General features: G+C 69.2%; 68 protein-coding genes, 1 tRNA gene and 2 pseudogenes (2 of these 71 cut by a window edge). 33 read left to right on the top strand and 38 right to left on the bottom strand.

Annotated features, from left to right (window positions below; translation table 11 throughout):
* Together WME89_RS19275 and WME89_RS19270 are read left to right on the top strand one after the other, a co-directional pair.
* On the top strand, positions 1 to 569 hold the 3' portion of the coding sequence (locus WME89_RS19275; RefSeq protein WP_438010578.1) for an MbtH family NRPS accessory protein. Its footprint begins 40 nt before the window's first position; only the last 569 of its 609 coding nucleotides appear in the window; its start codon lies beyond the left edge, outside the window; the stop codon is at positions 567 to 569.
* Between the two features lie 29 nt (positions 570 to 598).
* On the top strand, positions 599 to 1,054 hold the full coding sequence (locus WME89_RS19270; protein WP_438010577.1) for a hypothetical protein: 456 nt from the start codon (positions 599 to 601) through the stop codon (positions 1,052 to 1,054).
* Positions 1,055 to 1,093: 39 nt separating this feature from the next.
* Here the strand turns inward: WME89_RS19270 and WME89_RS19265 are convergent, their stop codons facing one another.
* From WME89_RS19265 to WME89_RS19245, 5 genes are read right to left on the bottom strand one after another with little or no spacing between them, the layout of a single operon-like run.
* A complete protein-coding gene (locus tag WME89_RS19265; protein WP_438010576.1) occupies positions 1,094 to 4,588 on the bottom strand; it encodes an amino acid adenylation domain-containing protein in 3,495 nt (1,164 codons plus the stop codon).
* A 13-nt stretch (positions 4,589 to 4,601) separates the two neighbouring features.
* Positions 4,602 to 7,361: a non-ribosomal peptide synthetase gene (locus WME89_RS19260; RefSeq protein WP_438010575.1), complete on the bottom strand. Its 2,760-nt coding sequence runs from the start codon at positions 7,359 to 7,361 to the stop codon at positions 4,602 to 4,604.
* Positions 7,351 to 10,536: a non-ribosomal peptide synthetase gene (locus WME89_RS19255; RefSeq protein ID WP_438010574.1), complete on the bottom strand. Its 3,186-nt coding sequence runs from the start codon at positions 10,534 to 10,536 to the stop codon at positions 7,351 to 7,353. The genes WME89_RS19260 and WME89_RS19255 overlap by 11 nt, the downstream gene beginning before the upstream one ends.
* 11 nt (positions 10,537 to 10,547) lie before the next feature.
* Positions 10,548 to 16,217: an amino acid adenylation domain-containing protein gene (locus WME89_RS19250; RefSeq protein ID WP_438010573.1), complete on the bottom strand. Its 5,670-nt coding sequence runs from the start codon at positions 16,215 to 16,217 to the stop codon at positions 10,548 to 10,550.
* Entirely contained in the window at positions 16,133 to 17,380 is a 1,248-nt protein-coding gene (locus tag WME89_RS19245) for an MDR family MFS transporter (RefSeq protein ID WP_438010572.1), read from the bottom strand. The genes WME89_RS19250 and WME89_RS19245 overlap by 85 nt, the downstream gene beginning before the upstream one ends.
* Positions 17,381 to 17,617: 237 nt before the next feature.
* On the opposite strand from WME89_RS19245, the gene WME89_RS19240 reads away from it, so the two are divergent.
* The 3 genes from WME89_RS19240 to sbnB all read left to right on the top strand — a co-directional run bounded on the left by WME89_RS19240 (position 17,618) and on the right by sbnB (position 20,395).
* On the top strand, positions 17,618 to 18,010 hold the full coding sequence (locus WME89_RS19240; RefSeq protein WP_438010571.1) for a hypothetical protein: 393 nt from the start codon (positions 17,618 to 17,620) through the stop codon (positions 18,008 to 18,010).
* Between the two features lie 403 nt (positions 18,011 to 18,413).
* Entirely contained in the window at positions 18,414 to 19,403 is a 990-nt protein-coding gene (gene sbnA, locus WME89_RS19235; protein ID WP_438010570.1) for a 2,3-diaminopropionate biosynthesis protein SbnA, read from the top strand.
* Positions 19,379 to 20,395 carry a 2,3-diaminopropionate biosynthesis protein SbnB gene (gene sbnB, locus WME89_RS19230; protein WP_438010569.1) on the top strand — a complete coding sequence of 339 codons (1,017 nt, stop codon included), beginning with the start codon at positions 19,379 to 19,381 and terminating at the stop codon, positions 20,393 to 20,395. The genes sbnA and sbnB overlap by 25 nt, the downstream gene beginning before the upstream one ends.
* Positions 20,396 to 20,427: 32 nt before the next feature.
* Here the strand turns inward: sbnB and WME89_RS19225 are convergent.
* The 6 genes and pseudogenes from WME89_RS19225 to WME89_RS19200 form a co-directional block, all read right to left on the bottom strand.
* Positions 20,428 to 20,644 (bottom strand): annotated as a pseudogene (locus WME89_RS19225) (IS3 family transposase); the annotation flags it as partial.
* Between the two features lie 25 nt (positions 20,645 to 20,669).
* On the bottom strand, positions 20,670 to 22,334 hold the full coding sequence (locus WME89_RS19220) for a radical SAM protein (protein WP_438010568.1): 1,665 nt from the start codon (positions 22,332 to 22,334) through the stop codon (positions 20,670 to 20,672).
* Positions 22,335 to 22,368: 34 nt separating this feature from the next.
* Complete coding sequence (locus WME89_RS19215; RefSeq protein ID WP_438010567.1) at positions 22,369 to 25,563, bottom strand: non-ribosomal peptide synthetase; 3,195 nt, start codon at positions 25,561 to 25,563, stop codon at positions 22,369 to 22,371.
* The gene (locus WME89_RS19210) at positions 25,560 to 26,792 is read right to left on the bottom strand and encodes a hypothetical protein (RefSeq protein ID WP_438010566.1); all 1,233 of its coding nucleotides are present in this window, start codon (positions 26,790 to 26,792) and stop codon (positions 25,560 to 25,562) included. The genes WME89_RS19215 and WME89_RS19210 overlap by 4 nt, the downstream gene beginning before the upstream one ends.
* Positions 26,789 to 28,558, bottom strand: a complete 1,770-nt coding sequence (locus tag WME89_RS19205) for a carbamoyltransferase family protein (protein ID WP_438010565.1) — start codon at positions 28,556 to 28,558, stop codon at positions 26,789 to 26,791. The genes WME89_RS19210 and WME89_RS19205 overlap by 4 nt, the downstream gene beginning before the upstream one ends.
* Complete coding sequence (locus tag WME89_RS19200; RefSeq protein WP_438010564.1) at positions 28,555 to 30,168, bottom strand: PhpK family radical SAM P-methyltransferase; 1,614 nt, start codon at positions 30,166 to 30,168, stop codon at positions 28,555 to 28,557. The genes WME89_RS19205 and WME89_RS19200 overlap by 4 nt, the downstream gene beginning before the upstream one ends.
* A gap of 750 nt (positions 30,169 to 30,918) precedes the next feature.
* Between WME89_RS19200 and WME89_RS19195 the strand changes: the two genes are divergently transcribed.
* Positions 30,919 to 31,482 (top strand): hypothetical protein, encoded by a 564-nt coding sequence (locus WME89_RS19195; RefSeq protein WP_438010563.1) that lies wholly within the window; start codon positions 30,919 to 30,921, stop codon positions 31,480 to 31,482.
* A 22-nt stretch (positions 31,483 to 31,504) separates the two neighbouring features.
* On the opposite strand, the gene WME89_RS19190 is transcribed toward WME89_RS19195, so the two are convergent.
* Positions 31,505 to 31,783 (bottom strand): hypothetical protein, encoded by a 279-nt coding sequence (locus WME89_RS19190; RefSeq protein WP_438010562.1) that lies wholly within the window; start codon positions 31,781 to 31,783, stop codon positions 31,505 to 31,507.
* A gap of 351 nt (positions 31,784 to 32,134) precedes the next feature.
* Entirely contained in the window at positions 32,135 to 39,001 is a 6,867-nt protein-coding gene (locus WME89_RS19185) for a SpvB/TcaC N-terminal domain-containing protein (RefSeq protein ID WP_438010561.1), read from the bottom strand.
* Positions 39,002 to 39,031: 30 nt separating this feature from the next.
* Between WME89_RS19185 and WME89_RS19180 the strand changes: the two genes are divergently transcribed.
* Positions 39,032 to 40,150 (top strand): hypothetical protein, encoded by a 1,119-nt coding sequence (locus WME89_RS19180; RefSeq protein WP_438010560.1) that lies wholly within the window; start codon positions 39,032 to 39,034, stop codon positions 40,148 to 40,150.
* A gap of 212 nt (positions 40,151 to 40,362) precedes the next feature.
* Here WME89_RS19180 and WME89_RS19175 read toward each other — a convergent pair whose 3' ends face one another.
* Positions 40,363 to 44,628, bottom strand: coding sequence for a DEAD/DEAH box helicase family protein (locus tag WME89_RS19175; RefSeq protein ID WP_438010559.1), 4,266 nt, complete (start codon positions 44,626 to 44,628; stop codon positions 40,363 to 40,365).
* An 82-nt stretch (positions 44,629 to 44,710) separates the two neighbouring features.
* On the opposite strand from WME89_RS19175, the gene WME89_RS19170 reads away from it, so the two are divergent.
* From WME89_RS19170 to WME89_RS19160, 3 genes are all read left to right on the top strand, one after another.
* Complete coding sequence (locus tag WME89_RS19170; protein WP_438010558.1) at positions 44,711 to 45,175, top strand: hypothetical protein; 465 nt, start codon at positions 44,711 to 44,713, stop codon at positions 45,173 to 45,175.
* Positions 45,176 to 45,610, top strand: a complete 435-nt coding sequence (locus WME89_RS19165) for a tyrosine-type recombinase/integrase (protein WP_438011947.1) — start codon at positions 45,176 to 45,178, stop codon at positions 45,608 to 45,610.
* Positions 45,611 to 45,770: 160 nt separating this feature from the next.
* Entirely contained in the window at positions 45,771 to 46,085 is a 315-nt protein-coding gene (locus WME89_RS19160) for a hypothetical protein (protein WP_438010557.1), read from the top strand.
* 260 nt (positions 46,086 to 46,345) lie between these two features.
* Here WME89_RS19160 and WME89_RS19155 read toward each other — a convergent pair whose 3' ends face one another.
* The 8 genes from WME89_RS19155 to WME89_RS19120 form a co-directional block, all read right to left on the bottom strand.
* Complete coding sequence (locus tag WME89_RS19155; protein ID WP_438010556.1) at positions 46,346 to 46,528, bottom strand: hypothetical protein; 183 nt, start codon at positions 46,526 to 46,528, stop codon at positions 46,346 to 46,348.
* Positions 46,529 to 46,636: 108 nt separating this feature from the next.
* Positions 46,637 to 49,945: a DUF499 domain-containing protein gene (locus tag WME89_RS19150; protein WP_438010555.1), complete on the bottom strand. Its 3,309-nt coding sequence runs from the start codon at positions 49,943 to 49,945 to the stop codon at positions 46,637 to 46,639.
* 32 nt (positions 49,946 to 49,977) lie between these two features.
* Positions 49,978 to 52,938 carry a DUF1156 domain-containing protein gene (locus WME89_RS19145; RefSeq protein ID WP_438010554.1) on the bottom strand — a complete coding sequence of 987 codons (2,961 nt, stop codon included), beginning with the start codon at positions 52,936 to 52,938 and terminating at the stop codon, positions 49,978 to 49,980.
* 6 nt (positions 52,939 to 52,944) lie between these two features.
* On the bottom strand, positions 52,945 to 53,370 hold the full coding sequence (locus WME89_RS19140) for a type II toxin-antitoxin system VapC family toxin (RefSeq protein WP_438010553.1): 426 nt from the start codon (positions 53,368 to 53,370) through the stop codon (positions 52,945 to 52,947).
* Complete coding sequence (locus tag WME89_RS19135; protein WP_438010552.1) at positions 53,367 to 57,194, bottom strand: helicase-related protein; 3,828 nt, start codon at positions 57,192 to 57,194, stop codon at positions 53,367 to 53,369. The genes WME89_RS19140 and WME89_RS19135 overlap by 4 nt, the downstream gene beginning before the upstream one ends.
* Before the next feature lie 234 nt (positions 57,195 to 57,428).
* On the bottom strand, positions 57,429 to 57,818 hold the full coding sequence (tnpA, locus tag WME89_RS19130) for an IS66 family insertion sequence element accessory protein TnpA (protein WP_438010551.1): 390 nt from the start codon (positions 57,816 to 57,818) through the stop codon (positions 57,429 to 57,431).
* An 83-nt stretch (positions 57,819 to 57,901) separates the two neighbouring features.
* Entirely contained in the window at positions 57,902 to 62,203 is a 4,302-nt protein-coding gene (locus WME89_RS19125) for a protein kinase domain-containing protein (RefSeq protein WP_438010550.1), read from the bottom strand.
* A 1,168-nt stretch (positions 62,204 to 63,371) separates the two neighbouring features.
* Entirely contained in the window at positions 63,372 to 64,223 is an 852-nt protein-coding gene (locus tag WME89_RS19120) for a hypothetical protein (protein WP_438010549.1), read from the bottom strand.
* A 555-nt stretch (positions 64,224 to 64,778) separates the two neighbouring features.
* Between WME89_RS19120 and WME89_RS19115 the strand changes: the two genes are divergently transcribed.
* Both WME89_RS19115 and WME89_RS19110 read left to right on the top strand, forming a co-directional pair.
* Positions 64,779 to 66,878 carry a type VI secretion system Vgr family protein gene (locus tag WME89_RS19115; RefSeq protein WP_438010548.1) on the top strand — a complete coding sequence of 700 codons (2,100 nt, stop codon included), beginning with the start codon at positions 64,779 to 64,781 and terminating at the stop codon, positions 66,876 to 66,878.
* A gap of 139 nt (positions 66,879 to 67,017) precedes the next feature.
* Complete coding sequence (locus WME89_RS19110) at positions 67,018 to 67,461, top strand: DcrB-related protein (protein ID WP_438010547.1); 444 nt, start codon at positions 67,018 to 67,020, stop codon at positions 67,459 to 67,461.
* 74 nt (positions 67,462 to 67,535) lie between these two features.
* Here WME89_RS19110 and WME89_RS19105 read toward each other — a convergent pair whose 3' ends face one another.
* Complete coding sequence (locus tag WME89_RS19105; protein WP_438010546.1) at positions 67,536 to 68,471, bottom strand: hypothetical protein; 936 nt, start codon at positions 68,469 to 68,471, stop codon at positions 67,536 to 67,538.
* Positions 68,472 to 69,164: 693 nt separating this feature from the next.
* Here WME89_RS19105 and WME89_RS19100 point away from each other — a divergent pair.
* From WME89_RS19100 to WME89_RS19080, 5 genes are all read left to right on the top strand, one after another.
* Positions 69,165 to 71,246 carry a protein kinase domain-containing protein gene (locus tag WME89_RS19100; protein WP_438010545.1) on the top strand — a complete coding sequence of 694 codons (2,082 nt, stop codon included), beginning with the start codon at positions 69,165 to 69,167 and terminating at the stop codon, positions 71,244 to 71,246.
* Positions 71,247 to 72,066: 820 nt separating this feature from the next.
* Positions 72,067 to 73,092: a tetratricopeptide repeat protein gene (locus WME89_RS19095; RefSeq protein ID WP_438010544.1), complete on the top strand. Its 1,026-nt coding sequence runs from the start codon at positions 72,067 to 72,069 to the stop codon at positions 73,090 to 73,092.
* 226 nt (positions 73,093 to 73,318) lie between these two features.
* Positions 73,319 to 74,731 (top strand): PGRS family protein, encoded by a 1,413-nt coding sequence (locus WME89_RS19090; protein ID WP_438010543.1) that lies wholly within the window; start codon positions 73,319 to 73,321, stop codon positions 74,729 to 74,731.
* Positions 74,732 to 74,776: 45 nt separating this feature from the next.
* Entirely contained in the window at positions 74,777 to 76,240 is a 1,464-nt protein-coding gene (locus tag WME89_RS19085) for a PAAR domain-containing protein (RefSeq protein ID WP_438010542.1), read from the top strand.
* Between the two features lie 157 nt (positions 76,241 to 76,397).
* Positions 76,398 to 76,913 carry a pentapeptide repeat-containing protein gene (locus WME89_RS19080; RefSeq protein WP_438010541.1) on the top strand — a complete coding sequence of 172 codons (516 nt, stop codon included), beginning with the start codon at positions 76,398 to 76,400 and terminating at the stop codon, positions 76,911 to 76,913.
* A 141-nt stretch (positions 76,914 to 77,054) separates the two neighbouring features.
* On the opposite strand, the gene WME89_RS19075 is transcribed toward WME89_RS19080, so the two are convergent.
* From WME89_RS19075 to WME89_RS19060, 4 genes are all read right to left on the bottom strand, one after another.
* Positions 77,055 to 78,038 (bottom strand): hypothetical protein, encoded by a 984-nt coding sequence (locus WME89_RS19075; RefSeq protein WP_438010540.1) that lies wholly within the window; start codon positions 78,036 to 78,038, stop codon positions 77,055 to 77,057.
* A 314-nt stretch (positions 78,039 to 78,352) separates the two neighbouring features.
* Positions 78,353 to 79,903 (bottom strand): hypothetical protein, encoded by a 1,551-nt coding sequence (locus WME89_RS19070; RefSeq protein WP_438010539.1) that lies wholly within the window; start codon positions 79,901 to 79,903, stop codon positions 78,353 to 78,355.
* A 37-nt stretch (positions 79,904 to 79,940) separates the two neighbouring features.
* Positions 79,941 to 81,533 carry a hypothetical protein gene (locus WME89_RS19065; protein ID WP_438010538.1) on the bottom strand — a complete coding sequence of 531 codons (1,593 nt, stop codon included), beginning with the start codon at positions 81,531 to 81,533 and terminating at the stop codon, positions 79,941 to 79,943.
* Between the two features lie 59 nt (positions 81,534 to 81,592).
* Positions 81,593 to 82,585, bottom strand: coding sequence for a hypothetical protein (locus tag WME89_RS19060; protein WP_438010537.1), 993 nt, complete (start codon positions 82,583 to 82,585; stop codon positions 81,593 to 81,595).
* A gap of 340 nt (positions 82,586 to 82,925) precedes the next feature.
* Here WME89_RS19060 and WME89_RS19055 point away from each other — a divergent pair, with 340 nt between their 5' ends.
* The 3 genes from WME89_RS19055 (at position 82,926) to WME89_RS19045 (ending at position 85,527) form a co-directional block, all read left to right on the top strand.
* Positions 82,926 to 84,011: an RNA polymerase sigma factor gene (locus tag WME89_RS19055; RefSeq protein ID WP_438010536.1), complete on the top strand. Its 1,086-nt coding sequence runs from the start codon at positions 82,926 to 82,928 to the stop codon at positions 84,009 to 84,011.
* A gap of 117 nt (positions 84,012 to 84,128) precedes the next feature.
* Positions 84,129 to 85,031: a helix-turn-helix transcriptional regulator gene (locus tag WME89_RS19050; RefSeq protein ID WP_438010535.1), complete on the top strand. Its 903-nt coding sequence runs from the start codon at positions 84,129 to 84,131 to the stop codon at positions 85,029 to 85,031.
* Between the two features lie 67 nt (positions 85,032 to 85,098).
* Positions 85,099 to 85,527 (top strand): hypothetical protein, encoded by a 429-nt coding sequence (locus tag WME89_RS19045; protein ID WP_438010534.1) that lies wholly within the window; start codon positions 85,099 to 85,101, stop codon positions 85,525 to 85,527.
* Positions 85,528 to 85,643: 116 nt separating this feature from the next.
* Here WME89_RS19045 and WME89_RS19040 read toward each other — a convergent pair whose 3' ends face one another.
* Positions 85,644 to 86,951 (bottom strand): hypothetical protein, encoded by a 1,308-nt coding sequence (locus WME89_RS19040; protein WP_438010533.1) that lies wholly within the window; start codon positions 86,949 to 86,951, stop codon positions 85,644 to 85,646.
* A 1,042-nt stretch (positions 86,952 to 87,993) separates the two neighbouring features.
* On the opposite strand from WME89_RS19040, the pseudogene WME89_RS19035 reads away from it, so the two are divergent.
* Positions 87,994 to 89,052, top strand: a pseudogene (locus WME89_RS19035) (tyrosine-type recombinase/integrase); the annotation flags it as partial.
* Positions 89,053 to 89,221: 169 nt separating this feature from the next.
* Here WME89_RS19035 and WME89_RS19030 read toward each other — a convergent pair.
* Positions 89,222 to 89,294: transfer RNA gene (locus tag WME89_RS19030), tRNA-Lys, on the bottom strand.
* Between the two features lie 373 nt (positions 89,295 to 89,667).
* Here WME89_RS19030 and WME89_RS19025 point away from each other — a divergent pair.
* A complete protein-coding gene (locus WME89_RS19025) occupies positions 89,668 to 90,438 on the top strand; it encodes a S1 RNA-binding domain-containing protein (RefSeq protein ID WP_438010532.1) in 771 nt (256 codons plus the stop codon).
* Positions 90,439 to 91,127: 689 nt separating this feature from the next.
* Entirely contained in the window at positions 91,128 to 92,615 is a 1,488-nt protein-coding gene (locus tag WME89_RS19020) for a L,D-transpeptidase (protein WP_438010531.1), read from the top strand.
* Positions 92,616 to 92,908: 293 nt separating this feature from the next.
* Here WME89_RS19020 and WME89_RS19015 read toward each other — a convergent pair whose 3' ends face one another.
* Positions 92,909 to 93,352 (bottom strand): acyltransferase, encoded by a 444-nt coding sequence (locus WME89_RS19015; protein WP_438010530.1) that lies wholly within the window; start codon positions 93,350 to 93,352, stop codon positions 92,909 to 92,911.
* Positions 93,353 to 93,764: 412 nt separating this feature from the next.
* Between WME89_RS19015 and WME89_RS19010 the strand changes: the two genes are divergently transcribed.
* Positions 93,765 to 94,526, top strand: a complete 762-nt coding sequence (locus WME89_RS19010; RefSeq protein ID WP_438010529.1) for a hypothetical protein — start codon at positions 93,765 to 93,767, stop codon at positions 94,524 to 94,526.
* 328 nt (positions 94,527 to 94,854) lie between these two features.
* On the opposite strand, the gene WME89_RS19005 is transcribed toward WME89_RS19010, so the two are convergent.
* A complete protein-coding gene (locus tag WME89_RS19005; RefSeq protein ID WP_436617843.1) occupies positions 94,855 to 95,247 on the bottom strand; it encodes a response regulator in 393 nt (130 codons plus the stop codon).
* Between the two features lie 207 nt (positions 95,248 to 95,454).
* Positions 95,455 to 95,886, bottom strand: a complete 432-nt coding sequence (locus tag WME89_RS19000; protein WP_438010528.1) for a DUF309 domain-containing protein — start codon at positions 95,884 to 95,886, stop codon at positions 95,455 to 95,457.
* A gap of 91 nt (positions 95,887 to 95,977) precedes the next feature.
* On the opposite strand from WME89_RS19000, the gene WME89_RS18995 reads away from it, so the two are divergent.
* Complete coding sequence (locus WME89_RS18995) at positions 95,978 to 96,085, top strand: LPXTG cell wall anchor domain-containing protein (RefSeq protein WP_438010527.1); 108 nt, start codon at positions 95,978 to 95,980, stop codon at positions 96,083 to 96,085.
* Between the two features lie 179 nt (positions 96,086 to 96,264).
* Here the strand turns inward: WME89_RS18995 and hflX are convergent, their stop codons facing one another.
* From hflX to glgA, 6 genes are all read right to left on the bottom strand, one after another.
* Entirely contained in the window at positions 96,265 to 97,695 is a 1,431-nt protein-coding gene (hflX, locus tag WME89_RS18990) for a GTPase HflX (RefSeq protein ID WP_438010526.1), read from the bottom strand.
* Between the two features lie 221 nt (positions 97,696 to 97,916).
* The gene (locus WME89_RS18985; RefSeq protein ID WP_438010525.1) at positions 97,917 to 99,839 is read right to left on the bottom strand and encodes a GAF domain-containing protein; all 1,923 of its coding nucleotides are present in this window, start codon (positions 99,837 to 99,839) and stop codon (positions 97,917 to 97,919) included.
* Between the two features lie 290 nt (positions 99,840 to 100,129).
* Positions 100,130 to 101,557 carry a WD40/YVTN/BNR-like repeat-containing protein gene (locus tag WME89_RS18980; protein WP_438010524.1) on the bottom strand — a complete coding sequence of 476 codons (1,428 nt, stop codon included), beginning with the start codon at positions 101,555 to 101,557 and terminating at the stop codon, positions 100,130 to 100,132.
* A gap of 49 nt (positions 101,558 to 101,606) precedes the next feature.
* On the bottom strand, positions 101,607 to 102,077 hold the full coding sequence (locus WME89_RS18975) for a FixH family protein (protein WP_438010523.1): 471 nt from the start codon (positions 102,075 to 102,077) through the stop codon (positions 101,607 to 101,609).
* The gene (locus WME89_RS18970) at positions 102,070 to 102,996 is read right to left on the bottom strand and encodes a hypothetical protein (RefSeq protein WP_438010522.1); all 927 of its coding nucleotides are present in this window, start codon (positions 102,994 to 102,996) and stop codon (positions 102,070 to 102,072) included. Before WME89_RS18970 ends, WME89_RS18975 begins: the two co-directional genes overlap by 8 nt.
* Before the next feature lie 114 nt (positions 102,997 to 103,110).
* Entirely contained in the window at positions 103,111 to 104,568 is a 1,458-nt protein-coding gene (gene glgA, locus WME89_RS18965) for a glycogen synthase GlgA (protein WP_438010521.1), read from the bottom strand.
* Positions 104,569 to 104,781: 213 nt separating this feature from the next.
* Here glgA and WME89_RS18960 point away from each other — a divergent pair, with 213 nt between their 5' ends.
* From WME89_RS18960 to WME89_RS18925, 8 genes are all read left to right on the top strand, one after another.
* Positions 104,782 to 105,963, top strand: a complete 1,182-nt coding sequence (locus tag WME89_RS18960; RefSeq protein ID WP_438010520.1) for a vWA domain-containing protein — start codon at positions 104,782 to 104,784, stop codon at positions 105,961 to 105,963.
* 234 nt (positions 105,964 to 106,197) lie between these two features.
* Complete coding sequence (locus WME89_RS18955) at positions 106,198 to 107,250, top strand: RluA family pseudouridine synthase (protein ID WP_438010519.1); 1,053 nt, start codon at positions 106,198 to 106,200, stop codon at positions 107,248 to 107,250.
* Between the two features lie 214 nt (positions 107,251 to 107,464).
* Positions 107,465 to 108,415, top strand: a complete 951-nt coding sequence (locus tag WME89_RS18950) for a hypothetical protein (protein ID WP_438010518.1) — start codon at positions 107,465 to 107,467, stop codon at positions 108,413 to 108,415.
* A gap of 55 nt (positions 108,416 to 108,470) precedes the next feature.
* Positions 108,471 to 110,432: a molybdopterin-containing oxidoreductase family protein gene (locus WME89_RS18945; RefSeq protein ID WP_438010517.1), complete on the top strand. Its 1,962-nt coding sequence runs from the start codon at positions 108,471 to 108,473 to the stop codon at positions 110,430 to 110,432.
* A gap of 85 nt (positions 110,433 to 110,517) precedes the next feature.
* Positions 110,518 to 111,963, top strand: a complete 1,446-nt coding sequence (locus WME89_RS18940; protein WP_438010516.1) for a protein kinase domain-containing protein — start codon at positions 110,518 to 110,520, stop codon at positions 111,961 to 111,963.
* 94 nt (positions 111,964 to 112,057) lie between these two features.
* Positions 112,058 to 113,116 carry a tetratricopeptide repeat protein gene (locus WME89_RS18935; RefSeq protein WP_438010515.1) on the top strand — a complete coding sequence of 353 codons (1,059 nt, stop codon included), beginning with the start codon at positions 112,058 to 112,060 and terminating at the stop codon, positions 113,114 to 113,116.
* Positions 113,116 to 114,252 carry a formylglycine-generating enzyme family protein gene (locus WME89_RS18930; protein WP_438010514.1) on the top strand — a complete coding sequence of 379 codons (1,137 nt, stop codon included), beginning with the start codon at positions 113,116 to 113,118 and terminating at the stop codon, positions 114,250 to 114,252. Before WME89_RS18935 ends, WME89_RS18930 begins: the two co-directional genes overlap by 1 nt.
* Positions 114,253 to 114,367: 115 nt before the next feature.
* A protein-coding gene (locus WME89_RS18925) for a hypothetical protein (RefSeq protein WP_438010513.1) crosses the window boundary here: on the top strand, positions 114,368 to 115,343 show its 5' portion. It continues 932 nt past the right edge of the window; the window shows 976 of its 1,908 coding nt (coding positions 1-976); the start codon lies at positions 114,368 to 114,370; its stop codon lies beyond the right edge, outside the window.

Genomic DNA, 115,343 nt, shown 5'->3' with positions numbered 1-115,343 from the left:
TCGTCGTCAATCAAGAAGAGCAGTACTCGATCTGGCCGAAGCACCGGGACGTCCCCCTCGGCTGGCAGGCCGTCGGCAAGAGCGGCCTCAAGTCGGAGTGTCTGGAGTACGTCCGCGAGGTATGGACCGACATGCGACCGCTCAGCCTTCGCAAGAAGATGGCGGAGCTGGAGGCCCAACGACCGGAGCTGGAGCGAGCAGAGGCCCGGAGGCTCGAGGAGGCAAGCAAGACGCCGAAAGCTCCTCAGGACGACCTGGTCGAGTTCCTGTCCAACGGGGAGCATCCCGTCGAGGCGTGGCTCCAGCCCGAGAGGTCTGTCGAGCAGCTCAACGAGGCCCTCCGTTGTGGCTTCGTACACGTCAAGTTCACCGACACACGGGGTGGCACGCTGTTCGGATTCAGCGTCGACCGAGACGCCTCCGACCTCGGTCGGGCCGACTTCGACAAGGGCACCGGAGGCGTTCATCTCGAGGGCGTGTTCACGCTCAACTACGTGAAGGTCCGCTGCGTCGCCGACCTGGAGCTCGAGACACTGGCAGGCCGGGGCAAGCTCGTGCGGGTGGAATGAGGACGGTTCCCCCGAGGCGGGCGTCGAGCGTGCGGCAGCATCCCGTGCTTTCGCGCCTGCTCCCTCGCGCCATCGCGTGGGCCGAGGCCCAGTCGCAGGAGATCTGCGCCAGGGGTGCGCCGTTGAGCCCGCAGCAACTCCCGCTGGCGATCGCGGTCGGAGTCACCCGGCCGGAGCTCGTGCGAGTCTGCGAGGTGAATCGAGTGCCGGCCCCCGCGGACGTCGAGCTGCGAGAGACCGCGGTGGACCTCGGCCTGCTGGGGCCGACGATGATCGGCATCACCTTCGGGTACGGCATCTACTTGATGAACGGCCACGTCACCAACCGACTGGTCTCTCACGAGTGTAGGCACGTGCAGCAATATGAAGCGGCAGGCTCGATCGCTGCGTTCCTGCCCGTGTACCTCGATCAGCTGCTGACCTTCGGGTACGACGACGCCCCGCTGGAGGTCGATGCTCGCTCGCACGAGCGCGACCAAGCCTGACGGGGTGCCATGGGGCAGCCGAGCGCCGGCACGGAGCCCTCACTCGCGTAGCTTGCGGGGTGGCAAGGTGACCGAGTAGGCCTCCCGTGACACCCGTGGAATCGACGCCGGCTTCACGCTGCGGGGGGCGTCCTGCTCGACGGCTTGGGCCATCCCTCGCACGGTGGGATCCTTGAACAGGACTCGAAGGGAGAGCTGAATGCCGCGCTGACGGACCTTCGTGATCAGCTTCGCGGCCAGCAAGGAGTGACCGCCTCGTTTGAAGAAGTCGTCGGTCACGCCGACCCGGTCGAGCCCCAGGATCTCGGCAGCGGCGGCGGCCAAGTACGTCTCCAGCGGCGTTCGGGGCGGCTCGTACGTCTGGTCGGGGTCAACCGCGATGGGCTCCATCGCCGGAAGCGCACGGCGGTCGATCTTGCCGTTGCCCGTCAAGGGAAGCGCTTCCAGGGCCACATAGGCGGACGGGACCATGTACTCCGGAACCTTCATCGACAAGAAGCGCGAGAGCTCGCCGGTGGACGGGACCTCACCGGCGCTGGCCACGAAATAGGCCACCAAGCGTTGCTCGTGCCGTGCGTCCCTCTGGCAGACGACCACGGCTTTCGCAACCCTGGGATGCTCGCAGAGCGCGGCCGACACTTCCTGGGGCTCGATGCGGAACCCCCGTATCTTGACCTGCTCGTCGTTGCGCCCCAGATACTCGAGCTCGCCGCTGGACGACCAGCGCGCAACGTCGCCAGACCTGTACATCCGGGCGCCCGGAGCTCGCTGGAAGGGACACGGAACGAAGGCGTCGGCGGAGAGGTCGGGCCGATCGAGATACCCCCGGGCGAGACCACCGCCCCCCACGTACACGTCGCCCGCGACTCCGACAGGAGCCGGCCGTCCGCGCCGATCGAGCACGTGGACGCTCGCACCAGGCAGCGGCTCGCCGATCAGGCTTCGCCCCGCGCTCAGCTCGCCGCGCTTCAAGCGGCGATAGGTGACATGGACGGTCGTCTCCGTGATGCCGTACATGTTGATGAGTCGCGGGAGCTCGTCCCCGTAAGTCTCGCACCACGGACGCAGCTCCGAGGGATCGAGGCGCTCGCCGCCGAGCACGACGAACCGCGTCGCGAGCTTCGGGCGGCTCTCCTTCACCTGGTTCGCGAGCTGAATGAAGGCCGAGGGCGTCTGGCTGAGGGCGGTGACCCGCTCCTCCCGCAATCGCTGCAGGAACACCTCCGGAGAGCGGCTCGAGAGGTGGGGAACGACCACCAGCCTGCCGCCGTGCAGCAGCGCGCCCCAGATCTCCCAGACAGAGAAGTCGAAGGCGATGGAATGGAACAGCGTCCAGACGTCCTCCGTGCCTGGCTCGAACAACGGGGCCGCCGCCTCGAACAGGCGGACCACGTTCGCGTGGGAGACCAGGACCCCCTTGGGCTTCCCGGTGGAGCCCGACGTGAAGATCACGTACGCGAGGTTGTCGTCGCTCACGCCCGTGCTCGGACTCTCGGTCGACTCCCGCGCGATGGTCGGCCAGTCATCGTCCAGGAGCAGCGTCGCCGGGGCGGGCTCCTCCGCCCGCAACGTACCCTCGTGAGCGCGTTGCGTCAGCACGAGCCCAAGGCGGGTCTCCTGGATGATCCGCGCCGTGCGCTCGCTCGAGTGCGCGGGGTCCAGCGGCACATAGGCTCCACCCGCCTTCAGGATCCCCAGCACCCCCACGATCATCTCGACGCCGCGCTCCACGTAGAGGCCCACGCGCACCTCGGGGCCAATGCCTCTTCTTCGCAGGCAGTGCGCCAGCTGGTTCGAGCGGCGGTCGAGCTCGCCGTACGTGAGCTGATGCCCCTCGCACACGACGGCCACGGAGTCCGGCGTGCGCTCTGCCTGCCTCTGAAACCGCTCGTGGAGCGTCCCGGGGTGGACGGCGATCGATGGCGCCGCCGCGCGATTGAACACCGCCTCCTCCTCGCGCGTGAGCAGGCGGAGCGCGCTGATGCGTTCGTGCGGCGTCTCGGTGATCGACTGCAGCAGCTGGCGAAAGTGCGCCAGGAACCGGTCGATGGTGGCCGAGTCGAACAGATCCGTGTTGTAGATCGCAGTGCCCAGCCATACCTCGTGCTCGGACGCTCCCTCGCTCGGGAACGACCAGCCGGACTTGCTGTCGAATATCGCGAACGAGAAATCGAAGGGCGCGATGCCGGTATCGATGTTCAGCGCGCTGACGCGCAGCCCGGTGCGGTCCAGCTGGGGCAGCGGCGCGTTCTGCAGCATCATCATCACCTGGAACAGGGGGCTGTGGCTGAGGCTTCGCTCCGGCCGCAGGTGCTCGACCAGCTTGTCGAAGGGCAGATCCTGGTGGTCGAAAGCGTCCAGCGCGACACGGCGACACTGTTGGAGCAGGTCACGAAAGCTGGGATCGCCCGCGAGATCGGCGCGCAGCACCAGCGTATTGATGAAGCAGCCGACCAGGTCCTCCAGCTCGCTCCGATTGCGATTGGCGACGACCGTTCCGATCGCGATGTCCTCCTGGTTCGTGTACCTGTGCAGCAGAACGTTCAGCGCCGCCAGCAGGACCATGAAGCGGCTCACCCGCTCCGCGCTGGCCAGCCGGCTCAGCGCATCGTCGAGCGCCTTGGGCAGGGTGAACGGCTTCGAGGCGCCGCGAAACGACTCCACGACCGGGCGCGGGCGATCCGTGGGCAAATCGAGCACCGGAGGAAGCGAGGACAGCTGCCGCTTCCAGTACGACACCAGCTCTTCGAGGCGCTCCCCCTGCAGCCGCTCTCGCTGCCAGACCACGTAGTCGCCGAACTGCAGCGGCAGGTCGGGGAGCGGAGACGGTACACCGAGCCGATAGGCCTCGTAGAGCGCAAAGAGCTCCTTGGCAAGGATTCCCAGCGTCCAGCCATCGGCCACGATGTGGTGGAAGATGAGCAGCAGCACGTGCTCGCGCTCCCCGAGCCACAGCAGCTTGCGCCGAACGAGGGGGCCACGCGTGAGATCGAACGGAAAGCGTGCATCGTCCGCGATCAGCCGCTGAACCAGCTCCGTCCGGTGCAGCTCCGAGAGATGGCGCAAGTCGACGAGCGGCACCTCCTCCAGCCGTGGATAACGGACGCCCTGGCACGGCTCGCCGTCCACCTCGTCGATCGTCGAGCGAAGGATGTCGTGCCGGCGGATGAACTCGGCCAGGCTCTGACGCCACGCCTCCGAGCCGAGCACCCCCTCGATGCGCACCGGCACCTGGGTGACGTACGCCATGCTCTTCGACCCCAGCCGGTCCATCGCCCACAGACGCTGCTGCGCGAAGGACAGCGGGACTCTCCCCTGGCTGCGGGCGGGCTGGATCCGGTCCGGCTCGCGAGCATGGCGCTGCTCCGCGTCGCGAAGGAATGCCAGCAGCTGCGGCTTCATCGCCTCGATCTGCGACTTCAGCTCCGGCGTCAGCGCGCCAACAGGCGCATTCACCCGCAGCCGATCGCCCTCGACACGGATCCTGATCCCCAACTGCCGCAACTGCGCCAACAGCTCGAAAACGGGTCTCATGCAGCTACCTCACTCAGAGAACGATCTCTTCTTCATCGACTCCGCCGGGCGAGGGGGCCGGCTCGACAGCTCCACGGAGCGCATCGATGCGCTCCGCCAGGCGCTCGACGGAGGGAGCCTCGAACACGTCGCGCAGCGACAGCTTGAGCTGGAATACCTCGTAGATCCAGGAGACGAGCTGCGTCGCCAGCAGGGAGTGGCCGCCCAGATCGAGGAAGTTGTCGTGCCGTCCCACGCGCTCGAGGTCGAACAGCTCGGCCCACTTCTCGACCAGCGCCGCCTCCGTCGCGCCGCGTGGCGCCTCGTAGTCGTCGCTCGTGGGGCGATCTCCAGGCGTGGGTGCAGGCAGGGCCCGGCGGTCGATCTTGCCGTTGGTGGTCCGGGGGAAGCGATCGAGAACGACATAGGCCGCAGGCAGCATGTACACCGGGAGCCGGGCGCGCACGAACCCGTCGAGGTCCGCGATGCGGGGCGGTCTCGACGAGACCAGATACGCGATCAGCGTCACGTTCCCGTCGCCTTCGTCGCGAGGCATCACGACCGCGTCCTGGACCTCGGCGAAGTGACGGAGGACGACCTCGATCTCCCGAGGCTCGATGCGGAAGCCTCGCACCTTCAGCTGATGGTCCAGGCGGCCGAGGTATTCGAGCTGACCGTTGCTGGCCCACCTCGCCGAGTCTCGCGTTCGGTAGAGCCGCGCCCCTGCGTGCTCGGAGAACGGGCTCGGAACGAACGCCTCCGCCGTCAGGTCGGGGCTTCCGCAATAACCGCGCCCCACGCCCACTCCCCCCACCAGGAGCTCGCCCCGCACGCCGACCGGTTGAGGCCGGAGCTGCTCGTCGACCACGTAGATCTGCGTGTTCGCGAGCGGGCGTCCGATGGGTACCGAAGCACCCTGGACGCGCCCGTCGAGCACGTGGTGCGTCACGTCGTCGGAGCACTCCGTGGGACCGTAGGCATTGAGGAGCGGGATCTCGGCGTACCGATGGAACCAGCGCTCGCAGAGCTCGGGTGGCAGCGCTTCACCGGTGGAGATGAGCCATCGCAAGTGGCCGAGGGGCAGCGCCCTCGCGCACGGCTCGCCGAGCACGACGTGCAAGAACGAAGGCACCGTCTGCAGCACGGTGATCCGGTAGCGCGCGACGATCTCCAGGAGCCTCATGGGATCGTAGGCCACGGCATCCTCCACCACGTGAACCCGGCCTCCCGACAATAGCGGCGCCATGAACTGCCACACCGAGATGTCGAAGCACTGGGAGGCCGTCTCGGCGACGATGTCGCGCGGCCCGAGCTCGAGCTCCCGGATCTTGGCGTAGAGGTGATTGATCATCCCCCGCTGCTCGACCATGGCGCCCTTCGGGGTGCCCGTCGAACCCGAGGTGAAGATGGTGTAGGCCAGGCAGCCCGGCTCGGCCACGACGTCGAGATTGTCCGCCATCGTCGACCCGCGCAGCACCTCCTCTGCGACCAACACCCGCGGCCGGGCCTCACGGCTCAGCTGGGACCCCGCTTCGTGCAGCAAGGGCGCCAGCGTCCGGCCGGTCACTGCGACCGAAGCCCGACTTCCTTCCAGGATCGCCGCGAGCCGCTTCGACGGGTGACGTGGATCGAGGGGCACATAGGCCGCGCCGGCCTTCCAGACCCCCAAGATCACGACCAGCAGGTTCAGGCCTCGCTCGTCAAGCACCGCGACGAGCTGCTCGGGCCCCACGCCCACCGCGCGCAGCGCGTGCGCGACTCGGTTGGCGGAGCGGTTCAGCTGGTCGTACGTGAGCTGCTCTTCCCCCATCTGCGCACAGATCGCGTCAGGGTGCTCGGCCACGCGCTCCTGAAACAGCTCCACGAACGTCCGATCGAGGGGCGCGGGCACCTGCGTTTGATTCCAGCCGAGCAGGACCAGCGCTTCCTCCTCGTGATCGAGCATCGGCAGATCGAGCAGGCGGCGCTCTTGCGACTCGAGCATCCCCTCGACCACGATCCGCAGATGCGAGAGGTAGCGGCGGATCGTATCTTCACGGAAGAGCTCCGAGTCGTACTCGCAGCTTATCGTGAGCCGGCGATCGCTGTGCGAAGCCACAAGCACGGCGTCGCAGGCCGCCGTGTGCTCGGCGATCTCCTCCCGCCGGGGAGCCGTGTCCGCCGACGTCCAGCGCTCCGAGAGCTCGAACGCCAGGAGCATGGTCTGAAAGATCGGTGATCGAGGCGAGGCCAGGTCGTACCCGCTCAGCGGAATCATCCGCGCGAACGGGAAGCCGCTGTTCTGCCGCGCCTCGCGCACGGCCGTGGCTGCCCGCTCGAGGCACTCCGCGACCGTCGGATTGCCGGACAGGTCGGTGCACAGGGGGACGATGTTCGTATAGCTGGGCCCTTCTTCCCCCGAGGAGCCGCTCCTGCTCGAGACGGTCGCCGATCCGATCACGAGGCTCTCCTCGGCACCGTGACGCACCCATACGGCCTTCGCCCCCACCAGCAGCAAGACCAGCAGGCTGCACCCCCGCTGCCGGCAGAGCTCGTGAATGCGCTCGGTCGTGCTCTCGGAGAAGCAAATGCTCAGCTCCTCGCGGTGGTATGCCTTCGTGGGCGGTCGGATGCCGTCCAGGCAGGCGTCCAAGATGGGCACGTCGCCGGCCAGCCTTCGCTGCCAGTACCGCTCTTGCGCCGCAAGGCAGGGTCCGTCCGACCCGGCAACCGAGACAGCGTCTTGTTGTTCGTTCGCTATGGCTGAATCCTCCTGTCGCCGCGCTGTTGATCGCTCGGGCTCGTCAGATCTCATATTCGACAGAGTGCTCGTCACCATCGCTCGCCTCCGACCGCTGGCTGCCGGCCGCCCACAGGGCCGTCTCCACGGCCTCCGACAGACCGGCAATCGTGGGCACCTCGAACAGCAAGCTCACGGAGATGTCGATGCCGTACTCCTTGTACATCTTGTTGACGAACTGTACCGCCAACATGGAGTGCCCGCCCAGGGCGAAGAAGTTGTCGTCGATCCCGATCTGGCTCGTGCCAAACAGCTCTCGCCAGACCTCCAGGATGCGACGCTGCAGCTCCGTCGCGGGTGAGACGTGCTTCGCAGCTCCCCCCTCGCCGCCGTCGTCGAGGCTCCCGAGCGCCTGCGCCAGCGCCGCTCGATCCACCTTTCCGCTGGGGAGGAGCGGGAATTGATCGAGGACGGCGATCGTCGTCGGGAGCAGCACCTCGGGCAAGCGGAGCCTGAGGAACCGCTTCAGCTCGCCGGGGTGCAGCGCCGGCCCGGCTTGCTGCAGCACATAGGCAACGAGCTGGAGGGTCTGCCGCGCACCGGGCCGGATCTCCACGATCGCCCGCTGGACCGACGGGTGACGCTCCAGCTCGGCTTCGATCTCACCCAGCTCGACGCGAACGCCATTCCACTTGACCTGACGATCGAGCCGCCCGATGAACACGATGTTGCCGTCGGCGGCGTAGCTCACGGCATCGCCGGTACGGTACAGGCGTTCGCCGGGCCCATCGCCGAGCAGATCGGGAACGAATCGCTCCGCCGTCAGATCCGGACGCCGGAGATATCCGCGAGCCAGCTGGACCCCACCGATGTAGAGCTCGCCGCGCAACCCGACCGGCACGAGCTGCAGGTGCTCGTCGAGGACATAGACCTGCGTGTTGTCGATCGGGCGCCCAATCGGGACGACGGCGTCGTCGCTCCCGCACGACCACGCGGTCACGTCGACCGCCGCCTCGGTCGGACCGTAGAGGTTGTGCAGAGGAACCTCGAGACGAGCGGAGAATTCGTGCGCGAGCTCCGCCGACAAGGCCTCGCCACTGCAAAACACGCGCCGCAGCGTGCGGCATGCCTCCACGTGCCGTGTCTGGAGGAATGCGGCCAGCATGGAGGGAACGAAGTGCAGGGTGGTGACCTGGTGCCGTCGAATGGCGTCGACGAGGTAGCCACCGTCTCGATGCCCACCGGGTCTGGCCATCACGAGCGTCGCACCGGCCAGGAGCGGCCAGAACAGCTCCCATACGGAGACATCGAAAGTGAACGGTGACTTCTGCAGCACGCGATCGCTCACGCTCAAGCAATGCGCTCGCTGCATCCACGTCAGACGGTTGGCAATCGCTCGATGGGCCACGGCCACTCCCTTGGGGATGCCGGTGGACCCCGAGGTGTAGAGGACGTAGGCCAGGTTCCAAGCGCTCGCGCCGCTACACGGATCGGCATCATCCCAGCCCGCGAGCGCCCGATCGTCGACGACGGTCACTTCGAACCGCACATCGCCGCGGGGACGATCCGCCAGGACGCAGCTCGGCCGGGCATCCTCCACCATGAAAGCAAGGCGCTCGGCCGGGTATGACGGGTCCAGGGGAAGGTAGGCGCCGCCGGCCTTGAGGATCCCCAGCAAGGCGACCACGAGCTCGACCGAGCGATCCATGCACACGCCCACGATCACATCCGGTCCCACGCCGAGCGAGCGGAGGTGGCGCGCCAGCCGGTTGGCCCGGCGGTTCAATTCCCGGTAGGTGACGACCTCGTCCTCGAAGACGACCGCCACGGCATCGGGTGTCGCTCGAGCCTGCTCCTCGATCCGCTCATGGAGGCATCGGCTCTCCGGTGACTCGATGCGCGTGTCGTTCCACTGGAACCGCTGCCGGTGTAGCTGCTCCGAAGACAGGAGCGGCAGCCGGGAGATCGGGCAATCCGGGTCGTCCACGGCGCCCTGCAACAACGTCTCGAAGCTGCTCAGCAGTCGGCGAATGGTGGTGGCATCGAACAGCTCCGTCCGGTAGTGAAGCCAGCCGTAAAGATGAGACGTCCCGTCCCACACTTGCATGTCCAGGTCGAAGACCGCGCTCCGCTTGTCCAGATCCATGACCCGCAATTCCAGGCCACCCAGACGCAGCTCGGGCAACTTTGCGTTCTGCACGACGAACATGACCTGAAACGGATGCGCCTGCGTGCCGTGGAGCTCCGGTGTCTGTCGAATGACGAGCTGAAGCGGCAGGTCCTGGTGGCTGTAGGCAGCCACACACGTGGCCTTCACCCTCGCCATCAGCTCGCGAAAGCTCGGGTCGCCCGACAGGTCCGACCGCAGCAGGAGGACGTTGACGAACGGTCCGACCATCGCATCGGTCTTCAGGTGCCTTCGATTCGCGAGGGGTGAGCCGACGACCACGTCCGTTGCGCCGCTATGGCGGTGGAGCAGGACCTCGAAGGCGGTCAGCAGCGTCATGAACAGGGTGGCGCCCTGGTGGCGAGCCAACGACCGGACCCGCGTGCTCAGCGGACCGGAGAGGCCAAACTCTTCCCGCGCGCCACGAACGCTGGGGATCCGTGGTCGCGGACGGTCGGTGGGCAACCCGAGCGACGTGGGAACGCCGGCGAGCTGCGCTTGCCAGAAGGCGCGCTCCTTCTCGAGCTGCTCGACGCGCTGTCGCTCCCGCTCGGCGACCTCCGCATACTGAAGGGTCAGCTCCGGCAGTGAGGACGGAGCGCCCTGGCGCCACGCGCGGTACAAGGCGTCGGCTTCGGTGAGGATCACCCCCAGCGACCAGGTATCGGAGACGATGTGATGCAGGATGAGCAGCAAGACATGCTCGCGCTCGTTGCAGCGCAGCAGCGTCGCTCGCATCGGGAGATCGGCTTCCAGGTCGAACGGTCGCTGTGCGCCCTTCAGAGCCAGCTCCCGCAAGACCTGGTCTCGCTCTCCGGCGGGAAGGTGGCTGAGATCGATCAGCGGACAGACGAACTCGACACGCGAGCTCACATGCTGCGTCGGGCGCCCCTCGCGGAATTCGAACCGGCTGCGGAGCACATGGTGGCGACGGATGACCTCCGCCAGGCTCGACTCCAGGAGCCGCGGGTTCAGCAGACCTCGAACGCGCACGGGGGCGCACTCGTGATAGTAGGCGCAGCCGGGATCGAGCCGATGCAGGAACCAGAACCGCTCCTGGCTGTACGAGAGGACGTTGGTCATGCCCGTTGCCACTAGCGTTTCCCCCTCAAACCGGCCGCGGAGCCCGACGGTGCGTCGAGTGCCTCGTCGTACGACGTCGCCTCGACGGCCGCGCGGCTCAAATAGGCGGCCAGCGATCGCGTGTCCGTGTACTCGAACAGGATGGCCAGCGGAAAGTCCTGTCCCCGGTGCTCCACCAGGCGGGCATGCACCCTCGACGCCATGAGCGAATGGCCGCCCAGATCGAAGAAGTTGTCATCCAGCCCGATTCGGTCGACCTCCAGCTCCTCCCGCCAGGCGTCGGCCACCAGCTTCTCCAGGTCCGTTCGCGGCGGCTCGGAGGAGCCGAGCGCCTCCAGGCGAGTCCCCGTGAACTGCTCGATGGCGCGACGGTCGAGCTTTCCGCTGCTCGTGCGCGGCAAGCTATCCACCAGGCTCAAGACGGCCGGGATCATGTAGTCGGGGACCCGTCGGCGCGCGAACTGGAGCAGCTCGCCGGCCACGACCCGATGCCCCGGCCGCGCCACGATGTACGCCCAGAGCTGCTTGTCTCCGCCAGGCCCATCCATCGGCAGCACGGCCGCTTCGAACACGGCGGGGTGCTGCTTGAGCGCCGCCTCCACCTCCTGGGGCTCGACGCGAAAGCCTCGAATCTTCACCTGCAGGTCGATCCGGCCGAGGAACTCGATGGTGCCGTCGGCCAGGCCGATGGCCATGTCTCCGGTCCGGTAGAGCCGCGCCCCGGGCTTGGTACCCGAGTGGTCGGGGAGGAAACGCGCCGCCGTCAGCTCCGGCCGATTCAGATAGCCGAGGGCGATGCCGGGCCCGCCGATGTAGATCTCGCCGGGAACGCCCGGCGGAGCCGCCTCTGCCGCGGCATCGAGCAGATACACCGTGCTGTCCGCGGTGACGGTTCCGATGGGAACGCTGTTGCTGTGCGAGAAACGGCCGCTCGACGCGCGATCCGTGGGCTGCATGGTGGCGAAGACGGTCGCCTCTGTCGGCCCGTACGCATTGATCACGCGGCAGTCGCCGGGCACGCGCTCGAAGATGCGGGCGAGCAGCTCCTTCTCCAGCGTCTCGCCGATCAGCATGATGACACCGACCGAGGTCAGGCAATCGCCGTCGAGCAGCTCCCGGATGAACGTCGGAGTGGCGTTGATCGTGTTGATCCCGTGCCGGTTTACGTAGTCGATGTAGCGATGCCGGCCGAGCCGGACCAGCTCCTCCTCGAGGTAGAGCGTCCCGCCGGACAAGACCGTCCCCAGGACCTCCCATAGCCCGACGTCGAACGAGACCGAGAGCGTCTGCATCGTCCGTGCGCTCTCGTTCGACGAGAGGTGGTCGCGGTGCCACTCGACCAGCGGAACGAGATTGGCATGCGTGATCGGCACCCCCTTCGGAACGCCCGTGGTCGTCCCCGACGTGTAGACCACATACGCAACCTGCTCGGCGACGGTCGCCGTCCGGGTCGACGCGGTCGTGCAGCGTGCAATCTCGTCGAGCCCGTGGACGCGCACCTCCGCGCCGGTCTCGACCGGGCCCGCTGCCACGTCCAGCACGATGACGTCGCGAACGCCGGGGCACCCGCGACACAGCTCGATCGCCTTACCCAGCAGAGCCTGCTCGGTGACGAGGACATCGATCCCGCAGTCCGCCAGCATGAATTGCAGTCGCTCGACGGGGTCCCGGGAGTCCAGGGGAACGAATCCGTTGCCGGACTCGAGGACCCCGAACGCGCTCACCACGAAATGCGGGCTCCGCTGGAGCAGGAGGGCGACCAGCGGGAGGCGCCCGAGCTCGCGGCCTCCCGGTTCCTCGCTGGCCGGGGCCTCGGCGGCGGATCGCGAGCTCCTGGCGCGGAGCTCCGCGATCGAGTTGGCCACTCGCTCGACCTGCCGAGCCAGAGCGGAGTAGCTCGAGTAGGTGTCGCCGCCGACCAGCGCGATCTTGTCGGGCGTACGCTCCACTTGCTGCCGAAGCAGATCGTTCAGCGTTCGCTCGCAGGGGCCGGCCCGTCGCTCGGGAGGCGACGTCCTGCGCGTCGCGGGGCGTGAGACGACCGGCAGCGAAGAGATCCGCTGCCGTGGCTCCTCGGCCATGTGGCTCGTGAGCTCGCTGAAGTAGCCGACCATCCAGTCGATGCTCGAAGCGTCGAAGAGGTTCGCGTCGTACACCAGGAGCCCTTGCAACCGCCCGCCGATCTCGCCGAGCTCCATCTCCAGGTCGACGTCGATGCGCTCGCGCCGCACGGGAAGGGACTCCAGCGTCAGCGGCCCGAGCTCGATCTCTCCGCCCCGACAGCCCAGCGCCAGGGCCGTCAGCCCCGGATGCGCGCGGAGAGGTGACTGCTGCCAGTTGAGCATCGTGCGAAAGAGCGGCGCCCGCCCGTAGTTGCGCGCGGGACCGAGCTCCTCGACCAGCCGCGGAAACGGATACTCGCTGTGGGCCAGCACGGATACGACCGTCTTCCTTGCCGCAGCGACGAGCTCGTCGATGCTGGGGTCGCCGCTCACATCGGAGGGAAGCACGACGGGATTGACGAAGTAGCCGATGACGTCCGCGAGCTCACCGGCGTGTCGTCCCGACGTCAACGAGCCGATGGTGAAGCGCTCCTGACGGCAGATGCGAAACAGCAGCACTTGCCAGGCCGCGAGCAGCACCGTGTACAGGCTGGCATCGTGACGCTGCGCCAGGCGCCCGAGCTGCGCGGTGGTGCGAGGCGAGAGCTCGAAGAGCTGCGCCTCCACGCGCGGCGGCTGGCTCGTTCGTGGGCGGTCCAGGGGGAGGCTCAAATCGAACTGCTGCCCCGCGAGCTGGGCACGCCAGAACCGCTCGAGCTGCTCGCCACGCTCGCCCTTGAGGAGTCGACGCTGGCGGGCGACGTGGTCCGCATGGGTCGTCGTCGGGGAAGGCAGCGATGCGGGCGCTCCGGACGCCTCCGCGGCGTGGATCACGTTCAGCTCGCGCAGCAGCCGCGCCAAGGACCAGAAGTCCGCAATCAAGTGGTGGGCCGTCAGCACCAGCACGTGGCTCCGCGGGGACTTCGTGAAGACCGTGACGCGCAGCAGCGGCCCCTTCTGCAGGTCGAAGGCGTGCCGCGCCCCTTCCACCATCTGTGCTTCTGTCAGCTCCTGGCCACCTTCGAAGCCGGCTCGATGGATGAAGCACACTTCTTGCGTCTCGTGGATCGTGCAGACGGGCTCACCTCGCTCGGAGTCGAACGTCGAGCGGAGCGATGCATGACGATCGACGAGCTGCTGGAATGCCCTTCGGAGCCACTCGGCGTCCAGCTCGCCGCGGATCGCGGCGGCGACGGTGATGTTGTACGCAGTGCCGTGGGGAGCCAGACGCTGCAGGAACCAAAGCGCCCTCTGGCCATGCGACATCGGTGCGTCGACGTCGTGGCCGTCGCCGCTCGAGGCCGCGTCGTTCGAACGGGACGGCGTGGCGGCAATCCGCTCCAGAACGACCCGTGCGATCGCCGACAGCCCGCTCGTCTCGTACAAGCACGAGATCGCCAGGGTGACGCCCAGGTCGACCTGGAGGCGATGTCCCAGCTCCATCACGGAGAGCGAATCGAGCCCCAGCGCGGCCAGGGATGCGTCGACGGGGACCCGAGCCAGCGGCCGGTGGAGCAAATCCGTGACGGACGCGACCAGGTACGACTCGAGGAGCGCAAGCCGCCGACTGCTCTCCGTCGCGATGAGCGCTTCGCGGGTCAGTCTCGCCGCAGGTCGCTCCACGCCCTGGGGCGTCGCCAGATCCCTGCCGGCGACGCTCAGCTCGCCGTTCGACAGCATCTGCTTGCAGAGTCGGCGTCGCACCTTGCCGCTGCTGGTGATCGGGATCGTGCCAGCGTCGACCAACACCACCGTGTGGACCTGCAGCTCGTGCTCGAGCGAGATCGCCGCCCGGATCGTCTGGAATAGCTCCTCCTCGACGGCCGGCGCCGAGCGCCGGCGGCGTGCGAGCTCGAGGACGAGCACGAGACGCTCCTGCGTCCCCTCCTCGATCGAAAACGCCGCCCCACGGCCGGCGCGGAGGGACGGATGACAGCGGGTGGCGGTTCGCTCGAGGTCCTGCGGCCAGTAGTTCCGGCCACGAATGATGATCACGTCCTTGCGCCGGCCGACGATGAACAGCTGGCCTTCGTGCAGGAACCCCAGATCGCCCGTGCGCAAGTAGGGCCCGCTGGTGCCGCTCGCGTCCGTCACTCGCGCGCCGAACACATCTGCGGTTTGCTCGGGGTTGTTCCAGTACCCGCTGCAGACGTTGCTCCCGGCCACCCAGACTTCACCGACCTGGTCGGCTGCGCACGGCCGCGATGTCTCCGGGTCGACGATGGTCACCGTCTCGTCGAGGAGGTCTCGCCCGCAGCCGATCACGGGGACGGCCTTCGCGTCGTCCGGCGGTCGCGACGTCGCGCGGCCCGACGAGAGGAGCTCCTTGTCGACGTGGAGCGAGACGGGCGGTGTCGACCTCCGGCCTCCGGTGACCAGCAAGGTGGCCTCGGCAAGGCCGTAACAAGGGTAGAAGGCCTGACGGCGGAACCCGTGCCCGGCGAACGCCGTGCAGAACCGATCCAGCGTCTGGGCATGCACGGGCTCGGACCCGTTGAATGCGAGGGTCCAGCAGCTCAGATCCAGCTCGACGCATTGATCCGGGACCATCTTGTCCACACATAGATCGTACGCAAAATTGGGGCCGCCGCTGGTCCGCGCTCGATAGCGCGAGATGGCCTGCAACCAGCTCATTGGACGTTGCAGGAAGGACGCCGGGGGCATGAGGATGCAGCGCGAGCCGACGTAGACCGGCTGCAGCACGTTACCGATGAGGCCCATGTCATGGTATATCGGCAGCCAACCGACGACGGTCGAGTCTTCGTCGTGCTCGAAGGCCGTGGCGATCATCCTCTCGTTGGAGAGCAGGTTGCGATGGCTGACCTGCACGCCCCTGGGCCGGCTCACCGAACCCGACGTGTGCTGGAGGAAGGCGAGGGTCTCGCCACGAATGTCCGGGCGCGCCCAGTCGTCGGGATCCGCGAGCCGGGCGCGGTCGTCGGTGGCGAGCCACCGGAGGTGCGTGTCGGCGATCGTGCCCTCGAGCGCCCGGATCGAGCGCGCCGACAGCTCCGACGTCCCGAGCACGTATCTCGCCCCCGTGTCGCTCAGGATGGCCTGGAACGGGCGGATCGCCCCCCCCGGTCGCGGGGGTTGACAGGGAACTGCAATGACGCCTGCATAGAGCGCGCCGAAGAAGGCGCAGATGAAATCGAGCCCGGGCGGAAACAGCAAGAGCGCACGTTCACCCTCGGCATGTAATGCCTGCAGGCTGGCTGCGATCGATCGCGATCGAGCATCCAGCTGCTCGTAGCTCAGGTGTGCTTCGTACCCCCCACCGTCCACGAGGAATGTGAACGCCGTCCGATCCGGCTGGTGGTCGGCACGCCAGCGCAGCACGTCGACCAACGTCGACAGGTTCTCGGGCAGGTATGTCATGGGGGAACGTACAGTGAATATGTAAAGGGTACGCGCGACCGCTGGGCTCTCGCTCCCACTGGCCCACGCAGGTGCCGAACTGTACCAATGTTCCGTTGGGCGGGCAACACGGCCGCTCACCGCCGGGGTTCGGGCTCGGGCGGAGGCACCGTCGCGAACAACAGGGTGCCGAGCAGCCCGATGACCAGCGTGCAGAGCCACAGCACGTCGCTTCCCAGGCGATCCAAGATCGCCACACCGCCCCATGGCGCGATCATGAACGCGACGCTGAAGGCCATCGTGTAGAGCCCCATGTACTCGCCGGCGCGCGTTGCTGGCGCCCTCTGCGAGGCGTATGCGGAGCTGGAAGGAAACAGGATCATCTCCCCGACGGTCCACACCGCCACGCAGGCGGCGATTCCCCCGAAGCCGGTTGCCAGCCCCGTCGCGGCGAACCCGAGCGTGGTGAGCAAGGCTCCGCTCACCATGGCACGGCGATGAGACCAGCGCTCCAGCCAGACGTTGAGCGGCACTTCGACGACGATGATGATCACCGTGTTGATGGTGAACAGCAGGCCGAACATGTTCGCGCCCAAGCCCAGCTCGCGCGTCACGAAGATCGGCAGCGCAGCGTCCATCTGGAACATCACGAGCGCGATGCACAAGAGCCCCATGCAGAAGCGCAAGAACTCCGGATCGCCGTACGCCCGCCGCTCCGGGGCCTCGTCGGCCTTCGGCTCGCCTCCGCTCGTCTCGGCCTCCTGGACCGGCTCCGACGGCTTCACGGCGAGCTGCGGCTTCCCGGCGGCGCCGGTGAGCGCGGCCGGCAGGAACGCCACCACCAGCGCTGCGGACAACAGCGAGGTCACCCCATCGACGATGAAGATCCCCGCGAACCAGTGCGCGGCCAGAAGACCCCCCAGCGCCGGCCCGATGCTGAAGCCCAGGTGGACCGCCAGCCGCTGCAGCGCGAATGCTTGCTTGCGCTTGTCTTCCGGCGCCAGCTGCCCGACCAGCGCCATGCTGGCTGGCCGAAATGATGTCACCACCAGCGACAGCAGCACTGTCGCCACCAGCAGCACAGGCACCGTGTGCGCCAGCGGATAGAGCAGCATCACCACGCCCGAGAGCACCAGCGAGCCGACCAGCACCTGCCGTGCCCCGAAGCGATCACAGAGCCGCCCGCCCAGCGGCGAGGCCACCAGCGCGGTGGCCCCGTAGGTCGCGAGGATTCCACCCGCCATCTCTGCCGTGACCCCCAGACTGCTCGTGAGGTACAGCACCAGGAACGGCATCACCGTCGAGCCCGCGCGGTTGACGAAGGCAGCCAACGCGAGCACGAACAGCGAGGCTGGCAGCCCCTTGAGACTACGCCAGGGGTTCATACATCAGATCTGTGGCCCGCCGGCGGAGCCTCTCCGGTACGGTTGGGTTCGCAACGCCAAACAACCCTACACCGAATCGATTCCGGTGCCCAGTCCCCATTTCGTGTCCGCGCACGCGCCTGCATGCGATGGATCTCGTTCGGTTGCGACGCGCCTACGAGCGGCGCTCGTCGACGAGCGCGCTGAAGCGCGGCTGGTGATCGGCACCGAGGCCAGGGAATCGTGGAGAGCACCGTCATGGCCAAGAAGAAGGTCCTGTTCGTCGAGCTCGACGTCAACCGGGACGTCCTTCCCTTGGTCTCTGGCTACCTGCGAGCCTATGCCTGCCGCGAGCCGGAGGTCGCCCGGTGCTGCGAGTTCGAGCAGCTCGTCGAGGGGCTCCGCACGCCACGCGACGAGCTGCTCTCGCGCCTCTTGGCCGAGAATGCCGCGATCTACGCGTTCAACTGCTCCGTCTGGAACATGCGGCTGGTACGCTACCTCGTCGGCCGCCTCGCTCGGATGCTTCCGAATGCGAAGCTCGTCCTCGGCGTCCCGCAGGTCGACGGCCACGGCGAGCCGCCCGACCTGCCTGCGCTCTGGACGGCCTCGCCCGCGTCGTCGAGCAGCACCCGACCATCCGCGCGATGATCATCCCGTGCGAGGGCCGACGCCTCGCTCCGCGAGCTCGCCCACGCGTCCGTGATGTTTCAGCACCAGGAAGACGAGCCGTCGTGGCCTCCGGAGCTCCGAAAGGAGCCCCTCGCGCACATCGACACTTCGGCTGTCGAAGAGAGGAACGTGCATCCGTATCGGCTGCTCGTGAACCTCGCGCTCAAGTCCGGCGGCCCACTCGTGGCGCGAGGGGTGGCGCGCGCACGCCGATGAGCGCGAGTCCGTCGCGCGCTGGGTGCGGCAGCTCGAGGCCACGGCCGCGGCCTACGCCGAAGCCTGACCAGAACGCCGGACGGGCACGTTCAGAAACTTTGATTTGGTCTCTAGGGCGGGTATCATCGACCTCCGGGAGTTCGGCGAGAGGATGGCCCCTGACGGTGTGCTGAGTACGATCGGGCGGACTCCGCTGATCTCGCTGCGTCGGCTGTCGCCGCCCGGCGTGGCGCTTCACGCCAAGCTCGAGTTCCTCAACCCCGGCGGGAGCGCCAAGGACCGGCCCGCGCTGGCGATGCTCGAGGCCGGCATCGCGGCGGGCGAGGTTCACCCCGACACGGTCGTGATCGAGTCGAGCTCGGGCAACATGGGGATCGGGCTGGCGCAGGCGTGCGCGTACCTGGGCCTGGAGTTCATCTGCGTGATCGACGTGCACACCACCACGCAGACCGCGCGAACGATGCGCGCGTACGGCGCCGCGCTGGTCGTCGTCGAGGAGGCCGCGCCGCACGGTGACCTGCTCGAGGCGCGCCTCTCGCGCGTGCGCGACCTCGTGGCGGCGACGCCGCGGGCGTGGTGGCCCAACCAATACGTCAACGCTGCGAACGCCAGAGCGCACCGGGCGCAGACCGCGCCGGAGCTGGTCGCTGCCCTGGGGCGCGCGCCCGACTACGTCATCTGCCCAGTGAGCACGTGCGGGATGCTCGCCGGGATGGTCAGCTACTTCCGCGAGGTGGGCGCGTCGACGCGGATCATCGCCGTCGACCTGCACGGCAGCGCGATCTTCGGCAGCGCACCGGCGCGGCGGCTGATCCCGGGGCTCGGCTCGGCGCGGCGGTCATCCCAGATCGATCCGTCGTTGGTGGATGAGGTCTTGCACGTCTCGAACACCGATTGCGTCGTCGGCTGCCGGCTGCTCGCGAAGCACGAGGCCATCCTGGCGGGCGGCTCCTCGGGCGGTACGCTCGTCGCCGCGCTGCGTCTCTCGCGAACGCCGCCCGCCGACACCACATGCGCGCTCCTGCTGCCGGACCGCGGCGAGCGCTACCTCGACACCATCTTCGACGACGCCTGGGTCGCGCGCCACATCGGCCCGCTCGATGAAATCCAGGCGCGGATGCAGGAGCTACGATGCCCGGTGACCTCCGCGTCGTGACCGCCCGTGATGTCTCTGCTGCCCTGGATGGGCGCGAGCGCGACGTGATGGACGCCGTGCGCGACGCCTACCTCACGCATGACCTCGGCGACACGGCCCTACCCCACTCGTTGTTCCTGCGGTTTTCGCCGGACAAACCGGACAGGATTATCGCGCTGCCGGCCTACCTCGGTGGCGCGGAGCCGGTCGCCGGCGTCAAGTGGATCGCGTCGTTCCCTGGCAACGTCGCTCGCGGCCAGGACCGCGCGTCCGCTGTTATGGTGCTCAACTCCCCCACGACCGGCTTCCCCGAGGTCGTGATGGAGGGATCCATCGTGAGCATGCAGCGCACGGCCGCGAGCACAGCTCTCGCGGCGCGAGCGCTGCACGGTAACCCGGACGTCGAGTGCGTCGGCGTCGTGGGGTGCGGTCCGATCGGCTTCGAGATCCTGCGGTATCTTCGGGTCGTCTTTCCGCGCCTCGCGGAGGTCGTCGCGGTGGATACGCAGCCAGAGCATGCCCGAAAGTTCGCGGCGCGTGTGCGCGAGGAGCTGTCGCCTGATATCGCGGTGAGCATCGCGCCGCTCGGGGAGGCGCTCTCGGCGTGTCGGCTACTCGCGTTCGCCACCACGGCGGCGGCGCCGCACGTGGCCGATCCCGCAGCGTTCGGTCCGGATGCGACGGTGCTCAATGTCTCGCTCCGGGACTTCGCTCCGGAGGTAATCCTCGCGGCCGACAACGTTGTTGACGACATTGACCACGTCGTCCGCGAGCGCACCTCGCTCCACCTCGCGGAGCTCGCGGTCGGGCACCGGCGGTTCGTGCGCTGCACGCTCGCCCAAGTGCTCGCGGGCGCCGAGCCGGCTCGAACAGGCGACCGGCCTGTGTTCTTCAGCCCGTTCGGGCTCGGGATCCTCGACCTCGCGGTCGCAAGGCTGGTGCTCCGCGCCACCTCTGACCGGCCGCGCGGCGTCGTAGTCCCCGACTTTCTGCCGCCAGGGTGGCGCCGCTAGGTGAACCTCCCCCGCTCGCGTGGACATTCTGATTACGCTGCCATCGCCGCGACCTGTCTCCTCAACGCGAACTCCTTCGAGCTCACGTAGCCCAGGTGGGAATGCCTTCGTTGGGGGTTGTAGAAGCCTTCGATGTCCTCACCGATCGACACGACGGCGAGAGCTCGCGAGGGGTGGGGTGGCGAAGAAGCTCTCGGCTACAGCGTTGTCGTAGCAGTCGCCGGCGCGGCTCATGCAAGCTTCAGAACCGGAGGAGACACGGTGGTCGGCCGAGCTATGACCTCTCCGCCACGACGACACCCGCGATCGTGACGAGATCCTCCGTCCGCGGCAGCTTCTTGTCGTTCTGCAGCATCAGCTCGAGCAGCTCGACCAGCGCATATTCCCCCTCCCCGATCACGCCCACGTCCACGTTGGGATCGTCGAGCGCCCACGCATAGTCGCTGCTCATGTACGGCCCCCCGCCGATGATCGGCACGTCGGGGCACCAGGATTTCAGGCGCCCGAGCACCTCATGGTAGAAGCCCTTGTAGCATGACAGCGTCCTCGCCCCGATCACATCGGGCCGAAACTCGGCGACGAGGGCCTCCAGCTCGGCGAAGGAATCGAAGTCGACCGCCGACTTGGCAATACGCCCGGCGACCCGTCCGCCCATTTTCTCGTTGATCATCGTGAGCAGGTACAACATGCCCAGCGGCTGCTCCAGCACGGCATACACCGCACCCTGATCGGCACGGAATCGCGTGGACAGGTCCAGCAGCAGGATCCGCAGCCCGTCGGGTTGGGTGGGCGGCGCCGGCCTGCTCGCAATCGCCTCGATGGCCGACTCCGGCAGCTGCCAGCCCTGGGTGAACTCGACGCCAGCGAGGTCTTCCCGAGTCAGCTGCAGGATCTCGAGCAGTGCGTCGAAGCTTCGGATGTCGTATGGCAGCACGCTGTTATACTTCTGTACCAGCTCGTCTTCTCGCAGGTGCTTCATCTGTATCGGAAGCACCGACAGCAGCCGTTCCCGGTTGAAGAAGTAGTCGACGAAGAACTCGACCTGCTTCTCCCTGGCGAACTCCTTGCTCCATGGCAGCGTCTCGGGCGCCTCGTGGTGTTCGACCGTCGGCGCCCGCTCGATCGCTTCCCGCGAGACTCCGTTCTCGAGAGCAAAGTCGACCATGTCGCTGCCGGGGTAGATCTGGACCATCGAAAGGCCGGGGAAGTGCAGCCATCGGATCCCCTTCACGAACTCGAACGTGAGCTCCAGCTCTTCCTCCGTCTCGCTGGGGAACCCCATCATGATGAAGAGGTCGAGCATCATGGTCTTGAAGTACTTTTCCACGATGTACTCGATGTTCTCCCGCAGCCGATCGAGGTTCATGTTCTTCTTGATGGCCTTCTGGAGGCGCGGCGAGGCCGTCTCCAGCGCCAGCGCAAAGTTGACCACGCCCGCCTCGGCCATCAGATCGATGTGGTCCTTGGTCAGGATGTCGCCACGGAGACCATTCGGGAAGAAGATCTGCAGCTCGAGTCCGTTGCGGATGACCAGCTCGTAGAACCCCTCGCTGACATCGCGGCGCAGGTTGAAGATGTCATCCACGAAGGAAAAGCGCTGAAAGCCCAGATCGTAGTAGTACCGCACCTCGTCGAAGATGTTCTGCGGCGAGCGATAGTGCAGCTTCTTCGACATGATCCGGTGACAATACGTGCACGCGTACGGGCAGCCCCTGGTCGCGAGCATGGGCACCACGCCGTGGGCCATCGCCTCGCCGATCGACTTCACGTACTTCCGGATGTCGATCAGCGATCGATCCACGAACGGAAGGCTGTCGAGGTCGTTGATCGCAGCACGCGCGGGGCCGAGGCGCAGCCGGGCTCCACGTGACGTTCGAAGCCCCTCGGATGGCGCGGGGCTCACCATCAAACTGGACAGTCTGGCCGCTCTCTGTGTCATTCGAATCTCTCCTGCCTGCGCTATCGCCGCGGCGTCACGCGCCGTCGTTCACGAGCTCGCCACCGCCCTTCGCCCGTTCGATGCACGCGGCGAGCTCCGCGATCGTCGGGTGGTCGTAGACGGCAACCAATGGAATCTCGACCTGGAACACATCCTCGATCCGGTAGACGAGCTTCGCCGCGAGCAGCGAATTTCCGCCCAGCTCCAAGAAATGCTCGTGCCTGCCGATGTCTTCGATCCTCAGGATCTGGCTCCAAATGATGGCGAGGAGCTCTTCGGCGCGTGTCTGCGGAGTGGCGTACGCGTCGTCGGCCGGCAAGCGCGACGTCTCTGGAGCAGGAAGCCTGTCGCGGTCCACCTTCCCGCTTCGAGTCACGGGAAAGCGCTCCAGCAAGACGAACGCGGCTGGAATCATGGATGGATGCAGCTTGCGAGCGACGAACGACCGTAGCTCGGAGATGTCGGGCCGAGCGCCGTCGCGAGGCACGACGTAGGCGATGAGCCGCTTGTCCTCGGGCTCGCCGGCCGACGCCGTCACGAGCGCGGCAGAGACGTCCGGGTGGTCCACGAGCGCCGACTCGACCTCACCGGGCTCGATGCGGATACCACGGATCTTCAGCTGATGATCGACCCGACGCAGGAACTCGACGGATCCATCTGCTCGCCAGCGGCACACGTCTCCCGACTTGTACAAGCGACGCCCATCCCCACCGAACGGATCGGGCACGAAGCGCTCTGCCGTCAGCGCCGCTCCGTTGTGGTACCCGCGCGCGAGGCCGGCGCCGCCGATGTACAGCTCCCCGGCAACGCCGACGGGGACCGGCTCGAGCCGGTGGTCCAGCAGGTAGAGCTGCGTGCTGGAGATCCCGCACCCAATCGGAACGTTGGTGGCGCCGTCCGGCACCGACTCCACCAGGTGCCAGGAAGCGAAGGTCGTCGTCTCCGTCGGTCCATAGATGTGCAGCAAGCGTTCCGGTCGACCTGCTTCCAGAACGCGCCGGACACACGAAGGGGTGACCGCTTCACCGCCGAACAGGACGTTTCCTAGCCCGCTGAATGCCCACGGAACGTGGTGGACAATGTGGTTGAACAAGGTCGTCGTCAACAGCACCACGCTGATTCGGTGGGCCGCGATCTGCCGGGCAAAGTCGTCGGGCGAGAGCAGCAGGGCGCTCGGGAACAGCACCAGCCGGCCCCCGTTGAGCAACGCACCCCAGGTCTCGAACGTGGAGCCGTCGAAGGAGAGGCTCAACGCCTGCGCCACGCTGTCCGTGGGGCTCAGCGACACATAGTTCGTCTCCTTGACCAGCCGAGCGATCGCCTGGTGCGGCACCCCCACGCCCTTGGGCGTTCCCGTGGACCCGGATGTATACAAGACATACGCGAGCTGGTCCGACCCGACCGCCGTGGCCACTCGCGTCTCGGGATGCTCGGCGACCTCCCGCCAGTGGTCCGGGCGGTCCAGGCACAGGACCTGCGCCGCCTGCGGGGGCAAACGGCTCACCAGGTGGGCCGCCGTCAAGATCATCGGAGCAGAGATATCGCTCAGGAGCCACTCGTGCCGGTCAGCTGGCGCATCGGGGTCCAGGGGAACATAGGCACCGCCGGCCTTGAGCACCGCCAGCATCCCCACGAACATCTCTGCCGACTTGCCGAGGAAGAGGACCACCGGGGTGTCGAGACCGACGCCGTGGGCCACGAGGTAGCGCGCCAGCCGGTTCGAGCGACGGTCGAGCTCACCATAGGTCAGCAGCCGGTCGCCGTCGACGATGGCCACGGCGTCGGGCGCACGCTCGACCTGCGCCTCGAACAGTTCATGGACGCACGCGTCCGCAGGAAACGCCGTGGAGGTGTCGTTCCAGGCCTTCAGCAGCTGGTAGGTCTCGTGCTCGTCGCTCAGCCGCACGTCCGACAGCCTGCCGTCCGCATCTGCGAGCGCGCCCGACAACAGCGCTCGAAAGTGCCGTGCCATGCGCTCGACGGTCGCCTCGTCGAACAGATCGGTGTTGTACTCGATCTCGAGCGCATAGCTGCCGCCGCTCTGGTAGAAGTTCCACGTCATCTCGAACTTCGACGTCGTGCGCTCGACGTGCAGCGGCGTCACGGTCAGGCCGGGAAACGACAGCAGGTCGGACGGCAGCGAGTGCACCATGAACATGATCTGGAACAGAGGATGTCGACTGATCGCGTGCCCCGGGTCGCACCGTTCCACCACCAGCTCGAACGGAACATCCTGGTGCGAGAAGGCGTCGAGGCACACCTGGCGCACTCGCCTGACCAGCTGCCGAAACGTCAGCTCACCCGAGACATCGGTGCGCAGCGCCACCGGATTCACGAAGAAGCCGATCACGTGCTCGAGGTCCGAGTGATTGCGATTGGCGGTGGGCGAGCCGACCACGACGTCCGACGTGCCACAGTAGCGCTGGAGGAGCGCCTTGAAGGCCGCGAGGAGCGTCATGAAGAGGGTCGCCGTCTCCCGGCGGCCGAGCTCCTCGGCCGCCGCGATCAGCCGGTGCGGCAGCAACGTCGTCAGCGCCGCCCCCCGAGAGCCGAGCTGCTTGGGCCGGCGGTCGGTGGGCAAGGCGAGGCGAGACACGCCCTGCAGCTGGTGCTCCCAGTACGCCAGCGATTCGGCGAACACCTGCTCCTCGGCCTGCTGCCGCTGCCACACCGCATAATCGCCGTACTGAATCGGAACCTCGGCCAGCGTCGGCGCCCGGCCGTCCTTGAACGCGGCATAGCACGCGGACAATTCCTGGAGCAAAGTCGGAAGCGACGAGCCGTCACAGGCGATATGGTGCAGCGTCAGCAGCAAGAGGTGCCGATCGGGAGCTTCGCGGATCAGCGTGCAACGAACTGGAGGATCCTTGCGCAGGTCGAAGGCGCGCAGCCCCAGGTCCTCCGCGAGCTTCACCGTCGCTCGTTCGTCGTGGTCCTGCCCTGCTGCCTCCCAGTCGATGATCGTGAACGGCAGCTCGAGCCGGGAGTGAACCACCTGCTGGACCTCGTCGCCCAGCCGGATGAAGGTCGTCCTCAGCACCTCGTGGCGGCGGATGACCTCATCGAGGCCCTGCCTCAGCGCCGCCTCGTCCAGGCGCCCCTGCAGCCGGACCACGAAAGGCACGTGGTACAGCGTGCTGTGCGGCTGGAGCTCGTACATGAACCACAGCGCCCGCTGAGCAAAGGAGAGCGGGAACGCCACGACGCGTTCGGCATCGGAAGGAGTCATGTCTTGCCCGCCTCGGGAGCACGGCCGGCCCCCGGCGTGCGGGACCTCGCCCAGCGAATCCCGTCGAAGCTCCGCTTGGCCAGCATTCCATGGCCAACGTCCTTCTCGAGAATGCCGTTGTTGCGTGGTGCCAGGGGGCCCATGAGCAGCTCGGTCGTCACCCTTCCTAGCGTGGCGTAACGAGGCCCGAAGATCCGGGTGCCCAAGAGGCGCCGGCACCTCCGCGAAATCTCCTCGGTCAGCTCCGTGGCATGGCAGTTGGCGATCTGCGCGGAGAGCAATCCGTCCCTCAGTGCCTCCGCACGATCGCGTGCGTCGCTCAACGCGACCAGCGAGCGCGTGTAGTCATTGATCAGCGCGTCGGCGGCACCATAGCGGATGCCTATCTTGCCGAGCTCGGCGACGATGTCATCGAGCCGCGACAGCAGGCGGCCATCGAAGGTCTTGAAGCCCTTCGCGAACTTGAGCGTCTGATCGATCACGTAGCTCGCACCACCGAGGAACGCGGACGACGACAGCGTCAGGTGCCATCCCAGGAGCACGACGGACATGGCACCGCCCGGCAGCAGGTGGTCGCGTGCGACATCGAATATGTGCTCGGGTGACACGACCACGCCATCGCAGCTCATCGAGCGGGTGTCGGACGCGCGCAGCACCTCGGGGAAATAGTAGTCGTCGCCAAACGTGATGCGCTGGTCGCCCTTGAGGGGAAACAACAATGCCACCGGGTCCGGACAGTCTACCAGGGTGAGGAACAGCAGTTCGGCCGTCTTCGTGAAGGACACGAAGTGCCCAATGCCATTCACCTCCATGCCGCGGCCGGTCGGCTTCGCCGAGATACCCTCGGTGAAGGCGCTGTCGGTGTGCAGGTAGCCGTGCGTGTTGGCGACGTACTGGCGCCTGGCCAGGATGTCATCGAGGCGAGCCCGGACCCGCTCGTTGGGATGAATCGACAGGTACGTCTCGATGCCGCCCAGTACGTAGAGATGGTTCTCCAGCGCATACGCCGCGCCCACATTCGCCTTGCCGATGGCGCGCAGCACATTGTTGCACAGCGCATGCGCCGTATCGAGCTCATCGCGAAACAAGATCGGAATGAAGGGCACGTGGGACGCTCGCAGGGATTCCCACAGGGGCGTCAGATCTTCTTCGCGATACTCAGCAAGCTCGGAAGCAAAGGCACTCGCCTGCTCTCGAATGGTCGTCGTGTCCGGCTTCTGGGGGCTCATGGTGCCACTCTCTCCACCCAGAACGACCCGATGGCCAGCGCATCCAGCTTGGCACGCAAGAACGTATCGACGGCCTCCGCTGGTGTGCAGACGATCGGCTGCTGGGCCACATTGAAGGAAGTGTTCAGCACGACGGGCATTCCGCTCACTTCGTGGAAGGCACGGAGCAAGGCGTGCAGCTTGGGGTTGTTCGATCTCGACACGACCTGCACGCGTGCGCTCCCGTCGACGTGCGTGATCGACGGTAATTTCTCGCGGTACTCGCGGTTCACCTGCGCGACGAAGAGCATGTTCTCGTACATATCCTCCGTCCCGGCGGCGATGTCGAAGATGTCCCGCGCCCGCTCCCGCAGCACGGCGGGGGCGAAGGGCCGAAAGTTCTCGCGCTTCTTGATCAGCGCGTTCACTCGCTCGCGCATGTCCGGGAGGCACGGGTTGGCCAGGATGCTCCTCGCACCGAGGGCTCTGGGGCCATACTCCATGCGCCCCTGGAACCAGCCGACGATCCTCCCCTCGTGAATGGCCCGAGCGCTCTTCAAGCACAGATCGTCATGATCGGCATGAAACGTATACTTGCACTGGGGAGAGCGCATCAACATGGACTCGATGGCCTGGTCCGAGAACTCCGGCCCGAGGAAAGGCGGCCCCATGCGTTCATGGTGCACCTCGGGACAGCGACTTCTTTGCACGTACAACGCCGCCCCGAGCGCGGTGCCGTCGTCTCCCGCCGCCGGCTGAACGAAGATGTCGCGAAAGAGGCGGCTGCGCGCGACGACCCCGTTGAGCACGCAGTTTAGCGCGACGCCTCCCGCCAGGCAGAGTTTGGTCATGCCGGTCTCCTGCCTGAAGTGTCGCAGCAGGTGCATGAAGGCGTGCTGCAGGGCCGACTGCATGCCGGCGGCGACGTCCTTGTGATACTGCGTCAGCTCCGCTCCCGGCTCGCGGGCGGGGCCGAAGACCGAGGCCACGTGTCGACGCGAGTGGCTCAAGGTCTCCTGTTCCAGGTCCGTACCGTTCTCCAGGAGGCATGGAATCGAGTACGTTCCGTCCCGGTGCAGCCGAATCAGCTCCATGAACTTGGGCATGGTCGTGCGGGCGTCGCCGTAGGCCGCCAGTCCCATCACCTTGTACTCGTCGGACGACATGGCGAACCCCAGGTGCAGCGTCACCACGGAGTACAACATCCCCAGGGAATGCAGCGAGGCGATCGTGCGGAGGATCTTGATGCCCTCCGAGCTGCCGATCGCGACGGTGCAGCTATGCATCTCGCCCATGCCGTCGGACACCACGATCAGCGCTTCCCCCATCCCGCTCGTGTAGAACGCGCTGGCGGCGTGGGCCAGGTGATGGGGGACCTCGTGCAGCTTCTCGCCGACGGAGGCCGGGAGGAACTCCTGGATGGCCCTCACCTGGGCCGCACGAGAGTACACTTCCTCGAACCGGCGCTGTTCGAACGCAGAGAGCTTCATGAAGAACTCGCGCACCGGCTCGTAGGCAAAACCATGCGCCAGGACGTCGATGTCGTCCCATTCCAGCGAGGCCTGCCGCAAGCAAAACTGTATGGCTTGCACCGGGAAGTCCCCCGTCGCTTTTCGCCGCGAGAAGCGCTCCTCTGCTGCGGCCGCCACGAGACCGTCCTTCGTGACGAGCACGGCGGCGGCATCGTGCCCCGTCGCGATGCGGCACTCCCGCGCATCGAGCGAGGGAAACAGCCGTTTCTTGAACGCCATGCTGTTGTGCAGGCCGCTGAAGCCCAGGATGTTCATTGTAGTCCCTGTCGGCAGCTCGCCTCGAGCGGGCTCAGGAGCGCTTGGGGTATGGTCTCATCCTCGGGGTGGTTGACCTGATACTTGACGACGTCATTGAAGCAGCTCACGAAGTGCTTCACCTGGCTCCGCGTCATGCCCTTGCGTTGGAGATAGTACGTGCTCCATGGCGCCATCCCCCACTGCGGCAGCCAGAGTGCGTTCCGCACGCGAAAGAACATCTCGTCGACGAGGTCACAGGCCTCGCGGTAATCCATCGTTCGGTGCTTCCAGTTGAAGCCGAAGCCCTGGATTCCCAGCTCCTCCCGGCGCCGCCAGATCGGCGTCAGCGGGTCGCAGAACCACAGCTGGCCGAGATAGAAGTCGGGGGCTGTCTCCTCGAGCAACGCGATGCTCTCCTCGAACGTCTCTCGCGTCTCCCCCGGGAAACCGACGATGATGTTGGCGTGGGTGGAAATGCCAGCCGCCCTGAGCAACGGAATAGCTTCGCGGTAGTGGCCGCTGCGGCAGGTCTTGTTCATCTGCTGGAGGATCGCGTCGCTCCCGGACTCCAAGCCGAGGAAGACGCCTTCACACGCGGCCTTGCCCATCAGCTCGATGACCTCGGGGTCGCCCTGATCACAGCGGTAGTAGCAGTTCCACTTGAAGTCGTACTTGTTGCGTATGATGATTCGCAGGATCTCGCGAAACCGGCTCTTGGGCACGTTGAAGGTGTCGTCCAGGAACGTCAGCGTGGAGATGGTGCCCAGATCGTTGATGCGATTGAGCTCGGCCTCGACGAGCTCCGTGCTCAGATACACGTACTTGCCGGCCCGCTCCGGAAACCCACAGAAGGCGCAGGCGAACGGGCACGATTTGGCCGTGCGAATGGACAGGAACTCGCCCAGGTCGGCCTTGCTGAACAGCGAGTAATCGACGGGATTGTCCTCGAGGGCGTTCTGTTCGACCACCTCCGGGGTCCTGACGAACCGTCCGTTGTCGAAGTACGCGAGGTTCGGGATGCGCTCGATCTCCGTTCCCGACTTGAGCGCCCTCAGCAGCTCGACCAGGGTCCTCTCGCCCTCCCGGTTGATGACGTAGTAGTCCGCGCCGATGTACCTCAGCAGGCGAGCGAGCTCGATAGTAGGAAGGCTGTTGGACTGGCTCGAGATGTAAGGGCCCCCGACGATGATCTTCGCCCGCGAGCCGCAGCTTCGTATGAGATCGATGATCTCCAAGATCGGCCGAGGATGTACGTAGAGCGTCGTCGTGATGGCCACGGACAGGACGTCGCCGACCTTCAGCTTCGCGATCAGCGCGTCCTTCTCGAGCTGGAATAGATTGACATAGTCGAACCCGAGCCCGTGTCGATCGAGGTAGGTCGCCAGATAGGCGATGGCGGGCCAAAGGAAGTCCATGTCGTGGAAGCGCGAGCGCGCCCCGCCACCGCCCGACGTACGAAAGCGCGACAGGACATCCAGAGGGCGCATGTACCGAGAATCGTACTCGATGCATGACAATCGGAAGTCGCGGAAGGAGCCGGAGTGCTTGCCGGACGCCTCGACGAGCCGCACGTTGTCGTCGAAGTCGTAATCGTTGTACCCGATGATCAAGCAATCGGTTGGAGTCATAACGTCTCCAGTGATCGGGGCGCGAACCCGGCGCGGCGTACCGTAACACGGTGGCCCGAGTGACACAAGCCCGAGATGTCCACAGGGCAGCGGTCGTCGGTTCCGGCAGACGCCCTCGGCGATCGAGCGCGCCGGCTCCCCGCACGCGGAGGACGGCGTCGGGGGCGTGCACGCTGCGGCGTCTGCGGCTGGATCGACGAGGCCGCCCCGAAGAACGCAGCAGTCCGCGCCTGGCACGGCGACTCGTTCACGACCATGGCCATGCAGAAAGGGGGCGCCTGCCGGAAAGAAAGCAATCAGTCCGAAGTTTGTGTGGGAGCCCGAGGACGAGAAGCGCAGGTTTCTCGAACGCATGGCGGAGCAAGAGGCCTATCGCGCGAAGTTCAGGTACGGCGAAAGATTGCGTCAGGCCCCTCTCTGGGCGGCACGAGCGGTCGTCGCGCACCGGGTCGGGATCGAGGGCGTGGCGCTGCGGGATGATCTCTGGATCGAGGGAAAAGTCACGCTGGGGCCTCGCGAGAGACGCAGGATCCACCTCCTAGCCGTCACCACCGACCAGGATCGTGCCCGCCTGTCGGCCGGGTGGCCTGACACCGAGGCCGAGGTACTCGAGCGCGAGGGAATCCTGCAGCGGTTCAGGGAGCTCTCGGACTCTCTCGGTACAGAGAGAGGGAGCTGCAAGTATCGATCACGGGCACCGCGCCGGACGGAAAAAGCGAGAAGACCACGCTGACCTGGAAGGTGCTGGCGTTGGCCATGCCGGAGCTGCGCGATCCCATCCCTCAGAACGTGGAGCCGGAGGACATGCTGCGCTGCCGGCTCGGCGTCGAGCGCCGCTACGATGCCTTGCTGAGCATCTTGCGCCAGGGCACGTCGTCTTTCTTTGTCTACGGACCCCGGAGGTTTGGCAAGACGAGCTTGCTCCGTGGCGTACAGAAGTTCATCGACGCCGGCGACGTCGTCCTGCTGAACCGCGTCGCGGCCAACCAGCGCCCGCTGGCGAGCCTGTGGGACGAAGTCGCGAAGCAATTCGAAGCCAAGTTCACCCCCAGGAAAGTATACCGGGATCTGGAGGACGGCCTCCTGCCCGTGGCGCCCGCCTACGATTCCGTCCGCGATGAGGCGGCAGATCGCGGGATTCGCGCCATCTACGTCCTCGTGGACGAGGCGCAGGCGATGTTCGCGCATTCGCGACGCGTGCAGCTCGCGGAGCGACTCAAGGAGCGGATGGAGGACTCGTGGGCGGTGGTCAAACGCGACGGGAAGGTGCAGCGCGCGGCGATGCTCTTAGGGTTCGTCGGCCAGGGGCGATAGAGAACCGCAGGAGGAGATCGTGTCAATGGTCCTCACGGGACGACTTGAGGCGGCGTTTCAGGATCTCTTTTCTTGTTTTCGGATCAAATGGATTACCGATGTTCACACCGGCTTCGAGCATGCGCCGGACGACCTCGTGCGCGACCTCGTTGTCTTCGATGATAACCCCATGATTTGTACTAATGTCGACGATCGCATACCTCTTGCTCGAGGAGTCGCCACCTTCGACTTCGCTCAGCATGTAGCACTCCTTGTCCGATTGCCACATATGCTCAAACTCTTTCAGCTTACTGTCGTCCATGATCCAATTTCCTCTATTACTTCTTGGGGCGAGGCTGACCGAATGTGATCACGTTCATATCATGCTCTATCACGGTAGACACGTTCTGTGGCGAGCCCGCTTTGCGCAAACCCCTAAGGAATCCGAGGTCCTGCTCGCTGGGCCCGTAGTCACCGCCCTTTGGATGAGTGTGGCTGATGAGACGGATGTTTGGCCCAATGGGCGGCTTGACCCCTGCGACGGACCCAGAGTAAAGCCAGTACGTGCCGACTCCACCACCTCGTCCCATTCCGGTTCGATAGACCAGAGCGAACTCGGCTCCGAACTCCTTCTGCAGCGACCACATCTCCGTTGGGGTGAGGCGTCTTGAGATCATGACTCCGACTTCGCCGGGTGGCTCGGAGACGATGATCGATGGACTCCGCTGCTCAAGCGTCGCGATGGGGCGCCCTCCTGGGGATCTGAAAGCCTTGCCGGACGGTAACACGTAGGATGCTGACAGGCCTGGGGTGCTCTCTCTCCCCCCTCATTCTTCCCCGCCGCAGGTCTCCGCGTCGGCGAGATATTCGCCCTGGCGGCGGAGCTGAGAGCCCGAGCATCGGAACGAAGCATGAAAATCGCTCCTGCAAGCTGGACCGCACCCACGACGGCCCCAAGGACGGGGTTCTCCTCCGTCAGGTATCGATAGACCGCGGCGGTCTCCGGGGACATCCCATCAGTCGGGCCGCCGCTGCTCCTGCCAGGCGGCACATAGGTAGCTCCGGCCGGGCTTGTTCCTCGTCCCGGCGGGGTCGAGTGAGTCGCTCCCGGAGACGATGTGCTCGTCTCGGGAGGCGGCGCAACCTGGAGCTCACCGATCTGCTTGATGTCCTTCCTATCCCCGAAGATGCTTCTCGTCCTGTGCTGGACGGGCTTCACCGTGTCATCGTCAGCGGATACGGTTTTCAGCTGAATCCGCAGGCTGGCCTTGAAGTCATCGACCTCCTTCGAATCGCTCCCGTTGGGGTCCACCAACTTTATCGGATTGCCTCGCACGTACTCGTAGAGGTTTGGCCCATCGACCATCCCCGCCGGATCCGCGCTCGTCCACCTCCCGAGCCACGGCGCATAGTACCTCGCCCCGTGATAGTAGAGCCCCGTTTCCTCGTCCTTCTCCTTGCCCGTGTACCTGTACCTCCTCTGCGAGACCTCGATCCCCGAGGCCGCCGCCCAGTAGGCGGTCGTCCCGTACGGGTGGTACTCCTCGTAACCGATCACCAGTCCCGCGCCGTCGACCTCCAGCGAAGCCGACCCGAGGTGGTTGTCGAGTTGGTAGCGTACCCGCGGCATCACCGTGAACGGCCCCGAGGTGTCGACCGTCTTGGTCTCGACCATCGCCACCCGGCGCGCGCCATCCATGACGTGCAGCGTTTGCCGTTCGAGCACGAGCTCCTGCGCCGCTCCCTCGCGCCGCCGGTAGACCTCGTAGCCGCCTAGGTAGATGCGCTCCTCGACGATCCCGCTGTGCTCCCAGACCTTCCTGACGCGCTCCCCAGCGGCGTCGTAGACGAAGTAGACCTTTCCGCCGCCGCCCAGGTCCACCTCGCGCATCTGGTCCCGGTCGTCCCAGACGAGGCGAGACAGGTGGGGCATCGACGTCATGTTTCCATGCGCGTCGTGGCCGTACTTCGCACTGTACGGCCCTGCCTCCGGATCGCCCGGGAGGCTCGTGCTGAGCAGCCGGTTGTTCTCCCGCGCGACCTCGTACCGCCGCGTCCAGCTCCCGCTGCCCGCCTGGTGGAGCATCGACAGGATGTTCCCTACGTCGTCGTACTCGTACCGCTCGGTGTAGTTCCGCAGCGCTTGCGGGTCGTTCGGGTGAGGCGCGTTCACCAGCGGGAAGCCCCGCTCGTCCTGCTGGGCATCGGCGTTCTGGCCCGCGTGCTCGCGGCCTTCAGCGCGCCTCAGCCGGTAAAGCGCGTCGTACTCGTACCGGCTGACCGGCTCGACCACCTGGTTGTTGTGATGGACGGTCTTCTGTGCCCGATCCGCGATCTCCACGATGTTGCCGACCGGATCATGGGTGTACCCGAGATCCTGCAGCACCGCATTGTCCGACGCCCTCACCGTCCTGATGCGCCTCAGCCGGAAGGTCAGCGGATCGTACGTGGTGTCCGTCGCGACCCCATTGCCGTACTCGATGCGCTCGCGCTGGCCCTTCGCGTTGTACGCGACGTCCCTCACCATCGGCGTCGACGCAGCGGCCCAGCGCGGCTTGACGTCCACCGCGTCGAGCAACCCGGCCTCGTTGTACCGCGGCAACATCTCGCTCCCATCCGGCGTCGTGACGCGGGTCGGCCGGCTCAGCGCGTCGAACACGGCCGACGTCCTGAACTCCTCCTCCTGCAGCGCCGGCGCCGGATCCCGAGACCAGTCGGGCTGGCTCCTGTGCTCCACGGCGAGCCGGCGCGTACTGGAGAGCAGGTTGCCCTTGAAGTCGAACGCCTCGTTCGTCGTCACTCCGGCGCCGTCGTACTGCTGGTGCACCCGCCCGCGCAGGTTGAGCGCCGCCGCATCGGCGTGCTGCTCGCCATAGACCGTCCGCTCCACGAGCGCCTCGGCCCCCGCCCCCGCCTGCACCCACAGCTCTGTCCGGCGCCGCAGCACGTCGTAGACGCTCCGGTGCCGATGTCCGCGGCTGTCCCAGCGCCGCAGCGGATTCCCGACCACGTCGAGCAACATCCAGCGCTCGCCCGCATCAATGCTCTTCTGGTGAATCGCCCGCCCGGCGACGTCGAACGTGCGCACCATCGCATCGTTGCCGCGCGCATCGGTGACGACCAGCTCCTGGCCCTCGATGTCCAGCGTCACCCGCGTCCGCGGCCTTCTGCCCCCGCCGAGGTCGGTCACCCTCACGAACGCCCGCCCGAGCGGATCCAGCACCTCCACCGCCGGCGTCCCGGCGTGCGTCGCCGCGAGCCGCGCTGCCCGCTGCTCCGCCGCGCTCGCTGCCGGCGTGGCGCCCGGCTGCCGCGCCGCATGCCAGAGGTTGCCCGGCTCCAGCACCGTGTCGTTCTCGTCCCAGCTCGTCTGCTCCCAGGGCGTGAACTCCACCCGCCGGCTCGTCCCGTTCGGCAGGTCCACACGTATGGCCCGCCCGAGCGGGTCATACCGCAGGATCGGCGTCACGCCCCACTGCGCCAGCTCCTCCTCCGGATCGTACTCAGGGCGATGGCTGAAGTAGCTCTCGTACTTCTTGATCGGGTTGCCCTTGTTGTCGAACACCGCTCGCCCGCTGCCCACCCACCGGCTCTCCGCTCGCACGAGCCTCGGCTGGCCGTCGGCCTCGCGCACCACGCGCCCTTCGGCGTCGAGCAACGGCACGGGCCCGGGCTCCGCACGCTCCTTGCGCAGGATCTCGTGCCCGCCTCCGTCCGAGTAGACCCACGTCTCGATCCAGCGCGTGCTCGGGTTGCCGTGCCGCTCGCGCCGGCGGACGTGAGCGAAGCTCGGCCTGCCGGCGTCCCGGAACTCGAACAGCGCGTACCGGATCACGGCTGTCGGGTCCTCGAGCGTGTCCCCGTCCGCGCTGCCCTCCTTGCCCATCACCGCCTCGGCCACAACCATCCCCAGCTCGTCGAGCTGCACGCTGGCGCGGTTGCCGTTGGCGTCGGTGATCATGGCCGGCGAGAGCACTCGATAGTCGTTCGTGATCTGGACCTGGTTCCCGAGCGCGTCCTCGGTGCTCGTGACCAGCAGCGCGTAAGCATCATACGCCACCGTGGACGTCGCGCCGAAGGGGTCGATCGCCGACACGGGCAGGTAGAACCTCGATGGATCGAACACCAGCCGTCCCGACGGAATCCAGAAGCCGCTGTCGCCGGGGAGCTGTACGTACCCACCTTCGGCCAGGACCGCCGGGGTCACCCGCTCCTGCCCCGCGTTGAACGTCTGTGCGATCTGCTCTGCCGTGAGCGCCAGCGCGTAACGCTCGTACGGCAGCGCCAGCACATCCGCGCTGCCGAACGGCAGCGGGCTCGGCAGGCTCGCGCTGTCGTAGTAGCGGAAGCGCTGCTGCTGGATCAGCCGCTTCACGACCGACGCGCCCGCCCCGGCCGCCACTCGAGACATCGCCTCGAACGACAGGCCCTCGCGCGGCGCGACCAGCCCCTCTAGCTCGTACGTCCGCGTCTCGATGGGGATACCCAGCCGGTAGCCCTCAGGCGTGCCGTCCAGGTGCACCACCTCATTCTCGACGAGCGTAGCGAGCAGCCGGCCCTGCGCCGCCAGGTCGGGATCCGACGGGATGCGGCGGCGCGGGTACGCCACCGTGGCGCTCTTCCGCACCGCGCCGAGCGCATCGACCTCGAGCGTGAACGCCTGCGTCATCCTCGGATCCAGCCGCCCATCCGCGTCCTGGTGCCGCTCGTACAGCAGGGAGATGGTTTCCCGCGGCACCACCAAGAACACACCCGGCGACGGGCCTCGGGCGGGCTCCACGCGCCGCACCGCGGAGCTCTTCTCGGCCACCGAGTACGGATGCCGCTCGGCCGGCGTGCCATCGAGCGCGTACACCTCCTGCCGGAGCACCTGGCCCCGCAGCGCCCGGCAGGCATGTCGCCGCTCCTCGGCGCCCAGGCCTCCCTCGAGCCACGTGTCCGGCAGCCGCGGCGCCTCGGGATCCAGCCCGTAATACTCCTTCTCGTATTGCCGGCTGATCGCCGCGCCCCGCTCCCACGCGCCGGTGTGAAACCACGTCTTCGTCACCACCGGCGGCTGCGGCAACTCGCCGTTCCGCACCGTCACCTCGGGGAACAGCCCCTGCCCCAGGTGCGCCGAGAACGCCTCGGTGTCCACCTGCTCCACCATCCCGAAGCCGCGGAACTCCCGCTCATGCCCGTCGTAGTGACCGTGATGGTAGCGGTACTCCGAGACAAGCCGAACGCGGCTCACGTGATCGTACGTCTCGACCCGCTCGACCACGTGGACCGGAAACGGCAGGCGCGTCACCCAGGGCCGCCCCGCCGCGCGATCCGCGAGGTAGAACCGGGTCGACGGCGCGTAACGCACCCGCGTCTCCAGCCCGAGGTTGTTCCTCACCGACGTGAGCAGGTACGGCTTCTCGCCGCCGAGCAGGTCGATGTACCGCACCGGCGCCGCGCCGAACCCGGGCAGCGGGCTCGACCACACGATGCACGCCGTCCCGGTGCCGAGCAGGTCGAACACCTCCACCGACGACATGGGGCCGTGATCCGGCAGGCCCGGCAGCTCGATCGACGGCCCGAACCCGTTGCCGGACTGGTTCGTGTAGATCCGCACGCTGTCGTGGCGGAGGTAGACGAGATCCGTGGTCCCCGAGCCGTCGACGTCCGCGAGCCGCACGCGGCGAAGATCGAACTGGTCCGGGTGGTCGAGCCACGGCGCCCTCGTCATCTCCACTCGGGCGCCGAACCGGCCATACCCCAGATTGGGCCAGTAACACACGCTGCCGTTCCTGATGCGGACGAGGTCCATCAAGCCGTCCCCGCTCATGTCGGCGAGGAACAGCCGCTCGGTCGCGCTCGCGAACACGAGCACCGGAGCCCGGTTCCCGTCGTCCCGCGGCGCCGAGAGCGTGATCGGCCTGTCAAAGCCGCCCTTGCCCAGCGATCGATACCAGACGAGCGTCTCCCCGCGCGCGATCAGGATGTCGTCGCGCCCGTCGCCGCTCAGGTCGATGAGCTGGAGGTTGGGATCCGACCAGTCGACCTCCGGCTGGGAGGCGAAGGGCACGAACGGCGCCCACGACCCCTCCTCGGTCCGCTCGTGGTAACCAGCCATCGGCGGCTCGAAGGACACCATCTCCTTGCGCCCGTCGCCGTCGATGTCCGCGACCTGCATCCTGCTCGCGGAGCGCGCTGGCCTCGTGGGCAGCGGCCGCGCCGGCCCGAGCTTGCCGTCTCCGAGGTTGGGCTTGTAGAACAGCGCCCCGGCCTCTCGCGTCAAGAGCCCTGACAGGCCCTCGCCGTCGAGGTCGGTCCACTGGTGCGCCCCGCCCAGCGCGCTCCCGAGCTCCGCCGCGTTCCCCCTGTCGAGTTCCTGGACCAGAGTCCGGATCTCGGGCAGCGAGTACCCGAGCTCCAGCGACGGATACGACTTCTTGGCATACGTAAACGCCCCGGGATCGCGCTTGTACCCGGCCCTGGTCACCGCCGTGAGCCGCGTTGTGACGGGGTCCTCCGCATACGTGAGATCGGTCGACTGGACCAGGCACGGGCCGTCGCCAAGCTCCCGCAGGTGGTGGAACATCAACACGCGCCGACAAAGGCGGTACGTCCGGATCTCGAACCCCACGCGCCGGTGCGAGAACGGGTCCTGCCGGCACGGCCACGCCCTCACCTCCTCGGGTGTCGGCGTCTGCTCGTCGTGCTCGCCGTAGTCCAGCACGACCTCGAACAGCGCCGTCGACGGGTCGCCGGCCGCCGTGTTCCCGTACCGGATCCGCTTCAGGTACCGGTTCGCAATGGGCGCCTGCCCGCCGTGGCGGCTGAGCTCGTGAGGCACGTTTCGAGGCACGTTGCGGAGGTCCTCGGCCTTGTACTCGAACACGATGACGTTGCCCCGGTCGTCGCGCATCTCCTCCAGGAGCCACGAGAAGACACGGCTCGGCGCCGCGGGGTCGGCGAGCCGCGCCTGCTCCGACCGGCCGTAAACGCTCGTCACGTTGTCGCGGCTCACCACCTTCCAGTAGAGCGCCCCGCCCGCCTTCCAGCGCCGCTCGATGCGCGCGAACGCCCCCTCGGTGCGCGGGCGGTACCGCTCCACGGTCTCGTCCCCTTCCTCGTGCCGCTCGATCGCGCCGTCGGCGCGCCTGACCGGCACGAGGTCTTCCATGCCCGAGAGGATAAAGACGTCGCCCCCGTCGGGGCCGCCGTACTGCGGCAGCCCCTTGTCCGTCTTGCGGGTGACCTCCCCGACGGCCAGCCGCCACCCGAGCCCGAACGCGCCGTTGCCAGCACCCGAGTCGTGCTCGAGCGACAGGTTCGGCTGGAAGCCGCCCCGCGCCGGGCTCACGCCGATCGGCACCACCAGCGAGCCGCTGCCCGTCGCCGCACTGACCGCGTGCTTCTCGCCCAGCCCGCGGATCGCGCCGCCCCCCTTCGGCAGCGACGGCGACGGCGCTGCGACCGGTCCTGGGGCGTGCCCGGCCGTCGAGGCCGCAGCCCTGGGAGGCGTCTCGTGCTTCGCACCGGCGCCATTCGGCGGAACCCGATCATCCATCGTCGTCTCCCCTCGTCACGCCAGCGCGTAATGGCACAGCAGCACGATGTCCTCGATCTCGGCCAGCGCGGAAGGCGCCGCCCCCTCGGCGCGCAGCGTCCACGCGCAACCACGGGGCCCGCGTCGCGCGCGCCCACCACCTGTGCTTCCTCGACGACGACGATGTCTGGAAGCCCGGTTACCTCGCGAGGCGCGCTGCTGCATCGGCTCGAGCTCCTGGCGCTGCGTTGCGGCCCGAGCGGCATCGATGCGCTCGTCGGCGGCAACAGCGGGGCGGCGCCCGTGCCTGCGCTCGGCCTCCTCCGGCGGCAGCTCTTCGATCTGACCTCGACGCCGGCTCCAGGGGTTCAGACCTCAGAGAGGGGGCGAAGGCTCGCGGCCTGGCTGCGACGACGTGATCCCTACTACGATCTGACGACGGATCGGGGCGAAGAGCTCTGGATGCCCGTGCGCGCGGCCTGGTGGCGTGAGTCGGATGAGTGGGTGTGGGATGAGGTGGTCGAGCGGCTCATGCTCGGGTTGCCGGTGACGCGGCCGGCGCTGCCGTCGCTCGACGAGATGCCTCCGACCGCATGGGGGCACCTCGATGCGGCGACGGTCGCGGGCGGCAACACGGTGCTCTTCACGCCGCGGGTGCTACGGGCCGACGCATTCGTCCAGGTTCGGTGGGGCTCGGTACGATCACGGCGAGGCGACACCACGTGGTGCATCAACTGCCGGAAGAGCGGGGCGATGATCGCACGCGCCTCCATCCCGCTGCTTCACGATCGGGCGCCACGGCGGGGGGCACCTGCGCGTGAGACCACGGTGCGCGACGCGGTGGCCGATGCCCTGGGGGTCGGCCTCTATGAGACGCTCGGCGCCCTGGGGCGCGCCGACCAGGAGGCGACCAGCCGCGGCGCAAGGCGGCGACTGGCTGCCGTGATCGAGAACCTTGCCGCCGCTACGGCTCAGCTGGAAGCGCCGGAGAATCCCTTTCCACAAGAGCCACGCTCGAGGCTGCTCGCGTTTTTGCGCGACGTTACGGGCGCCCTGACGGGTGTGCGGCTGGACGAGATTGAGCTCAGCGATGCTCAGAATCAGGAGCGGAGCTCCCCCACGACGGCAGGCAGGATCGCAGGCGAATGCGACGAGCCTCTGCGAGCCTGAGCAGGAGAGACGACGGCACTCCGACAGGCACCCAGCTTGTTGGCGCACCTCTCCCGGACGTGCTGCTCGCCGGAACCGCGGCCCTCGGCTGGATATGGGATCAATCATCCAGTCTTCCCGCCTTCATATGAACTCTCTCCGGGCCAATACGACCACTACGCGCCCGAAGCGTGTCGAGAAGGGTCATCTTCCCGGCACCGCCCTCCACGCCGTCACCCTTCGCCCGCCGTGTCGGCCGCCGCGAGCGCGAGCGCCCATCCCGTATCGATCCACCGCGTCGCCGACCGCGGCGTCCCCTCGAGATAGCGCAGCCGGTTGATCCGCTGCTCGTCCAGCAGTCCGCCGTTTTTCCTGACGTCGTCGCGCGCGACGATCACCCACGCGAGATCGGTCAGCGACACCGTCCGCTCGGCGAAATGGCCCGGACCACCGTCGATGCGCAGCCCACCGCCATCGGCCCGGCCGACGATCCTGCAGCGCCTGCCGTCCCGCTCCACGAAGGCGCCCGCGCCGGGCCGCCGGAGCAGCTCCTCCACGAGCACCCGCGCGCGCTCGCGAGTTCCCGCCGGGAGCGACCGGGACGCTCCGCGGCCTGATCCCAGGGCGCGGTACGCGGCATGATCAATCCCCGGACAGGACCAGAGCCCCTCCTCATCGAGGGAACGGGCCACGCCCAGGTATCGCCAGGCGGGCTCGCCGGGCGGCCGCACGAGCACGAAGGCCGTCTCCCCAGGGCGGCGCTCCTGGGCCGGCACCGGCGATCGAATGCGGTCGGGCGCGACCAGCGCTCCGGAGGCCTCAAGACAGAAGAAGAGGTGACCGCCGACACGGCCGGTCCGCGGCGGCTCCTCCAGCCCGAACGCGCCGGCTGCGGCCTCGTCGTCCTCGAAGCGCTCGCCGGCGCTCGGGCCGATGTCCTCGGGGCGGACCACCTCGACCAAGATCGCGATAGGCACCGTCTCGGCCGTCGCCTCGTACGACGGCGCATCCGGATTGTCCGAGCGGAGCCACCATCGCGATCGATCGCGCACGATCCGCTTGATCTGGTAGGCAAACCCCAGATCGCGATCGGGCACCTGAAGCAGCGCTACCTTGCCGTCCAGCGCATCGTACGAGGCGCCGCGTGCAAACTTCATGATTAGCCAGTCCCCGTCGCGGATCGGACGCTTTCCGCCATCCATCGAGTCGCCCGCAACGCGCACCGCAAAGAGCCCATCGCCGCGCGCGGCCGCGATCGGAAGCCGCACCGTCTCGGCCTCGGGAAAGAGCTCCATCGGTGCACCGGCGGCGCCGGCCGCCGCGCGCAGATCGGGGAAAGTGACGAGCGCGGCGCGCGGCGCCGTGGAGAGGTCTTCGGGGTGCTCCGGCTCGGCCCATAGCCCATCGGGCGAGCGGACGAAGCGGACGTGGAACGCCGTTCCAGGCCGGCCGGCGGCAAGGCCGAACCAGCGGCGCATTAGATCCGGCAGCTCGTTGCGCTGCGAGCCCACGCGGTGCGCGACGTTGCAGAACTCCTTCATGAAGCGGAAGCGCCACACCGCGCCGTCCGGAAGCCGGACGTCGACGTCCCCTGAAGGGCGGTCAGGACGGGCTGTCCGCGAGGGCAGCTTGAGGATGGGGTCGCGCTTGTTCCACAGCACCTTGGCCGAGAACGACGCGCCGGAGCCGTCCTCGCGGCGGCGCGCGCGGTACATGGCGAGCCGGTAATCGACGAGCTCCCGCGTCATCGCGGCAAAGGCCTCCTCGTCGCCCGGAGGACAGGAGAGCTTCGAGACGAAGCGGTCCCCGTCGAGCGCGAACCAGCGGCGGCCTCGCGCGCCGGTCCATGCGGCGATGGGATTATCCTTCCAGTAGCTGACGAAGCGCGGCTCGTCGAACCCCTGGCCGCCGCCCAGATCCGCCACGCCGTTGAGATCGCGGGAGAGCTCCGGAGAGCGGGCGAGGATAGAGTGGCTCCTGTGCGCGAGCTCGACGATCGAGATCCCGTCGAAGAGCGCCCCCGCCTCGAGCAGCGCTTCGAGCGTGACCATCTTGTAACACTCGCTCATCGCGGTGATCTCGAGCTCCCGGAGCCACGCGCCGGCGGCGCGAAGGACCCGGAGCTCCGGGGGGCTCAGATCGCCCTCGGAGGCCACGAAATCGAACCATCCCTGGTGGGCCGGTCGCAGCGTGGCAGGCCGGTAGCCCATCCGGAACAGCTCGCCGGCCGTCGGGCGCTCGCCGCGCGCGTCGCGGAGATCGCGGTACGCGCGCTCCACCTCGCTCTTTCCGCGCGCAGGAAGCAGGCTGAGCAAGAGAGCCTTGGCCTCGAGATCGAGGTCCACCGTGCAGCCCGGCGGCAGGCGCGCCGCACGGACACCGCCGAGGAAGTCGCGCAGATCGGATGGCTCGGAGCCGAGCGAGACGAGCGTCCGCACGCGGTCGAGGAACACGCGGTGATTGCCCACGAAGTCGAGCACGGTGAGGCGCGCCTTCCCGTCCGCGACGCGCAGGCCGCGGCCGAGCTGCTGCAAGAAGACGACAGGAGACTCGGTGGGACGGAGCATCACCACGCGATCGACGTTCGGCAGATCGATGCCCTCGTTGAAAAGATCGACGGCGCACAGCGCGTCGAGCTTGCCAGCGACGAGGTCCGCCAGCGCCTCCTCGCGCGGCGCCGACTCAGGACCGGAATGGACAGCGGTGACGCGAACACCTCGCGCGGCAAGGAAGTCGCAGGCATGGTGAGCATGCCGGATCGAGCAGCAGAACACGAGCGTGCGCTCCCCCGGGTGCTCCTGCCACGCGCGCCACGTCTGCTCGAGGCGCCGGTCCGTGTCGATGGCCCTCTCCAGCTCGCCTGGGTCGAACCTCCGGTTCTGGAAGGTGACAACGCGGTAATCGGTCTCGTCCCTGAGGCCGAAATACGCAAAGGGGACGAGCAGCTTCCGCTCGATGCCGGCGCCGATATCCGCCCGGTAGGCGACGTGATCGTCGAACAGCCCGACGACATCCGCGCCGTCGGCGCGCTCGGGCGTGGCGGTCAGGCCGAGCAAGAAGCCCGGATCGAGGCGGTCCAGGATGGCGCGGTAGCTCGGCGCGGTGCCGTGGTGGACCTCGTCCACGATGGCGTAGTCGAAGCTCCCCGGGGCGAGGCGCGCGAGGTGCTCGGGACGGGACAGCTTCTGCACCGAGGCGAAGATCACGTCGCCGGCCAGCTCACCGGCGCTCCCGGCGCACCAACCGAAGCGCGCGACGCGGTCCCGCAGGAGGCGGCGGAAGGTCCGGGCGGCCTGGACGAGGAGCTCCTCGCGGTGGGCGAGCACGAGGACGCGCGGACGGCGGCCGTGGTGCTCGGCCCAGGCGTCGACGTCGAGCACGGCGAGGTACGTCTTGCCCAGGCCTGTGGCGAGCACCACAAGCGCGCGACGGCGCCCCTCCTCCGCGCGGCTCCGATGCAGCGCGGCGAGCGCCTCGCGCTGGATGGGGTGCGGCGGAGGCGGGGGCTCGAGAGGCTCGGCGTCCTCCTCGCCAGGTGGCAGGCCCGCCGCGGCCTGTCGCGCGCGCCGAGCGTAGCTCTCGACCCAGTCGGCCGTGAGCGGCCGGGCGCGGGACCACCAGAGCTCGAAGGCGCAGGAGACGGCCCGGTAGGCCTCCGGATCGCGGTGGTGGTCGACTCGGAGGTTCCACTCGATACCCGGTCCGAGCGCGGCGCGGGAGATGTTGCTCGATCCGACGAACGCGGCGCCGAAGCCCGGGCCCTCGAAGCGCCACGACTTGGGGTGAAACGAGCGGATCGTGCCAGGAAGCGCGTCGACCTCAACCACGCGCGCCTCGAAGCTGCCCCGGGTGCATCCGGCGCCCGTCAGCGCGGCGTTGCCGCCGGCCCAGTCAAGCAGCTCGACGAGCGCCGTGATCTGTGTGATGTGGAGGTAATCGCCGGTGACGAGCCGGACGCGAGCGCCGCGCGCGATGGCCGCGAACACGTGGGGCTCCAGTACGTCGAGGCCGCTCTCTTGGACGAAGGCCGAGAGGATGGCCACGTCGGTTGCGCGCGCGAAAACCGGCGCGAGGTGCCGCAAGAAGGGGTCCTCGGCGCCACCGGTCGCGAGCGGCGGGGGTCTCCCGGCGAGGTAGTTCCCTCTGCCCGGGATGACGTGGCGCACGCCGCCGCGCGGGTCGTCCACGTCGCCGCGGAAGCGCGGGATCACGTGGACGTGCAGGTGCATCACGGTCTGCCCTGCGGCCTCGCCAGCGTTGATCCCGACGTTATAGCCGTCCGGGTGGAGCTCGGCATCGAGGTGTCGCTTGACCGTGTCCACCAGCTGGAAGATCGCGGCGCGCTCCTCGGCGGTGGCGTCGAACCAGGTCGGGACGAGGCGGCGCGGGACGATGAGCGTGTGGCCGGGGCTGACCGGAAAGCGGTCGCGCAGCGCGAATGCGAGCGCGTTGCTCGCTACCCAGTCGGACTCGGGGGCCTCGAGGAACAGGGAAGTCACCGGCGGGCGGATGGTACTTCGGAGTGGGCGCGACGTGTCCTCTGGTCGGCATCCTCTCTGCTACTTCCCGAGGAGCTCGACCATGGCTACTCCGGCGACCGTTCACACCGACGTGACGCCTCCTTCCGAGCTCGCCGGGCTCCGCCTCCCGGAGGCGGTCGATCGACGACCACAGGCGCCGGTGGACGAGCAGGATCGCGGGGAACAACTGCCGGCGGACGACGCCGAAGGGCTCCTCGACGTCGCCGAGCTGCTCGCTTTGCTGCGGCTTCGTGCATCCATGCCGACCCGCCTCTTCACGCTGGCCCGCTCGCGCCCGCTCCCGGGTGTTCGCAGCCCCTCTGCTGTGCGCCTGCTCGAGTTTCCCGCGCAACCACCGCGTGACCCCCACGGCGTGGTCGTCGACATGAGCGATAACAGCAGGATCGGGCTCCTCATGGTCCTCGTCGAGGAGGCGCTCCGCTCGGGTGCCCCGGTGCTCATGTGGCGCTCTGCGCGGAGCTCGACCCGGACAAGCCGGCGCCGAGGAGGACGAGGCGACCTTTGAATCCGTACTCACACCCAGCAGGCGGCCGGAAGGACGACGACAACGCAGCGGCTCGCGGCGGCCCGCAAGGCGCACCGCCACCTCCGCGGCGACCGCGTGCTCTGCGAGGACGACGGCTCGCCCATCACGGGGCGGACGGTGGCGCGCTGGATGCGGCAGGCGACGCGCCGAGCCGGGCTCGCCGTGCTCGACGGCCCGCACATCCTCCGCCACACGTTCTGCTCGCACCTCGCGATGCGGGGGGCGCCCGTGATGGCGATCAAGGAGCTCGCCGGGCACCGCGACGTCTCGACGACCATGGGCTACATGCACCTGTCGCCGAGCGCGAAGCGGAGCGCGATCGCGCTGCTCGACAGGCCGCCCGCCGGGGCGGTCCGTGGAGAAGTACTGGAACAGGCGGGGGTGCTGGTCGGAAAGGTCAGCAGTTCCGCGTAGTTACGTAGTGGGTCGACAGGGACTCGAACCCTGGACCTACGGATTAAAAGAGCCTGGGGGTGCTGAAGGAATTCGCGGGGTTAAGCGGCAAAGTGGGCAGGAAGGTGGGCAGGCGGGAGGTGGAGGTGGAGCGGGTGGAGACGGGGGGCGGGAGCTGGCGGTGGCGGCGCTGAAGGCGGTGGCTGCCGGGGAGGCGGTGGGGGTCGACATGCTCGTGCGACTCGCGGAGCAGGTCGCCGCGGGGGCTGGTGGGACGGGAGCGGCGGCCTCCCCAGCCCTCTCCGGGCGGGCGGTGCTGGTCGCGCAGCTCGGGGAGGGGCTGGGGGCTGCTGCGGCAGCGGGGGATGTGGAAGCCGTGCGGGTTGCCCACGAGGCGATCGGACGGCTACTCGGGCTGCCTGCGCAGGAAGTTGCGACCAGCGGTCAAACGCCCGTCGTCAACCTCGCAGCCGAGCGCGGCAAGCGCGCTCGATAGCAGGGTGCAGAGGATAAGGGAGCTTAAAAGATCAGTCTAGATGTAACGATGTAAACTGAGGCACATTAGACTCGTCCGTTCTGCGGACTGCATCCTCGCATCGCCGATGCAGTAGCCATAGCATCGCGGTACGATGCGAGAATGAGAGCTGCCCAAGAACTTCGCCGCCTCATCCAGGAAGGAGGGCGAGCCCGTCCGAGGAACGACTTCCTCGAACACTGCCGCGGCGGCCGGCGATGCGAGCCGGCGTCGCCCCTGCATCAGTCACTGCGGCTCCAGTCCTTCACGCGCGAAGGCGGGAAGGTCGAGGCCTGCTCAACGAACGCGGCGAGGGCCTCCTCGGCGTGGAGCACCGTCCAGCGACGGCGTTTCCGATAGGTCGATGGCGCCCGGATCTTCTGCATCGCGAACACCTCCGAGGTCTTCGCGTCCCACGGCGCCACGGCGTGTCCCCCCTTCTACGCGGCCCTCGTGGTTGGGTTACGAAGCGCCGACGGCGCACCGCATCGAAGGCCGGGCACTCGCCAAGGAAGCTGGCGTCGTGCACGCTGCTAACGGAGTTGGAGCTTGCTGCTCACCTTGGCCAGCAATGCGTTCACCTTGGCGACGACCTCATCGTTGGGCGGGCCCCCGACCTCGATCCGCACTGCGAGCTTGAAACCCGGCCCGGCCGCCGTCTTAATCTCGTCGACGTGGTCGGCCAGGTTCTGGACCTCACTCAGCTTCAGCTCGGCCTCGGCAACGCGGATCCCGACCGGCGGGGGCATAGGCGGGGGCGGCGGGGGCGGCCATGTGGGAGGGTTGGATGGCCTTCTCACCGGCTGGCGCACCTTCACGCGCGCGGCGCCGCCCACATCGCAGGGCCACGGGTTCGATTCGGACGTCGTCTCCAGCAGGCGACTGCGGATGGCGCCGTCGATCGCCGCCTTGACGATGGACCACGGCAACGTCTTTCCGGCCGTGGTCGAGAGCACCTGCAGGATGGCCAGCGCGGTGGTCGGCTCCTCTAACCAGGCATCAGGGAGGCTCGCGGGCAGCACGTCGGAGGCCCCGATGGGCAGCGGAGGGGCCTGCAGCACGGCGTCGTCGCTCAGCAGATCCTCGGGCACTGGCTCCCCAAGGAGACTCGCCGCGCCCACCGTGAGCCAGAGCCGACCCGCCTTCACGGCCTCGCCCACTGCACGGGTGACGGCGTCGCGCCCAGCGGCGGGGATGATCAAGACGTCCTCGTAGCCTTCGCGAGGGATCTTCACCGCCTTGCCGCCACCGAAGTAGGCGGCGATGTCGCAGACGCGCAGGGTCTCGCCGGACCACAGCTCCGGCAGAACGCCGGGCACGAGCAGGTCGGGGCGGATCTCGTCGAGCGTGGCGGCTTCTGGCAGCACGAGCTCCAGGGTCGGGTCCTTCTGCTCGGTGTCGCTGGGGGCCTCGCGCCAGAACGTTTTCGTCGACCGATCGGGCCGGATCAGGCGCAGCACGAACAGGCCGCTGGTACAGCCGGCGAGGAGCGTGTCCAGGATGGCGGACCGGCGCAGCATCTTGGGCAGGCGCGGCATCTCGGCGAAGGCGCCCACGAGATCCTTGACCCGCCGCGCGGTGTCGCCCTCGTGCCAGAGGTCGTACGGGCCGTCGGGCAGCAGCGCCTCGGCGTTTACGGCGGTCTCCTCGATGCGCGCCTCGGGCGTCTTCTTGATCCGCACGAACAGCGGCTCGTCGCCCGGCGTCACTTTGTACGCCTGGACCTCCGCCTTCACCGAGATCGTCACCAGCACGCTGTAAGCCTGGGTGATGGCCTCGGGAATCTTCTTCTTGCTGTTCTCGATGTTGGCGGCTAGCGTCTCGCGGCGGATGGCGTCGAGGCCCTGTCCCTTGAGTTGGGAATGCACCTCCTCCCAGCCCAGGTACTCGCGAATCCGCTCGCGGGCGACGTCCAGCCCGTCGCGCGAGGGCACCGCCAGCACCACCGAGTTCTTGTTCACGCGCGGCTTCTCGGGGCCGGTGTGCTCCAGGATGTGGCGCTTCGCCTCGGTGCTGGGCTGGCCCACCGTGGAGGCTGCGTTCGGTCCGAGCACCGCAAAGCGAAACTCGCCGTCGTCGTCGAGATCCTTCGGGCTAAGCGGCAGCGTGTGCAACTTGGCGCCGGCCGCCTGCACACCCTCGGTAAGCTTCTTGGTGCTGCGGATCTGCTTGAGGAGAAGCTCCTCCACCAGATCCGGCGGTACCCGCGTGGCGCACGCGTCGTGGTGCATCTGCCGCAGGTTGGGCCGGGAGCCGAGCTTCCACACCTTGGGGAGCTGGCGCTGGGCCACGTCGGCATCGGCAACCGCCTCCTCGTCGAGGAACCATGACTTCTCGGTCCACTCCAGCAGCGCCTTCTCGAGCACGATCTTGTCCGGCTTGGTCGGCCCGACCAGAACGAGCAGGTCGCGCGTGAGCGCCTTCTGGGTGGGCGGCTGAGAGTGCAGGAAGGTGGCGAAGACGGTCTGCTCGACTTCGCGGTGCTTGAGCGCGGGCGCCTCGCCCTGAATCTCGCGCGCCTTGGCCAGCTCGCCTTCGAGGATGGCGCTCCACTCCTGCTTCTTTCCCTCGTACTCCTCTGCGGCGGCGACGCCGGCCAGCTCTCGCGCCCCCTCGGAGAGTCCTGGCTTGCCCGGCTCGCCCAGGAAAATGTTGGTGGCCACGAGCGGGCTGTCGTCCCAACGCTCCGCGTCGCGCAGGGCGAGCGCGAACGTGCGCAGCACGCCGCGGGTGCGCTGGAACCCCTCGAGCTGCGTCCACTTGGTGTACAGCGTCTCGGTCAGGTCAGGATGGAAGGGATAGCTGCGCACGAAGCGCTCTTCGGCGCGCTTCAAGTCTTTGCGGGTTTGCTCGTCCAGCTCGGCCACGCCCTTGAGCGCAGCGACCACGCGAGAGCGGAACTCCTCTCGGTTGGCGATCGACTCCGGCGTGAAGAACCGGCGCCGGAGCACCTCGGCGACGTCGTCCTTGCCCACCGGCTGCACGCTTTCTTCTCGCTCACGGCGGAAGATCGTGGCCGTCTCTTGGGCCAGCTCCTTTCCTAGGGTGTCGCTCTTGAGCGGGTCGGTGGCGAGAATCGAGGCCACGATGGCCGCCCGATCCACCTTGGTGACAGCTTGGGTGAGATACTGGAAGAAAGTCCCCATCTTCCCGCGCCATGCTGGATCCATCTCCACCTTAACGCGCAGGAACATTAACACCTCGTCGAGGAGCACGAGCGTGGCCAGATCCTCTCTCTGCGGCCGGGCGAGCACCGTGACGAGCAGCGGCTCGGCAGGTGGTGTGTCGCGCTCCTCGTCGTTCTCGTCGGCGTGCAGGATCCGGAGGCCCTCGGCGCCGGCGAGTTGCCACGCGAGGACGCTCCAAGGGTGCTTGAGCCAGCGCACGGCGCCGTCGGGCGCGCGGACCTCCATGCCCTTCTCAACGTCGAGTTTGTCGAAGGGCAGGACCGCGACTCGCGCCCGCGGGGGCGTGAAGCCGACGTGGTGGGTGAACTCGCGGACCGCGGGGAGATCGGGCAGGGCCGCAGGGTCGTGGACGAGGTGGAGGAGGGTGATCAGCGTGTGGGTCTTGCCCCCGCCGTACGTCAGCTCGAGTTGCCGGATGGCCTTCTCGCTCTTGCCAGCGAGGCGTAGGCAGACGTCCCGGGCTAGCTCGCGGAGTGCGAAGGTGGGGTAGGTCAGGGCAAAGAACTCGCGGGGATCGTTGTAGACCGCACGCCCGCGGCCGAGGGCGACCTCGTGCAGATCGGCTGCGAACACGGCCATGCTCAGCTCGCCGGTGCGCACGTCCTCGCGTACCTTCACGACCTTGTGCCACGGGGTCCAGAGCGTGCTCTTCATCGCCGACTCCCTTCTCGTACTACTGCCATCGTTCACACCGGCAGCGGCATCTGCCGCCCGACCGCCTTGCCCTTCACGCCAACGTGGTTGCTGATGGCCTCCAAGATGTTGCGCTCTTCGCTGCCCTCCGGCGACAGCTCGATGAAAGCCTGGAGGATCTGATGGAAGAGGGCGTTCTTCCACAGGACCCGCGCGTCCAAGTAAGCATTGACTTTGGTCTGATCGCCCGCGCGCCAGAAGTGCATGAGACGATGTACCTGATCCACCAACGGCGCTGGGCGACCCTCGACATCCATGCCCAGGTTCTTGCTCTTACGCTGGTCCCACGCCTTGAGCTTCACCTTATTGCCCTTGCCTCCGCCGGTCTCGGGCGCCTCGCCCTCCTCCTCCTCGTCTTCCCCTTCGATCTCCTCCGGATCCTCTTCTTGCTCCACGGGCGCGCTCCGGCTGCCCGTGCGGGTCAAGAGGTCGAAGCGATCGGACAGGTCGCGGTCGGACAGGCCGCACGAGACGGCATAGAGGATGGATGCGCCCGCGGGGGCCTCGTTCAGCCCGAAGTCGTTGCGGTGAAGCAGATAGTAAGTAGTGACGTCATCGAGCGATGACATCGCCTCTGCGTTACCGTTGCCGGTGAGGACGCGCCCCACCACGAAGTCCACCACGAAGCGGCGTACATGGCGGAGGAACTCTGAGACGCTCATCACCTGACCGGTCTCGTTGGCCTTCTTGACCACAGGGTGCTTGCTATATGCCTCCAGTGCCGGGCCGGTCGCTGCCCAAACGAAGTCCGGGCCGCGGATACCCGCATCCCAGAAGTCGCGAAGGCGGGTATTGATGCGCTCGCGCATGTCCTCCAGAACGCGGTTGTCCCAACCGGGACGAGCGGCTTCGGGGCGTTTCTTGCAGACCAGCCAGACGGAAGAAGCTAAGGAGGCACGGCCGGCGTTTCTTACGCCCCCCGACTGTTCCGTCATGATCGGCCAACTGGAGTCAACTACGAGACCTGCACGAATAAGGGCCGATACGAGAGTGCCCCATGCCTCAGGCTGCTTGTTCGCAAACACCGTGACCATTCTTCCGTCCGGTGCAAGTGCCCGAAAGGCGCTAGAGAAGGCCCTGTACATACCGTCCTCATAGGCTAAACGCGAAGCTCTTCGGTCGCCCCCGAAGCGGCTCTCATCGTCAATGAGTTCCCCATCACGTTCCTCAGCGTTCCATTTGGGGATCACCGCCGTGTCGAAGGCGCGCTGTCGAACGACGTCGGGAAGTATTCGGCGCAGCCAGACGTAGAAGAAGTCTGCGAGGTCCGCATAGGGAATGGCGTCGTAGTATGGCGGGTCAGTCATTACGACGTCATACTTGAGACTGTCGATCGGTTGAATTGCGGACTGGTGCAGGATCCTAGCGCTTCCAGGGAACGAAATGGACTCTACGGCGCGTGCAACCCAGTCGAGGCCGCCCAAGTAGTCGCCCGTCGACCCGGAGAACGGGTTCGCTTCGCTGATGTCCCATACCATGGGAAGCGCGTATCGCGTGAAGGTGTGCGCCAGGCACTCAAGCTGCTTGTTCCAAAAACACAGGCCGGACAGATAGTCGACGAGACGACCAAATACCGCCGCAAGCAGTGCGCAAACTGCTTCTTGCCAAATGGCCGGATAGTTAAGGCTCTTCAGTTGCCTTTCTACCTGTGCCGTGTACGTGGAAATAATACCGAGACTATGTAGTTGGCGAGGCAGGAAGAGTTGATCCCACGTGGCAATGCCCCACCGAGTGACAGAGACGCCACCCTTTCGGATGCTGCCGGTGTTGATGGGCTCTTTTGGCGTCCCATATGGGAGGTTCTTGAAGGCCAATTCTGCTTTGGAACTTGCGTTGGCTGCGGCTTGTAAGTCTGCAGCGGTGGGGCTCCTGTACTCCTTGCCCTGTTGCCCGTCAACGATTACGCCGGTCATTATGGCGCCAAGTCGACCAGCTTGAGATTCAAGCCGGATGTCTTCCATCGTCATGATGGCCGGACAGCACGGGCACTGTGCCCCCGAGCGTGACATTGTGCCTACTGCAAACTTTTTGTCCTTCGCTTGCGTGGCGGTGGGGTAGAAAATTTCGAACACCACTCCGCTTCGGTTCGCGTTGGGCTTCATCGCCAGCGCGACGCGCTTACCTTCTTTCTTCTTGCAGAGCCAACGCGTTTTGAGCAGCGGAATCGCCGCCCCGCACCCCTTGCACTTCACCGTGCGCGCCCACAGGTAGGCTACGGCAGGCTTCTCGTCGACAACCGGATAGTACTTTTCCAGATCCTGCCTGGCCGCCTCCAGCACCCAATGCCCCCAGGCGCGGACGTGCCACGCCAGATCCACCTCCGGCGCCTGCTCGAACATGTCAATCGTGCCGGCCTTCTGCTTCCCCTTCTTCTTCCCCGCCTTGACCTGCGCGTCTTCCCACGCCTTGCGGAAGGCCGGCAGCTCCATGGCGAACTTGGGCAGCGGCAGCTTCTTTCCCGCGAGCTTCTGCGGGTACTCCAGCGTGCACTTGAGGATGAACCAGGCCACCGGATTGATGTCGACGGCCGTCACCTCACAGCCGAGCCGCATCGCCTCCAGCGGGATGGCGCCCCCGCCCGAGAAGGGATCCAGCACACGTGGCGACCGGCCCCCGTACGCCTTGCGGATCTCCTCCCGGAACCAGTCCATGTCGGGGCTCGACTCCCGGCCCCAGTGCAGCACTCCACCCTCGGTCTCTTCCTTGCCGGTCTTGGAGCTGGTGACCAGCTTCCCGCCTAGCTTCCGCAGCAGTTCCCGCCGCTTCTCCGCGTCGCCCGGGTCGGGCAGGAGCGTGGCGATCAGCGCCGCTCGCGAAGCCGCCAGCGGCCGCCGCGCCGGCCAGATGTGCAGGGTGGAGATGTGCCCGTGGCGCACGTTCTTCTCGTGCACAGAGTCGAGCGAAGCCTCCTTCAGCGGGAACGCGACCTCGATGAGTCGCGGGCGATCGGCCATGCCTCGCTAGCTCCAGTCCTCGACGGCGACGTATCGTGAAAGGTGGCGCACGTTGGTGGTTGCGACTGTACCACCAACGCCGAGGGCTTGGGCAGCAAGAATGACGTCGCCGTCCAGCTCTTTCTGCGAGGCGGTTTGCTGGTTCGAACGCCGCGCCGTCGCCCAGAGGCGGCAGGCCTCGCGCATGTCCCTTGTTGTGATGGCGAGATAACCGAGCTCCGCGCCAAGCTGGTCGAGTCGCGCGATGGTGGGCTGAAAGTTGTTCAGGACCAGTTCACGGCGCAGCTCGTAGTCTGATATCTCAGGCACCCGAAAGATGACCCCTGGTTCCGTGACCTGACGTTGCGCGAGGCGTTGCAGGACGGGCGCGTGCACCCGCGCGTTGGGGTGGACCAGCTTGCCAAGGATGTTGGTGTCGAGGACCAAGATCATTCTTCGTCTTCTTTCCAGCTTTCCCAGTCCCAGTCGTCGAGGTTGTGCAGCGCGATGCGCCGCTCGGCGATGAGCGGATCGATCACCGCCGCCGCGCGCTCGTCGTAGTCGCCGGGCTCGGCTTGCCACTTGGCGATGAGCGCCAGCAGCTTGTCGATGTTGCCCTTCTCCTCCGGCTCGGGCGTCGCTTGTTCCCCCTTCGGCTTGCTCGGCTGGGCCATGGTGCCTCCCTCCCCAGCCTCGCTGTGTCGCAGAATCTCCTCCGCCGCCACCGTCGTGGAGGTGCGGCTCTGCATCAGCAGCTTCGCAAAGGGATCGCGCACCAACCACAGCCGAGGCCGCTCGGTGGCGCAGTCGAACACGACGTAGAGCCAGTACCGATCCCGCAGCGTCGCCGCCCGCGCCCACTCGTTCTCGGACAGTTCTACCGTCCCGATGCCAGCCCGCCCCTTGACCTCGATGTCTCGCTCCTCATCCGGACGCAAAGACAGGAGGTCGAACCCAGGAAAGTCGGGCAGACCGGCCTTCTTTGCCAACTCGGGCGTGTGCACGTCTTCGACGCGAGCGCCCGCAGCCTCCTCGTGGATCCGCACCACTTCCATCGCCACGCGCTCGACCTCGGCGTCCTGACGCCGCCGGTCCTCGGGGGCGCTCGTCGGCACCACCAGCGCATGCACCAGCATCTCCACGCTGGTCACGTCGAACAGCTCGGCCTCGCGCCGCACCACGCGGAGCGCCTCGTCGAGGCGCGCCTCGAGGTGCGCCTGCCGCACCTTTACCTTCTCCAGCTCCTGCTGGGCGCGCGCATCGCCGGCGCGCGCCTTCTCCCGGAGCCGCGTCCGCGCCGCCGCCAACTCGGTCTCCTGGTAGTCGTATGCCGCACGGAGCTGCTCGGCGCGCTCGGCCGCAGTCTTCCGCACCCGCTTCCGGTGCGCCTCCACGAGCGACTCCCCGAAGGCACGCGCCGCCGTAGCCGCTCGATCCAGCCCGCGCTCGACCTCCCGCGCGTACGTGCGTGCGGCCATCGGCATGGCTTCCGCGCCCTTGAGGAGCAGCAGGTGCTCCAGCGGAGTGAGATCGATCTTCCCGTTCTGCCGCAGCCCGACCAACCGGCTCTCCACGGGCTCCGGGTGCTTCAACGCCGGGAGCGACGGATCGGCGCGGCGGGCCACCGTCACCAGCGCGAGGTGAAAAGCATACGGCTCCCGCGCGTGTGCGTCCACGAACACGGCCCCGCGCAACGCGTCGCGCTCGTGGTGATACATGACACGGTTGCGCAGTCGCTCGAACACCGGCTCGCCTGGGTGGAAGAAGATCGCGCGCTCGGGGTCCTTCGGCTTCTGGATGGAAAAGTGGTTCCGGATTGAAGGCGGGTACGTATCCATCACCGGCAGAAGCGGATCGAGGGCGCGCGGCGCGCGCGGCTGGAGCGAGAAGACGTCGTCCAGGCTTCCCTCGAAGCCGAGGCACTCCATCGGTGCCGCCTTTTCCACGAAACGCCGCACGTGGCCGGGCATCATCTTGAGCCGCGCCTCGCGTTCCATCTGCTCTCGTAAGCGTGGCAGCTCGCGCTCGACCTCCCCGTCCTCGCCGTATCGCTCGCGTCCCTCGCGCCGCAGGTCTTCCACCCGCGCCTCGGTCACCCGCCCGGACAGGTCGGCGATGGCGTCGTCGCGCCCGGCGTCGCCCTGCTCGGCGATCTTCGCCATGTACTCGCCCAACGTCTTACCGTCGAGGAGCCGCCCCACCACGTCGAAGACCTTGTCCTGCCCCAGCTCCTTGCGGATCTTCTCCAGCTTGTCGAGCAGGGTCTTGAGCACCCGCCCCTCACGGGTCTTCTCCGGATCCGAGACGAGATTGATAATCTGCACCCGCTCCCGCTTCTGCCCGAACCGGTGGATGCGGCCCATGCGCTGCTCCAACCGCGCCGGGTTCCAGGGGATATCGTAGTTGACCATCAACCAGCAGAACTGCAAGTTGATGCCTTCAGCGGCCGCGTCGGTGCAGACCATGATTGCCGCCCCGCCCTCGGCGATCGGCATGCGGAAGAACTCGACGTTGTCCTGCCGCTCGGTCAGCCGCTCGAGATTTGCCTCCTCGCCGTAGGGCATCCCTCCGTGGATTTGCGCCACGGATCCGGCGAAACCGATAGCGGAGAGCCGGTCTACGATGAAGTCGAGCGTGTCCTTGTGCTCGGTGAAGACGAGGATCTTCTCGCCCGCGTATTCCGGGTCCTGGAGGATGCTGCGGAGCCGCTCGAATTTGGCATCCTCCCCCTTGCTCACGTTCTCGGCGAGCTCGCGCAGCAGCTCCACATGGGCCCGCTCCGCCTGTAGCTCGCTGATGCTGACCCTGGCGACGCCGCCGAGCGCGCGGTTCTCGATTCTCTCGTTCTCCTCCCCCTCCTCCTCGTCGGCCGTCTTCTGGTCGATGGGCTCGGGGATCTGCGTGTCCAACCGGCGTTGGGCGGCCAGGATATCGGCCTCGGTGAGCCGCCCCGACCGGATGTCCTCAATCCAGCTATCGAGCCTGGCGAGCCGGCGTTGGAAGGACTTGAGCAGCGCTGCCGTCGAGCTGGTGAGCCGCCGCTGGAAGACGCTCATCGCTAGGCGTGCCGCCGAGCGGTTGAGGATCCGCGCTGTGTTGTAGTGGGCGTGGATGTATTCGGTCGTCCGGTCGTAGAGTTCCTTCTCGCCCGGAGACATCGGGCACCCAAACGTGTCCGAGGTGCGCTTCGGGTAGATGCGACTCCCGTCGTAGCGGACCATCTCCTCTTTGGTCCGGCGGAGGAAGTACCGCCGGCGCGCCTCGCGCGGGAAGGCGTTCCACCCGTCCATCGAGCCGAAGATCTCCGGCTCCAGCAGCCGCCAGAGCGCGTAGTAGGGGTAGTCGCGCCCCATGTGCGGCGTCGCGGTGAGCAGTATCAGGTGATGCGCGCTCCAGCCGAGGCTCCAGCGTTGATCCCCGGCCGGGACGCCGGCGAGGGCCTCGGCGAGCTTGTAGCGGTCGGTCTTCTCGACCGTCATGTCCGCACCGCGGTTCGCCGACAACTTGTGCGCCTCGTCAAAGAAGACGATGTCGTAAGGTTCGACCTCAGCCTCCGCGAGCCGCGCAAACATCTTCTCCCCGGCGAGCGTGTCGACGCTGACGATAACCAGATCGCTGTCTTCGCCGCGGAACGGGTTCCCCTGCCTCGCGTCGGCACCGGCGACGATCTCGAAAGGCAGCCGGAACAGCGACCGCATCTCGCGCTTCCAGTTGGTCACCAACCCCGCCGGCGGCACCACGAGCACGCGCCGTATGAGCCGCCGGGAGAGCATCTCGCGCATGAGCAGGCCGCTCATGATGGTCTTGCCGGCGCCCGGATCATCCGCGAGCAGGAAGCGGATGCGCGCCTGCGTTAGCAAGTGCTGGTACACCGCGATGCGCTGGTGCGGCAGCGGCTCGATGAGCGACACCTCGGCGGCGAACGCCGGGTTGAAGAGGTGCCCGTAAGCGAGACGATGCGCCTCGGCGACGGTTCGCACCACTTCGGGATCCGCCTCGAAGTCGAGCCGCCGCGGCTGACCGTACGGCTCCGTTGTCTCCCGTACCTCAAGGGGCGCCTGTTCCTGTCGGAGCAGCGCGGCGAGCCCCAGTTCCTCCGCTTCGACGATGCGGCGCCACGCCCCACTCGACGGCGAGAGCTGGCCGCTCTCCCAGCGGCTCACCGTGCCCGCGGTCGCGCCAAGCAGCTCCCCGAGCCGGCCTTGGCTTAGGCCCAGGCGCAACCTGAGCTGTCGTACGCGCTCGCCATAGTCGGCAGGAAGTTCGCTGGAGGACACGTCGCGGCTCTCTCGAAGGACTACACTACGCCTTCCGTCGCTGCCGACGCAACCGTCCCCGTTCCACGAGCCCTCCCAGAGCGGCCGGCTGCCCTGCCTGCTGTGGCCGTCTGCGGGACTTGCCGCCGATGCGCGCGTCCCATGCGGCGCGGCCTACTGCCTCGCCACCCTCCACCTGCGGACCGACGTTCCTCTCGCCGCGGTTACGACCGCGACAGCCACCCGTTTCGAGGCTCACCCGTTCGTCTGCGTGGCGGTGGAGGTGACTAGTCTTGCCCTGATCGACTTGTCGCGCACGAAGGACCTCGGCGCCATCGGGTCGACGAACGACGGCGCCAGCGGCTTGAAGGTGTCGACCGGCTTGGGGGTCACAGAACGCATCCGCAGGAAGCGAGGCGCCTCCGTCGACGACACCGGCAAGCGCTGCGAAGGAGCGTCAGCCCGCAGCCTCCAGCGCCACCAGTACAGATGCTTCGGCTTGTACCCCTCGCGCCCCGCGAACTTCTCGGCACTCAGCCCGCTCCGCTCCCACCGCTCCACGCGCTCGACCCACTCCGCCCTGGTCGCCATCGCTTCCTCCTTCGTCGCGATGGGACAGGTAGCCAGCACCGCGCCGACGAACACGATGGCGCTGGCCGGGCGCCTACCCCGAACGCACCCTGCTCAGGCGGTCGAACTCAAGAGCGGGCAGACACGGAGATCTAAGTCTACTTGTCACATGTGAAGAACTCGACAAACCGCGTGATAGCTTGACATCCACTAACGTCGGTCAGTTTGTCTAGCATGCCTGCAACCTTGACAACCGCGCGCCGCATGTCGGCATGAAAGGTTGCCTCGCGGGACGAGAGCACGCGCATCGCCTCTGTTATGCGAGCACTCCGGTCTTTAGGATGTGCCCAGGCAATGCGCATCAACCCGATGGCCTTCACCTCACGACACTCCCATTCGTGAAGAGAGCGGTCGCCAACGGCCTTAATCTTTCCCCGCAGCGCTGCCAGCGAAAGCTCGTCTCCTCCCCCACACGCTGCCAACTTTGACGCAACAGTGCCGCGCTTTTCGGCAACAATCCTCACGAATAGGTTATTGAGCAGGAACGCAGATTCCATGGCCCGCTGAGTGCCCCACGGGAGATATCCTCCGTGCACAAGCGTTGCGTTTCCTGCAAAGTGCAGAAGGTCCTCCCATAACCATTCGGGCGCGTCGTTCACGACGTCTTCAACCTTGGTCTGAATTTGATGGAGAATCGGCTCAAAATCCACCAATTCATCAAGATGCCTCACGACTTCAACGATCGACGGGCGGTCTTCGATCCGCTCGCTGGTCATCTTGGCCACCAGTTCACGTAGACCGGCGGGCTTGAGCTCCACTTTCGGATCGGGGCCTCTCAACAAAATAGCCAACGCGTAGACATCGCTGGCCTTGTCGACTGAAGGAGGGTCCTCGCACTGTTCCGGTGCTTTGAAAGGATCCCTCGCCAGTCGGGTGTGGGTCAATTGGTCGGCGCGACGAGCGAGACCGAAGTCTATCAGCGTCGCATCCAGGCGACCATTGACGATGATATTCCTGGGTGCAACATCGCAGTGAATCACGTCGCGCGCGTGGAGCGCTGCCACGGCCATGGCAACCTGCCGGACCACATGGGCTCTCCCCTGCACCGGCAATTTCGGCCACAAAGCCTCGAAGGTCTCACCCTCCACCCACTCGTAGACGATAATTCCCTCGGACGCGTCGTCCCGCCGAAATCCAGCCTCGATCACTCGAGGCAGATGATCGTCGCCAGGCATCTTGGTTCGACGATCGCGAAGTGTGCGGATGGCCGCGCACGTCCTGGCGAACCTTCGACGATTCTCGTCGCCGTCGAGTTTGCAGGCCCGATAGGCCAGAGTTCGATCTCCCCGGCTTTGAATGAAGATCCTGGCTTCGCCCCCCTCATCACGTTGCTCGGCTTGCTCTGGCCACTCAACATCGTCGACCGCCAAGCGCAGGAGCGCCATCTGACTGTCGCGGTCCTGTCGTAACACCTGCGGGCGGCGGCGAAGCAGCTCGCGCAAAAGAGGTCGATAAAATTCGCCGTCATCCCGCAGGACACCGCGCGCCTTCAAATCACGCAAGCTCGACTCGACGCGCTCCGTGGGAACCCAACCGGAGGCGCCTGATGCGGTGAGCTCCACGCTCAACCAGCGAACGCAATCCTCAAGGCGCTGCGACTGGGGCATCTGACTGAGCTCCGGTCGGGACCACGCCACCGCGAGAGGGAAGGAATCAACAGGCTCCCACTCATCGCGATGGCTGAGCTCTGCACGAGCGTACGTCCATATTTCCTCGGCCCGATGCGCGTCCGCGGACAGGATATCCGCGATGCTAGCATGCACGTCCACATCGAGCATGAAGACCTGTTGTTGTTGAACAAGCCGGGCCCGGACTCCATCAAATACGGAGTTGAGCGTTCGGAGGTTGCTCGTCCAAGAAGCGAGCTCGAGGCGCGCCGCCTTGCTACTAAGAATCGCGCCCTGGCCGACCGTGCGGAGGAACCGCGCCAGCGATGCTTCGTCGAAAGCATATTGTTCGGTGCCATGCATGAGGAGAAAGTCGCGGCAGTTCTGCCCGATGCGTACTGCCAAATCCACTGTGCCGAATAGCCCTAGCTGGGCGCAGGCCATCCGGTCCGAAGGTTCAAACAGAAAACGTTCGATGAAGTTCTTGAATTGGTTGCCCCAGCGTTGCCCGCCGTAACGTGGAACCAGAGCTTGTGCCTCATCGATGAGCACGACCAAGGAGCGCTGCGTCTTCTCGCGAACGAAACGACGAACAGCGGTCCAAGCCATCTCGTCCGTAAGCGTTCTGGGCAGCGAATCTCCCAGCGCGGGAGAGGCATCGAATCGTTCCTCGAAAGCCCGACGGAGCCCATCCCAGACCTTCTGCACTCCCTGTTCCGGGGAAAGGTCTCTTTCGAGGGAGATCTGCACGACTTCGTGCCCCTTTGCACGCGCGTGCTCGGCGAGGTGAAGAAACAGTGTCGTCTTACCGAAGCGCCTCGGAGCGACGACCATGAACGAGAGGCGTCCTTCCGAGATGACCCCTTCGAGCTTCTCGTGCTGAACCTGCGCACCGAGAGGACGCCCCCGAACGAGATCAGTCGCGGACGCCGTTCCAACGCCTGTTCGTACAGTCAGTTCTGGCATCTGGGTCAAGAAGCTCTCAAGATGCAGGGTTGGGTTGGCATCTCCCGAAGAGATCGTAAGCGAGATTCTTTTGGCTTTACCATCGCGCAGTCTTGTCGCCTCCCCAAGCGTCACTGGGAGAGGCAGAACTTCCTCGCGCGAGAAACGCCCAGGCTCGATGGGACGCCAGCGCGCCTCGTCCGCCGGAAGCTTCCATTGAAGCTCGAACTTCGTGTTGACGCTCGGATTTGGATTGGGGATCGATCGGATTTGGACGCTGGTCGGCAGCACCGCGTCGCGGCTCACGGCGGTCAGCGCCGGTGATGTCACGGTGATACTAAGCTCCCTCAAGATTACTCCATCCGAAATAATGCGGAGAGGGACCCCGAGCAGAACGACGCCTAACCGTTGATCAGGTGGCGGAACAACGATGCTTGCTGCAACGATCTTTCCGCGATCGTCCGTGAGCACATGGCCGAAATCAAGAACCTTCGCTCCCGCCTCTTTCGCGCGGGCCGAATTGAGCGTCGGCGCAGGTGCAGGTGGCAGCGCAATCCGTGCTCGATCAAGGAACTTGCGCGCCTTTTCGATGGTCCGAAGGTCCTTAAGGAATTCACGATCATCGGCCGAGATCGTATCGAGCCGCCTGAGGTCCAAGAGGCTGTGCAGTTCGGCCGGATCTGCAGCGATCGTGGTCACAAGTTCTTCAAATGCGATTGGATCAAGCGCACCGAACCACCGATACAACGCCTCGACAACCTCGGGAATCTGCGTCGAGGGCAGAGCTCGCAAGAGCGAAAGGCACGGTGCTGGCAGAGTTCCCGCAGCCGCGCTCAGCGTCTCCTCGTTCGTCCACGCCGCTTCGAGCATGTCCTCGATCCGTCCACCACTGTCCGGCATCGATACGCTCCGCAGACGATCCGGCGGTGCGCCCGCAAAGCGACGACGGACCCATGCCAGCGCCCCTAAGAGACGAGCCTGTAGCGACGGATCAGTGAGAACGTGCGCACGACCCGCATTATCATCGATGTCGAATTCGAGAGCCCAGTATGGCAGGTTGTGAACGGCTTCGTCAACTAGTGCGGCGAGAAGCTCCTCCAGCGCAACCGGACCGTGGACGCGTACCTGGGAGGGCGGATTCGGTGAGACGCGAGCGCCTAGGTCGGAAATGCGACGTCGAAGCTCATCGCCTTCGATGATCCGACTGTCGTCAGGTACCGCGGCGAGGTCAGCGCGTAGCCGTTCGATCTCGGCCTCTATGCAAGCGATACGTTGGCGACGAGCGCCATGTGGGTCTGACGCCTGGAGGATGCCATCGAGAGCAGGCTCGGCCCGAACAATCGTTGCGATGGCGAGAGCGTCCCAGGCTGCAAGTCCTTGGAAGCTCTGTGGCTCGGCGGCCTCCCAAGTTCGCGGCGCAGCGTCGGGAGCGAACATGGCCACTGCCGGCCCCGGCTGATTCACGGAAACCGGTGTCGACACGTGCTGGTGAGCAGCGACCTCACTCGGCGTCGTGGTGTTCAAAGCGCCGATCACTTCGGGTGTGTAACCCGACTGTTCGAGGGCTGTTGGTGCCGGGATGGTGTGCTCGTCACCCTCGGAGCGAGCGGTCCCGATATCCATGGATTCCTCTGTGGAAGCGGCCACAGCAATGTCGAGGCGCGCAGCGCTGAGGTGCGTCAAAGCAGCTTCAGGCGGCTCAGAGCCAGCGACTTCGGGCACTGAGCAGGCGGGTTCGGCAGTCTCGGCAAGCTCGGGGACAGAGAGCAAAGAGACGGATTCAGGCTGCGTAGCAGGTCGCTCCAGATCGACTACGATGGGAGGCACCGCGAGCGTTGTCGCAGGCATGACGGTAGCCGCAGGCGTTGTGACAGTCGCAGCTGCTGCATGGCTCGCAGGATCCTCCACTCCGGAAGATTCCTGCTCGCGTGGGGCTGGGCCACGAGAGATGGCTCTCTTTATAGATGCAGCAGCATGTTTTTCGAGAGCATACGTATTAAAATTGCCGCATTTGAGAAGATGGTCCTCAATCGTAATTGGAGGCGGCAAACGACGTCCAAAAGTATGGATACCCCAAGGCCCTGGAACTTCGAATCTTTTACCGCGCCCTCTTGCGTTTGTACCTCTTGCCTGCGGACCGGGTACTAGGCCGATGCAGAAGAGCGTGTCGAGCATATGCTGGTCAGGGACGCACGCCAGAGAGGCACGCTTGCCGATACAATACCATACCCGCTTCGATGGGTCGCGCGGATCATTAGCTTTCTCGACGAGCAGCCTGCCATCGTGGAGGAGATCGGCCAGTACGTCTTGCTTCCATGTCGGCCCTGAGAATCCGCATTTGTTGGCCTGATCCTCAATCTTAGCGAGATTGAAGTTGATGTGGAATGCAGGCATCATCACCTTACGCACTTCTCCAGCAAGAGAAGGGTAAGAGAAGCTAGAGCTTTCGCCCTGTCAAGCCCCCTCATGGTGCACGGTGTGCTAGCCCCCACGAGCACATGGTTGTCCACCCCTGCCTACATCCGCCCTACGCAGTGTTATGGAAGAGTATGCGTCCGCCTCTACGTAGCGCCCGATGGCAAGCTATCCCAGAGCCACTCCAGAACGCGCCCCTCGCGGCCTCGCCTGTCATGGCTCGGCACCATGGATCGCGTCTGGGTCGGCCAAGCGGATCCTGTGATCGCGAGCGCCGCCAACAACGCGATCACGACCCTGGTGATCCGCGCTCGAGGTCGACCAAGCGGATCCTGTCGTCCGCTCGACGTATTTATGTCTTGCATCTCTTCGATGCCTCGCCCTGGCGGCGTTGCCGGTCCGACGGAAGGTTGCGGTAGGCGTCGCCATCGAGGACGAGGATGTGGGCGTCGTGGAGACGGCGTCGCGTCCACGTCGGCGATGAACCCGGACGACCCATCCGGGCGCGTCCTCCACACGTCGAGCCACGTACTCGCGCTTGAGGACCTCGTCGTCGGCGCGGCGGCGGAGACGTCGACGATGTCGTGGACGTCAGCGCCGCTCAGTTCTCGATCTCGATCTCGATCTCGGTCTCGCCAACGCCCGCCTCGACCTCCGCGGCTGCGTCGCTGTCGGGCTCCGCGCCGAACTCTCTTCCACCACGCTTGGCAGCGGCGAGCGCATCGAGCCCCGCGCGCCGTCGCAGTCTGCGGCGCCGGTTTCGCCGCAGCCGCTTGAGCTCCGGCCCCATCGCCGGTGTGCGTGAATGGCGCTCGTGTGGCTGGAGCTCTCGCGGCGGACGCTCGCCGTGGAGCATCAGCAGGCACCGCCGCTCTTGCTCGATCTGTCCTTCACCATACGCAACGAAGCGGAGCGCGTAGAAGGGCACGCCGGCGGCGTCGAGCTGCTCTCCCATCTGCACCGGCAAGCGAGCAACCCGCCGGTACTGGCTGCGCCGCTGGCGTGACACCTGCGCCCGCACCTGGCTCGGCGCGAGGCTGAAGAGCACGCACCAGTGATAGGTGATGCGCTCGGGAACGATGAGCTTGGGCCCGTCGTCGTCCGTGGTCCAGATGGGGTACGGGCAGGGAGGCGGCGCGACGCCTGCGGCGCGGCGCTCGAATCGACGGCGCGTCGCAGGCGCCGCGCGCGCCGCTGTGCGCGATGCCTCCTCGGCCATCTGACGCCGCACACGCTCGAGCTCCGCCTCCCCGCTCCGGAGCGCCGCTTCCCTGCTCCGGAGCGCCGCTTCCCTGCTCCGGAGCGCCGCCTCCCGGCGATCGAGCTCCGCGGCCCTGCGCTGCTGCTCTTCGACACCGTCGCGAAGGGTGTCCACGAGCAGGGTCACGCCAGCCACCACGCCAGGAGCGGCGTCGGAAACGAGCGGCAGGAGCTTGTCGAGCTTCGATCCCATCGCTGGAGTGTACGGCCGCGCCGGCCCGGTTTTGGGCCTCCTGTATACGATGACGTGTACAGGGGGCCCATGGGAGCCAAAGCCATAAAAATTTCGCGATCATAGACCCTTCCGTCGAGGGGGGCCGCGGAGGGGTCCGGAGGGGTTCTGGAGCGCTCCGGGCCAGGTGCCCCGCGAGGCGCTCTCCCCTGACCGTACGACACGCTCTCACCCGGAAGAGCGGCCCGGGTGCGTTCCCCCACCCGGCCACGCCGGCCGGCGCCGACCGAGCGAGCGGAGCGCCTCCTCAGCGCTGGGCGCCCGTCGGCCGCTGCACGCGCGCGCTCGTCGGGATCGTGCGACGCGACGTCACCTTCGCAGGCGTGGCACCCCTGCTTCGACGCCTACCCCGCGCACCGGTGGCTGCGCGACCGGCTCCGCCGCGTCTGCCGGTCGCTCGCGGAGCTCGGGGCGTAGCCACGCCCAGTTCAGCGCCCGCGGCAGGACGCTCGGGCACGGCAGATCCCGGCAATTTGTCGGGCTTGTGCCGTGGGCTCTAACCTTGGCGCCGAGATCATGCCGAACCTCTCCCTCTCGTTCGCCTCGAACGAAGCGTCGCTCTCCGTGCGCCGCTTTTCGGTCCGGGAGCGGATGTCATCGCTCTTCGAGGTCTGCGTGCTGGCCGCCTCCGAGCGTGATGCTCTCGACCTTGACGGTATCGTCGGCAAACCCGCTGCCTTCAAGGTCGACTCGGGCACGCCGCACCCCCTCTCGCCAGCGCGGGTCTGGGCCGGTCTGTGCGCTGACATGGAGCAGGTGAAAGCCGAGCCGACCGGGCTCTCCACCTACCGGCTGCGCATCGTGCCCTGGCTGTTTCGAACGACGCTCCGGAGCAGTAGCCGCATTTTTCAGCACCTCACGATCCCGGAAATCGTTCTTCGGATCCTTGGTGAGTGGGAGATCCAGCCGGAGGTCCTCCTCGGGGCGAAATACCCGGCGTACGAGTACCGCGTCCAGTACGGCGAGACCGACTTCGCTTTCCTGAGCCGCTTGCTCGAAGAGGCCGGCATCTCGTTCTACTTCACGCACGGCGAGGAGAGCGGGGACGCGGGAACCGAGCTCAGCCGGCTCGTCCTGAGCGATGCGCCTCAGAACAACGGATCTCGTCGAGGGCCACCGATCCCCTACGCTGACAACCCCAACGAGGCCGCCGGGCGCGAGTTCGTGACCGAGGTGGTCGTACGCCACGAGGTTCGGCCTGGTCGTGTCACCGTCCGCGACGTCGACTTCCGGACCCGGCCTGACGTGCGGCTGTTCGCGGACGCCGAGGTGGGCGCCAGTGACGAGCTCCGCTACGAGCAGTTTCCTGTCCTCCCAGCGGCGTTCGTCGTCGAGCCGGGCAAGGGCGGCGAGACACCGGTCGCTGACGACCGGGGCATCGCGCGCGTCGATCTCGCGGAGGCGAAGGCACTGGCGGCGCGGAGCCTGGAGCGCGAGCGGTGCGGCCGGCGGTCGATCCGGTTCCGCACGAACGTGCTCGATCTTGCGCCCGGCGCCGTCTTCTCGATGACGCATCATCCACGCGAAGACCTCGCGCCCGACCGGGGGTTGCTCGTCGTGGCGTCCACCTTCGAGGGCGACCACGATGGCGAATGGACAGCGCGCGGCGACGCCGTGTTCACGAGCGAACCCTACCGACCCGCGCGGCTGACGGCAAAGCCGTGCGTCGCCGGCGTGCAGAGCGCGATCGTGGTCGGTCCTCCGGGCGACGAGATCCACACCGATGAGTTCGGCCGCGTGCGCGTCCAGTTCCCGTGGGATCGGGAGGGCCGCTTCGACGACGCGAGCTCGTGCTGGATCCGCGTGAGCCAGGGATGGGCTGGCGGCGCTTATGGGATGATGACCATCCCCCGCGTCGGACAGGAGGTCCTGGTCGAGTTCTGCCACGGCGATCCCGATCGGCCGGTGATCGTGGGTCGCGTCTACAACAGCACGGCGCGCGTGCCCTATCCACTCCCCGCCGAGAAGACCAAGAGCGGCTGGAAGACCGCCTCGTCCCCCGGCCTGGATGGGTACAACGAGCTCTCGTTCGATGACGCCAAGGGGCGCGAGCTTCTCCACCTCCACGCGCAGCGCGATTACACCGAGGTGATCCGGCGCGATCAGCGCTCGACCGTGCTCGGGAACCGATCGGCGAGCGTGACCGGCGGCGACGCGGTGACCGTCGGGGCTAGCCAGAGCACAAGCATCGGGAAAAGCCAGGTCCACACGGTCGGCGAGGACCAGACGAGCACCATTGGCAAGAGCCGCACGTCGATCGTCGGCACATCGGATGCGATCGATGCCGGCGATAGCCAGAGCGTCACGGTCGGCGGCGGCGTGGGCTACACGATCACCAAGGACCGGAACGTTCACATCACGAACGGCGTCGCGTCGATCCGGATCACGCCTTCCGGCATCTACATCGATGCGCAGGGTGACCTCGAGATCTCGGCGGGTGGCGTGCTCAAGCTCTCCGGCAAAGAGGTTCAGATCGACGGCACGCCGAACGTGTTCATCAACAGCACGGGGGCGAAGGCGCCTTCCGTGGTCACAATCGGCGAGGCCAGGAAGCCGGGAGGTCCTGGCGGCGACGTGCCGGCCGGCAAGGCCGAGAGCGGCGGCACACAGGGATGACGCGCGCCCCGCCTGCCCCTCCCTCGCAGCGTAGCGCGGTTCTAACCGAGCCAGCGTCTTGACGCCGGACGGGCACGATGTTGGAGCGTGAGCGCCGGTCGTTCAGCGAGCGCGTACCGCCAGCGTGGAGCCCGAGACGATGCCGCGTTACGAGAACTCCGAAGTATCCTTCGACGTGCCGCGTGACTGGGAGGACCGCTCCGTTGTCGCCTTCGCGGCTCCGCCCGAGCCGGGCCAGGCGGCCGCCGCGAGCGTGGTGATGACGCGCGACAGGCTCGCGGCGGGTGAGGATCTCCGCAGGTATGCCGACCGGCAGCTCCTGGAGCTGGCCAAGCGGCTCGAAGGATTCCAGTTGCTCGCGCGTCACGATCCCCCGGCCGGCGACCGACCGGGGCTGGAGCTTCGGTTCGCGTGGCGTGGCCACACCGGGCCGCTTGAGCAGCGGCTCCTGTTCCTGGCGGGCCGCCGGCCCGTGGTGCTGAGCTTCACGGCGACGATCCCGAAGGATGAGGCCGCGCGGCTGACCCCGGTATTCGATCGCATCTTTGCGAGCATCAGGGTTGCTGGCTCGCCTGAGGGCTGATGTTCTCGCCTTTCCCTGGAGACCGCCCACGGAGCGGCTGCAATCCAGGGAGCCATGGTAAGGCGCGGGTCAGCTCACGGCCTGCCGCCCTGGATCTCGTCCAGAGGGGCGACCCTCCCGAGCGCGAGCGCCTTGAGGGCATACCGGCTGCTTTCGGCCTGGTCCTGTCGGAGGTGCGCCTCCGCGACGAGGCGCACGCGCAGCCTGGGCAGCATGGGCAGCCACGGGGCGAGGCGCTTCGGCAGGTACACCGGCAGTGCGTCCTGTCCGCTCGCCCCGAGCAGCGCGCGGATCCACGTATCGCCCAGCACCGTGCGGGTCTGATACCGCCGCTGCTCGAGCAGCAGCCGCTCCGCCTGGGACTCGATGCGTGCGGCGGCCGGCAAACGGGCTGGCGGCGGGAGTCGCTCCTTGATTTGCTCGGTCAAGGTGGCAGCGGCGCCGGTCGCCCCCTCAGGGTACGGCGACCTCAAGAGCTCACAGGCCAGGTCCACGGCCTCCTTGAGGCTCCTGTCCATGCCTGCAAGCGGAGAGACCACGGCGAGGGTCGCCTTGAGCGCCTCGATCTCGTCGAAGAGGAACCGGAGCTCGCCCTCCACGAGCACGAGCGGCGGCGTGAAGCGGCCCTTTTCGCTGATGGACGCGAGGATGGCCTGCGGCACGCCGCTCGGATCGATCCGTGAGCCATCGGTGAGCACGCCGGAGAGGTGGTGGTGATCCTTGGGGGAGCCCGCGTCATTCGGTGGCAGGTCGAGGCGCGGATCGAGCGCCTCGAAGTCGAGATCGAGGATCAAGTCGCTCCACGAGGCGCGGATGCGTGGGAGCGCCTTCGCATCGAACCAGAGAAGCTCGACGATCTCGGCAGGACGCGCCGGCGAGGACGCCTGCACTGGGGCCGGCGACCGCTGACCCGGCATGGTGAGCCCCGCGCCGAGGGACGGGCCCGGTGTCGCGTCGCGGCCCGTGTGCTCGACTGACCCGGCGAGCTGCCCGACAGTGAGTGCCGGCACCGTGACGCGTTTGGCCCACGGGCTCGCCTCCCCGGGCGGAGCGATGGTGTCGCGCGTCGTTGAGGACGGCGGAGACGGCGGCAGCGGTTCGGTCAAGCAGACCGCTGAGGTCGCTGTCGAGGGCACGAGCGGCAGAAGCAGCGGCGCCACGACTGTGATCGGTGCCGTGGAGGTGCCAGGGGCAATAGGCCCGCGGAACGGCGGCGCTGGCGTCGAGCGGCTCGCGCGCGGAGCGCTGTCGGGCCCGTGGTCCGCCGTCGCCCACGGCAGCGCCGGAGCCTGAGAGAGTAGCTCGGAGCTCACCGGCTCGATCTCCTCCGTCTGCGCGACCTGTGCGACTGGATGAGGGCCGCGATCACCGGAACCAGGGGGCATGGCCGCTCGATCTAGCAGGAAGGTTGCGTTGCAGACGAGGGTGTCGGGGTGCCGCAGGGGGAGAGGCAAGCGCTGCCGGCCGCCGGCAGGAAAGCGAGAAGCTCTGCCGGCACCCGGCGCGGGTGCGGCAGTCGTTGGCCGGTACCCAGCAGGGAGTACGGCAAGTGCTGTCGGTACCCGGCAGGGAGAGCCGGATCCCGACGGGTTCTCCTCTTGACGCGCAGGGTCATCGGGGGGCATGGCGCGGGGCTCTGGCCCGGCGGGCGATGTGCTGACCCGGACGGGCCTCGTGCGCTGCAAGCACGTGGGGAAACGGGGATGGAGCGCCGTGACGATCGGCTCGGCGAGAGCGGCCGCTGCCACAAGTACCGCCTGGTGAAGCTCATCGCTGAGGGCGGGATGGGGCGCGTCTACGAGGCCGTGGACGAGTACCTCGACCGGACCGTCGCGCTCAAGGTCGTCCGGCCCGAGCGGATGAGCGACGCCGACTTCCTGCGCGGGCACCGCAAGGAAGCGCGCGTGCTCGCCGACCTCAACCATCCGAACATCGTCCGGCTCTACGACGCGGGGGTCACCAGCGACGGCGTCATGTACATCGCGATGGAGCACGTCGATGGCGTCTCGCTGCGACAGATGCTCCACGCGATGCGCCGCTTCGACACGCGCGTCGCGCTCTCGATCGCGATCCAGGTGATGGACGCGATCCGGGTGGCACACGAGGGGGGCATCGTGCACCGCGACCTCAAGCCGGAGAACGTGCTCGTCATGCAGAGCGGCCTGGTCAAGGTCGTCGACTTCGGCCTCGCGCGGCGCGTCGGGGGGCTCGCGTCGAGCGACGTGTTCTCGGACCTCGGGACGGTGCACTACATGGCGCCGGAGCAGGCGCTCCGGCGGCCGGTTGGGCGGCCCGCGGACATCTACGCCGCGGGGTTGATCCTGTACGAGATGCTCGCCGGCAAGCACGCGTTCGCCGAGAGGACCGGCGAGCTGCCGCCGCGGCAAGAGGTCTGGGCGAACCAGGTGCACGCCGTGCCGGCGCCGCTCGCCGAGGCGATCCCGGAGGGCGCCTCGAGGAGCTTGAGCGATCTCGTGGCGCGTATGCTGGCGAAGTCGCCGGACGAGCGGCCCAGCGCGAACGAGGCGTTCGACGCACTCACACGGGAGTTCGACGGCTGCTCCGCGCAACCCCCGCAGGCCGAAGGCTACCCCGTGCTCGATCCGAAGGTGCGCGCCTCGATCCCGTCGCTGCGCCTGCTCCCGGCGGCGGAGGCCGTCCACCTCGCGACGGCACCGCTCGACGCGGGATACCGGCCGCCGGGGGCCGTGCTCCCGTTCCGGCCACCGGGCCAGCCCTCCGCGGACCGGGAGCTGCTCACGGCAGGCGCGGGCACGGCGGCGACCGGAGCGGCGCCAGATGCCGCGGCGGCGCGGAGCCCGCGCTGGCTGACGACCGAGCGAATGCCGTCCGCGCCGCCGACACCGCCAGCGGCGGCACCCAGCAAGCCGCCCGGTGCCAGGCCCGAGGCGCCGTTCGCAGCGGGGCCGGTGCCGCCGGTGACGGCGCCGCTGCCTCCCGAGAAGAGCGCGGCGGTACCGAGCGAAATGGCAGCCGCCACCTGGACGGGCGCGCGCGAAGCGGCGTCGAGCGAGGCCATGGGCACGCCATTGAAGGGCGTGGTGCTTGCGGATGAGGCGATGCCGGCCGCACTGCCCGCGCGACTCGAGCGCGAGGCAGCGCCGAGCGCCACGCGTTCGTCGCCCCGGGAGTGCGGCGCAGGTGATGCGCCGGGCCTGGCGGCGGCCGAGATGCGGCGCAAGCGCCGCGTCGGTCTCGTGATGGGCGCGAGCGCATTGTCCTGTGCGCTCGCCGCCTTGTGGTTCGTCCCTCGACAGCTCCCGTCGGTCGAACCGCCAAGCGGCAGCGCCGTGCTCGCCCCGTCGGCCACCGAGGATGCACCGCCGTTGCTGGTGGGCTTGCCTTCGCCCTCCGGAGCGCCGTCGCCAGTGGTCTCGCCTCCGCCGGTCGATAGAGTGCCCGAACCTGCACGCCAGCCGCCGATGACGGCGCCAGATTTCGCCGCGCCGCAGCAGGTGGCGCTCGATATGGCGCCTCGCCGCACCACGCCGGCGCTGGCTGCACCGGCGATGCTGCGCGGTGCCGATCCGGCGGCGGCGCCCCCCTCCGCGGCACAGGCGGGGACTGCGCCGCGCAGCGCCGTATCAAAGGCGAGGCCGATCAAGGCGCCGACCGCGGCGAGGGCGCCGCAGCCAGGCGACGCGTGGGCGGAAGAAGAGGAGAAGCTCGTGAAGGAGAAGCCGTATTTCAAGCCGGCGCCGCGCGTCCCTCACCCTGCGCCGGCGGCGCCGCGCCGTGCGCCGACGCCGCGCCGCCCGTTCTAGAGAAGGTCCGACCGGAATGAGCGACGAGGATCTGAAGAAGTACCTGCCGACCGAGGAGACATTCCGCCGCGTCGCGGATCGGGCCGCCTCGGACGAGAACATGCGGCGGGCGCTTTCGCGCGTGAAAGAGGCACCGCCTATCGTCGCGGCTCCGCTCGGCCCCGCCGAGCAAGCCGCGCTTGTACGGCCCGGGGCGCGCTCGGAGGCGCTCCGGAAGGAGCCCAGCCGGCCGAGTCGATGGCGGCTCCTCTGGTCGATCGCCGGCGCCGCCGCGGCGGTGAGCGCGCCCGCGCTGCTCATCTATTGGCTGTTCGTTCCGCGTGACGTTCCCTCCGGCCCCGTCGCCCCCAGCACCACGTCGGCGCCCGTGGCGCCTCTTCTGTCGTCGAGCGCGCCAGCGCCCGTGGCGCCTCTTCTGTCGTCGAGCGCGCCGGCTCCGCCCCCAGTGGCGGAAACTCCCAGCACCCCGGCCGAGAGCAGCGCCACGAGCCTCGCGACCGCGGCGCGAGTGCCCTCTGCGCTGCCGTCTGCTGCGCCCGCGCTGCGTGGTGCTGCACCCGCGCCGCGTGGTGCTGCACCCGCTCCGAGTGGCGCTGCGCCCCCGCCGAGTGGCGCTGCGCCCGCGCTCGCGCGCCGCGCGCCGGCGCGCGGCGCGAACGCCGTTGCGGCACCTGGCGATTCAGGGCAGAGGATGCCGCCGCCACGGACGACCGCGGCGGCGCCGGCGACATCGATGCCAGAGCCCTTCGCGGGGGCGCCGAGGTACTGAACGATGCTTCGAAAGTCCATCGCACGGATCGCGGTCGCGAGTTCGCTCGTTATGGCTGCGCCGACGGTCGCGCTGGCGGCGCCCGGTAGCGCGCCGGGCGACGTGATGACGGAGAAGGTGCGCGAGCTGCACAAGGAGGGCAACGCGCACTACGCGCGCGGCGACTACGAACGGGCGCGCGTGGCGTACCTCGCGGCATGGGCGCTGCAGAAGCGCCTGCAAATCGTGGGCAATCTCGCCGAGGCCGAGATGAAGCTCGGGCGCTTCCGCGACGCGGCCGAGCACCTCGCCCACTACCTGCGCGAGGCGCCCAAGGAGCAACCGCCGCCGCCAGCGGCCGAGATCCAGTCGGCCGAGGCGCTGTACGCGGCGGCGCGCGCGCAGGTGGGCGCGCTGTCAATCGCGACTCTCGAGAACGGCGCCGAGATCCTGGTCGACGGCGAGGTGGTGGGGGTCGCGCCGCTGCCGGCTCCGGTATTCGTGGAGCCCGGGATGCACACGGTGTCGGCACGGCGAGGCAACCGCGTCGGGGTGCGCCAGGTGCGCGTCGACAAGGGCGGCGCGGCGTCCGTCGAGGTGGTGCTTGCGGAGGGGAACCTTGGCGGGTCAACGACGCCGCCGCGCGCGGAGCCACCGCACAGCGCAGCGCAGCAGCCGCCAGCGAGTATGGCGCCGGAGCGGCCAGCGGGCGGGGCGCGGCTGCCGGTGGTGCCGATGGTGATCGGCGGAGCGCTCGGGGTGGTGGGCCTCGGCGTGGGCGTGGGGTTCACGCTGGCGGCAAACGCGAAGGCAACGGAGATCGACGGGCCGCTGCGCGTCGGAGACGGTAACCGGTCGGCTTGTTACCAGAGCCAGAGCGCGGCGTGCGCGAGGCTCGGCGACGCGGTGGACCAGCTCGATGCGTTCACGAGCACGGCGGTGATCGGGTACGTGGTGGGGGGCGCGGCGATCGCAGCGACGGCGGGGTACGTGCTGTGGTCGAGGTCCGCGGGCGACAGCCAGGGCAAGGCGCAGGTGATGGCGGCGCCGTGGCTTGCGCCAGGAAGCGGTGGCGTCGGCGTGGCGGGGCGCTTCTGACGTGTGGGAACGGCGACAGAGTGAAGCGTTGGACGCAGTGAGGGAGCCGATGCGAGGCAGGCCGAAGGCGAAGGGCTGGCAGGTCGCGGTAGCGAGCGCAGCGCTCGGAATGGCGGCGGTAGGGGGCAGCCTGGCGGGGGGATGCAGCTCGCCGTGCGAGCGGTCGCAAACCTGTCCGCCGGAGGCGTCAGGCGCGACCGAGGGCGGCGGCGCGCCGTCTAGGTGCGTGCCGAGCGAGAGCGGAGCGCCGGTCGACGACGCGTGCGGTGTGTTCGTGGCGGCGGCCGGCGACGACGGCGCGGAGGGGACGAAGACGGCGCCGCTGGGCACGCTGGGGGCGGCGATCGCTCGGGCGCGGGAGGACGGGACGGGGCGGGTGTATGCGTGCGCCGAGACGTTCGAGGTCGACGCAGCGGTGGAGATGCCGGCGGGGGTGACGCTCTACGGCGGGCTCGACTGCGCGGGCGGCTGGGGCTACGCGGGAGCGAGCGACAGCGCGAGGACGACGCTGACGGCGATCGAGGGCGTGATCCCCCTGGCGCTGCGGGGCGGCGAGGGCGTGGCGCGGATCGAGGACGTGGCGATCGTGGCGCGGAGCATCGAGGCGAGCGATCCGGAGAAGCGCGGACTGTCGTCGATCGCCGCCGTGGCGGAGGCGGTGGCGGTGGAGCTGGTGCGCTGCGCGCTCGAGGCAGGCGACGCGGCGCCGGGGGAAGACGGCGCGGCGCACGCGGAGCCGGCGCAGCGAGGGGGCGACGGGAGCGCGGGGAACGCCGCGTGCTCGGCCGAGATCGTGGTGCCGGCCAATGGACCGGTAAATGCGTGCGGCGCGCCGGAAGATCCGAGCGACGATTCGTTCGGCGGTGTGGGAGGCGTCGGGCTGCAGAGCAGCGGCGGCCCGGGCGGTCCCGGTAGTCCGGGGGATGTGATGAACGGCGGCGCCGGCGAGATCGCTGCGGCGTGCACGCCCGGCGTCACGGGTGCTAACGGTGCCGACGGCGAGCCCGGCGCGGGCGCGCGCGACCTTGGTGAGATCGCAGCAAGCGGCTACACGGGCGTCGCGGGCAGGGACGGCGCGCCCGGGACCACCGCACAGGGCGGCGGCGGTGGGGGCGGCGCCAAGGGTGGCATCGCCGCGGGCCAGTGCACGGCCGGCTCGGCCGGAGGCGCCAGCGGCGGCTCTGGCGGCGCTGGCGGCTGCGGAGGCGCCGGCGGAAGGGGCGGCGGCGCGGGCGGGTCGAGCATCGCGCTGGTGAGCCTTGATGCGACGCTCATGTTCCAGGATGCGACGATCGCCACGGGGCGGGGCGGAGACGGCGGCGCTGGCGCTCCTGGTCAGGACGGCGGTATGGCGGGCCCGGGCGGCCCCGGTGGCGGTGTGCCGGACGGCGCCACGGCGTTGCAGCCAGGCTGCGCCGGAGGCCCGGGCGGCACCGGCGGGCGTGGCGGCACCGGAGGCGGCGGGCTGGGCGGTCACGCGCTCGGCGTCGCGCACGTGGGCGCGGCGCCGCCGACCGAGGGCGTAACGTTCGCGGTAGGCAAGGCTGGCGCGGGCGGCGTCGGCGCGGACGCGGAGCACAGCGGCGCGCCAGGGCTCAAGGCCGACACCATGGCGTTCGAGCAGGGCAATAGGCGCTGAGCCTGCGTGGCCGAAGGCTGAGCGGAGCTGACGGCGAGGCTCGCGGTGACGGCGCTCGAAGCGGCTCGGCTCGGCGATTCGATCGCACATAGCAGCGCGTGGTCAGGTCTGTTGACCGGCGCCGTCGCAGGTGTGGCGCTGGCGGCGACGGTCGTGGCCGTCGTCGGCACCGGCGGCGTGGCCGCGGTGTTCATCGGGGCCGGCATCGCGGCGGCCGGCGCGGGCGGCGGGCTCGCGGGCGCGTACATCGGCGAGCTCATCCCTGGCGACGTCAAGGGGACGGTGGCCACGGGCTCGCCGGATACGTTCTTCGGCAAGGAGCGCCGCAGCGCGGTACGCGCCGGGCTCGACATAGTCGCGTGCGCCGACCACGGCGTGGTGCGCGTCGCGCAGGGCAGCGCGACGACGTTCGTCAACGGCAAGCCGCTGGCGCGCAGCACCGAGAAGACCGAGTGCGGCGCGATCCTGCGCGACGGGATCGCGACCGTGATCATCGGCGGCGACACGGCGCTGGCGCCGGGCATGGCGGTGGCGGACGAAGTGCCGCCGTGGGTGAAGACCACGCTCACGGTGGTGATGTGGGGCGGCGCGATCGTCGCCACCGGTGGCGCCGCTGCTGCCGTCGGCTGGGGCGCTGCGCTCGCAGGGTTCGGCGGGTCGGTCGCAGGCGGCGCCGGGCTCGGCTGGGCCGGCGGCGAGGTCGGCCGGCACTATGGCGGCGAGCTCGGCGCGCGCATCGGCGAGGTCGTCGGCGGGACGGTGGGTGGCATCGCGGGCGGGCTCGTCGGGGCGCGCATCGGCGAGCTGGTGCTCCGCGGCAGAGGCCCCTCAGTCGAGACTACCAGAACGGCGCCCGCCGAAACGAGCGAGCCGGTGAGACCGGCTGATGCTGGAGAGCCGCGAACTGCGGCAGAATGTGCGGAAGCCGCGAAGCCGGATGTTCTTGCCAGTCCAGCGACATCTGCAACAAAGCCTTCTGCAAGGAATACGACAGAACCCAAAGGAGATGGGAAAGCTTCCCCAGCCGGACGTACAGCAGATCATGATCCTGCCGCGAGAGCGGAGCCCACGAAAGCTCAACCGCCGAGGGAGGCCTCCAGCGATCCAGTCGTGGCGAGGCGAGCCGAACTCTCTGTAGAGAGAGGAAAGGTCACATCGAAGACCCGGGCGGAAGCGGACTCAATCTTGCAGGCCGAGCAAGAGGGCCTAGTCAGTGGGACAGCGCGCCGGACGGACGCTCGCCTGGGTGAGCCCGATCACGACTTCGTCTTGGAAGGCGAGACCACTGGGAAGAAAGTCTACGTGGACATCAAGACGCCTGTCGATCCGAAGTACCGTCCACTGTCGCAGCAGGCATCAGACATCGCAGGTCATGTAAAAGGATACGGCACAGACGTGGAGGTCATCGTTGATCTTAAGAACTTGACCTCATCGCAGAAAGAGCAGTTCCTCACGGATCTTCAAGGAACCGGCGCCGGCCCCCCAAGAACAAAGATTCTGAATCGATAGCCAGCCCACACCAGCCTACAGCAGATAGCCAACCTATTCAGGTACCGACATGCCATACACCCGGATTGAATGTATAGAGCTACAGCGCATGCTCGCCATGCACCGGAAGTGGCTCATGGGAGTCTCTTCCGGTGCGGCGGAAGCTCAAGGAACTCGATTGGCACTATACGAGCACGAGATTTCTGAGTGTGTGATAGAGGGCGAGACGCTCTCGGACGCTGAGCTCGTGCGGTGCATATTTCAAGGCCTCGTTGCCAAGAGGTGCGATTTTTCGTACGCAAATATGATCGACGCCGTGCTTGAGCGCGCCTCTCTGCTCGATTGTGACTTCAGGAAGGCGGACATGCGATCCGCACGCTGTGCAGGTGCCATGTTTTCCGGGAGCGACCTTGCTCGTGCAGATTTTACCGACGCTGATCTCCGTGGAACGATCTTACGCAACTGTAATCTTGGTGGCGCGTGGCTCATCAATGCTGACCTGAGGGACGCCGAACTGGAGAATGTAAGCCTGAACGAGACGAGGTTCGTTGGGACCAAGCTGGACGGTGTCAAGCAGTGGCGCGTAGACGAGCTCGAAACGGCACATTTCGATAGTGTAGACATCGGCGGCGTGCACATTTCGGGAGACGGTGCGATGAGCTACCTACGTGACATGTGCCTGCGGAACAGCTAGGGTCCTTGATGGTGCGGAAGTCACTGAGGTTGAGTCAGTTTTGGCAGAGCACGGTCCCGCGGATGGTATGACCGTGCGATGATGGGGCGACGTGGCTGACAATACGTAGTCTTCGGAGCCTGGCATCGAATTCCTCATTCGTCATATCGAAGCCCGCCAGAGGATCGAAGCACATCCTGTTCGGCTAGACGCAACCGGGTACGGATTGGTCGACGCTCGGCTCAGCGTCACAAAGCAAAGACCGGAAGGACTGAATTTAACTTCGGAGACGTTTGGGATCACGTCGGAGATGGGCTCTCGTGACTCGAAGCCCCAGAGCTGAACGCCGAACGCGGTCACCGCCGCGAACAAGCCAGCTTCACCGCCGTGCTCCAAGGCGAGAACCCCTCCGGCCTGCACGGGACGGGTGTCGACTCGATGAAGCGGATCGAGCTCCCACCATTCAATCCGATCCGGATGGCGGTATGCCGCGACGAGTCGTTCCCCTGTGGCGTCGATGGCGATGCCCACGACGTCATCATCCCACTGCGTGGGGTCGAGCGCGCCCGCGGACCAAGTTCGGGGATTGTCCATGTCCTGCAGGTCCGACCAGCGAAGTTTCCCGGTGGTCGGTTCGAGACCAAGCAGCCATGGCTCCCGCGGATGCCATGCGCAAATGTTCGCGTCTCCTTGCATTTTGTACCAGCGCCACGAGCCCGTATCGAAGACGACCAAATCATCGGCACAGACCATGAGCCGAGATGCGTCGGGAGAGAACGCCATGCGAGGGTAATACTGGCCCCAGCCATACGACACTAGCCGTGGGCCGCCCTCGCCGTGCAGCGGGCATGCGAGGAGGACCATGTCGTGAGTGTTGACCGCGGCCACCCCGGCCTCGCGCGAGACCGCCAGCCGCGGATACCCGCCGCTTGCCGGGCTCGCCACCGCCGTACCGAGCGCACGCGATGCAGGGCCCAAAATCTGGTCAGCAGCAAACACCAGCTCGGCCCTTTGTATCCGCGGTTCCACCGCGACACGCCACAGCTCGGCCGACGGCGTGGTCACGAGAAGGGTATCCTCGTCCCAGAACGCCACGTCCACCGCATCTACCTCGAAGGACAGCGCGCGCACGCGCTCGATCTTCATCGTCGGTGCTCCTCCGCCGGCCCAACGGCTGGGGCTGCTGCCGCGCGCGGGTGCGCGGAGCGCACCCGCGCGTCGGTCAGCAAACCCTTGTTGGGCCGTCTCCGAGGGGTGTGCCTCGGCTGCCTTCGGGGCCAGAATTCGTGAAGCGTTGCGAAGACGAGCCCACCAGGGTTTCGATAGGCAAAGGAGGCGGCAGCCCCAGGCTTCGTTCCGTGTCTCACAATGAGGCAAGGCTCGGAGGGTTCTCCCTCGGCGGTGGCGGCCTCATTCGGCGGTGGCGGCCTCATGACGATGCGGATTCATGCGCGCTGCTCCTATTCAGGGAAGCGACGTGTTTCAACGGCGATGCCATCTTCTCCCGATGTCGTACTGCTGTCATTGTTCCAGCTGATGCCGCCCTTGCCCGGCGGTCCGAGCTCGAAGGTGACCCCCTCGAGCGTGAGCTGGTCCTCGTCGAGGTAGGCGATGCCGATCGTGTCGCCGCCGCGCCCCGGGCCACCGAAACCGCCCTCGCCCCCGTAGCCGCCCGTCCCCCCGCCACACGACCAGGTGCCGTCCCCGACGGCGCCCCCCGGCGCTCCTCGACCGCCTGGTCCACCGCGCTCCGGCGGGCCCCCGTCGCCACCCGGTCCCCCGCCGCGCGCCGTGATCACGCTGTCTCGCACGGTGAGCTTCGCCGCGTTGAGCGCGACGATCCCGATGCTCGGGTGCCCGTTCGCGCCCCCTCGACCGCCTCGGCCGCCGCAGCCGCCGGCGCCTCCGGAGCCGCCGCCAGCGCCGCCCTTCGAGGCCACGCCGCACACGGCGAGCCCGCCGCGACGGCCACCGCCGCCGCCGCCACCTTGACCGGGCATGCCCCTGCCGCCCTCGCCGGCCGTGTCGCCCTCCCAGCCCTTCTCGCTGATGCGCCCGATACCCTCGCCGCCCGGCCCCACCGTGCCCAGGGCCCCAGAGCTCCCGGGAGACCCGCCGTGGCAGCCGGCGTTCTCCCGGTCCGCATGGCCGCCGCGCCCTGAGCTCGTGGGGTTCGGCGTCGGCGCCGGGGCGCCGGCTTCGCCATCCTCGGCGCCGTCGGGCAGCCCATCGCCGCCCTTGCCGCCGGTGCTCGGCGCGCCGCCCTCACAGGGGTTCACCACCGCCGGACCCCCGGCGACCGTGGCGGCGGTACACGCGTCCCCGCCGTAGAGCCCGTCGGGGCCGGTCGCTGCTCGGTTCGGCCAGGGCCACTCCTCGCCATCAGCGCCAGGCGGTCCGTAGTCGGCCTGAATCTCGCTCCGGATGATCTCCACGGCCGTGTTCGGCTCGATGATCATCGAGATCGGCCCATTCCCGTCCAGGAACATGTCGGCGAGCGTCGATACGCCGTCCGCGGCGCCCGTATCGCTCGGGCTCGCCGGCTCGACGAATACCAGCGGACCGGCGTAGTGCGAGCTTGCGCTGTCCAGCCCGGATACCTTCTTGATGTCGTCGCGCCCCCAGTGCCGGCAGTGGAAGCCTCCCAGGAGATCGACGCCAGAAGGCAATCGCACGTATTCGCTAAAATTACCGTTGCAGAGGAACACGCGCCCTCGTCGGGTGCGCGCCAAGTCGATGGCGTGCTGAACGGTAAACACGGGATTCGCCTTCGTTCCGGGGTTCCTGTCGTCGCCGCCCCCGTAGAACCCGGCGACGAACACGCCGCAACCGTCGTCGAGAACGTCGGAGGCGATATGCTCCAGGCAGACCGCTTCCGGCGGCTCATCGCCCTGGCACGAGGCGCCATCGCAGGGCGGTCCGCCAGCATCGCTTGGACCGGGGGCAGTCCCGCAGCCGATCGCCCACGGCGACAACATGAGGGAGAGGGCTGCAGCGATCGTCTTTCTCATCCGAGTCTCCTGTCGTGGATCGCCGGCACAGGGCGTTTTATTGCGGCGGTTCCGGGTCGGGGGCATCGAACCGATACCAAAAATCGGCACGTCCTGAAGCTCCCTGGCTCCTCTCGTCCCCCGAGGCTGCGTTGCCGGCGAGCCCACCCTCGCCGCGCCTGCCGTGGGTGACGATCGCATCCGAGGCAAGTGTCACAGTGGCAGCTACCGACGCAATCCCGAGAGAGTGGCCGCCAAGGCCGCCACCGGCATCGCCCCCACGGCCACCGTCGCCTCCATAGCCACCACGGCACGCGTCCCACATCTCGGTTCCACCCAAGCCTTTGCCCGGCCAACCGCCATGTTCCCCGGCGCCGCCTAGTTGGCCCGTTCCGCCAACCCCACCGCGGCCCCCATCGCCGGCGACGACCTCGCTGTCCTCGATGGTCAGGACGCTCCCCTGCAAGGCAACAATCCCGATGCTCGCGCCGCCGTAGCCTCCCCCCTTGCCTCCGAGGCCACCGCAGCCGCCGCCGCCCCCGGAGCCGCCGGCCGCGCCGCCCTGCGGCAGACCTGCGCGACACGCCGTCATGGGACCGCGCGATTTGCTGCCACCGCCGCCGCCCCCGCCTTGGCCGATGCCCCCCTTCTTTCCGTCCCCGCCACGAACGCCGATCCAGCCGTCGACATCGAGGTAACCCACGCCAGCGGCGCCGGCAGCACGGGCGCCGTCGTCGCCCTTGGCTCCATCCTCACCCGGCTTGCATCTGTCACTCGCGGCGCCGGCCCCCCCAAGGCCGTGGCCTTCCGGATTCTCCGCGAGCGCTGGCTGTCCTGCGGTGCCATCGCCGCCCGCATCCATCCTGCCATCACCCCCATACCCGCCCGTCGACTCGGTGCCATCGCCACAAACGGTCACGACCGGTCGGGCGCCCTTCACGACCTCCGCCGTGCAGGCGTCCGCGCCGTCGTTGCCCAGCGCGCCGTCCTGGGCACGGTCCGCGGGCGCGTCCTCTCCCGCTTCGCCGTCCTTGCCGTCGGCGGCCTGCACCTCGCTCGATCGCACGACGGCCCTGGCACCGGAGCTCAAGATCACCGCGATCGACGACTTGCCATCCCTCGCTGAGGCAGGGGCCGCCACGACACGCACGCCGAAGATCATGGACGTGGCGTCCGTGGCGTCCTCCTCTGCACCGAGGACGCGCAGCGGGATTCCTACCGGCGGCGCGATGGTGGTCAACTCATCGGGCCCCCCAAACGACCCCCCGTACGACCAATCGCCACCGTCGCAGAGACGGGCGCCCCAGAGGTCGACGCCCGCGGGCAGCGTGATCGCCTCCTCGAACGCCCCGCCGCAAGCGTACACGCGCCGGGTCGGCGCCTCGCCGTTGCCTCGCCCGCTCGCGGCGAGCCCGACGGCGTGTTGCAAGGTCTTGACCGGCGCGCCTTTCGTGCCGGGGTTGTTGTCGTTGCCCTGCTCGCTGACGAACACCCCGCACTGGTCGAGCGCCGGCGCGTTCTGGGGCTGTCCTTCGCACGGTCCGGGCGGCGGTTCCGGATCGGGGGCGCACGCATACACCTCCCAGCAAACATCGGCGAACGTGCACGCCGTCAGTGTGCTGGCGCTCCACGCGCAGAGGGCGAGAGCCAAGACCGACGTCCTCATGCTTTGGCCTTCCTGCGAACGCGTCTCCACAGCTCCCGGTGTCCTCACCACAGCCCCCCGATGTTCACGCCCATCCCGTGCCCGGTCGCCACGGGCGAGACGTGGATCCGCTCCTGAGCCGGCGTGAGTCCCAGGAAGGAGAAGTCCGTGAAGAAGGACGCGGCGGTCGCCGCCCCGATGACGCCCCCTGCGATGACCAGGGCCGTGCCCGCGACTCCGGAGAGGTTGCGCTCGTCCCGCAGACGGAGCAGTTCAGCACACGCGGAGCGCTGCGGCGCTTGCCAGCACATCGACGAGTTCGTCCTCGGATCGCGGTTGAGCCCCTCACGCCGCTCGCTCAGGTCGCCGTCAAGCCTGCTGGCCCGGATCATGAGGAGGCTGCCCACCGACACGGTAGCCGTCGTGACCGCGATTCCCGCGATACGCAGCGTCCCTGGCCACGAGGCCCACCGGCTGGGGGCCTGCGTCCGAAGATCCAGCGTAGAGCTCGGCGCCTTGGGTGTTTCCTTCGGTGCTGCCGCCGCCATCTCCTTGGTACTGCCTGAGGAGCGCGGCAACTGCATCAGCATCTCGTGCTCCTGTCCCGGCATGGCGGTGAACATCTGGAGAGATTCCTCACGTCCCGGCGCGCGAGCCCGCACCATGTGTTGCCCGGCCTCGAAGAACAGCTTGTGGGTCCGCGCGGCCCTGCCCACGGACTTGCCGTCGACGATCACCTCGGCGTCCGGCGGATCGGTCGAGAGCAACAGCGTCGCGACCTGCGCCGTTGCCTTCCGCAATCCGTCCTCGAAACGAAGCTGGACGGCTACAGGGAGCGCCTCGCGTTGCTCAAGGCTCCAGGCGAGATGCTCGGCGGCGTCGCGGTACCTGCGCAATATCAGCGCGCAGAGCCCAAGCTCCCCGGCGATCTCCGCGCGCTCTCGCTCTCTGATCGACGATGGCTCTACTGCATCCAGGGCTGCCTTGTAGGCATCGTATGCATCGGTCCACTTTCCCGCTGCACGAGCCCTCTGCCCAGCGCGTACAAGGTCTTTCACTGCCGAACCGTCGCCTCGTCGCGACCCCCCAGCGATGCTCTGAGCGCTGGCCGGACTCACAAGGCCGGTGGCGGCACCCAGCATCAAACAGATCGACAGTGAACGTAGAGCGCACCGCATGTGCGCGACGGTACTGACGCCAGCCTCGTGGCGTCAACCCTCTGGGATTTCCGTCAAATGCTCCATGGACGAGAATGAGCAGAGCCATCCAGGAATGCGTTGATCCGTTCCACCGCGACGGAACTGGAGGAGGGCACACGACCCTGCTACAGTAGCACACATTATCCGACCCAAATTGGCCGCCCCTTCATTTTCCTGAACCCTTCAGGGCGGCTCAGGTGTGCTACCCGCCGTGGCCAAGCCAGCACGTACCTCCATCGGCTTCGACCTCTTCCGGCGCCTGGCGATCCGTCGCGGTGTCCCGGTGCGAGACGCGGAAGACGTCGCTCAAGAGGCGCTGCTGCGGGGCTTGGAAGCGGATCAGCGGATCGAGCCGGGCGGGGACTCGGCGCCGTACCGCGTCACGATCGCCCTCAACCAGGCGCGCAACCATGTGCGCGACGCGAGCCGCCGCGGCGAGGTTCTGACGTCCTTCGACGAGCGCGAGCTCAGAGGGGAGGATCCCACGCCGGAAGACCTGCTCCGCCTGCGGCAGCGTGCAGAGCTCACGCGACAGCTGCTCGCTCAGATCGACCCCAAGTACCGGGACATCCTCATCAGGCACGAGCTGGAGGAGATGCCGCTGGTCGAGATCGCGGCCGAACTTGGGCTCAGCGTCCAGACGGTGAAGACGCAGCACCGGCGGGCGCGCAAGGAGCTGAACGCGCAGAAGCGACGGTGGGAGGCGCAGCAGCATTCCCACGGCTGGGACGGCGATGCCTGCGTGGTGGCACCGCTCGCCTTCGGGTTCCACGATCGCGCGTCGTGGGTGGCCACGCTGCGCCGTCTGGGGGTGAGAATCCTCGTGCAGGGGGCGTTCGTCGTTCTGGCGGGCGCTCTCGTCTCCGGCGTCGCGCCCGTGCCCGGTCTAGAATCGTGGCTGCGACCGGCGGCCATCCACGCGCCTGAGACCGCGCCCACCGTAGAGGACGCCACGGCGCCCACCGTACCAGACGGCGCCGCCATGGCCGCGCACACGGTCTCGTGGCCGGCCGGAGATAGCAACGCGGGCGCTGGGGTCGTCGTGAGCAGCACGGCCGCTCCCGCGGTGACGACGGCTCCTCGTCCCGCCTCGCCGCGGGGCGCCGTGCGCCCCGCCGTCAGCCGGCGGGAGAGGAGCCTGGTCAACCAGGCCCGGAGGGCAATCGAGGCCCATACCGCCCTCGGTTACCTCGAGGCGCGCCGGCTGCTCGAGGCCCACGCGCGGGAGTTTCCGCGCGGGCCGTTCGCTGCGGAGCGCGAAGCGCTACTCAGGCAGATTCGCTGAGTCGTCGGCTGTTCACTGACCGTTAACAGGCGGTAGCTCCGATGCTGTCGTCGACAGCAGAAGGCCGAGATCCGTCTTGCGTCGGGCAAGAAGGCGCACGTCCAGGAGGAGGAACACATGGAGGAAGTGCTGGGTGCGATGTGGCTCATCTCGCCGATCGTTCTCGCGATGATGGCCTGTGTTGCGATCGGGTTCGCGGTGACCGCGCGCGAAGCGCTCGGCCGCGAGCGCGGGCTCCGCGAGGCACGCGAGCAGGCGCATGAGGACGAGGAGCTGGCCCTCACCGAAGCAAAGGAGAAGGCAGAGCGGGAACTGGAGCGACACCGGCGCCTGCTCGATTGCCATGTGGACGCCCTCATCGCGGCGATGACAGACGTTCGCGCGCGCCCCGTCCCATGGCCAGGCAGGGTCCTCGAGTCGTTCTGTGCGACGATACCCTCGTGGCAACAAAAACTGGCCGAGAACACCGGGTTAGAACGAAGGGAACTCGAGCGGCTGCTGAACAGCGACCACCCGATGACGCCCGGCCTCGCACGGCAGCTGGAGGTCTTCACCGGCACGCCTGCGCGGTACTGGGAGCTCCTGTGGCGCCTGCACGATGATTACCGGGCGGACGCGGCGGACACGGTGGTGCTCCAGCTCGGTGAGCCGATCACCAGGCGTGAACGCTCGGCGCGTGCGGCTGCGTCCTCAACGTCAAGCCCGACGTTGACGAGTCCGAGCGCGATTCCTCGTGGCGCGCCTGATGTTCCCCCGCCCGTGGTGCCTTCTTCTGATCTGGCTGCCAAGAGCCCACGGGCCAGGCTCCCGCCGCCTCCTCAGCCGCGGCTTCGGTCACCGCTGCCTGCTCGCACGATGTCGGGCGCTGAGTTCGCGTGTCGCGCTGCGGCACTGACGAGCTTTCCGGTACAGCGTGACGACGGCGGATCCAGCCTCGTACGAGGGTCTGATCGGGAGGACATCGAGCGCTCTGCGTTGAACACGACCCTGCCGGGCGTAGGAAGCCACGGAGCAGCCTAGCCGTGACACCCGTCGACGGAACCCGGCATGCGAGCGGAAGCTTAGCCGGCGACTCAACGGAGTACACATGGAATCCGAGAATCACAGATCAAGCCTCAAGCAACTGACCGAGAGAATGGAATGGCGCATTGTGCCGCTGAGCAAGGCGCATGTACAGGCGCTCATCGAAGAGGGCTTCAACGCATACTACAGCGATCCAGCGGGCAAGGTGGCCGCAGCGCTGCTGACGTTCGCTCGATTGGTTCTGGACGAGGCGACCCCTGGACACCGGAACGATCCTGAAGCGACTGAAGCCCGTGCGCCGATCTGTCGCATCTCACCGCTTGAGGAAGCGTTGACCCGATGGGCTGAGGTCGACGAAGAGGGGCAAACGCGAGTAGTTACAATCCTGGACTCGATGGGCGCCAAGGACCCCGCCGCCCGTGCTGCTCACGCGGTTCTGGTCTGGGCCGCGCAGGTGTACAAACTGGCCAGCAGAACCGGTGTAAATAGTTGATTGCGTCGATGTTTCAGAGCCGCCTCCTCAGCGCCGCCTCTGTAGCTGCCCGCGTCAATTCACTCTGCACAACCAAGTCCCGCTGCGGCACCCCTCGCGCTGGTGCGCCTGTTTTCCTACAGCCGGCTTCGAGCTCGGATCCCGCGCCATGCCCACGGCTCAGCATCCTCGGGATCCAGCCGAATCGCCTGGATTTCGTGCGTCGCGACCGGGAGTTTTTCTCCCCGCTCGTTCCTGGTCATGACGACCTCAGGGTACCTGACATCGACGATGCGGACGCGGCGCGCTTGCCACCACGGATCGGCCCAGCCCGGAGCCACCCCCACCACCAGGTCGACGACCGCGTCCTTCTCGTAGGCGCTCTTCAGCTGCTGGCGGAGGCTCACGTCGCCGGGCAGGGCCCAGTCGGTGGCCAGCATCTCGTCCACGAATCCCCAGCGAAGGCGAACGGCGCCATGGAGGACACCGTACCGGTAGAGCGCGTGAAGCGCCTTGACATCGCTCTCGATCCGGCGCGCAAGCCGCCGATGGTCGCCTTCGGACAGATAGCGCATCGCCCTCTCGGGCTCGCCCAGAGGGCGACGGATGCGGGTGGTCCCGGCGATGAGGAGCTCCGGCGTGATCTGCAGCGTCCGCCCCGCTCGGTTCAGCCGCCTCGATTTCTGCGGCGGCTCGAGTTCCACGACCCGGCAGCGGTCGGCGTCGAACCCCAGCGCTTGCAGCGTGTCGTGGACGCGGAGGCCCGCGATCACGTCGAAGCGCTCGAGCAGTCCTGCAAGCTCGGCGACATTGCGACCGATGAAGGTCTGGATCGATCGCTGGCCGACGTCGAGCATCGCCACGGCCCGGGGATCCTCTGCGGAAGGCACCACGCGAAGGACGGCGCGGCGGGCCATGCGCGCAATCTCGGCGTTGCGTCGGCCCTCCGCGTCGGGTTCCACGCGACGGACTACGCAGCCCTCCTCCCACGCCGTGGGCTGTGATCGGGACCGCTGAACGAGCACCGCCGGCGGCAGCCCTCGGACCGCCCGCCGCATCGCGACCAGGCCCGGCGCGACAGGTTTCAGCGTGAGCCGCCCGTCCTCATCCGTGAGGAAGAGATCGCTCGTCCGCGGCCTGTTGCGTGGGCCGAGTTTCTCTCGGTGCGTCGTGAGCCCGGCGAGGAAGGACTCAATCTCCTCGGCGGTCATCGGCGTCCGCCGCGCATCCAGCAGGGCCGCGGCCTGTTGGATCCAGGGCAAGCTCGTCACGGAACGGTCGCGGAAGGCCGCGTCTACCTCCTCGGTCGACAGCGGCACGTCGTCGCCAGGCACAAGAAGCCCGGCCTTCGGGAGCTGTGGCGCCGGGTGTTCGTCGAGGAGAGTGGCGGTTCCCACGGCCAGGACGTCGCGCTCGAAACCGAGGTTGACGACGTTGCGGTACATCAAATCCCGCAGGATACGGCGCGCCTTTGGAGCGATCGGGCGGAACTCAGGATCCCTCGAGGCTCGGGGACTCGGGTTTGCCATGGTGTGCACACCCTACCGCGATGTGCGTTCGGGTTCAGCACCTCCAGCGGGGCTGGGGAACACTCGAGCTTGCATGGAAGGCGGCCACTCGCGGGATCGGAACTCGGCCGAGAAGATCATGAACCCGATCGGAATGGCGACCGATGGCATTACGGACAGCCGCATGGATTTTCCGCGTGGCCCGTCGCCGTGGCGACCGATCGCGGGCGTCGGCTGGCGCACATGCGTTTGCGTCCCTGGGCAAGAGCGTACGAGGGGTCGGGACAGCAGGATCACGGCGATGCGACCGGGGGCGGAGCCGGGCAGGATCACGGCGTGCGATCGGAGGCGAGGCGCGGACCGGTCAACTCGACGCCGCCGCTCCCGCAACCGCTTCGAGCCCAACGACGGGCGGCTGGCTGCTCGTCCGCTCGCGCGCTCCGAGATACAAAATTGAGCCCCTCAAGACCGCCCCCGGCGGGTGTCCTGCGCGCGCGCAAGTTCGCGTTCTAATTCGGTTTATCGCGTTCGTGGGGAAGGACATCTCGCCCAGAGATGCCTCCGCCAGAGATACCTTTTTGTGCATCTCGGCGGGCTCGGCGTCAGGCTCGCTTCGAATCGATGCCACAGCGGGCCATGCCGATCCCCCTCGCACGAGCTGCCGGCGGCGAAGGGCCAACCCATCCTAGCTTCGGATGGCCACGCGCGCACGAACCAAAGGGAACGACGATGAAAGGCGATGCAGCAAGAAAGGACCTGGTCGGACACGAGGATCGGCCCCTCACGCCCCGCGAGCTCGCGCGTCTCCTCCGCGCCTTCGCGCACATGATCGAAGCCGCTGCCAACGATCCCGGGCCGGAGCTCCCTCGCCCGGTCCGCCGCCCCTCTCGCGCCGCGGCTCTGCCCGCAGTGTCACCGCTGACGCAGGCCCGGGCCACGGCCGCGCTGAAGAAGCTCGGCGTGCTACCCTGAGGGCCGCATGGGCGAGCAACGCAAAGGTCGGCATCTGGTCCGCATCACCATCAACGGCGAGCGCCGCCGGATAGGCTCCTGCGCCACCGGGGAGGAGGCCGAGGAGCTGCGCGCCGCCGTCTATTCACGCGCCAGCGACGTCACCGGCATCACGCTCCGAGCCTGGGGCGAGCAATGGCTCGACCGCCGGGAGCGCCTCGACGGCCTGCGCAGCATCTCGACCGACCGTGGCCGATGGCGGACGCATATCGAGAACTCCCCACTCGCGAACATGGCACTCGTCATGATCACGCCGGGCGACGTCGACGCCTGGATATGCGCTCTCCAGAAGAAGCTGACCGCAACACCCTATCGCGCGCCCAAGCCGATCTCCCCCGCCACGGTCAAGCAGGTCATCGGGCTGCTCCGGCAGATGCTCGACGATGCGATGCCCCAGCACATCACCACGAATCCCGTGGCCGCCCTCAAGAAGCGCGTCCAGAAGGCCACCAAGCGCCGCGCCCGCGACGCCACCGTCGAGCCCTGGACCTACCTGGAGCCGGAAGAGCAGCACCGCCTCCGCACCAGCAACGCCATCCCCGAGGCCGACCGCCTGATCATCCTCTTCGCCCTCCTCACCGGCCTTCGCCAGGGCGAGCAGTTCAACCTGGAGCTCGCTGACCTCCGCCTCGACGCCGACGCCCCGCACGTCGTGGTCCGCTTCGGCTCGAAGAACCAGCCTCCCAAGAACGGCAAGATCCGCCGCGTCTACCTCTCCGCCGACGCCGTCGATGTCTGCCGCCGCTGGCTCGCGCTCCTCCCGAGCTACGCCCCCTTCAACCCCGAGGCCCTCGTCTTCCCCGGCGCCCGCGGCGGCCGCGTCTCCAAGGGCAAGACCCCGCTCATCCGCAGCGAGATGGTCACGCTCCCGACCGGCCGCCGGAAGCAGAAGAAGGTCGACCTCTTCGACCGCCACCTCGCCGCCGCCGGCATCACCCGCCCGGTTCGCTGGCACAACCTCCGCCACACCTGCGCCAGCTCGCTCGTTGCCGGCTGGTGGGGCCGTCGCTGGACGCTCGAGGAGGTCCGCGAGCACCTCGGCCACACGTCGATCGCCTCGACGCATCGGTACGCGCACCTGAGCGAGACGGCCATCAAGGGCGCCGTCCGCCAGACGCCCGGGTGGGCACCGCTGCTGCCCACCTCTCCCTCGATTCCTCCTGAGGTTTCGCGTCTAACCCCTCGGAATCATTCAGTGGGTCGACAGGGACTCGAACCCTGGACCTACGGATTAAAAGTCCGCAGCTCTACCGACTGAGCTATCGACCCGATTCAGCGGCCGGCGAAGCTAGCAGAAGGCCCTGGCAGGTTCCACCTTTCCTTTCCCGCCCCCGCCCGCCCGGCGCCTGCTTCCGCCGGCTCCTCCTGCACTCGCCACGGCCTGAGGGTGCGCTCCGCGTCCGCTCCCACGCACCGCGCTGCCCCTCCGGCCTCATCAGTCCCCGGTCCGTCGTCCTCGCCCCTCGCCCGCTTCCCTGTCCTCTCTCGTCTCGCCTCGCACAGGCCCCCCTCCGTCCCGCCCGTCTCCCCCGCCCTCTCTGCTCCCGCACCGCTCCCGCCCCCTCCCCCCGGCTCTCCCGCCCCCCGCTTCCCCTCACGCCCGCCTTCCTCACGCCCTCGCGTCGCGCTATGAGGTGCCGCCATGTCGCCGCCGCGCCCTTCCGCCGCCTCCAAGGAATCGTTCGCATCGCTCTTCGAGCAGTCCGAGGGGGCTGGCAAGCAGCGTCGCCGCCAGTACCACACGGGCGAGACCGTCGAGGTGACCGTGGTGGCGATCGCTCGCGAGGCCGTCTTCGCGGATCTCGGTGGCAAGCAGGAAGGCATGTTCGAGCGGCCCGCCCTGAGCGACGGCGACGGCAAGCTCCGGGTCGCGGTCGGCTCGCGCGTCTCGGCGGTGGTCTCGGGCGTCGATTCAGGCACCGGCCAGGTGCGCCTCACGCCGGTCGTCGTGCGCGCGAGCGACGACGGCGACAGCGCGTCTCCGCTCGCTGCCTCGGCTCCGGCTGCGGGTGGCGCGCCGCTGCTCGTCGAGGGAGCGCGGGTCAAGGGCAAGGTGACGGGCATCGAGCGCTACGGAGTCTTCGTCCAGATCACTGGCACGTCGGGCCGCTCGGGCCGCGGCCTCGTCCCCACGGCCGAGACGGCGACGCCTCGCTCGGCCGACCTGAAGAAGCACTTCACCGTGGGCCAGGAGGTCGAGGCGAAGATCCTCAACGTGGACGAGTCCGGCAAGATCCGCCTGTCGATCTCCGCGCTCCGCGTCGACGAGGAGCGCGGGCAGTTCGAGTCGTACGCCAAGGCCGAGCGCTCCGGCGGCGGCGCCGGCGGCGCCGGCAACGACAAGGGCGCCAAGCCTGCCCCTCGCAACTTCGGCACGCTGGGCGACCTGCTGGCGAAGAAGGTCAAGCGCTAGGCTCACGCGTCAAGCGCCAGGCTGACGCGTCAAGCGCCAGGCTGACGCGTCAAGCGCCAGGCTGACGCGTCAAGCGCCAGGCTGACGCGTCAAGCGCCAGGCTGACGCGACCCTTCGCGCCTCTTCGCTTCCTCGTCACCGTCGCGCGGCAGGAGATTGCATCGCCCCCGCCGTTGGGCGTACACCTCGGCCGCTCGGCTGCTCTGGGCTCTCGCTCCAGCTCTTCGTGGCTCGCTGGTCGCGCTCTCGCGCCTCCGCGTCCTCGCCTTCGCGTCCTCGCGTCCGTGCTCTCGCGATCGCGGTCCCGCTTCGCTCTCTCCGCTTCCGCCTCCGTCTTCGCGTCGATGCCTTCCCTCGCCCGCACCTCCGCCCCCGCGTCCCTCCTCGCCGTTGCCTCCACGCTCGCCGTCCTGACCGCCTCCTGCTCCCCGGCGCAGGATCCGCCCGGCAGGGCGACCGACGATCGCAGCCCCGCTCCCTCCGCTCCCCCCGCGGCCGCCGCCTCCCTCTCCCCCCTCGGCGCGCCCGCCGTCCCAGCGCTCCCCTCGCCCGATCAGCCAGCCTCGGCCGCTCCCGGCTCTCCCTCTTCCAGCCCCGCCCCCCTTACTTCCATCGCCTCCGCCGCCTCCTCCGCATCGCCCAAGGAGGCCACCCTCCCCGGCCAGGGCGCCAAGATCGCCAGCATCGCGATGCGCACCTGGATCTACGTCGCCCCCGACGAGCGCTCGACGAAGCTCGGCTACCTGCGCGCCGGCGCGGTCGTCGACCGGGCCGAGCTCCCGGCAGGCACCGAGGGCTGCGCTGGCGGCTGGTACCGGATCGCGCCGCGCGGCTACGTCTGCGTCGGCAAGGGCGCCTCGCTCGCGCTCGAGCACCAGGTGGTCGCCGCCGCGGTGCGCGGCCCGCGCCGGGGCGCGCCCGTGCCGTACCACTACGTCATGTCGGGCTCGCCCCCGCCGCACCTCTACTTCCGGCTCCCGACGCTCGAGGACCAGCGGCGCGTCGAGGGCTCCACGCTCAACGTCCACCTCGCCCGCGCCGCGATCGCGCCCTCGTCCTTGCCGCTCGACCCGGTGCCCGCCTTCCTGCTCGCTGGCCGGGATCTCCCGAAGCCGTACGGCGCCGAGGAGAAGCTCCACTACTCCGTGCACACGGGCCGCGCCAAGGAGAGCTCCGCCTTCGGCCTCATCACCACCTTCGAGTGGACCAACCGCCGCTTCGGCCTCACGACCGAGCTCGACCTCATCCCGCTCGATCGCACCCGCCCGGCGCGCCTCAGCGCGCTGCGCGGCATCGTGATCAAGGACCTCGACGCCGAGGCCCCCGCGAACGCCTCGGACGCCGCCCCGCCGGCCGATCCCTCGTCCGCCGCCTCCGCGTCCGCCCCCGCCGTCGCCACCGTGCCCGCCGCCGGCTCTGCCGCCGCCGAGCCTCCGACCGACGGCGCGCCTCCCTCACCTCCACCGCCCCCGCCGCCGGGCACCGATCCGCGCATCGACCCCGCCCTGAAGGGCGCCCCTGCGTTCGTCCGTGTCCATGGCACCTCCAGGCATCGCCCCTCCGCGTCGGGCGGCTCGCTCGTCGACGCGGGCGTCGCGCCGTTCCGCTCGGGCTGGGTGCTCACCGGGCGCACGCGCGGAGGCGCGAAGGGGCTGCTCGAGACGACCGAGGGCTCGTGGCTCGCCGGCGACCACCTCGTCATCGCCGAGCTGCGCAAGGACCCGCAGGGGTTCGCGCGCGACGGCAAGAAGTGGATCGACATCTCGATCCGCCGCCAGGTCCTCGTCGCGTACGAGGGCACGCGCCCGGTGTTCGCGGCGCTGATCTCCAGCGGGCGCAGCGGCATGGCGGATCCCGAGGAGACCGACGCCACCGTGCGCGGCTCGTTCTACATCCACGCCAAGCACGTCTCGACGACCATGGACGGCGACGACGAGGCGTCCGAGGCGTTCGATCTGCGAGACGTGCCCTACACGCAGTACTTCCACGAGGGATACGCGCTGCACGGCGCCTACTGGCACGACGAGTTCGGCAAGGCGCGCAGCCACGGCTGCATCAACCTGGCCCCCGCCGACGCTGCCTGGCTCTTCGAGTGGACCGAGCCCGCCGTCCCGCCCGAGTGGCACGGCGCCGTCAACATCGAGGGCGGCGGCACGCTCGTCTACGTGCACGGCTGAGCTCCCTCGTGCACGGCTGAGCTCCCTCGTGCGCGGCTGAGCTCCCTCGCGCACGGCTGAACCGCCCGCGTCCGGCAGCACGGGCGACGCTCCGCGCGCACGGGGAAAGCATCGTCTGCATGGACAACGCGCACGGCGGACCGATCTACTTCCACGGCCACCCGGTCCAGCGTGCGCGGTCCCACGCCGCGACATCCCCGCAGCCGGCGGCCCCGTCCCGCTCCGCCGGCGCGTCCGGCGGAGCGGCCAGCCGCCCGCTCTCCCCCGCTGCTGTCTTGCCGTTCGCCCTGCCGTTACTGACAGGAGGCCGGCATCTGCGCGCCGAGCAGGAGGCCGCGCAAGGTCGAGAGCGCCTGCCGGCCCTGCGGCGAGTTCGCCAGGCCGTCGCACGCCGAGGCCGCCGCGAGATACCCGCCCTGCTGCTCCGGGGGCGCCGACTTCGCGTTCTGGCGCAGCGCCGCGCAGCACTTGCGGATGCCGCTCGGGTCGCCGGTTCCGACCACCTTCTTCCCGGCGTCTGCGTCCGCGACATCGGCGTCGGCCGCGTCCGCCCCGGCGTCCTCCTCGGGCAGGATCTGCGTGGTGGGGGTGGGTGTCGGCGCCGGCGTCGGCGCGGCCGGCGCCGAGGGCACCGGCGGCAGCTCGTCCTCCTCCTTCTTGCACCCGTTGCTGACCAGAGCCACCGCGAGGGGGAACGTCAGCGCCCCCAGAACCGTGAAGAGCCGTGTAGGTTTCATCTCACCTCAAGTATCCGATCCGCGTTTGCGTGGGAACTTCTGTTCGACGAGGAACGCCCCGATCGCAACCAACTTCCCCGAGCGCACGCGGTCATGATACCCGCCAGCTGCACGCCCTCGGCGATCCGAGCGCTCGAAGTATGGGCGGCGCGAGTCCGCTCGCAAGACGGCGAACGCCGCCGACGGCGCTCGCCTCAGGCGCGCCCCGATCTCGTCTACGGGCGCGTACGACGGCGCGCGCAGCAGGCGCGGAGCGGAGTGAAGCGACGTGTGATCGCCGTCGCACCGCGCGCGCGCATCTGGCCCAAGCGCCTGCGCGTGCGCATGTCCAATTCATGAAAGGACACGCCGACCGGCCGGCTGAGGGTCACGACTCCAGCACTCGACCGATACGGCTGAAACAGAAGCAACCATGAAGAGCACGCAGCACAAGGAGTGGAGGAACGAACATCGATCCGCCGTCACCAGCCCCGCTGAAGACACCTCGGTCGCTTTCGCGCTGGACGCGCAGCCGGCCACCGAGAACGCCGTCGCCGCGCCCTCACCCGCGGCGGCCGCCTCGGACGACGATCGCGGCCCGCCCTCGGGGCTCATCGACCTGACCGCGCTGAGGACCAGCGACCAGAGCGCTCAGCCCCGGGTCCTCGACCTCCTGCCGGTCTTCCCGTTCGGCGAGCCGCCCGCGTCGGTCCGCGCGCCCGTCCCGGCCAGCGCGCCCGCAACGCCGTCGCACGCCGCCCTGCGGCGCGCACGGCAAGCCCGCTCGACCGCCGCCCTGCTCGCGGCTGCCGCCGCGGTTGTGGCCGTCACCGCGGGCCTTGCGGCGACGCGCGCCGCCGACCCCGGGCCCCCTGCGACGGCCGGGCTCGGCGCTGCGGCGCGCGACGTCGAGGCGCGGCTGCCGCGCATCGCGGCGCCCGCTGCCGAGCCCGCGGAGCGCACGCAGATCGCGCCTCAGGTCGAGCGCACGATCGCCAGCGTCGCCGGCGACGAGCCGGACTCCGCCGTCGCCGCGCGGCGCACCCCTGAAGGCCGCGCGCGTGTCACCGGCACGGCGGCCCCGCAGAACGGCAAGAGCGGCCCCGCCGCGCCGGACGCCGCCGACCGCCGCGCTCCCGCCGACCCTTGCCGCGGCGACCTCATGTGCGCCATGCGCCGCGCGGCAGGCGGCTGATCCCACGTCGCTCCGCGGCGGCTCCACCGCCGCCGCGGAGCGACCGCTCCCTCACCGCGCAGCCCGCCATCCTTCACCGCGCTCTCGCCGCGGAGCGACCGCTCCTCACCGCGCAGCCCGCCATCCTTCACCGCGCTCTCGCCGCGGAGCGATCGCTCCCTCACCGCGCAGCCCGCCATCCTTCACCGCGCTCTCGCCGCGGAGCGACCGCTCCCTCACCGCGCAGCCCGCCATCCTCCACAGCGCTCTCGCCGCGGAGCGACCGCTCCTCACCGCGCAGCCCGCCATCCTCCACCGCGCTCTCGCAGCGGAGCGACCGTCCGCTCGCTCACGCGGAGGCGGGGCTCGATCCGGTCGCGGAGCCGGCGTGCACGGCGATCGAGTCGAGCAGGCGGTTCAGGTCGAACGGCTTCGCGACCGACGCGCACGCGCCGACCTCGCGGGCCCAGGTGCCGGCGTCCACCGCCGCCGTCATGACGAGGATCGGCGCGCGAGGACCGGGGCTCGACGCGTACGCCCGCGCGAACCCCCAGCCGTCCATCACCGGCATCCGCATGTCGAGCAGGATGAGGTTCGGCCTGTTGCGCTCGAGCAGCGCGAGCGCGGCCTCGCCGTCGCTCGCCGAGAGGACCTCGTAGCCCTCCTCGATCAGCGTGATCTCGAGCATCTCCCGGATCTCCTGGTCGTCGTCCACGATCAGGATCTGCTTGCGCCGTTTCACGCGGCTCCTTTCGGTTTGCAGCTTGGCTCGGGGCTCGTCGTTCGCCGTCCCCTCCACCCCGGTTCCACAGTACCCGTCTGCCACGATATCCCCCCACACGGGCGCTTCCCCTGCGATCGTCACCCCAGGCAAACGATGTCACGCCCGCGTCCCACGTCGCACGTGACAAGCGCAATCTCGACCGCAGAACCCGCTCGGGTCACAGCCTCACGAGCGTGGACGCGCGATGGTGGACGCGGACGGCGCAGCCTCGCCCGAAGCCTCCATCCTGGGCAGAAGCGACGCGTCGAGCTCGGTCTTCCCTTGGCTCGCGAGCCGCTCGATCGCGCTCGCCGCACGCGCGACGTCGTCCAGGAGCAGCCCGATCGCCACGCCGCCCGTGCCGTCCGGCACGCCCGCGAGCCGAGCGTGCGCCTTCCTGAGCAGGCGCACCGCCCCGGACGGGCTCCGCATCCTCGTGAGCTTGTGCATGGCCGCGGCGACGAGGATGAGCCCCTGGAGGAATGCCTTCCGCACCGGGTGCGGCTCAGCGCGCCACCCGACCTCCCACAGCTCGTGCGCCTCGAAAAAAAGCCCGGCGCGGTAGGCTCCGAGCCCGCGCTGGACGATCGCTTCGAGCTCGGCGTCGGCGGATGTCATGGCGCGGGGCAGCGGGAGGCGCGGCGGAAGATAGCACGCCGATCCGCGGGCACCGCGCCGCGCTCCGTCCGCGCGGTGCTAGGCTCGGCGCGTGCAACGGTGGATCCTCGTCGCGGTGATCGCTGGGCTCCACCTGCTGGCGTTCGCGATCGGCATGTTCCTGCGCCGCCGCAGGCGCCGGCGCCCCCCGCCGCGCTGACGCGCCGCGCGCGGCCACGCGGCCGGCGAGAGCACGCAGGCGCGCCGAGCACGCCGCGAGCGCTCGCCGCGCTCGGCGCGCACGCCACGAGGCCCCGCCGCACCGCGCTCAGCGCGAACGCCACGAGACCCCGCCGCACCGCGCTCAGCGCGAACGCCACGAGGCCCGCCGCGCCGCGCTCAGCGCGCGAGCAGGCTGCGCAGCCGATCGAGCGCCGCGGGGTGCGCCCGCACCGACAGCCGGCCGCCCTCGTCGCCGTACTCCTCCGAGAGCACCCGCGCGTTCTCGTAGATCTCGCCGATGAGGCTCTGCTTCGCGTACGGCAAGAGGAGCTCGGCCTCCACCATCGACTCCTCGAAGAAGGCGATGATCGACTCGCGCAGCCCCGCCACGTCCGCCGGGATCTTCGCCGAGAGCAGCGTCGCCTCCGGGAACTCGAGGCGCAGCGCGTCCCGCTCCTCCTCCGACAGCCGGTCCACCTTGTTGAGCAAGAGCCGGCTCGGCACCTCGCTCGCGCCGATCTCGGAGAGCACGCCGCGCGTCACCCCGAGCTGATCGCGGAACGTCGGGTCCGACGCGTCGGCCACGTAGAGCAGGAGCGACGCCTCGAGCGCCTCGTCCAGCGTCGAGCGGAAGCTCGCCACGAGATCGTGCGGCAGCTTCTTGATGAAGCCGACCGTGTCCGAGATGAGGATCCGCGGGCGCACCTCCGGGTGGAGCGCGCGCACCGTCGTGTCGAGCGTCGCGAACAGCTTGTCCGCGACGAGCACCTCGCTGCCCGTCAGCGCCCGCATCAGCGACGACTTGCCGGCGTTCGTGTAGCCGACGAGCGCGACGCGGCGCTGGCCTTGCCGCAGCGCGCGGCGCGTCGACTGCTCGCGCTGGACCGAGGCGAGCTCGTGCTTCAGCTCCGCGATGCGATCGCGGATCTTGCGGCGATCGAGCTCGAGCGCGCTCTCGCCGGCGCCCTTGCCGCCGATGCCGCCGCGCTGCCGGTCCCCGCCGCCGCCCGTCTCGCGCATCCGCGGCGCGACGTAGTTGAGGCGCGCGATCTCCACCTCGAGCTTCGCCTCGCGGCTCCGCGCGTGGCGGTGGAAGATCTCGATGATCACGCCCGCCCGGTCGAGCACCTGCGCGCCCGTCGCGCGCTCCAGGTTGCGCGCCTGGCTCGGCGAGATGTCGTGGTCGACCGCCACGATCGTCGCCCGGCGCGCCGCCCCCTGCTCGGCGCCGTCCGCGCCCGGCGCCGCATCGCCGTCGTCGTCCGCTTCGTCGGCGTCGTCTCCGTCGAGCTCGCCGTCGTCCCCGTCCTCGCCGCTCTCGGCAGCCCGGCGCGCGCGCGCCTTGTTCTTCCGCTCCGGCGCGCCCGAGGGGACGACGCCGCTGCCGCCCGTGAGCTCGGCGAGCTCCTTCAGCTTCCCCTCCCCGAGCACCGCGGCCGCCGCGAGCGCGCCGCGGCGCTGCGACACGGTCGCGATCACGTCGAAGCCGAGCGTCTGCACGAGGCGGCCCAGCTCGGCCAGATCAGCGGCGTGCTCGACATCGTCGACGCCGGGGAGCTGCACCCCGACGAGCACAGCGAGAGGACGTTCCTGGTTGGTCGTGGTCATAAATTGCGTAGGAGCGCGGGAGCTTCGCCTCATCTGCCCCCGCGACGCAAGCCGCCGCGCGCGCCAGAGAGCACCTCCTACGACGATCCGCGGAGCTCACCTCGGCGCGCACCACGAGCTCGCGAAGGGCCACCCCGACACCGCCGCCAGCCGTCACGCCCGCGGAGCACGCGCACGCCCGCGCTCGCCGTCACGCCCGGGGCGCGCGCGCCCCCGGCGGCTCACCTCGACCGCACCGCCTCGCGGTGGAGGCGCGCGGTCTCGATCGCCAGCGACGCGAGGCGCCCGAGCTCCGCGGCGACGTCCGTGTCGTCCTGCCGGAGCTCGCGGTCGACCGTCCAGAGGCTCAGGAGGCCGAGCTTGCGGCCGCGCGCCGCGAGCGGCACGAGGATCGCCGAGCGGGCGCCGAGCTCCCGCAGCGCCGACAGGTGCTCCGGCCCGCGGGCGATGCGCTGCAGCCACGGGTCGGTGACCAGCGGGACCAGGATGACCTCCTTGCGGGCCAGCGCCTCGGCCAGCGGGCCGGTCTCGCCGAGCAGCAGCGGCGGGTGCCTGAGGAGCCGCGGCAGGAGCGCGCGCGCCTCGGGCAGGCGCGCGGACGCCACGAGCCGCGGCAGGCCGCCGTCGTCGTCGAGATCGAGCGCGCAGAGGTCCGCGAAGCGCTCGCCGCCGAGCCGCACCACCTGCTCGACCGTCCCGTCGTGGTCGAGCGACTCCGCCATCATCGCGCTCGCCTCGACCAGGAGCTCGCGCGCGCGCTCCGCCTTCCGGAGCTCGGTCACGTCCTCGACCACCATCACCGCCGCGGTGATCCGCCCCTCGCCGTCGCGCACCGGCGTGGCGCTGAAGCTCCCCCGCCGGCGCTCCCCGTCGCCCCGGATGAACTCGAGCTCCTCGCGGACGACCGTCTCGCCGCCGTGCAGCGCCCGGAAGAGCAGCCAGCGCGCGCGCTGGTCGTCGTCCGCCTCGCTGAGCAACGTCCGCAGCGGGGCGTTGCTCGGGGTCTCCTCGGGGCCGCGGACAATCTCCGCGAACCGCCGGTTGCTGAGCGCGATCGTGCCCGACGCCCCCTCCGCGACGGCGATGCCGACCGGGAGCCGCTGGATCGCCGTCTCGAACCGGCCGCGCTCCGAGGCGAGCTGCTCGCGCAGCTGGGCCTGGGTCGCGAGCGCGGCCGCGCGCTCTGCCGCCTTCCTGAAGAGCAGCCGGTCCCCCTCGGAGAACTCCCCCACGCGGCGGGAGCTCACGACCGCGACGCCGACGAGCCGGCCCTCCGCGAGCATCGGCACGCCGTAGAGCGCGTGGAGCGCGTCGCTCGGGCGCTCGCCCTGCGCGCCGGACTCGGGCCCCGCGGCGCCGCCCCCGGCGTCGGTGGCCAGCGGGTCCGGCGCCGCCGAGCGCAGCGCCACCGGCCGGCGCTCGCGGACCACGCGGCCGATGAAGCCCTCGGCCAGCCGGAAGGCGCGCAGGCCCCACAGCGCCTCGTCGACGCCGATCGCCGCGCGCATGCGGAGCATCTCGCCCTCGAGCAGCAGCATCACCGCCCAGTCGACCGACCGCGCCGACTCGAGGAGCACCTCGAGCAGCCGCCGCAGGAGCCGGTCGATGTGCACGTTGCCCATGCCCTCGGCCGAGACCCGATCGAGCGCGCCGAGCGCGCGCTCGCGCGCCGCCGCGCTCCGCGTGGCCGGATCGATGATCACCTGATCGAGCGCCTCGTGCAGGATGGTCATCTCGAGCCACGACGGCTGCGTGCCGGTCCGCTCGATCGCTCGCAGCACGCAGCGGCGCAGCACCGAGTACTGCGCGGTAACATCCTCCAGATCGAACCCGTCGCGGAGCCGGTCGAGCACGCGGAAGCCGAGCAGCGGCTCGGGGAACTCGGCCGACAGCGACTCGACGCCGGTCCACGAGTCGCGCGCCTCGTCGCCCTGCGGCACCACCGCCGCGGACACGGCCGTGTCGAGGCGCTCAGCGATGCGCTCGAAGACGGCGGGCAGCTCCTCGCGCAGCGCGAGGTAGCCCGGGGATTGCTCGCCCGGCGCGCGGCGTCTCTCGGCGCGCTCCCACGCCTCCAGGATCCCCGCGCTGTGGTTGCGGAGGAAGGCGGCGAGCGGCGATTTGGGAAGGTCTCTAGGGGCCATTCACGCGCTGGCCGGAGCCGAGGCACCCTCAGTCTACGTCAGCCTGCGATGACGTAGATCCAGAAACGAACCTGATCGCGTCACGTCCGCCGGCTCTCCCGGGACGGCTGGGCGCGGCCGCGGCGCGCTCCGTCCAGTCCCTCCGCCAGCGCTCGCGGGCGCCCTTGCATAAGCGGTTATGAAGCGCTCATCGAGCGCGCTCTGGCGCGCCGGCCCGCGTGCGTTGGCGCACCGCACGTCGGCGCGGCCGCGCCTCAGGGGACGCCCCACGCCGGTCCCCGAGCTCGCGTTCAGGCGGCGCCCGCCCGCGCGCTCGCGTGCGCCCGCCGCCGCCGCCCGATCGCGAGCGCACAGGCGGCCGGGAGCGCGAGCCAGATCGCGCCGCCCCTGCCGGGCGGCGCCGCGGCCTCCGCGCCCGCCGCGCCGATCTTGCACCCGCACCCGCCCGGCTCCTCCGCGGGCGGCGGGCCGGATCCTCCGCCGCTGCCCCCGCTGCTGCTGCTCCCGGCGCCGCCGTCGCACTGCTGCGAGCCGACGGTGAGCTGCGTCGCGCCCCAGAGGTCGGTGCAGGTCGACGCCACGCCGCTCTCGGGCGCGCATTCGAGCGGGCCGCAGAGCCCATCGAGGTGCATGAGGGCGGTGAAGCTCTCGCCCTCGTCGCTCGACCTGCCCACGGTGAAGCCGTCGGTGAACTCGTCGCCGCAGGCGAAGACGCCCTCGGCGGCCCAGGTCAGGCACCGCGCGCCGATGTCCGAGATCTTCTCGAACTCGAGCGAGCTCGTCGACGCGCGCCAGATCCCGTCCTGGGGGCCGCCCACGAGCACGCTCGCGCCGTCCGGCGACAGCGCGAAGCCGAGGAGGTTGCCCTGGCCCTCGAAGATCGTGGTGAAGGTCTGCCCGCCGTCGCGCGTGACGAGCAGCGCGTCGCTCGGCTCGCCGTCGAGCCGCACGTATACGGTGTCGGGGTCGTCGGGATCGATCGCGCCGAGGTAAGGCAGGCGCGTGTCGTCGCTCTCCGGGATGTCGAGCCGCTCCCATGTCTCGCCGCGATCGTCGGTCCGCTGGAGCGCTCCGGCGTAGTCGGGCGCGCCGAAGCGGCCGCTCACGTACACGCGCTCGCGGCGCGACGGGGCTGCGTCGACGGTGTGCGCGAGGAAGTCCTCGGGCAGGTCGACGCCCGCCTTCGTCCAGGTGTCCGCGTTGTCGCTCGTCTCCCAGAGCTGCGTCAGGAACCGCCCCGACCCGAGCCCCGTGCTGACCACGAGCACGGCCCGCGAGGGGTCCGCGCGGTCGGCCGAGAGGTCGATCACGTAGCGGCCCAGGAGGTCGCCCGGGGCGAAAGACCAGTCGCAGCCGCCGTTCTTCGAGGCGCTGAGCCCGTCGAAGACGCCGGCGACGATCGTCCCGTCGGCGAGGAAGGCCAGCATCGGGTCCTCGTTGTCGCCGAAGCCCACGACCGGCTCGCAGATCCAGCGCCAGCGCTCGCCACCGTCCTGCGAGGTGAGCAGGCCGTAGGTGGCGCGCACGAGGAGGCGCGACGGGTCGCTCGGGTGGGTCGCGATCTGGCCGGCGGCCGGGAAGCGGCCGTTGGCCGAGGCGGGCGCGGCGACAGCGGCGACCGAGAGCAGCGCCGCAGCCGAGAGCGCGCGGCGCCGCGACGCGCGACACGCGCCGTGCTCACGGCGCGCGCGGGGGTCCTTGTCTGCAGGGATGAGCACGGCGCGCAAGCGTAGTAGAACCGCTGCGCCGCCGCACCCGAGCCCCGCGCTAGGGCACCTCGTACTCGAACGCCGTCTCGTCGAGGAGGGAGGAGGTCAGGGCGCGGAACTGCACGTCCCAGAGGCCGCCCATCGAGAACGGGACGTCGGCCACCTCGTAGAGCCCGGGCTCGATCTCCTTGCCCTCGTGCGTCGACGACCCGTGGGCCATGCCCAGCATCATCGCGAGGGCGCGGAGCCTGATCCGCTTCACCGGGTTCCGGGAGTCGGTCCAGGTGAGCCGCACATGGAACGTGTTCTTGCCCCGGCCGATCGGCTCGGTCGGCTCCACCGCGAACTCGACGCGGCCGTTCCGGCCGACGCCCGCCCGGCTCCCGGAGTCCTCGCCCGGGTCCGCGTGCGGCGCCCCGCAGCCCTGCGCCAGGCCAAGCACCAGGAGGGCGAGCACGGCGCCGCGCGCCCGCGCCGCGGTGCTCGCCGGGGACGATCCCGCCGGCAATCGATCATGAGACTCAGTCATGTCTTCCCCACACGTGACGGAGGCCGGCGGACAGGGCGACGAAGGCGCCCTCGTTGCGGCCGATGCCGGAGATGGGCAGGTCCACCTCGAGGTTGCCCACCGCGGTCCAGCGCGCGCTGAGGTCGTGGGCCAGCACGGCGAGCACCGCCGTTCGCTCGCGCACCTTGCCCCGGAGGAGGTGGCCGCCCTCGCGCGGCGGCCCCTCGCGCTCGTAGAGCGCGCCCGCGGCGAGCGAGACCCCGGACGACCACACGGGCCCCGCCGCCGCGAGGATCTGCGCGCGCTCCCCGGGCGCGATCTCCTCGCCGCTCGGGAGGCGGTAGCTGGTGCGGACGCTGGCCGAGGCGGAGAGCAGCGCCTGAAACGAGCCCCACGACTTCTCGAACAGCATCCCCGGTCGGAACTCGGCCACGCCGAGGCCCGTCGCGTCGACGCCGAGCGGATCGAGCGCGGCGTCCTGGATGCGCCCGGTCGGGATCGACACGCCGAGCGTGAACGCCGCGGCCGGGATCCACGGGGACACTCGATCGCCGACCAGCGTGACCCGGCCCGCGACGCTGACGTCGCCGAGGCCGCCGCCCGACGCGGGCGCGTCGCCGGAGGAGCCGCCCCACGCGACCCTCAGCGGCACGGCGACGCCGAGCTGGACGTGCTCCTTGACCCGCACCATCCACCCGACGTCGGCCCTCAGCTCGCGGTGGTAGATGCCCTCGCCGGAGGGCTCGAAGCCCCGGTCGACCGTCCACGCCCCGATCTGCTCCGTGACCCGGAGAGAGAAGCTCGCGGCGGCGCGCTCCGAGGGGGCGAGCCACTGCGCCGCCCCGTGGCCCGTCCCGCAGCAGGCCGACGCGCGCGCCGCCGCCGGAGAGACCGCGAGCGACAGCAGCACCGCGGCGCAAGCGAGGGCTCTGGGCAGCACGGCGCTGCTATAGGCGACGCCGCCGCCCGTCGCCAATGCGTCATGTTGTCGCGCCGGAGGCGCCTGCTCAGGCCTAAGGCGCCCCTTGAAGCGCGCCGTCCAGGCTGTGCGGCGTCAGCCCCCGAGGGTCTGCCGGTAGACCTGGACGTAGCGGCGCGCGGGCCGATCCCAGCCGAGGTCGAGGCGCATGATGCGGCGCTGGACCGCGGGCCAGCGGGGCGACGTCCACGCGCCGAGCGCCCGCTGCACGCCCCCGAGCAGCGAGGTGGCCGTCGGCTTGTCGAAGAGGAACCCCGTGCCCGTCTCGAGCTCGGCGTCCAGGTCGACGATCGTGTCGATGAGGCCTCCGGTCCGGCACGCGATCGGGGCGGCGCCGTAGCGCTGCGCGTAGAGCTGCACGAGGCCGCACGGCTCGAAGCGCGACGGCACGAGCACGAGGTCCGCCGCGGCCATGAGCCGGTGCACGACGGCCTCGCTCACGCCGCCGAGGAACTTCGCCCGCTCCGGCGCCTTCGCCGCGGCGGCGGTGAGCTTCTCCATGAGCTCGGGGTCGCCCTCGCCGGCCACGACGACGCTGACGTCGCCCTTCAGGATCTTCGGCATGGCGCTCGCGAGCAGGTCGCTGCCCTTCTGCGCGACGACCCTGCCGATGGAGACGAGCAGCGGGCGCTCCGGCCGGATCTCGAGCCCGATCTCCTGGAGGAGCGCGCTCTTGCAGCGGCCCTTGTTGCTCACGTCCTCGGCGTCGTAGCGCGCGATGATGGCCGGGTCGGTCATCGGGTTCCAGACCGCGTAGTCGATGCCGTTCACGATGCCGGTCAGCTGGCCCGCCCGGGTGCGGAGCACGCCGTCGAGCCGCTCCCCCTGCTTCGGCGTGAGGATCTCGTTCGCGTAGGTGGTCGAGACGGTGGTGAGCGAGTCGGCCGCGAGGATGCCGCCCTTCAGGAAGTTGAGCTGGCCGTAGAACTCGAGCCGGTCCGGCCGGAAGTGCTCGTCGTCGAGGCCGAGGTACGGGAGCGTCTCCTTCGGGAAGAGGCCCTGGTGCGCGGCGTTGTGGAGGGTCAGCACCGTCCGGCCGGGGCCGCGGGCGGCCTGCTGGTGGCGCAGCAGGTACGCCACCATGGCGGTGGGCCAGTCGTGGACGTGCACGATGTCGAACGGCGACCCGGACCGGACGCGCTGGCGGACGAGCTCGACGACCGCGCGGGAGAACAGCGAGAACCGGCGCCCGTTGTCCTCGTAGTCGCGCCCGTCCTCTCCGTAGATGCCGGCCCGATCGTGGAAGCCTGGCACGTCGAGGACGACGAGCTCCACGCCGGTGCTGAGCCGCCCGTCGAGGAGCGTCACCTGGATCGGCCCGGGCGCGACCTGCGGGTCGACCTCGAGCGGCATCGGGGTGAGGCGGCGCGCCATCATCAGGCCGCTCGAATCGAGCGCCCGGTAGCGCGGCAGCGCGATCGTCACCTTGTGGCCGAGCAGCCGGAGCGCCTTCGAGAGCGACGACACGACGTCCGCGAGCCCGCCGACCTTGACGATGGGCGCGATCTCGGAAGCAGCGAAGAGGATGTCCATGCGGGCGCCGTGTGTAGCACGAACCGGGGGGCGTACGGGGCGGGTTCCGCACATGCGGGCCGGCGGGTTCTCGCGGGCGGACGAGCCAGATCGTGCGCCCGCGGGCGCACGGGGGGGAGGCCTTGCCGAGCTGCCCGGCCCGAGGAGGCCCTGCTCGTCGCCGGGGCCGTGCCAGGCCGAGACACGCAGCCCCGGCCTGTGTATCTTTTTCTTGTGAGAAGCACGCTTATCTTTCCCAGGCTCTCTCTGCTCCTTGCCCTCCTGGCCGCCGGCATCGCCGTGAGCTGCGGCGGCAAGGGCGACGGCGACAGCAGCTCGTCCCAGGGCTCCGGCGCATCCGACGGCGGCGGCGGCGGCGGCGCGACGAGCAGCAGCAGCGCCAACACAGGCGGCTCCGAGCCGATCTTCGTCGGCAGCGGCGGCGGCCTGGTCAGCACCAGCGGCGGCGGCGGGGCCGGCGGCAGCTGTCAGCAGCTCGACATCGCGTTCGAGCCGCAGACGCCGACCGTCATGATCGTCGTCGATCGCTCCGGCAGCATGTACGACAGCGGCTACTGGGATCCGCTCCAGACCGCCGTGCTCAACGTCGTCGAGAGCCTGCAGGCGAAGGTGCGCTTCGGCTTCCTCACGTTCACGGGGATCGCTCCGGCTCAGTGCCCGCTGCTCACCGGGACCGACGTCATCGCCCTCAACAGCCACGCCGACATCGCGGCCGCATACGAGGAGGCCTCCATGAGGCCGGGCCAGAAGCTCGAGACGCCCACCGGCATGACGTTCAACGAGACGGTCATCCCCGATCTCGTCGCCTTCGGAGAGCCCGGCCCCAAGTACATCCTCTTCGTCACCGACGGCGAGCCCGATCGCTGCGACGACGGGCCCGCCGTGTGCGCGCGCGACGACGTGGTAGGCGCGGTGCAGTCCGCGTACGCGCAGGGCATCGGGACGTTCGTCTTCGGCCTGGGCGAGGGCGCGTTCGCGGAGCACCTCCAGGATGTGGCGAACGCCGGCGCCGGCCAGCCCGTCCGGCGACCCCAGGACACGGGGCAGGACTGCTACACCGGCGCGGGCACCTACGCCGACGCCGGCGGCTCGGCCATGTACTACACGCCGGACCCGACCAACGCGACCGCCCTCGAGAACGAGCTCAACGCCGCCATCTCCGGCGCCAAGAGCTGCACGTTCGACCTCCAGGGCTCGATCGCGGTCGATCTCGATCACGCGTCGGAAGGCCAGGTGCTCATCGACGGCACGCCCGTGCCCTACGACGCGCAGAACGGCTGGACCATGGAGAGCCCGACCCAGCTCGTCCTCGTCGGCGACGCCTGCGAGCAGCTCAAGAGCGCGACGCAGGGCATCTCGTTCAACTTCCCCTGCGAGATCATCGACCCGCTGTGAGCAGCGGGCAGGCGCGCCCACCGTAGGCGCGTCGGACAGCGCCACCGCGCCCGCCGGCACAGCGCGCCGGCGCAGCGCCGGCCAGGTGCGTCGCTACAGCGCCGGCGCGCCGATCATTCTGGACAGCCCGTTCCAGAATGGCGCGCGTGACGGCGACGTCACGGCGGCGGCGGTGTGTCCTTTTCCGCGCGCCCGGCCGGCGCTTTTGCTAAAGGCGTACGGCAACCTCGACCCATGACCAGGATCAGCGCGCGGGAGCTCGCCGGCACGAGCGGCCCCTTCGGCCGCGGCACCCAGGTGGTGCGGCCCGAGGAGGTGCCGGAAGGGTCGGTCGTCACCGTGCTGCGCGTGCCGCCCGAGTCGGCGGGCATGCGGCTCGACCGGTTCGTGCAGAGCCAGCTCAAGCGGACGAGCCGCACGCGCGCCGCCGAGATCGTCTCGCGCGGCGCCTACTCCCCCGAGGCGCGGCGCCTGCGCGGCAGCGACCGCGTGCGGCCGGAGCAGTGCATCCTGCTCTGGCGCGAGCCGTGGGACGAGCAGGCGCCCGACACCCCGATCCCCGTCGTCCACGAGGACGAGGCGCTGCTCGCCGTCAACAAGCCGACGGGCCTGCCGGTGCACCCCACGGCGCGGTACCACAAGAGCACCGTCATCAAGATGATGGAGGCCGCGCGCCCCGGCGAGCGGCTGTTCCTCGCCCACCGGATCGACCGCGAGACGAGCGGCGTGCTCCTCCTCTGCCGCACGCCCGAGGCCGACCGGAAGGTGAAGGCGCAGTTCGAGGAGCGCACCGCCGTCACCAAGCGCTACGCCGCGATCGCGTGGGGCTGGCCAGAGCACGACACCTTCCGCGTCGAGCTGCCGCTCGAGCTCGACACATCCAGCCGCTACAAGGTCAAGATGCGCGTCGCGCCGCCGGGCCGCGGCCTCGCCTCGGCCACCGCGTGCGAGGTGCTGGGCCGCCGCGCCGATCCCCTCACCGGCCGTCGCTACGCGCTGATCGCCTGCACGCTCGAGACCGGCCGGCAGCACCAGATCCGGGTCCACCTCGCGTCGAACGGCCTGCCGCTCGTGGGCGACAAGCTCTACGGACCGGACGAGGGCATGTTCGCGCGCGGCGCCGACGGCGTGCTCACCGACGAGGATCGGCGCGCGCTCGAGCTCGACCGCCACGCCCTCCACGCCGCCCTGCTGGAGCTCACGCATCCGGTGACAGGCGAGCGCGTGCGCATCGAGGCGCCACTCTCGGACGATCTGCGCACCTTCTGGGATGCGCTCCGCGCGTGAACCATGCGTCAACCGTGCGTCCAATGAGGCCCGCGGGCCGCACGCCGCGGCGCCCGGCGCGCGGGGTGGCCCTGCGCGCCGGATGACACCTGCGCGCAAGCTGACACCAGCGGGCCGGACGAGGCTCGTGTGGCGAAACGGTGGAGCGGCGAGGGCCCCTCGCCAGCGGCGCCGGATCTTGTGCCGCCTCGCCGACTTACGTACGATGACCCGGATGACGCGTGCGCGAGACGACCTCGAGGCGCTGCGGGATCCAGCGCTTCGGTCCACACCGCTCGAGGCCGAGAGCTCCGCCCAGAGCACGGCATCCGGGCCGATGGAGCCAGGTCCGGAACAGACGAGCGGCGCCCCCGGGGCGCCCTCTCCAGCAGAGCGCCAGGGCGCCGACGAGCCGCAGCAGGCGGGCTCGGAGCGGCCGGAGACGGCCGAGCCGGCCGCGCCCGCGGGCGGAGAGCCGCCGCAGGCCGACCCGCGCGCCCGGGGCGACGAGAGCCTGGATCGCGAGCGCTACGAGCGGTACGCGATGCCGGCGAGCGACCTGCCCGCGGCCAACGTGCAGGCCTTCCGCGGGGACGCGGCCGGGGTGCTCGCGATCGTGCGGCGCGCGGTGCAGTCCGTGACGCGCGATCCGGCGCGCCACCGGCGCCGGCTGCCGAAGTCCCGCTTCGACACGATCCGCAGCTTGCCGGAGCTCGCGATGGCGCTCGATCACGCGGTGACGCGCATGCAGCCCGAGAGCGCGCCGCCGCCCGAGGTGGCGGAGCGGCTCGACCAGATCTACGAGGCGCTCCGTCCGACCCTCGCCGCGGCCGAGGTGTGCTTCCCGCGCGGCATCGTCCCGGAGACGTACGGCATCGTCCGGCGCGCGCTCGTCGCCGGCGACCCCGCGAGCGCGGCGGCCACGATCACGAACCTCATCCTGGACCGGTGGGGCCACGTGCAGAACCGGATCTCGATCACCAGGGACGAGGTGACCCGGGTGAACAGCACCGCGAAGTGGCTGCTCAGCAACACCCGCCCGCCCGAGCGCCTCGACTCGAGGGACATCCGCGATCGGCTGTGGTCGCTCCTGCGCGAGCGCTACGAGCAGCTCCGGGTCATCGCCCAGGAGGTCTCGGGCGACGACTCGCGGGAGTACGCGCCCGAGCGGCTCGCCGCGGACTAGCCCCCAGGGCTCGGCGGGCGTACCGCCCCGCGCGCGCCCGGTCTAGGCTGCCGCCATGCAGGAGATCCGCAAGACCGTCTGCAACCGCGACTGCCCCGACGCCTGCAGCATCGTGGCCACCGTCGAGGGCGGCCGCGTCGTGCGCCTCGGCGGCGACCCGGCCCACCCGATCACGAGGGGCTTTCTCTGCTACCGGACGTCGCGCTTCCTGGAGACGCAGTACTCGCCCGAGCGCCTCACCGCGCCGCTGCTCCGCAAGGGCGGTGAGCTCACGCCCGTCTCGTGGGAGGAGGCGCTCGACACGGCGGCCGAGCGGCTGCTCCGCATCCGGAGCGAGTCGGGCCCCGCCGCGATCTTCCACTACCGCAGCGGCGGCTCGCTCGGGATGCTCACGGGGATCACCGACGCGTTCTTCGCGCGGTTCGGGCCGGTCACGGTCAAGCGCGGCGACATCTGCTCCGGCGCGGGCGACGCCGCGCAGCTGACGGACTTCGGCGAGGAGGACAGCCACGACCTCGCCGACCTGAAGAACGCCCGCCACATCCTCCTCTGGGGCAAGAACGTCTTCACCTCGAGCCCGCACACCCTGCCGGTGCTCCGCGAGGCGAGGGCGCGCGGCGCGGAGCTCGCGCTCATCGATCCGGTGCACCACCGGACCACGTCGGTGTGCGGGGCGTTCTACCAGCCCCGCCCGGGCGGCGACTTCGCGCTCGCCATGGCCGTCGCCCGCGTGCTCTTCGACGAGGGGTGGACCGATCCGCGCGCCGCGGACTACTGCGATCACCTCGACGCCTTCCGCGCGCTCGCGCGGAGCCGCTCCGTGGCGGCGTGGTGCCGCGACGCCGACGTACCCGAGGCCGCCGCCCTGGACCTCGCGCGCCGCCTCGGCCCCGAGAAGCCCACGGCGATCCTCGTGGGCTGGGGCATGGGCCGCCGCACCTCGGGCGGGGCGATCGTGCGCGCGCTCGACGCGCTCGCGGCCGTGAGCGGGAACCTCGGCATCCCCGGCGGCGGCGTCTCGTTCTATTTCAAGCGGCGCGGCGCGTTCGACCTCTCGTCGTTCGAGGGAGATCGCCCCGCGCCGCGCACCGTCTGCGAGCCCCTCTTCGGAGAGGAGGTGCTCCGGATGAGCGACCCGCCCGTCCGCGCGGTGTGGGTCACCGCCGGCAACCCGGTCGCGATGCTGCCCGACTCGGGCGCCGTCGCGGAGGCGCTCGCGACGCGCGACTTCGTCGTGGTCGCCGACGCCTTCCTCACGGACACGGCGCGGCTCGCCCACCTCGTGCTGCCCACGACGACGCTCCTCGAGGCCGACGACGTGATCGGCGCCTACGGCCACCATTACCTCGGCGTCGCCACGCCCGTGGTCCCGCCCCCGGACGGCGTGAAGAGCGACCTCGAGATCATGCAGGCGCTCGCCAGGCGCGTGGGCCTCGGCGGCGCGCTCGACGGCAGCGCCCACGACTGGAAGCGGCGGGTCGCCGAGCCGCGGCTCGCGCCGCTCGGCATCACCCTCGAGACGCTGGAGCGCGAGCCGGTGCGCAACCCGCTGGCGCCGAAGGTGCTGTTCGCGGACCGCAAGTTCCCCACCCCGAGCGGGCGGGTCAACCTCATCACCGAGGCGCCGGCGGACCGCGAGGATCCGGGCGCGGACGGGTTCCCGCTGCTGCTGATGGCGCTCTCCACCGAGAAGTCGCAGTCATCTCAGTGGGCGCGGCCCCAGCAAGGCCCGGCGGTCGTCACGGTCCACCCCGACGCGGCCGGCGGCGTCGCCGACGGCGAGCTCTGTCGGATCGCGTCGCGCGTCGGCGCGATGACGGTGCGACTCCGCCACGATCCCGCCCAGCGCCGCGACGTGGCGCTCATCCCGAAGGGCGGCCACCTCCGGGACGGCCGCTGCGCCAACGCGCTGATCCGCGCCCGCACCACGGACATCGGCGAGGGCGGCGCGCTCTACGAGGAGCGGGTGCGCGTCGAGCCGCTCGCGCAGGACGACCGCCCCGCGCCCGCGCCGTGAGCCCGCGGCGCGCGCGGCGCGGTGAACCCGCGCGGTGGACGCGGTCCGGGGCGCATGTATCCTCGCAGCCGGCAGGTCACAGCTCATGTCGATCGCACTCCAGGAGGGGACCGTCTTCGCCGGGCGCTACGAGGTCGTCCGCTGCATCGCCACGGGCGGCATGGGGGCGGTCTACGAGGTCACCCACATCGAGACGCAGCGGCGGCGCGCGCTCAAGGTGATGCTCCCGCACCTGCTCCGCAGCCCCGAGCTGCGCGAGCGCTTCAAGCGCGAGGCCCGCATCGCCGCGCAGGTCGACAGCGAGTTCATCGTCGACGTCTTCGACGCCGGCATCGACGAGGCGACCGAGATGCCGTTCCTCGTCATGGAGCTGCTCCGGGGCGAGGAGCTCGGCAGGCGTCTCGCGCGCCTGGGGCGGCTGCCGGCGCACGAGGTCGTCGCGTGCCTGCACCAGACCGCGCTCGCGCTCGACAAGACGCACCGGGCGGCGATCGTCCACCGCGATCTCAAGCCCGAGAACCTGTTCCTCGTCCACCGGGAGCAGGGCATCTCCCAGATCAAGGTCCTCGATTTCGGCGTCGCCAAGTTCATGGCGGAGAACGCGACGCAAGCCAACGCCACGCTGAGCGTCGGGACCCCTTACTACATGGCCCCGGAGCAGTTCCGCGCCGGCCCCGTCTCGCCGGCGGCCGACCTCTATGCGCTCGGGATGATCGCCTACACCCTCCTCGTCGGCGCGCCCTACTGGGTGAGCGAGGGCCGCCAGATCACGAGCGTCATCTCGTTCGCGATGATCGCCGTCGACGGGCCGAAGGAGCCCGCGACGGCGCGCGCCGCGCGGCTCGGCGTGGAGCTGCCGCCGTCGTTCGACGCCTGGTTCTTCCAGGCGACGGCGAGCGACCCCGCCGTGCGCTTCCGGACCGCGACGGCGGCCATCGAGGCGCTGGCAGAGGCGCTCGGGATCGGAGCGGCCGGGAGGAACCTCCTCCCCTCGAGGGAGGCGCAGAGCTCGCCTCCCCACGCCGCCGCGCCGAGGTCGCCGAGCGAGCCCCGGGGGACCCGCGGCGTCACGCCGCCGGAGCCCTCGGCCGAGAAGCGCCACCCCTCCGGCCAGGCGGAGGTCGCCCTCGGGGCGACGGTGCTGGGGCCCTCGCTCACGCGGAGGGTCCTCGGCGGGGCCGCCCTCGCCCTGGCGCTCGGCGCGGCCGGCGGGGCGCTCTCCTATGCCCTGCGCGCGCTCGACGCCCCTGCGCCTCCCGGCGCCGCGACAGCATCCACGGGCGGCGAGCGCGGCGTCGCCTCGCCTCGGGGGAGCGGCGCGGCCCGCGCGGGTGAACCCGCCCCGCAGCTCGACACGACCGTGAGGGTCGAGCCTGCCCCCACAGGCGTCGTGCCTTCCGCCGAGCCGACCGCGGCGCCCTCGACCGCGCCTTCTGCCAACGCCTCCGCGCGGCCGGTGCGACGGCCGGGCAGCGGCGCCCCGCGCCGCCCGCCGGAGCCGCCGCCGGAGCCGGAGTACACCCGCGACTGACCTGGATCGCCGGCGCGCGCGGCCGGATCGCCGGCGCGCGCGGCCGGGCTCATCATTGTTCGCAGCGGCGGCCGAGACGGCTACCGTACCCGGGATGAGACGCTATCGATTCGCGCTCGCGTGCGGCCTGGGCGCCATGACGCTCGTCGCGCGCGCCGCGCCGGTGCGGGCGCAGGACGTCGCGGCGGCGGAGGCGCTCTTCAACCGCGGGCTCGCGGAGATGCAGGCCGGCCGGTACGAGTCGGGCTGCCCTTCCCTGAGCGAGAGCTACCGCCTGGATCCTCGCCCCGGGACGCTGTTCACGGTCGCCGAGTGCGAGGCCAGGCGCGGCCGGATCGCGACAGCGGCCACCCGCTACGGCGACTACCTCGCCCTCTACGCGCGCCTGACCCCCGACGCGCAGGCGAAGCAGAAAGGGCGAAACAAGATCGCGGCCCAGCGAAAGGCCGCGCTCACGCCCGACATCCCCGAGCTCACGCTCTCGCTCCCGGAGGGCGCGCCGCCGGGCACGGTGGTGAAGCGCGACGACCTCGAACTGGGGGCGCCGATGCTGGGCGTGCCGCTGCCGACCGATCCGGGCGAGCACGTCGTGACGACGCAGGCCCCCGGAGGGCCGCTGACCGAGGCGCGCCTCTCCATCGCCAAGGGCGAGAAGAAGCAGATCACCCTGGAGGTGAAGGCCGCGCCGCCGGAGACCCCGGCGGCCGCCGCGCCTCCGGGAGCGCAGCCGCCGCGCCTGCCTCCGCCGCCGCCAGCCACCGACACGGCGCGCCGCGGGAGCTGGCAGACAACCACAGCGTTCGTCGTGGGCGGCGTCGGGATCGCAGGGCTGGCCCTGGGCGGGGTCATGGGCGGGCTCGCGCTGAGCAAGAAGGCGACGGTCGACGACAACTGCGACGGGACGATCTGCAATCGCGAGGGCAAGCTCGCCGCGGACAGCAGCAGGACGTTCGCGCTGGTGAGCACGATCGGCGTCGGCGTCGGCGTGGTGGGGGTCGGCGCCGCCCTCGTGTTGCTGCTCGCGGCGCCGTCGCCTCCGGCCAGCGGCGCGAGCGCGAGCCTGCCCCGCGCGGCGCCCGCGCCACGGGTGAGCGCTGGAGCGTGGTCGACCGGAGACGGCGGGGGGATGATCGGGCTCCAAGGAGCGTGGTGATGAGAACGAGAACGATGTTGGTCGGAGCGGGCCTGCTCGCGGTTTCGTCGGTGACGACCGCGGGCTGCGCCAAGCTCATCGGCCTCGAGGACGAGTACCAGGAGGCCGCAGGCACGAGCAGCGCGTCGGGCACCGGCGGCGGCGCCACCGGCGCTACCGGCTCCGGCGGCAGCGGCGGCGCCGGCGCCGCGGGCACGGGCGGCGACGGCGGCGGCGGCGCTTCCGGCTCCGGCGGCAGCGCCCCGTACGCGGGGCCGCCGAGCTGCGCGGAGCTCGCGGCGACCTGCGGCGCGAACGCCGACGAGGACTGCTGCGCGGCGGGGCTCGTCGAGGGCGGCACTTTCCACCGTGACAACCACAACGACGACGAGGCCTACGCCGCGACGGTGAGCTCGTTCCACCTCGATCGCTTCGAGATCACCGTCGGCAGGTTCCGCAAGTTCGTGGAGGCCTACCCGGGCAGCAAGCCGGCGGTCGGCGACGGCGCCCACCCGAAGATCGCGGACAGCGGCTGGCTGCAGATCTGGAACACGCTCCTGCCGGCCACCCAGGAGGAGCTGCTCGCCTCGCTGGCGGAGCCGTGCGGCGAGACGCCGATGAGGACCTGGACCGACACGCCCGGCGCGCAGGAGCGCAAGCCGATGAACTGCATCAAGTGGTTCGAGGCGTTCGCTTTCTGCGCCTGGGACGGGGGCCGGCTCCCGACGGAGGCGGAGTGGAACCTCGCCGCGGCGGCCGGCAGCGAGCAGCGCGTGTATCCGTGGGGCACGAACGAGGACGAGATCGACTCGACCTACGCCGTTTACAACTGCATCGGCGACGGCTCGACCGCAGACAACTGCCAGTTCTCGGACATCCTCCCCGTCGGCTCGCGCTCTCCGAAGGGCGACGGCAAGTGGGGGCAAGCGGACCTGGCGGGCAGCGTCTGGGAGTTCGTGCGCGACTCCAGCGACAGCGACTACCCGGTGCCGTGCAACGACTGCGCGCTCATCGAGATCGACGGCGCCCGGCGCGCCCGGGGCGGCGCCTGGAACGCGAACCAGTACAACGTCACCACCGATTACTACACGTGGATCGATCCAGCGGGCCGCTTCTACGACGTCGGAGCCCGCTGCGCGCGGGACGTCTTGCCGTGAGCTCGCGCGGCCCGTGACGCCCTCGGGCGGGCCAGGGGCTGCGCGCGCCGGCCGGCACGACGGCGTCGTGACCAGCCCCTGGCCCGCGCGGCCGGAGGCCACGTAACCTCGCGGCATGGCGAGAGAGCTGCCTGCTCGGTTCGGGATCACCCCTCACGCCGTGCGCCGCATCGCCCACCGGCACATCGTGATGGGCGGCGTGATGGCGCTGACGGGCGCCGCGGTGAGCGCGTCCGGCGTCGGCAGCGCCGCGGCCGGGGTTCCGTTCGGGATGGCCGGCGCGCTCGTGATCGCGATCGGGCTCCGCACCCGCGCGATGGGCGTCTCCGCGCAGGTCGTGAACAAGGCCCACAACCTCGCCGCCGCCGGCCAGCGCGAGGCGGCCTCCGAGCTGCTCGACCACGCCGAGGAGACGGCCCGCTCGAGCTACATCCGGCGCGTCATCGACGTCCAGCGCGCGCTCGCCGCCATGCAGCGCGGCGATCTCGCGGGCGCGCTCCGCCGCGCCGACGCCGCGGTCACCCGCCGCGCCGACGTGCTCGCCTGGCACCTGGAGCAGGCGACGATCGTCGCGGCGCACGCGCTGAGGGCCTTGGTCCGCGCCTCGACGGGAGAGCGCGACGGCGCCGCGGCGGACATCGCGCTCGTCCGGAGCAGCGCGCTCGCGTCGCCCGAGGCGCTCGCCCGCGCGGAGCTCGCGGCCGCGGTCCTCCTGGAGCGGACGGGCGATCGCGAGGCGCTGCGGGCGCACCTGCTCCGCGAGCGACGGCTCCTGCTCGAGCACACGCGCCCGCGCGAGCGCGCCCTCGTCCGCGCCTACCAGCGCATGCTCAAGGCGAAGGCGAGCTCGGTCTACCGCACCGGCGCGAAGCGCGACGCGGAGCCCTCCGGAGAGCTCTCGGCGGCGGACTGGGCGGCGCGCGTCTCGCCCGAAGCGGCGCCGTTCATGCGCGCGCCCTCGCCGGACGCGGGCGGGGTGGAGGAGCTGTCGCGCGCGACGATCGAGCAGGCAGACGCATCCGCGCGCGCCGCGGCGGAGGGGCGCGCCCGGATCGATCGCCGGCCGGCGGTGAAGGCGGCCGGCCGCAGGC

Origin of the sequence: Sorangium sp. So ce321, from assembly GCF_051530195.1 — a bacterium.
Lineage (GTDB): Bacteria > Myxococcota_A > Polyangia > Polyangiales > Polyangiaceae > Sorangium.
This window is presented reverse-complemented; position numbering and strand designations above follow the sequence as displayed.

What these genes read in the sequence shown, in the direction of transcription:
- WME89_RS19240 (WP_438010571.1), top strand. Translation starts at nt 17,618, where the DNA reads ATGGCCAAGAAGAAGGTCCTGTTCGTCGAGCTCGACGTCAACCGGGAC.
- WME89_RS19205 (WP_438010565.1), bottom strand. Translation starts at nt 28,558, where the DNA reads ATGAACATCCTGGGCTTCAGCGGCCTGCACAACAGCATGGCGTTCAAG.
- WME89_RS19185 (WP_438010561.1), bottom strand. Translation starts at nt 39,001, where the DNA reads ATGGATGATCGGGTTCCGCCGAATGGCGCCGGTGCGAAGCACGAGACG.
- WME89_RS19190 (WP_438010562.1), bottom strand. Translation starts at nt 31,783, where the DNA reads ATGGACGACAGTAAGCTGAAAGAGTTTGAGCATATGTGGCAATCGGAC.
- WME89_RS19025 (WP_438010532.1), top strand. Translation starts at nt 89,668, where the DNA reads ATGTCGCCGCCGCGCCCTTCCGCCGCCTCCAAGGAATCGTTCGCATCG.
- hflX (WP_438010526.1), bottom strand. Translation starts at nt 97,695, where the DNA reads ATGACCACGACCAACCAGGAACGTCCTCTCGCTGTGCTCGTCGGGGTG.
- WME89_RS19095 (WP_438010544.1), top strand. Translation starts at nt 72,067, where the DNA reads ATGGCTGCGCCGACGGTCGCGCTGGCGGCGCCCGGTAGCGCGCCGGGC.
- WME89_RS18935 (WP_438010515.1), top strand. Translation starts at nt 112,058, where the DNA reads ATGAGACGCTATCGATTCGCGCTCGCGTGCGGCCTGGGCGCCATGACG.
- WME89_RS19075 (WP_438010540.1), bottom strand. Translation starts at nt 78,038, where the DNA reads ATGAAGATCGAGCGCGTGCGCGCGCTGTCCTTCGAGGTAGATGCGGTG.
- WME89_RS18930 (WP_438010514.1), top strand. Translation starts at nt 113,116, where the DNA reads ATGAGAACGAGAACGATGTTGGTCGGAGCGGGCCTGCTCGCGGTTTCG.
- WME89_RS19140 (WP_438010553.1), bottom strand. Translation starts at nt 53,370, where the DNA reads ATGATCTTGGTCCTCGACACCAACATCCTTGGCAAGCTGGTCCACCCC.
- WME89_RS19145 (WP_438010554.1), bottom strand. Translation starts at nt 52,938, where the DNA reads ATGGCCGATCGCCCGCGACTCATCGAGGTCGCGTTCCCGCTGAAGGAG.
- WME89_RS18940 (WP_438010516.1), top strand. Translation starts at nt 110,518, where the DNA reads ATGTCGATCGCACTCCAGGAGGGGACCGTCTTCGCCGGGCGCTACGAG.
- WME89_RS19210 (WP_438010566.1), bottom strand. Translation starts at nt 26,792, where the DNA reads ATGAGCCCCCAGAAGCCGGACACGACGACCATTCGAGAGCAGGCGAGT.
- WME89_RS18945 (WP_438010517.1), top strand. Translation starts at nt 108,471, where the DNA reads ATGCAGGAGATCCGCAAGACCGTCTGCAACCGCGACTGCCCCGACGCC.
- WME89_RS19265 (WP_438010576.1), bottom strand. Translation starts at nt 4,588, where the DNA reads ATGAGACCCGTTTTCGAGCTGTTGGCGCAGTTGCGGCAGTTGGGGATC.
- WME89_RS19120 (WP_438010549.1), bottom strand. Translation starts at nt 64,223, where the DNA reads ATGGGATCGAAGCTCGACAAGCTCCTGCCGCTCGTTTCCGACGCCGCT.
- WME89_RS19045 (WP_438010534.1), top strand. Translation starts at nt 85,099, where the DNA reads ATGGAATCCGAGAATCACAGATCAAGCCTCAAGCAACTGACCGAGAGA.
- WME89_RS19125 (WP_438010550.1), bottom strand. Translation starts at nt 62,203, where the DNA reads ATGCCTGCGACAACGCTCGCGGTGCCTCCCATCGTAGTCGATCTGGAG.
- WME89_RS19020 (WP_438010531.1), top strand. Translation starts at nt 91,128, where the DNA reads ATGCGCACCTGGATCTACGTCGCCCCCGACGAGCGCTCGACGAAGCTC.
- WME89_RS18950 (WP_438010518.1), top strand. Translation starts at nt 107,465, where the DNA reads ATGACGCGTGCGCGAGACGACCTCGAGGCGCTGCGGGATCCAGCGCTT.
- WME89_RS19170 (WP_438010558.1), top strand. Translation starts at nt 44,711, where the DNA reads ATGGCTACTCCGGCGACCGTTCACACCGACGTGACGCCTCCTTCCGAG.
- WME89_RS19040 (WP_438010533.1), bottom strand. Translation starts at nt 86,951, where the DNA reads ATGTACCGCAACGTCGTCAACCTCGGTTTCGAGCGCGACGTCCTGGCC.
- WME89_RS19010 (WP_438010529.1), top strand. Translation starts at nt 93,765, where the DNA reads ATGAAGAGCACGCAGCACAAGGAGTGGAGGAACGAACATCGATCCGCC.
- sbnB (WP_438010569.1), top strand. Translation starts at nt 19,379, where the DNA reads ATGCCCGGTGACCTCCGCGTCGTGACCGCCCGTGATGTCTCTGCTGCC.
- WME89_RS19180 (WP_438010560.1), top strand. Translation starts at nt 39,032, where the DNA reads ATGGCACAGCAGCACGATGTCCTCGATCTCGGCCAGCGCGGAAGGCGC.
- WME89_RS19150 (WP_438010555.1), bottom strand. Translation starts at nt 49,945, where the DNA reads ATGAAGAGCACGCTCTGGACCCCGTGGCACAAGGTCGTGAAGGTACGC.
- WME89_RS19000 (WP_438010528.1), bottom strand. Translation starts at nt 95,886, where the DNA reads ATGACATCCGCCGACGCCGAGCTCGAAGCGATCGTCCAGCGCGGGCTC.
- WME89_RS19070 (WP_438010539.1), bottom strand. Translation starts at nt 79,903, where the DNA reads ATGAGAAAGACGATCGCTGCAGCCCTCTCCCTCATGTTGTCGCCGTGG.
- WME89_RS19260 (WP_438010575.1), bottom strand. Translation starts at nt 7,361, where the DNA reads ATGAGATCTGACGAGCCCGAGCGATCAACAGCGCGGCGACAGGAGGAT.
- WME89_RS19215 (WP_438010567.1), bottom strand. Translation starts at nt 25,563, where the DNA reads ATGACTCCTTCCGATGCCGAACGCGTCGTGGCGTTCCCGCTCTCCTTT.
- glgA (WP_438010521.1), bottom strand. Translation starts at nt 104,568, where the DNA reads ATGGACATCCTCTTCGCTGCTTCCGAGATCGCGCCCATCGTCAAGGTC.
- WME89_RS19050 (WP_438010535.1), top strand. Translation starts at nt 84,129, where the DNA reads ATGGAGGAAGTGCTGGGTGCGATGTGGCTCATCTCGCCGATCGTTCTC.
- WME89_RS19245 (WP_438010572.1), bottom strand. Translation starts at nt 17,380, where the DNA reads ATGAACCCCTGGCGTAGTCTCAAGGGGCTGCCAGCCTCGCTGTTCGTG.
- WME89_RS19110 (WP_438010547.1), top strand. Translation starts at nt 67,018, where the DNA reads ATGCCGCGTTACGAGAACTCCGAAGTATCCTTCGACGTGCCGCGTGAC.
- WME89_RS19255 (WP_438010574.1), bottom strand. Translation starts at nt 10,536, where the DNA reads ATGACCAACGTCCTCTCGTACAGCCAGGAGCGGTTCTGGTTCCTGCAT.
- WME89_RS18955 (WP_438010519.1), top strand. Translation starts at nt 106,198, where the DNA reads ATGACCAGGATCAGCGCGCGGGAGCTCGCCGGCACGAGCGGCCCCTTC.
- WME89_RS19220 (WP_438010568.1), bottom strand. Translation starts at nt 22,334, where the DNA reads ATGACACAGAGAGCGGCCAGACTGTCCAGTTTGATGGTGAGCCCCGCG.
- WME89_RS19100 (WP_438010545.1), top strand. Translation starts at nt 69,165, where the DNA reads ATGGAGCGCCGTGACGATCGGCTCGGCGAGAGCGGCCGCTGCCACAAG.
- WME89_RS19200 (WP_438010564.1), bottom strand. Translation starts at nt 30,168, where the DNA reads ATGACTCCAACCGATTGCTTGATCATCGGGTACAACGATTACGACTTC.
- WME89_RS18975 (WP_438010523.1), bottom strand. Translation starts at nt 102,077, where the DNA reads ATGACTGAGTCTCATGATCGATTGCCGGCGGGATCGTCCCCGGCGAGC.
- WME89_RS19015 (WP_438010530.1), bottom strand. Translation starts at nt 93,352, where the DNA reads ATGAAACCTACACGGCTCTTCACGGTTCTGGGGGCGCTGACGTTCCCC.
- WME89_RS18985 (WP_438010525.1), bottom strand. Translation starts at nt 99,839, where the DNA reads ATGGCCCCTAGAGACCTTCCCAAATCGCCGCTCGCCGCCTTCCTCCGC.
- WME89_RS19115 (WP_438010548.1), top strand. Translation starts at nt 64,779, where the DNA reads ATGCCGAACCTCTCCCTCTCGTTCGCCTCGAACGAAGCGTCGCTCTCC.